Origin of the sequence: Corynebacterium lujinxingii (assembly GCF_014490555.1) — a bacterium.
GTDB classification, from domain to species: Bacteria; Actinomycetota; Actinomycetes; order Mycobacteriales; family Mycobacteriaceae; genus Corynebacterium; species Corynebacterium lujinxingii.
In genome coordinates this window covers 1869642-1983192 of sequence record NZ_CP061032.1, presented here as the reverse complement: position 1 = coordinate 1983192, position 113551 = coordinate 1869642, and the positions used below count along the sequence as shown (strand labels likewise).

Sequence of the window (113551 nt, the reverse complement as noted above, 5' to 3'; positions counted from 1 at the left end):
TTCACGGCATTGGTGTATCCGCTGGCACCGCATCCGGCCCTGTCGCGGTGGTGACACCGGCGGTGGGCATCGACCAGTACGAGCCCGCGTCAGCGGACCCGGAGGCCGACGGGCAGCGGGTGCGAGATGTGCTGGGCGAGGTGGCGTCGTCGCTAAGCAACCGCGCCGAGCACGCGAACTCGAAGGCGTCAAAGGATGTCCTGCTTGCGACTGCGAACCTGGCCACAGATAGAGGCCTGATCCGCGGGGTGGACAAGGAGCTGAAGAAGGGCGCCGGCGTGACCAAGGCAGTCCACGACGCCGTCGAGCTCTACGCGGGCAAACTCCGCAAACTCGGCGGCTACATGGCCGAGCGCGTCACCGACCTGTACGACATCCGCGATCGCGCCACCGCCCGCCTGCGCAACCTGCCGGAACCGGGTGTGCCCGCACTCGACGAGCCGTCCATCCTCGTTGCGCACGACCTCGCGCCGGCCGAGACGGCGACGCTGGATCCGGAGATGGTGCTCGGCATTGTCACCGAAGCCGGCGGCGCGACCTCGCACACGGCGATTCTCGCCGCCCAGCTCGGCATCCCCGCCGCAGTGCAGGTCAAAGGCGTTTCCAACGCAATTGTCGACGAACCACGCCTCGCCATCGACGGCTCCACCGGCCAAGTGATTGTGGCCCCGACCGACGAAGACGTGGCGGATCTCGACGAGCGCTCCCGACGTCGCGCAGCCGCGTTGGAAGGCTCCGCCGGCGCAGGTCAGACCCGCGACGGGTACGGCGTGAAACTGCTAGCCAACATCGGCACCGCAGACGATGCCGTGAAGGCCGCAGGCCACGACCTGGAAGGCTCCGGCCTGTTCCGCTCCGAGTTCCTCTTCCTCGACCGCGACTCCGCGCCGGGCTTGGAGGAGCAGACGGAGACCTACACCAAGGCGCTGCAGGCCTTCGGCGACCGCCGCGTCGTAGTGCGCACTCTGGACGCTGGCGCGGACAAGCCGCTGTCGTTCGCGGACCTCGGCGAGGAGGAAAACCCGGCGCTTGGTCGTCGTGGCCTGCGTCTTTCCCAGGCGCGCGAGGACCTGCTGGATACCCAGCTGCAGGCCCTGGCCAACGCCGCTGCCAACGTGCCGGAAGCCGAATTGTGGGTCATGGCGCCGATGGTCGCCACCGTGGAGGAGGCGCAGTGGTTCGCCGAGCGTGCCCGCGCGGCCGGCTTGAAGCAGGTCGGCATCATGGTGGAAACCCCGGCCGCCGCGATCCGCGCCACGCACCTACTTGAGCAGGTCGACTTCGCCTCCATCGGCACCAACGACCTGTCCCAGTACACGATGGCGGCCGACCGCATGGAAGGCGAGCTGGCGGCGCTGCTGTCGCCGTGGCAGCCGGCGGTGCTCGCCATGATTCGTGAGACCTGCCGCGGCGGTAAAACTACGAACAAACCCATCGGCGTGTGCGGCGAGGCCGGCGGCGACCCAGCAGCGGCGCTCGTGCTCGTGGGCCTTGGCGTGAAGTCGCTGTCCATGGCTCCGGGCAAGGTCAACGCGGTGCGCGCCGCCCTGGCACTGCATGATTTAGAAACCTGCCAAAAGATGGCGGAAGAGGCCCTGGACGCCCGCACCGCCGCCGAAGCGCGCGAGGCCGTGCTCGCGCTTGCGGATCCGGTGCTGAAGGACCTGCTGTGATCCACGGCGTCGACGTCGACCCGCAGGGCCGGTGCGCGCACTGGCATTCGGAGGTCGATGTCGTCGCCAACACGTGCGGGGCGTGTAACAAGTTGTGGGCCTGTTCGCTGTGCCACGACGAGTTGGCGGATCACCGGTTTGTGGGCGTCGATAAGCGTGCGCGCTCGATCATGTGCGGCGCGTGTGGGCACCGCATGACTTACGCCGAGTACGGCGCTTCGTGCCCCTCGTGCGGCCACCCGTTTAATCCGGGCTGCAAGCTGCATGAAAACGTGTACTTTCTGCCTGTTCGCTAAGGGTGAACATCCCCTCTGAGCAGTGCTTATCGACGACCCCACGCCCCCGCACCCCAAAACGCTGGAAGTGATGTCGCGCCCCGGCGTTATGGTTGTGGACAACGATTTTTAGCAAGAGAAGGGGTCAGCCACATGTTCGAGCGGTTTACCGACCGGGCCCGTCGCGTCATCGTCCTGGCGCAGGAGGAAGCGCGCGCGCTCAATCACAACTACATGGGCACCGAGCACATCCTGCTCGGCCTGATTAAGGAAGGCGAGGGTGTCGCTGCGAAGGCCCTCGAGTCCATGGGCATCAACCTCGAGGATGTGCGCCGCGAGGTCATCGACATCATCGGTCACGGCACCCAGCCGGTGACCGGCCACATCCCGTTTACCCCGCGTGCCAAGAAGGTCCTCGAGCTTTCCCTGCGTGAGGGTCTGCAGATGGGCCACAAGTACATCGGCACCGAGTTCCTGCTGCTCGGCCTCATCCGTGAGGGCGACGGCGTGGCAGCCCAGGTGCTGATCAAGCTGGGTGCGGATCTGCCGCGTGTGCGCCAGCAAGTGATCCAGCTGCTGTCCGGTTACGAGGGCGGCGAGGGCCAGAACCCGGAGTCCCCGCAGGGCGGCAACCCGGGCTTCGCCGGCGCTGGTGCCGGCGGTAACCGCTCAGGCGGCGGCCCGCAGGGCGGCGAGCGTTCCAACTCGCTGGTGCTCGACCAGTTCGGCCGCAACCTCACCGCGGCTGCGAAGGAAGGCAAGCTCGACCCGGTTGTCGGACGCGACAAGGAGATCGAGCGCGTCATGCAGGTGCTGTCACGCCGCACCAAGAACAACCCGGTACTCATTGGTGAGCCGGGCGTGGGTAAGACCGCGGTCGTGGAGGGCCTGGCGCTCGACATTGCCAACGGCAACGTGCCGGAGACCCTGAAGGACAAGCAGGTCTACTCGCTGGACTTGGGCTCGCTGGTGGCCGGTTCCCGTTACCGCGGCGACTTCGAGGAGCGCCTGAAGAAGGTGCTCAAGGAGATCAACCAGCGCGGCGACATCATCCTGTTCATCGACGAGATCCATACCCTCGTCGGCGCAGGTGCCGCCGAAGGCGCCATCGACGCTGCCTCGCTGCTGAAGCCGAAGCTGGCTCGCGGCGAGCTCCAGACCATCGGTGCGACCACGCTCGATGAGTACCGCAAGCACATTGAAAAGGACGCGGCACTCGAGCGTCGCTTCCAGCCGGTGCAGGTCGACGAGCCGTCGCTCGAGGACACTGTCAAGATCCTCAAGGGGCTTCGCGACCGCTACGAGGCACACCACCGCGTGTCCTACACCGACGACGCGCTCAAGGCCGCGGCGGCGCTGTCGGACCGCTACATCAACGACCGTTTCCTGCCGGATAAGGCCGTCGACCTGCTCGATGAGGCCGGCGCGCGCCTGCGCATCAAGCGCATGACCGCCCCGGATTCCCTGCGCGAGGTCGACGACCGCATCGCCGAGGTGCGCAAGGAAAAGGAAGCGGCGATCGATGCCCAGGACTTCGAGAAGGCCGCGAGCCTGCGCGAGACCGAGCGCAAGCTCACCGAGGAGCGGGCGGATAAAGAGAAGAAGTGGCGCTCGGACGACCTCGAGGACATTGCCGAGGTCGGCGAGGAGCAGATCGCGGATGTGCTCGCCCACTGGACGGGCATCCCGGTGTTCAAGCTCACCGAGAGCGAGTCGAACCGTCTGCTCAATATGGAAACCGAGCTGCACAAACGCATCATCGGCCAGGACGAGGCCGTCAAGGCGGTCTCCCGTTCCATCCGCCGCACGCGTGCAGGCCTGAAGGACCCGAACCGTCCGTCCGGTTCCTTCATCTTCGCCGGCCCGTCCGGTGTTGGTAAGACCGAGCTGTCGAAGGCGCTCGCGGAGTTCCTCTTCGGCGACGACGACTCCCTGATCCAGGTGGACATGGGCGAGTTCCACGACCGCTTCACCGCCTCCCGCCTGTTCGGTGCCCCTCCGGGATACGTCGGCTACGAGGAGGGCGGCCAGCTCACCGAGAAGGTGCGCCGTAAGCCGTTTAGCGTCGTGCTTTTCGACGAGATCGAGAAGGCCCACAAGGAGATTTACAACACCCTGCTCCAGGTGCTGGAGGAAGGCCACGTCACCGACGGCCAGGGCCGCAACGTGGACTTCAAGAATACGGTGCTGATTTTCACCTCCAACCTGGGTACTTCGGACATCTCCAAGCCGGTTGGCCTGGGCTTCACGGGCGATACCGCCACGGACGCCGAGGCGCAGTACGAGCGCATGAAGGGCAAGGTCAACGACGAGCTGAAGAAGCACTTCCGCCCTGAGTTCCTGAACCGTATCGACGAGATCGTGGTGTTCAAGCAGCTCAGCCAAGACGAGATCGTGCAGATGGTGGACCTGCTTATCTCCCGCGTGGACAAGAACCTGGCCGCGCAGGACATGGGCATCGAGTTGACCGAAAACGCGAAGAACCTGCTCGCGGTCCGCGGTTTCGACCCGGTGCTGGGTGCCCGTCCGCTGCGTCGCACGATTCAGCGCGAGATCGAGGACGTGCTCTCGGAGAAGATCCTCTTTGGCGAGATTGGCGCCGGCGAGATCATCACCGTGGACGTCGAGGGCTGGGACGGCGACGTCGAAACGGCGCGCAAGGACCGCGGCAAGGCCGCGCCGGACGCAACGTTCACGTTCACCCCGCGCCCGCGCCCGCTGCCGACTGAGGCTTTCGACGTCGAGCCGGAAGAAGAAGTCCGCGACATCGCGCCGAAGGCCGCCGAGCCGGAGACCGAAGCCTCCGAGTTCCCGGACGAGCGCGATACCGAGCCGGAAACCCCTGAGAGGGGTGAGGGGCCGGAACCGGTCTAAAGGTACGGCTGGATGTGGGGGTAAAGAGCCCCCACAGCAGCGAGAATGCCGAGGACAAGAACGGTAATCTCCACCGCGTTGAGCCCCTCCACCACCTCGTAGTCGGGGTAGTCGGAGGGGCACACCCGTTTCATGGGCTTCGCCGCGAAGCGGTCATCCATCCAATCGATGACCTTCCCTGTCTGCAGCAGCAACGGCGCTGCGTGACCGGAGCCGGGAGCTCGAACCGTCAGCACCGACGATCCGGACGACAGTGGTTGCGTAGGCGAACCGGGAATAACCGCGCGGCGGTACTCCACATCGGCGCCCAACGCGCAGTAATCGGCCGCGAGTTGGGTGGCCTGCGGCTCGGGAACGAGGTCGTCGTCAGGGTTCGTCATCACCATGATCGGCGCCGACGGAGCAACTTTGCCCACCTTGTTCAGCTCCAGGTACTTGCCCAGTCGCTCGTCGGAGTGCACCACCTCAGCAAACGATTCGCCGGAAACAAACAACGCACTAAAATCGCCCGGCGCGTTACGCGACGCATCCACAACGCACGATGTTTTCAGCCCCTCGAGCCATTCCTTTCCGTCGTCGGTGAGGTGCTCGTTCATCGCCTCGCGGTACTCGGGGTAGCTCTCCATGTAGCTCGCCGCGGCGAACCCGGCGACTGGGGTGAGCAGTGCAGTTGTGCCCTGCTCCAGCACCGCCAGCGGGTCGGCTGGGGGAGCGCCGGAGAAGGTGCCCATGACGTTGAGTTCGGGGGCGTAGTCGTCGACAAGTTCGGCTGCGGCGGCTGCGGCCCCGCCGCCTTGGGAGTAGCCCCAGAAGCCGACTTTTTCGCCGGGTTTTGCTACGGCGCGGGCGGCGTCGATAAGCGCGTGCCCCTGATCAACCCTGTTCAGGTACGTGTGCAGGCCCTCGGTGCCGAGTCCGATGTAGTCGGTGACCACGACGGAGTAGCCCTCGTCGAGAAGCATTTGCACGATCGGTGCCTCGTAGTTGACGTTGATCGTGTCGTCCTCGATCCGCAGCAGCATCGACGCGCCAGCTGACGGCGCACACTGGTCGCCGAGACCACGCGTGCCCGGGGCGAGTGCGATGACACCTTTCGCGAAACGCTTCTTGTAAAACGCGCCGGTGACCGGCACTTTCTCGCCGCGCTCGTTGGTGGAGGTGTAGCGGATGCGCCTGCCGTTGGAGCCGGGGACGCGCTGTATGTCGTCGAGCGCGCCGATCACCTCGCCTGCGACGCCGTCGAGCACCTGCGACGACAACTCCGGCATGGACGACAGAGAGGATGCGTCGCGCACAACTTCGCGTGTCGACGACCCCACCGACGACAACGATGACAACGCATCCGCACTCAAATCTTCCGCCTGCGCGTAGGGGGCAAGCAGCAGCGGGATAGCCAGGACAGACCAACGTTTACGCACGCTAAGCAGTGTATCCTTCTCCACATGGGTTTCCAGTACCGCAAGCGCAAGAAGCTGAGCAAAGACAGCTGGCTGAACTATTCTGGGTCCGGTGTCTCCACCTCGAAACGCTTCGGCCCTGTGACCGTCAACTCCCGCGGCGGCGTGTGGGTGAAACTACCCGGCGGCCTGACCTACCGCGGCAAGTGGAAGTAGCCGCGCTCATCTTGCTCGGCTAGACCGTCCTCAAGCAGGGAGAACAGTGCGCGAGAGCGCTGGGCCGCATCCGGCCACACGGCGTCGATAACCGCCTGCTCGACCGGGCTTTCCGCCTCACGCAACACCTTCATGATCTTGCCGCGCACCTGGCGGTCCGTGCCCGCGAAACGTTGCGACCGCTTCTGCTGCTCCGGCTCGGGTTTGCCCGCCTCAAGCCAGGCGCACCTCTCGGACAGCGGGCACACCTCACACTTCGGCGCCTTCGACGTGCACACCAGCGCGCCCAGTTCCATCAAACCGGCGGAAAACATGGGGCCGTCCTCCTCGGGCAGAAGCTTCGCAACCTCCTCGATCTCTTTCTTGCCGGGCACACCCAGCGCCTCGCCACGCTCCATTCGTGAAACCACGCGTCGGACGTTCGTGTCCACCACCGGCACATTCTTGCCGTACGCGAAACATGCCACGGCGCGCGCGGTGTAGTCGCCGATGCCGGGCAGCGCCAGCAGCTCGTCGACGTCGTCAGGCACCACGCCGCCATGCTTATCGACGACCACCTGCGCACACTGCCTCAACCGCAACGCGCGCCGTGGGTAGCCGAGGTTGGCCCAGGCACGCAAGATGTCGTCGATACGCGCCTGCGCAAACGCCTCGGGGGTGGGCCAGCGGTCCATCCACTCCACCCAGATGGGTGCGACGCGTTCCACCTGCGTTTGGTGGCTCATCACCTCGCTGACCAGCACACCCCACGGCGTCGTGTCAGCCGCGCGCCACGGCAGGTCGCGGGCGTGCGCGTGGAACCAATTAACCACGTTGTTCGGGCAAATATTGTGCACAATGCATGCAACAATAGCGGGTATGACAACTCCTACTGAACTCCAAGCAGCCCCCACGCCCCGCGAGGTGTGGGAGCTGCTTCGCGAAGGCAACGAGCGCTTCGCCACCGGCAACACCGCAGCTCCGAACCGCGACACGGCGAGGCTGCAGCAGCTCACCTCCGGACAGAACCCGGCCGTGTGCGTTGTCGGCTGCTCCGACTCGCGTGTGCCGGTCGAGCTGCTTTTCGACGCAGGCTTCGGCGACATCTTCGTCATCCGCACCGCCGGCGGCTGTGTTGACTCGGCCGTCGCCGCGTCCGTTGAGTTCGCCGTCGACGGGCTCGGTGTGGACCTCGTCCTGTTCCTTGCCCACGAGAAGTGCGGTGCTGTCGGCGCGGCAGTGCAGGCTCTTGAGTCCGGCGACATGCCGACCGGCCTCGAGCGCGTCTTCGTGGAAAAGATCGCCCCATCCGTCGCGCAATCAAAGATCCGCGGCGAGCACGTCGAATTTGCGCACGCCCGCAACGGCGCCGAACACATTGTGACTCGTGTGCCGGCTGTGGCGATTGCGCTGGAGGCCGGCAAGCTCGGCGTCGTCGGTGCCCGCTACCGCTTGTCCGACGGCCGTGTCGAGACCACCTACGAAAACTTCGGCGATTAAGTTATAGGCATGTCGAACCAGCGCCCACTGCCCCCGGAGATCTATATGCGCCGCCGCGTGGCGGCACTCGTCATCCTCCTGGTGGTTGTAGCGCTTTTGGTTTGGGCCCTGTCTGCCGTCGCGCGCAGCGGCGGTGGCGACAGTGCCGAAGAGACCGCCTCCGAGGCCCCGGCCTCTACCATCGAGACCGAGCCGACCGTGTCCGCGCCGGAGGAACCGTCTGAACCTTCTGAACCCGCGCCCGTCGCGTCCTCCAACGTCGAGGCTGCCCCCGCGCGCACCGGCGCGTGTGAGCTGAAGGACCTGCGTATCACCGCGATGCCCAACCAGCCCTCCTACGTCGCGGGCACCCAGCCGGTGTTCTACATGGAGGTGGAAAACCCCACCGACACCGACTGCGTAATCGACCTCGACGAGAACATCCTGCGCTTCGAGGTGTACAACATGCGCACCAACGAAAAGATGTGGGCGGACACCGATTGCTACGAGCCGGTGGTCGCCGGCACCCAGACCTACAAGGCGGGGCAGAAGCAGGGCTACCAGGCGCGCTGGTCCGGCACCGTGTCCCAGCCGGGGCAGTGCGAGGACCGCCCTGCGATCGAGCCGGGCTCCTACTTCCTGCACACCGTCATCGGCGACAACGCCTCCGACGCCGCACCGTTCAACATCACGTAGCCAGCAGCGCTATCGCCTCCCCGAGGGTGGACACTTGGTGCACCCGCATGCCGTCGATACGCTCCAGGTCCCCGCTGGGCACGATGGCGTTTTCGTAACCCAGCCGCGCAGCTTCTTGCAGCCTGCGCCCGAGGTTAGGTACGCGCCGCAGCTCGCCCGCCAGCCCGACCTCGCCGATGACCACCGTCTTTGCGGGCAGTGGCGTCTCGTGCAGACTCGACCACGTCGCCAGCGCCACCGCGAGATCCGTGGCGGTCTCTGTGATCTTCACGCCGCCGACGGTGGCCACGTACGCGTCCTTGTCGTTCGTGCGTTGTCCGCACCGCGCCTGCAGCACCGCGAGCACCATCGGAACCCGGTTGAAATCCAGGCCGGTGACCACGCGTCGCGGACTCTTGTTCACCGGATCCACGGTCAGCGCCTGTACCTCGGCGAGGATGGGGCGCACCCCGTCCATCGCCACGGTGACCGCCGAGCCGTCTGGAGTTTTACCGCGGTGCGACAGGAACAGCCCGGATGGGTCTCGCACCTCCCGGATGCCGCTCGCGGTCTGCTCGAAACAGCCCACCTCGTCCGTTGCGCCGAAGCGGTTCTTCATGCCACGCAGCATGCGCAGCGACGACTGCCTGTCGCCCTCGAAGTTCAACACCACGTCCACCAAGTGCTCCAGCACGCGGGGGCCCGCGACGTTGCCGTCTTTGGTCACGTGCCCGACCAAGATAATCGGCAGGTTCGACGTCTTCGCAAGGGTGGTCAGCGCGGCGGTGACCGCACGCGACTGAGCGACGCCGCCCGCTACACCTTCCACTCCTGCAGCGTGCATCGTCTGCACAGAGTCCACGATGAGCAGCGACGGCTTCACCTGCTCGACGTGGCCGAACACGACGTCCAGGTTCGACTCGGCCGCCAGGTACAACGTGTCCTTGAGCGCCCCGGTGCGCTCCGCGCGGGCCCGGACCTGACCCGCGGATTCCTCGGCGGTAACGTACAACGCCTTGCGCCCGTCCATCGCTGCCCAGCGAGACGCGACCTCAAGCAGCAGCGTGGACTTGCCCACGCCCGGCTCGCCGGCCATGAGCACCACGGACCCGGGCACAACACCTGAGCCGAGCACCCGGTCCAACTCGCCGATGCCCGACGGCATTGTGTGCGTCGCGGTCGCGTTGACCTTCGTGATCGGCGTCGCCGGCGCAGTCGGGGTCAGCGCCGACGTCTTCACCGAGCCGGGAGCTGCCGCTACCGAAGCCTCCTCTTGGAGTGTGCCCCACGACCCGCATTCCGGGCAGCGGCCGAGCCACTTCGGGGAGGAGTAGCCGCACTCTGAGCAGGTGTGGATCACACGGGGTTTCTTTGCCATGTGCGACACCGTATAACACGGTCAAGACATGGCCTTCGAACATAAAAAAACCGCTGGTCAGGCCAGCGGTTTGCGGGTTCGTCGAGAAGCTTAGTTCTCGCGATCGACCTGACCGGAAGCCAGCGTCGGAGCCGACACGGTTGCGGTCACCTCGACGGCGCCGGTGTCGAAGTTGAACTTCACCGGCGCGTTGCCGCCGTACGCGAAGTCCTTGTTCGGTAGCGAGGACGCGGTGTAGTCGATGCAGTTTTCCTTGTCCTGCGGCAGGCGGTCGAGGCCCTCGGCTGAGTCCGCGACGAGCACGCAGTTGTACTTAATAGTGTTGTTGTTCTCGAGTTGAACCTGGGTGCCATCGACGGTGACGGACTGCAGGGTGTGGTCCTTCATGGAGGTGTCCTGGTTCGTCGCAGAGAACTTCAGGGCAGCCTGGCCGTTTTCAGCAAGCACCACGGTGACGTCCTGCACCGCAATCTCGCCGTTTTCGGTGGCGCCGCTTGCGCCATCAACAGCCGCGACCTGGTTCGAGGTCTGGGTGATCTGGCCGGCGGAGCAGCCGGTAAGGGCCAGGCCAGCGGCAGCGATAACGGCTACCAGCTTCAGGGACTTCACGTGGGGTCCTCCATCGTCAAACGTATTCGAAGGTTATTCTCGGGTTCACTTTAGCGTCTAGGCAGTAACTTTTCCCATTTTCTCCCCTATTCGGTGCGGTGCGAGGGGTCGTCGACAAGCAAAAGCTCCTTTGACTGCGGTGGTAAGGTGGTGGGGTCAAAACCTTGCCGGGAGCCCCAAGGAGCGTTTATGGAATTCAAGGTCGGAGAAGTGGTCGTCTACCCGCACCACGGCGCAGCGCGGATTGCGGACATCGAGCAGCGTGAAATGCGCGGCGAGAAGCTGGACTTCCTAGTGCTGCAGATTCTCCACTCCGACCTCGAAGTTCGCGTTCCGGTGAAGAACTCCGAACTTGTGGGCGTGCGCGACGTGGTCAACGAGGAAGGCCTGCAGAAGGTGTTCTCGGTGCTGCGCGAAACCGACGTGGAAGAAGCTGGCAACTGGTCGCGCCGTTACAAGGCGAACCAGGAGCGCTTGGCGTCCGGCGACATCAATAAGGTGGCCGAGGTCGTACGTGACCTGTGGCGCCGCGACCAGGGCAAGGGGTTGTCCGCGGGCGAGAAACGCATGCTGGGTAAGGCCCGCCAGATTCTCGTTGGTGAGCTTGCGCTTGCAGAGCCGGTGGATGAAAAGAAGGTCGAGGAGATGGATGCGCAGATCAAGCGCATTATCGACGAGCAAGTCAAGGCCGGCATCTCCGTGGATCCGGGCCCGGTCAGCGACGACGACGATGTCGACCTGGACGAGCTCTCCTTCGACGACGAAGAGTAATTGGACCGCCGGGTCGTAGCGGTCGTTGCGGCCGCAGGGCAGGGCACGCGTCTTGGCGCGGAGGTGCCGAAGGCGTATGTGCCTCTGCGCGGGCGCACGCTGCTTGAGCGCTCCGTTACTGCGATGGAGACGTCCGAGATCGTGGACCGGGTCGTCGTCGTGGTCAGCCCCTCCATGGAGTCGCACGCGCGGCAGTGCTTGCGCGAACACCATGTGTCATTTGTTCATGGTGGCGCCGAGCGGGCCGACTCCATCTTTGCGGCACTCCGCGCAATTTCGCTTGACGACGCCTGCGTGCTCGTCCATGACGCCGCCCGCGCTCTCACCCCTCCCGGCATGATCGCGCGCGTTGCCCGCGCGGTTCTCGACGGCGCGCCCGCTGTCGTGCCGGTCGTGCCGGTGGCGGACACAGTGAAGCAGGTTTCCGGCAATGTGGTGGAGGCGACTCTGGATCGCAGCGCTCTGCGTGCTGCTCAGACGCCCCAGGGGTTTGATCTACGCACCCTGCGTGAGGCCAACGAATCCTATTTTTCCAGTGCGCCCGATTTCGTTGCGACCGACGATGCCTCGCTGATGGAGTGGTTCGGCGCACCCGTGACCACGGTCGCCGGCGATCCCATGGCGTTCAAGATCACCACTCCGATCGACCTCCGCCTTGCGCAGAGCATTACCGACGAGGTCGAACCGACCATTTTCGAAGTCCCCGGGTCCTAAGCTCTCAGGCCGTGTCGGGGCGGTCTGCTATGTGTATGTGTGGCGCATTGTGGGGATTTACTCGTTCGAACAAATATTTTATAAGAAGTTTGAAATGACCCTTGACGGTATTGAGGTTCGTCGGTATGTTCGAAAGTGAAACCGAAAGGGGGGACGATGGCCGAACGATACTTCGCTACGGAACGCGAGGGGGATCCGCTCAGTGCCGCAGGCCAGGCGATGCGCGATATCGAATACGAGATCTTCAGCCGTTATGCCGAGCCTGGAGTGGTAGTCGAGGATTTCGAACTCGAGTGCCAACGTATTGCGAGCGCCGTCGGGCGCAGCGTGACTTGGGCAGAAAACGGCATTCTGGGGTATTCGGTGCTGGCCGATTTACCTCGGTTGCGTGCGATGCAAGAGACCACGCGCCGGCTGGACCTGACCCGCATTTGCGCCATCGAATCCGCGCTCAACAGGCTGAACGAACTGGCTACACCTGAAACGCTCGCCGAGTTCGACAACTTTTTGGTGAAGGTCTTTACGCCCCGTGCCGCTGGGGTGGAGTTGCCGTCGCCGACGTCTCTGAAACGGCGGCTGCGCGACCGAATCAAGCAGATCGACTCCAAACTGGCGCCGGACTCGAAGAAGATCAAAGACCGGAAGAAGGCCAAGGACGAGCCATTCGGCACCTGCCAAACTATGTTCTACGGCCAGGATGACGGCGATGCTGGACTCAGCATCAGCGGTGATGCCGCCACTATCGGTTTGATGGACCGGTATGTTGCTGCCGTCGCCAAGGAGTACAAGCTCACTCAGGACGAAACGATCCAGCAACTCCTGACCGGCCAGCTCAACGCGGACGTTCAACTGGTGCTGTACGCCTTCGCGCCGAAGACACCTGGTTCGGGCTACTACGTGCCTGGATTCGGCTGGACCGGGGCAGAAGGCTCAGAAGCGTTCGATGCGCTCGTCGAAAATGGCGCCGTGAAGGTCGTCGACCTCGACGACGCCGAGCACGTCTCCACCGACGCCTACGTACCAACCGAGGCGATGAAAGCCTACGTCCAGGCCCGCGACGGGTCCTGTCGTTGGCCCGGATGCAACGTCGAGGCCGAGCGCTGCCAGCTCGACCACCGCATCCCACACGGTGACGGCGGCGAAACCACCGCGTCGAACCTGTTCTGCCTGTGCCAGCGCCACCACAACATCAAGACCGACCGTCGTGCAGTTTACCTCGTCGACCACATGTCCGGCGACGTCGTGTGGTTGTTCGCAGACGGCACCTACCAGGTTGCGGAACCGGACGGATTCCTCGTCGACTACCTCGAAGGCGAAGGGAACCCAAGGTGGAAATCCACACTCGAGCAACGTCGAGCGAGACGCAAAGACAACGCCGAGTTCTACGCCCGCTGTCACTCAGCGGTGGAGCAGTACGAAAAGGATTACGACTGGGACGAGTGCATGGCGACGATTAAAACGCTCGAGGACAAGTTCGGTCGGACCTTCGAATATCCACCGGAAAAGATGCTCGACATCACGCCGGAAATCCTGGCATCCTATCGGCGTCATTTGGAGGAACCGGACGTCTACGAAGAGTTCGATCCGGAAACTCAGGAGTGGGTAACCTGCAAAATATGACCAACTTGCGAGTAGGAACAGCAACCGACGCCCACCAAATTCAGGCCGGTAAAGAATGCTGGATCGCCGGCATCCTCCACGACGACCAGGACGGTTGCGAGGGCCATTCCGACGGCGACGTGGTCAGCCACGCCATTGTCGACGCCGTACTGGCAGCGGCGGGTCTCGGCGACCTCGGTTCCTTCGTCGGGGTGGGGCGCCCGGAGTATGACGGCGTGAAGGGCATCCAACTGCTCCAGGAGCTTCAACAACTCCTCTCTACCCACGGGGACACGGTGGTGAACGTCTCCGCGCAGCTCATCGCCCAGACCCCCAAAATGGGCCCGGTGCGGGAGGAAGCGGAAAGGGTCCTCTCTGAGGCCTTGGGGGCCCCGGTATCGGTGTCGGCGACCACCACGGACCACATGGGCTTTACCGGACGGGGCGAAGGGCGCGCAGCCATCGCGACGGCGCTGGTGGAACGAAAGTTCCCAACTTCGTAACTAAAGTCTCCCATTTGCGGTTTTAGCTTCCATCCGGGAAATCGTCGCGTTACTGTGATCGCATGCGAAAGATCATGACAGCGGTCAGTGCAGCCGTGGCAGCCGTGGCCCTGGCGCACGCCCCAATCGCGGGTGCGGTCCCGGCGATGCCGCAGGGCTACCCAATTGAGAATTTGGACACCGAATGCCGGGCCGGCGTGACGCCGGAATGGCGTTACGGGGAAACAGCGCGCCGGTACCTGGCGGACGGCACCCTGCAATTCACTAACCGCACCGATCAGACCGTGCCCTACACCGCAACGGTAGAAACCGGCACGAACCGCAAGATCGAGGCCAACTCTAAGGCGGCGCTGCCAAGCGGCTGGGACACCACCGCGAAGACGGACATCGGCCTGAAGGAATCCAACGGCTGGATTGAAGGCGAAACCTTTGGTCCCATCGAGCTCGGTCCGGGAGAGTCCTTCCGCGTGGACTACGGGGTGCTGGAGAAGGACTTCATCTCCATGTTCGTCACCTGCGACAACGGGGTGTTGCGTAACGCCCCGGGCGCGAACGTCATCCGCGGCACCGGTCCGGCGGAGCGCTATGCGTTCGCGTACATCATCAAGGCGGACGGCAGCGTTTCTGAGCTTGCCATGGAGATCCCTTCGCGAAGCCAGGGGGCGAACTCCAAGCCGAGCGATGATCAAACGTACAGCGCCACCTCTGGTCCTAGTTTGGAGAAGGTGGCGGGGGAACGGGACACCGTCGTTAAGCCTGATGCTTCCTTCCGTCGCGACGACGAGTGGCCGAAGCTCAACGAGCCGGCGCGTGAGGGCGATAAGTCCTGGTACCCGCACGACATTGAGGCGGTCGCGCCGACATTCCGCAAGCCGGGGTACTCGCAGGACTTCCTCAACTGGTCCAAGGGCGACTACACGTTTACGCCGGTGACCGACTACGTGGTCGGCGCGGAGAACAACCAGTACCTCAACTGGATGGGCGAAGATGGCCGCCTGCCTGGCGGCTGGCTCACCTCGGTAGGTGCGGTCAAGCGCGCGTACATGCCCGTGGGCACGAAGCTCAAGCCCATCGACCTCAAGCCTGGCGACAAGGTGCGCGTGGAATACGGCACCACCATGACGCGGATCAACTACAGTGAAATTTCCGCTGGCCGCGACGGCACCTACTCGCGCGTGGTCACCCACCCGCAGTCCTCCGCACCTTCCGGCTTCTGGGCGGAAGCCACCGTCACCAGCAAAGACGGCACAACGCGGACCATCGACGTCACGCCCGATGAGTACCGCGACCTGCCCGTTCCCACCCAAACCTACCTCTAAGGAATCATCATGAAACGCTCCCTTGCTCTGTTCACCGCCGCCGCTGTTGCCCTCGCGCCGACCGCTGGCGCCCTGCCGCAACGCGACTACGACGCAACCAACCCCACCACCATCGGCGACACGTGTGCGAACCCGGGCGACCGCGGCCAGACCGTGGAGATCGTGCGCAGCTACTTCGATGGCTCCGCCGGCACCTGGACTGTGTCCAACTACAACGACGAGCCGCTGCCCATTACCCGTTCCATCACTGAGACCAAGACGAAGACCTGGAACGTCACCGCGGGCCTGAGCTTCGACGTGGCTAAGCTGATCCAGTTCACCTTCTCCACCAGCTATACCGACCAGCAGTCGTACGAGGTCGGCGAGAAGATCGGTCCGTACAACATCGCGCCGGGCAAGACGGCGGTGCTGCAAGCCGGCTGGATTGTGTCGGACTTCCGCGGTCAGGAAACGGTGTGTGGCGCCGACCGCACGTGGCAGGCCGCGGGCAACACGTTCACTGCGACCATGCCGAAGGAGCGGCACGTCCGCGTGAGCACCCGCGACAACATTGACTGGGGCGCGTAAATGAAAAGGATCATCCCGGCCCTTGGGGTGTCGCTGCTGCTGGCGGCCCCGGCACAAGCCCAGCCCTACGATTTCGAGCTGCCTCAGCGGTGGAACGAGGACCTTTCGCCGGGCAGCCACTGCGCTACCCCAGGCCGCACCGACACCTACGTGGATGCCACCCGCCGCTGGTTCAAACAGACCGACGCCGCAAGCGTGGGCAACGACACCGAAGGCCCGGTCCCGGTGGAGCAGCGGGTGAAGGAAAAGCGCGTGCAGACCCTCGAGGTGTCCGGCACGTTCACCCCAAAGGGCGACCTGGTCAAAAACGTGAGCCGCGCGTACGGCTGGAACTACGTGCACGAGGTCAGCTGGTCGCTGAACCAGGTGGTCGGCCCGTACACCCTGGATGCGGGCAAGCACGGACGGCTCGTGTGGGGCTTCACCATGCTCGACGGCGACGCGCAGGACGTGAAGTGCAGTGAGGACCAGGTGTGGGAGGCAATCGGTGACGCTTCTTCGTTCAGTGTCCCCGAGGCTCGCTACTCGGAGCTGAGGGTGGAAGAGTCCCCGCTGTAGACTTCGGTGTTGTGAAGCAACGCATTTTTGACACCAAGACCCGCACTCTCCGCGACTTTGAGCCGATCCGCCCCGGCCACGTCTCGATTTACCTGTGCGGCGCCACCCCGCAGGCCAAGCCCCACATTGGGCACCTGCGCTCCGGTGTCGCGTTCGACATCGTGCGCCGCTGGTTCTTGGCCAACGACTACGACGTGGCGTTCGTGCGCAACGTCACCGACATCGACGACAAGATCCTGGCCAAGGCCAGCGAACACAACCGACCCTGGTGGGAGTGGGTGTCCACGTACGAGCGCGAGTTCACCCGGGCGTACGACACCCTCGGCGTGCTGCCGCCGTCCGTGGAGCCGCGGGCGACCGGGCATGTGACCCAGATGGTCGATTACATGCAGAGGCTTATCGACGATGGCTTCGCCTACACCCGCGATGGCTCCGTCTACTTCGACGTGAACGCGTGGGTTGAGGCCGGGGGAGACTACGGCTCCATTTCCGGCAACAAGCTGGAGGACATGACGGGCGACGACCCGGACTTCGCCCTGTGGAAGGCGGCCAAACCGGGCGAGCCGAGCTGGCCCACCCCGTGGGGCCCGGGCCGCCCCGGCTGGCACCTCGAGTGCTCCGCCATGTCCACCTGGTACCTGGGCGAATCCTTCGACATCCACGGTGGCGGCCTCGACCTGCAATTCCCGCACCACGAGAACGAGCAGGCGCAGTCGCACGCGGCGGGCGACGATTTCGCGCGCTACTGGATGCACAACCACTGGGTGACCATGGCCGGCGAGAAGATGTCGAAGTCGCTGGGCAATGTGCTGTCCATCGACAACATGCTCGAGGAAGTGCGCCCGGTCGAGCTGCGCTACTACCTCGGCTCGGCGCATTACCGCAGCGTGCTGGAGTACTCGCCGGAGTCGCTGAAGGAGGCGGCGGCGGGGTACCGGCGCATCGAGGAGTTTGTGAAGCGCGCCGGCACGCCCGAGCCGACGACCTGGACCGACGCGTTCGCGCAGGCGCTTAACGACGACTTCGGTGTCCCCAAAGCCCTCGCCGAGATCCACAACCTTGTCCGCGAGGGCAACAAAGCGGACGATCCGGCTCCGATCGCGGCGCAGGTGCGTGCGATGGCGGCGGTGTTGGGGATTGATCCGGGGGCGTGGCCGTCGTCGTCAAGCAATAGCAACGCGTTGAATGTGCTGGTGGAAGCGGAGCTCGAACGCCGGGCAACCGCCCGCGCGGAGAAGGACTGGGCGACCGCCGACGAGGTGCGCGATAGGCTCGCACGCGCCGGCATCGAGGTGACCGACACGGCCGACGGGCCGCAGTGGCAGGTAAAGGAGTAGACGATGGCGAAGCCGTACCAGCGCCGTGACGTGCAGAAAAAGAACAAAAAGGGCCCGACGAAGGGGTCGGGCGGGCAGCGTCGCCGGGGATTGAAAGGCAAGGGTGCTACGCCGAAGGCGGAAGACCGCGTCTACCACGCGGCGCATAAGCGCAAGATCGATCAGCAGCGCCGCAACCAGGGTCGACACGACCGTGAGGTGGCGGACCTGGTGGTCGGGCGCAACCCGGTGATCGAGTGCCTGAAGGCAAAGGTGCCGTCGGAGGCGCTGTTTGTCGCGCAGGGCACGGGCCACGACGACCGGCTCAGCGAGGCGGTGGCGCTCGCGAACAGCAAAAATATTCCGGTGCAGGAGGTGCCGCGCCAGCAGTTGGACGCGATGACCGGCAACGGCATGCACCAGGGGCTTGGCCTGAAGATTCAGCCGTACAAGTACGCGGATTTCGATGACCTGCTTGAATCCGTGGATGGCCCCGGGATGTTCGTCATCTTGGACAACATCACGGACCCGCGGAACCTGGGTGCGGTGATTCGTTCGGCGGCGGCGTTCGGAGGCAACGGCGTGATCATCCCGGAGCGTCGCTCCGCGCAGGTCACGGGTGTTGCGTGGCGTACGTCGGCGGGCACGGCGGCGCGGCTGCCGGTGGCGCGGGTGACCAACGTGACGCGCACGGTGAAGCAGTTCCAGGACAACGGCTACACGGTCGTCGGTCTGGATGCGGGCGGCGAGCACACGCTGGACACGTTCGACCAGGCCACCGACAACGTGGTCATCGTCGTCGGCTCGGAAGGCAAGGGAATTTCGCGTCTGGTGCGCGAGAACTGCGACGTGATCATGTCGGTGCCCATGCAGGACTGGGTGGAATCCCTCAACGCGTCGGTGGCGGCGGGTGTGGTACTCAGCGAGTTCGCCCGTCAAAGAAGAATCGCCGAATAACTTCCCCGCCGGTAATTTCGTCGGTGCCGGGGCCGAGGCGTGCGTCGAGTTGCTTCGCTACCGGCACCATGTGGCCGAAGCCATCGATGGTGATGAGGCGGACGGGGAAGCGGCCCGTGAAGTCGTCGATACGCAGGGCTCCGCTTGTCGACGACTCCCGCCCCGCACAAGAATTCAACCGCGCGAAAAACTCGGCGGAAGCGTAGGCCGAACGTGTCTCGCCGCGGTTGTCGCCGCCGATGCCAGCCATGCCGCCCTCGTAGGGCACGAGCGGGTCGGCGGTGCCTTGGACTGCGACGAGCGGGGTGGGGGCGTAGTTTTCAACGCTGACGCACGTGTTGGACTCCACAGGCATGGAGGCGCCGAAGGTGGCTGCGCCGTCGAGGAGGCCGGGGGCGTCGAAAAGCAAGCGCATGATCATCTGGCCGCCGTTGGAAAACCCGCAGCCGATGACGCGGTCCGGATTGTGGTGTTCGATGACGCGGCGGAGGAAGCCGACGTCGTCGATACGCAAGCGCCGGGCGGACTCGTTGAAGCCGGTGCGCAGGTCGTTGAAGTGGTGCTCGACGCCGTCCGGGTAGGCGACGGTGGGGCCGAGGCCTTCAAAGGTGCGGTCGGTGAAGTTGCGCATCACGTTGCCGGACTGGCGCGAGCCGTGCAGCACAAGTAGCAGTGTGCCCGGGTCGCCCTCGACGACGATCCAGGTGCGGGTACGGCCCTGGTGCTCTAGTGAGCGGCGTTCCATGCTTCCCTTTCGTCGGCGAGGTCGGTGAGGAAGGCTGCCATGGCGGGAACATCTGCCACGCGGCGCGACGCCAGAGAAGGTTTCGAGCCCACCTTGATACCTAGGTCGGTGGGGCCGAGGGCGGCCATGGCGGTTTCGTCGGTGTCGTCGTCGCCGGCGAAGACGGTGGCGGAAAAACGCCGCTTGTGCTCGGCGAGCCATGTGCCCTTCGTGATGTCCACGGCCGAGAACTCCACCACGTTGTGGCCGAGCGTGATCTTGCGCGCCGGCAGCGCTGCGGCCGCGTCCAGCATGTCCTGGGCAGCTTGCTTATCGACGACCGGCGCCACATGCAGCACCCGCTGATACGGTTTGACCTCCACGTAGGCGGGTGGCACAGCGATGTCGTTGAGCTGGCGTTCGATGTCGTCGAGGTAGGCGAGGTCGTCGTCGTTAAGCGTGGGCCCGGGCTCGGCTCCGTGGGAACCGACGAGAGTGACATCGAGGTCCGCGGGGATGACTCGGTTGAGCCCATCGAGGTGGCGGCCAGTGAGCAGCGCGACCTCTGTGCCGGGGATGGCGGTAAGGCGGCGGATGGCGCGCTCAGCCTCTGGGTGCATCGACACGGCGTAGGGGTCGGGGTTGAGCTCCGCGAGGGTGCCGTCGAAGTCGAGGCAGACGAGTAGCGTTTCAGCCTGTGCGATCACCATGTGCGCAGTTTAACGGCAGGCGCATCCAACGCGCCCGTGTCCAGGGTGAGCACGAGGTCGTTGTCGGAGGGTCGGGTGACGGTGAACGTGGTGTCGTCGTGAAGCAATTGCGCGAGCTGTTCGTGGGTGTGGCGCGCCCAGCCGGAGCAGTTGCCGGGGTCGCCGACCTGGACGTTGTGCAAGGTGACGGAGTCGTCGAACTCGCCGGACGCCTTCGCGCAGCCGGTCGTGCCCTCGAAGGAGTCTTCGGTGAAGGTGAACGACGCGCCGCCGGTGTTGCGCGGCACCGGAGCGTCCGGGTCGGTGTACACGCCGACGACGTGCCACTGCTGCGGAGACGCACACGCCGCGAGCAACAGCACCGGGGCCACAGCTAGCAGCCGCTTCACAGCGCCTCCAGGAAGTCGTGGGCCCAGCGGGTGACGTCGTGCTCCATGACCCAGTCGTACATCGCTCGCATGCGGGCGGGATCCGGCTCGGTCGCCGCGACGATCGCGGACTTGATCGAGCCCAGGTCGAACGGGTTGCACAGGTACGCCTGGTTGAGTTCGACTGCGGCACCGGCGAACTCAGACAGCACAAGCGCGCCGTCGCCGTCCGGGTGCGCCGCGACGTACTCTTTCGCCACCAGGTTCATGCCGTCTTTAAACGGTGTGACCAGCATGATGTCCGCGGCCGAGTAGTAGACGCCGAGCTTGTCCTTGGCAACGCCCCGGTGGACGTAGTGCACGATGGGCCGGCCGATTTCGCCGAAGCGCCCGTTGATGCGACCGATCGCTTCTTCCACCTCGCGGCGCGTTTTACGGTAGTGCCCGAGGCGCTCGCGTGACGGGGTGGCGAGCTGGACCACGGCGACGTCGTCAAGCAAGCCCTCTTCCAGCAGTTCCTCCACCGCGAGCAGGCGCTGCAGGATGCCCTTCGTGTAATCCATGCGGTCCACGCCGAGCAGCACGTGCTTCGGGTCGCCGAGTGATGTTCGCAGCTGGCTTATCGACGACTCCGTGGCCTGCTCAATTTCTTCCGCATCAATCGAGATGGGGAAGGTGCCGGTGCGGATATTGGTGGTCAGCAGCCGGAAGTTCTCCTCGTCCGTGGTGCGCTGGAAACCGATGAGGTCGCAGCCGGAAAGCCCGGCGAGAATCTCGTCGCGCCACGGCAGCTGCTGAAACAGCGCGGGAGCGGGGAAGGGGATGTGCAGGAAAAAGCCGATGGTCAGATCGGGGCGCAGCTCGCGGAGCATGCCCGGCACCAGCTGCAACTGGTAGTCCTGCACCCACACCGTGGCGTTCTCCGCCGCGGTCTCGGCGGTGGCGCGGGCGAACTTTTCGTTGACGGCGACGTAGCGCTCCCACCAATCCTGGTTGTAATCGGGCGTTACAATCAGGTCGTGGTACAGCGGCCACAGGGTCGAGTTGGAAAAGCCCTCGTAGAAGCCTTCGAAATCGTCCTGGTCCAAACAGACCGGGACGAGCGAGATGCCGTCGAAGGTAAACGGCGCAAGGTCCGACGACGTGTCGCCGGGCCACCCGACCCAGCAGCCGCCGCGGGAGCGCAGCACAGGCGCAAGCGCGGCGACGAGCCCGCCCGGGGAGACCTCGTAGTGGTCGCCCACCTTGTCCACGGGCAGGCGGTTAGCCACGACGACGAACTCATTGCCCCCCATTAGGACTTCTTGGCGGCTTTCTTCGTCGACTTCTTCTTGGTGGCCTTCTTCTTCGCGGCCTTCTTCGTCGTCTTCTTGGTCGACTTTTTCTTGGTGGCCTTCTTCTTTGCCGCCTTCTTCGTCGACTTCTTCTTGGTGGCCTTCGTCGGCGCTTCCTCTTCCTCTGCCTGCTCGAGGTCCTCGACGTAGCGCTTGTACACAAAGCCCTGCGGGGTCACGCCCAGCATGGACATGAGCGTTACGCCGTCGAGGAAGTCCTCGGCGTAAGTGGCCACGATCCGACGGGCGCCCGACGCCGTCTGCTCCTCAACGGCGTGCGTTGCTTCTGCGTTCGGACGCGAATCGGTGATCTTAGGTGGCACTCGGGTTCCTCCTTGCAGACGACAGCTAAAGCCCCATCATTCTACGCCACGAGGTCAACGCCGGCGGCGTACCCGGCGGATCTGCTGGAAGGTCAACCGGCCGGCGCGCTTGAATGCCTCGTACGGGACGTAGAGCTGCGGGGCGCGGATGCGGCGGGCCATCCACTCGCCGAACACCACGCCGCCGGCGAGCGCAAGGCACGTGCCGATGGCGGTGAGCAGGTTCATCATGCCGAGGAGCAACTGCTCGTTCATCAGCGCGTACATGCCGCGGTAGATCCAGGAACCGGGCAGGAACGGCGTCACGCCGGCGACGGCGGTGATCACCGGGTTGATCAGGAACCGGCGGGAGATGAGACCACCGGCCAGGCCCACAGCCAGCGAACACGCCGTAATCGCCAACAGGCGGCCGGCGCCCAGTGGGGTGAGCACGAGGTAGAAGATCAAGGAACCGGTCGCGGCGGTGATGAACGACAGGATCACTGCGGAGCGCTCCGCGAAACAACACACCGCGAACGCCGCCGCCGCCATCGCGCCGCCGAACGTGGTCAGCCAACCGTTGGAATAGGCGGCGTCGGCGGGCAGCAGCTCCACCGGCGGCAACGGCATGCCCACCAGGTTGGACACGGATACGCCCACGGCCACGCCGGCGACGATGCCGCCTGTGCCCAACATGGCTTGGAAGAATCGGGCGGAGGCGTTGACCATCGACCCGGTGACGCCGTCGAGAAGCGATTGCACGAGTGTGAGGCCTGCAAGCAGAACGATGAGGCCGGTCGCGATTAACTGGCTCGGGTTGATGGAGCGTCCGATGGAGGCGGAGAAATCGTAGGCGATGGCCGCGGGCATGGTGGCCAAAAACCCGCCGATGACGTTGTGGAAAAACGCCGGGAGACCGCCGCGCGAGAGCAGTTTGCTAAAGCCCATGATGAGAAACGCGGTGAGCCCGCCGAAGACCATCATGAGCAGGTCTCCGCCGAGGAGCATGGCGATAAAGAAGCCCATCACGGACCAGCCGGCGAGGTTGCGCACGTTGCGGTAGGGGATGGGGGAGTTGTCGATCTCGTCGAGGATCTTCTCCGCCATCTCCGGCGGGGTCGCACCGGAGCGGATCGAGCGGATCAGGCGGTCGACCTCCTGGAGCTTGTGGTAGTTCTCCGAGATCATCGTGACCACGCGCACCACATTGACCGGGATGCGCTTGTCCACGCCGATGATCGTGTTCAGGGTGATCGTGTTCACCGTGATGGACACGTGCACGTAGTGCAGGCCATAGGAGGAGCACACCGTGTGGATTTGCTTGATCGCGTCCGCCGATGTCGTGGCGTTGGCGATGAGGATCTCGCCGATGCGCGCCGCGATATTCATCACGGCGGCGACCTCGGTCGGGTCCGTCAGGTTAATCGGCGCGAGGACGGACGGGGGTGGGGAGGTGCGGGCGGCATCGATCGTCGCTAAGCGCTGGCGCGAGCCGGTGATTTTATCCCACACGTTCAATTTCCCGTTTGACACATGGCTCACACTATCGGCTCGCCCGTTTTCGCGCGAGCAGCAGGCGGTGTGTAATATCTGGCGCACTGCTGGAGTGGCGCAATTGGTAGCGCAACGCACTTGTAATGCGTAGGTTGCGAGTTCAAGTCTCGTCTCCAGCTCCAATTTTTTTGATCGACCTTGCGCAGCAAGCACACAGGAAGCATTCAGAGTTGTGCGGTTTAATCGTGGCTTAGTGAAAAAGTCTGAGATTACAGGAGAACACGACATGGCTGACGCGCAGAACCTCAAGGTACTTGTTGTTGACGACGAACCGAACATCGTCGAGCTGCTCACCGTCTCCCTGAAATTCCAGGGATTCGACGTGGAGACCGCCACGTCCGGTGCGGAGGCGCTCGAGATGGCGCGCACCTCACGGCCGGATGCGTACATCCTGGACGTGATGATGCCGGAGATGGATGGCTTCGAGCTGCTCAGTAAGTTACGGGCCGAAGGCCTCGACAGTCCGGTGCTGTTCCTCACCGCGAAGGACGCTGTGGAAGACCGTATCCACGGCCTGACCATCGGCGCGGACGACTACGTGACCAAGCCGTTCTCGCTCGAAGAGGTGATCACCCGCCTACGCGTGATTTTGCGCCGCGGCCACGTGGTGGAGGAAAACGAGGGTGACTCCACGCTGCGCTACGCGGACCTGACGCTTAACGACGACACGCACGAGGTCACCAAAGCCGGCGAGATCGTCGAACTCTCGCCCACCGAGTTCAACCTGCTGCGCTACCTCATGCTCAACGCCGAGGTGGTGGTGTCCAAGGCGAAGATCCTGGACAACGTGTGGCATTACGACTTCGGCGGCGACGGCAACGTGGTCGAGTCCTACATCTCGTACCTGCGCCGCAAGGTAGACACGGGTGACGTGCCGCTGATCCACACGGTGCGCGGTGTCGGCTACGTTCTGCGCACCCCGCGCCAGTAGTGATGCCGTACCCGGTATTTACAGCCCCGACGAAGAAGCCGCTCAAGCGCCAGCTGGTGACCACGGTGATGGTCATCTCCGTCATCGGCACGGCGCTGAGCTCGGTGCTGATCTTCTTCCTCATGCGTAACCTGCTGTTGGACCGTGCCGACGACCAGCTGCGCGACGGCTTGGACACGTGGGCGAACCAGGGGCCGGTGTGGCAGTTCAACCCGTGGAACTCGCCAAGCGAGTTCACCCAGGCCACGCTGTATCCGACAGAGGGCTACTTGGTGCGCCGCCCCGGCGAGACCAACCCTCCGAACTGGAACCAGATCACCCGCGCCGACTTCAACAAACCCGTCACGGTCACCGCGGACCCGAACGACCCGCAAACCACACGGCCGAAGCAGTGGCGCGCCATCGCCACCGAGCAGTCGGACGGGACGGTGCAGTACATCGCGAAGTCGCTTGATTCCGAAAACCGCATGTTGCGCTCGCTCGCGCAGATCGAGGCGGTGGTGGGCACGCTTGTGCTTGTGGGCATCGGCATCGCCAGTAACTATTCGGTGGCCCGTGCGCTCGCGCCGCTGAAGACGGTGGAAAACACCGCGCTGGCTATTGCGGGCGGAGACATCGGTAGGCGCGTGCCGGCCTGGTCGCGCGAGACCGAGGTGGGCAGTCTGTCGTACGCCATGAACACCATGGTCAGCCGTCTGCAGGAGTCGCTGGAGCAGTCGCAGCAACAGCAGGAGCAGATGCGGCGCTTCGTTGGCGACGCCTCGCACGAGCTGCGCACCCCGCTAACCAGTGTGCGCGGCTACTCGGAGATGTACTTAAAGGGCATGGCGGACGACCCGCAGATGGTGCTGAGCAAGATCGACGAGGAGTCCGCCCGCATGCAGTTGCTCGTCGAGGACCTGCTCGCGCTCACCCGCGCGGAGGGCTCGACGCTGGAGAAGAAGCCGGTGGACGTGCTCGAACTTGCGCTGTCGGTGAAGGATTCGATGCACGCGGCCTACCCGGAGCGGGTGGTCGACGTGGTGAAGGACACCCCGGACGTGCCGGTGGTGGAAGGCGACGCGGCGCGACTGCGCCAGGTGATCGTCAACCTGGTCACCAACGCGATCAAGCACGCCGGCCCGGAGGCGGAGGTGACCATCACCATCCGCCACAACCTGGACCGCGTGGTGGTGGACATTGCCGACGACGGCGTGGGCATGGAACAAAAAGATGCCGAGCACATCTTCGAGCGGTTCTACCGCGCGGACGCGTCCCGCAACCGGGCCTCCGGTGGTGGTTCGGGGCTGGGGCTTGCGATTACGAAATCGCTCATCGAGGCCCACGGTGGCACCGTGGCGGTTGCCACGAAGCCGGGGGAGGGCTCGACGTTTACTATTTCGCTGCCTGCCGCTTAAGACCCTCGCGGATGGTCTCGGCGGCGGAGTCCATCTTGGCGGGGTCGGTGTCGTCGGCACGCAATGCGTTGGCCAGCGAGTAGCCCGACATGTCGTCGGCCGGGAAGACGTGGATGTGGGCGTGGGGGACCTCGAAGCCGGCGATGAGGTAGCCGGCGCGCTCGGCGTCGAACTCGTCGACAATGACGCGCCCGATGTTCTGCGCGACTTCGTTCATGTGCGCCCACAGGTCGGCGGGGATGTCGGTCCACTTGTCGATTTCCTCGACCGGCACGACCAGCGTGTGGCCGTACGCGACCGGCTCGATGGTGAGAAACGCCGCGACCGTGTCGTCTTGGTAGACGATGCGGCCCGGGATGTCGCCTGCGATGATCTTGCTGAATACGGTGCTCATGCTTACCGACGCTACCGGTAAGTTGGAGCCCATGCGCATCCTTGTCATCGGTTCGGGCGGCCGCGAACACGCCCTCCTTCATGCACTGCACGGCAACGAGCTCACCGTCGCGCCGGGTAACGCGGGTATGTCGCGTTTGGCGCAGGTGCGCCCCATCGACGTGTCCTCCCCGGTGGACATCGTGGGGCTGGCCCGCGAGATCGACGCGGAACTGGTGGTTATCGGCCCCGAGGTCCCGCTGGTGGAAGGCGCAGCTGACGCGCTGATTGACGCCGGCATCCCCGTGTTCGGCCCGACCAAGGCCGCGGCCGCGCTCGAGGGGTCGAAGGCGTTTGCCAAAGAGGTCATGCAGGCTGCCGGCGTGAAGACGGCGTCGGCGACCCGCGTGGAGTCGGCAGATGGTATCGAGGCGGCGCTCGACGAGTACGGCCCGCGCTACGTGGTCAAAGACGACGGCCTGGCAGGCGGCAAGGGTGTTGTGGTCACCGAGGACCGCGCGGAAGCCAAGGCCCACGCGGAGGCTGTGATCGAGTCCGGCAACCCGGTCCTGTTCGAGTCCTTCCTCGAAGGCCCGGAGGTCTCCCTGTTCTGCCTGGTCGACGGCGAGACCGTGGTCCCGCTGCTGCCCGCGCAGGACCACAAGCGCGCTTACGACAACGACGAGGGCCCGAACACCGGCGGCATGGGTGCCTACGCACCGCTGCCGTGGCTGCCGGAGGATGGGGTGCAGGTGCTTGTCGACGACATCGCCCGCCCCGTGGCCGAAGAGATGGTCAACCGCGGCATCCCGTACCAGGGGCTGCTCTACATTGGTGCTGCGTGGGGGCCGGAGGGCCCGGCCGTAGTGGAGTTCAACGCCCGCTTCGGCGACCCGGAGACCCAGGCGGTGCTCTCGCTGCTTGAGACCCCGCTGGCGGACGTGCTGCTCGCCGTCGCCGAAGGCCGGCTTGATGAGATCGAGCCGCTGAAGTGGCACGACGGCTACGCCGCGATGGTGGTGCTCGCGGCCGAGGGCTACCCGCAGGCGGCGAAAACCGGCGGCGTGATCACCGGCGAGACACTGGACGATCCGTCGCAGGTGTTGCACGCCGGCACGAAGGAAGAAGACGGCGAGTACGTTGCCTCCGGTGGCCGCGTGCTCGGTGTCGTCGGCAAGGGCGCAACGCTCGAGGAGGCCGTGGACAACGCGTACCGCATCATCGAGGGCATTGAACTGCCTGGCGCGTTCTACCGCAAGGACATTGCCCGCCCCGCGATCGAAGGAGCGATCTCCCTATGATGACACCCGTGAAGCCGAATAACGCGAATGTTTTGAGTAACCGCTACGCCTCGCCGGAGATGGCCACGCTGTGGGCGCCGGAGCACAAGATCATCCTCGAGCGCGAGCTTTGGATCGCTGTGCTCAAGGCGCAGCAGGAGCTCGGGGTTGAGGTGGCCGACGGTGCCATCGAGGACTATGAGAGGGTCATCGACCAGGTGGATCTGGAGTCCATCGCGGAGCGTGAAAAAGTTACGCGCCACGACGTAAAGGCGCGCATCGAGGAGTTCAACGCGCTGGCGGGCCACGAGGAGATCCACAAGGGTATGACCTCGCGAGACCTGACCGAAAACGTCGAGCAGCTCCAGGTGCGCAAGGCGCTTGAGCTGACTCGCGACAAGGCGGTCGCGCTGCTCAAGGCGGTGGGCAACCGCGCCGGCGAGTACAAGTCGCTGGTCATGGCCGGCCGCTCCCACAACGTCGCAGCGCAGGCCACCACCTTGGGCAAGCGCTTCGCCTCAGCTGCCGACGAGATCCTCGTCGCCGTCGAGCGCATCGAGGAGTTGCTGTCCCGGTACGCTCTCCGCGGCATCAAGGGGCCGATGGGCACCGCGCAGGACATGCTGGACCTCATGGGCGGCGACGAGGAGAAACTGTCGCAACTCGAGCAGGGGATTGCTGCAGGTCTCGGCTTCGACCGCGTCTTTGACTCGGTGGGCCAGGTCTACCCGCGCTCGCTCGACTTCGACGTGGTGTCCTCGCTGGTGCAGCTGGGCGCGGGCCCGTCGTCGCTTGCGACCACCATCCGCCTCATGGCCGGCAACGAGACGGTCACCGAGGGCTTCAAGGAAGGCCAGGTCGGCTCGTCCGCGATGCCGCACAAGATGAACGCGCGTTCCTGCGAGCGCGTCGGCGGCTTCCAGGTGATCCTGCGCGGCTACCTCACCATGGTGGGCGACCTGGCCGGCCAGCAGTGGAACGAGGGCGACGTGTTCTGCTCCGTGGTTCGTCGAGTCGCGCTGCCGGACGCGTTCTTCGCCATCGACGGCCAGCTGGAGACCATGCTCACGGTGCTCGACGAGTTCGGCGCGTTCCCGGCGATGATCAACCGCGAACTGGACCGCTACCTGCCGTTTTTGGCCACCACCCGCATTCTCATGGCGAGCGTGCGCGCCGGCGTGGGCCGCGAGACCGCCCACGAGGTGATCAAGGAAAATGCGGTCGCCATGGCTCTCGACATGCGCGAGCGCGGCGCCGAGCAGAATCTGGTGGAGCGCTTGGCTGGCGACGATCGCCTCCCGCTGGACAAGGCGCAGCTGGATAAAGCGCTGGAGGACAAGGCCGCCTTCATCGGCGCCGCCGAGTCGCAGGTGGACCGGGTGCTCGCGCGTATCGACGACCTGGTCAAGGCCCACCCCGAGGCCGCCGACTACACCCCGGGCGACATCCTCTAACTACTGAAAGGTCACCGTCGCGTCACGGGTTTTCACCTCGACGCCGGTGGCCACAACCCCCGGCTCGGCAGTACCGGCCCAGGAGGCGACGAAGCCGTGCTGGGGCCCGGTGAGGTCCGGGGTGTAGCCGCTGAACGCCGATTCGCCGCAGTATTGGCTGGAGGCGGTGTTGGCGTTGAGGGTGTCGTCGACAAGCGAAAGCTCGGGCAGAGCAACGGTGACGTCGACGGGGTGCTCGCCGACCGCAACCGGGGTGAGCGTGACGGGGAAGCAGACGATGTCGGCAGCTTCGCTCGCGCTGCGCGGGGCGCGCTCGGTTTCCGGCTCGTCGACGGTGATCTCCCATTGCACCGGCACGTCGAACTGGACGTCTTTGGTGACAAGTTTCGCGGTTTGGCCGTAGCGCAACGTGGCGCCGTCGCGGGTTTCGGTGAAGGCCGGCATGTCGCCGTCGAACGCGGAAGGGGTGTCGCACGCAGCCAAAACGAGGGGGATGAGGACTGCGGTCGCGCGTTTATTCACGGGGCATATACTAGCGCGCATGCGTCCAGAGCTATCCGATTATTCCCACCTCGCCGGTGGCAAAGTCCGCGAGATTTACGAAGTCGACGACAAGACGCTGCTCTTGGTGGCGTCGGACCGGATTTCCGCGTTCGACTACTCGCTTGAGCCGGCGATCCCGGACAAGGGCCGCATTCTCACGGCGACCTCGATGTTCTTCTTCGACCTGCTTTCTGATGTGCCGAACCACCTCGCAGGCCCGATCGACGACGAGCGCATCCCCGAAGACGTCCTCGGTCGCGCCATGGTGGTCAAGCGCCTGGACATGGTGCCGTTCGAGTGCGTCGCCCGCGGCTACCTCACCGGCTCCGGCAAGAAGGAGTACGACGCCACCGGACGCGTGTGTGGCGTTAAGTTGCCCGACGGGCTCGAGGAGGCCTCGAAGCTGCCCGAGCCGATCTTCACCCCCGCGACCAAGGCGGAGCAGGGCGACCACGACGAGAACGTCACGTTCGACTTTGTGGCGAACAAGGTGGGCAGCGAGCTTGCCGGGCGCCTGCGGGACGCAACCCTCGAGGTCTACACGCGTGCCGCCGAGTACGCCGAGACCAAGGGCATCATCCTCGCGGACACGAAGTTCGAGTTCGGCCTGGACGAGGGCGGTGAGCTCGTGCTTGCCGACGAAGTCCTCACGCCGGATTCTTCCCGCTACTGGCCCGCGGACGGCTACGAGGAGGGCAAGAACCAGCCCAGCTTTGACAAGCAGTACGTGCGCAACTGGCTGAAGAGCCCGAAGTCCGGCTGGGATCCGTCCGACGGTTCGCTGCCGCCGGAGCTGCCGGGCTCGGTGGTTGAGGCGACCCGCGACCGCTACATCGAGGCCTACGAGCGCCTCAGTGGTCGACGCTTTGCCGACTGGCCGGGGCAGCACGCATGACCGCACCGAAGGCAGTAAAGCACCCGATCATAAGGACCTTCCACGGGCGCGACTTCCACGACGACTACGAGTGGCTGCGCGACAAGGACAACCCTGAGGTCATCGAGTACCTCGAGGCGGAAAACGCCTACACGGAGAAGAAGACTTCCGCGTGGAGCGGGCTTGCCGACGACATCTACGCCGAGATCAAGTCCCGCATCAAGGAAACGGACATGTCCATCCCGCAGCGCCAAGGCAACTGGTGGTACTACGGCCGCACCGTCGAGGGGAAGAACTACGGCATTTCCTGCCGCGTGCCCACCGCCGACGACCCGTGGACCCCGCCCGAGGTGTCGGAGGACATGCCGGATGAGCAGGTGCTGCTCGACGTCAACGAGTTGGCCGACGGCCACGAGTTCTTCTCACTCGGCGCCTCGTCGGTGTCCACTTCGGGGCGGTTGCTCGCATACTCCTTCGACACCGAAGGTAGCGAGCGCTTCACCATGCGCATCAAAAACCTGGAGACCGGCGAGCTTCTCGACGACCAGCTAGACGGCGTGTTCTACGGCGCCACCTGGGCCGGCGAGGACTACCTGTTCTACGTGCGTTGCGACGACGCGTGGCGGCCCCACCAGATCTGGCGCCACAAGGTCGGCACCGCAGCTGACGAGGACGTGCTGGTCTACGAGGAGACGGACGAGAAGTTCGGCGTCGGCGTTGGTGCGGACCGCGCGGAGCGCTTCCTCATGATCGTCGCGTCCTCCTCGCTCACCTCCGAGTACCGTGTGCTCGACCTAGACAATCCGACCGGCGAGTTCGAGGTGCTCTGGCCGCGCGATGCCGGCATCGAGTACCACCCGGACTACTGCGTCGTAGACGGCACCGAGTATTGGGTGATCACCCACAACGCTCATGGCGCGAACTTTTGCGTGGCGACGACACCCGTCGGCGAGCTGGCGCCGTTGAAGACATTGGACGTGCTGGTCGGGCACTCTGACACGGTGCGCATCGAGGGCATCGATACCTACCGCGACTTCATGTTCATGGCGTATCGCCGGGGTGGGATTCCGCGGCTGGCGGTGTCGTCGTTAAGCGGTGGCTTCGGCGAGTTTGACGAGCTGGAGTTCTCCGAGGAGCTCTATAACGTCGGGCTCGGCGGCAACCCGGAGTGGGACGCGCCGGTGGTGCGGCTCGGCTACTCCTCGTACACGCAGCCGTCGCAGGTGCTGGACTACGAAGTGGCCACAGGCAAGAAGACGCTGCTCAAGCAGCAGGAGGTCGAAGGCGGTTACAACGCCGACGACTACGAGGCGTTCCGCATCTGGGCAACGGCTGACGACGGCGCGCAGGTGCCGGTTTCGGTGGTGCGTCGCAAAGGGGTTGCAGGCCCGGCGCCGCTGTTGCTGTACGGCTACGGCTCCTACGAGGCGTCGATGGACCCGGGCTTTTCGGTTGCGCGGCTGTCTTTGCTCGATCGCGGCATGATCTGGGCGTGCGCCCACGTGCGCGGCGGCGGCGAGATGGGCCGGGCCTGGTACGACAACGGCAAGATGCTGCACAAGGTCAACACCTTCACCGACTTCATCGCCAGCGCCGACGCCGTGGTGGCCGAGGGGCTGACCACGCACGACAAGATGGTTGCGGAAGGCGGCTCCGCCGGCGGCCTGCTCATGGGCGCTGTGGCGAACATGGCCCCGGGGAAATTCGCGGGCATCCAGGCGATCGTGCCGTTCGTGGATCCGCTGACCTCCATTTTGAAGCCGGAGCTGCCGCTGACCGTCGGCGAATGGGAGGAGTGGGGCGACCCGTACCACGACTCTGAGGTGTACGACTACATGGCAACCTATGCCCCGTACGAGAACGTCGCAGCGCAGGATTACCCGGATATCCTGGCGGTCACGAGCCTGAACGACACCCGCGTGCTTTACGTCGAGCCCGCCAAGTGGGTGGCGAAGCTGCGTGAGGTGGCCACCGGCGGCGAGATCCTGCTGAAGACGGAAATGTCCGCCGGCCACGGCGGTGTGTCGGGCCGCTACGCCAAGTGGAAGCAGACCGCGTTCGAGTACGCGTGGACGCTGGTGAAGTCCGGCGCGGTCGAGGCTCCTGTGCGATAATTCCCCTTATGCCCGGCCGCCTGCTCGTCTCCATCTCGTCCATCTTCGACGCCACGTTGGACAACGTGACAAGCATGGTGCGCGACCTGGACCGGGAGGGGGTGGCGGTGTCGCTTCTGGTGGCGCCGCACATCGACAAGAAGTGGCACCTGGCCGAGGACAACACCACCCGGGAGTGGCTGCTTGGACAGCTTGATAAGCGCGCACTCATGCTCAACGGCTTCGACCAGCCGGTGCAGGGCCGCCGCAGCGAGTTTGCGAACCTTCGCGCCCACGAAGCGCGGCTGCGACTAAAGGGCGCGACGCGGCAGATGGCGGCGCTGGGCTTCGACCTGGACATGTTCGCCCCACCGCGCTGGCGCATGTCGGACGGCACCCTCGAGGTACTAAGCGAGTTCGGGTTTGCCGTGGCGGCGTCGACGAAGGGCATCTACCGGTTGCACCGCGACGAGTTCGCCCAAGCCCGCAACCTGTCCGTCGGCGAGGGCTACGGCGCCGCCAAGTGGTGGCGCCGCAACGTGATCAAGGCCGCTGAGCGCGGCGCCGAAAAGGGCAACACGATCCGTCTGTCGGCATCCGGCCGCGAACTGGACCAGAAGAAGGTGCGCCGCGACTTCCTCGCCGCGGCCGCCGCAGCCGTGGAGGCCGGCGCGGAACCGGCCGACTACCGCGACTTCAGGTAGGCGAACCCTCGGCACACGAGGTAGATGCCGAAGGAAATAAAGGCCACGAACACGCTCACCGGCACGCCGGGGGCGAGCGAGAGCACCATGCCGCCGATAGCGGAAAGTTCCGCGAACAGGATGGACAGCCACACCGCGCGCACCGGGTTCGCGGTGACTTGGGCGGCGGCCGCGCCGGGCGTGATCAGCAGCGACATCACCAGCAGTGCGCCGACGATCTGCACCGACTGCGCCGAGGCGATACCGACGAGCACGGCGAACGTCAGCGCCATCGCGCGCACCGGCACGTTTGATGCCGCAGCCATCACCGGATCAGCCGAGGCGAACAGCAGCGGGCGCCACAAGGCGATGACGGCACCCGCGACGACGGCGGTCGTGATCCCGAGCAGCACCACGTTTTGCGCGGACACGCCGACGATCTGGCCGGTGAGCAGCGCCAGCGCCCGGTTGGAGTTGCCGGGGTAGAGGTGGATAAACAGCACGGACAGCGCCATGCCGAAACTCATGGCCACGCCCACGGCGGAGTCTTGCTGGCCCTTCAGCCCCAGCGCAGCGAGGACGAGTGCAGCCACGACAGCACCGGCGACCGCGCCAAAGCCGACGTTGAGGCCGAACAGCAACGCCGCCGAAGCACCCATGAGCGCCAGCTCGGAGGTGGCGTGGACGGAAAAGGACATCTGGCGCAGCACCACCAGCGGCGCCATCACGCCGGAGAGGATGCCGAGCAGCGCGCACGCGATCAGCGTGGTTTGCACGAAATCCTGGCTGAGCAGAAACAAGGTGTCACTCACAGCACGACCATCCTTCCGTCCACTTCGACGACATCGACGCGCGTGCCGTAGAGCTCGCTTAGTACTTCGGAGCGCATGACCTCAGAAACATCCCCGATGACGTGGCCCTTCGGACCGAGGTAGAGCACCCTATCGACGACGCCGAGCACCGGGTTAATTGAGTGCGTCACACACACCACCGCAGCCGGGTGCTCGTGCAACCTAACGACCGTGTCGCGGGCGCGGGCGGGGTCGAGGGAGAGCAGGGGTTCGTCGGCAAGCAAGAGCTCGGGGTCTTGGGAAAACGCCTGCGCTTGTCGGATGAGCTGCTGCTGGCCGCCAGAGAGGAGGCCGACGCGCTGATCGGCGAACGCGTGGGCGCCGACGGAGGCGAGCTGTGCCTCGACGTCTGCCTTCGGGGTGCGTTTGCCCATCGCCCAGGAAACGAGGTCGCGCCCGCGCACCGGGAGATCCTTCGGGAACATGTGCTGCTGCGGGATGAACCCGACCCGGCCGTTTACATGTGCGCTGCCGTGCGTGAGTTTGCGGGTGCCCATCAGGGTGCCCAGCAGCGTCGATTTGCCGACGCCGTTCGGGCCGAGGACCGCGATGAACTCGCCTTTGTCCACGACGAGGTCGAGCCCGGACCACAGGGGAGCGACGGCGGCGTCGCGCAGCTCAGCGATCACAATTGTCCTACTTCGAAATTTCCGCGATCTGGTCCACGACCTGCTCAAAATAATCGAGGAAGTCCACGCCAGCCGGGGGTGTCTCCCGGATTTCAATAACGGGAACATTATGCGCCTTCGCCGCATCCGCCAAGCGCTCAGTCGCACTGTTCATGCTCTGCGGGTTGACGAACAACAGGTCGAGTTGGCCGGTTTCGATCTGCTCCAAGAACTTGGCGACCGCAGAGGCCGACGGCTCCTGGTGGTTCACACTCGCGTGCGCGTACTCCTCCGGGGTGACGTCGTTCAATTTGGCTCCCACCAGGCCCGCGGCGATCGGTTCCGTCATCGCGACGTTGAGCTGCGCGGCGTTGAGCTGGTCCTCGATTGCGCTGATTCGCTTATCGACGACCCCAGCATCGCCCCCAACACGCTCCGCCACCTCATCTGCGACCTGGCGGACCTTTTCTGGAGCGAACCAGGCGTGCTCGATGGTGTGGTCGTGGTGGTCGTGGTCGTCGTTGTCGAGAAGCGGAATGGCGTGGATGATGCGGTCCTGCTCGGCGGCGGTGTAAAGCGCCGCGTCGTACCCGCTGCCGTTGGCCACAACGGTCTCGGCCTGCTTGATGCGTGCGAGGTCCTTCGCCGAGGGCTCGAAGTGGTGGGGATCGACCGCGTCGCCCGTGATGATCGCCTCCACGTCCTCGCCGGTAACCGCCGAGGCGACATCGGCCCACACACCCGTGGTGGCGACGATGTCGGACGCCTCCTGCGACTCCTCCGAGCAGGCAGTGAGCGTCACGCCGACGAGTGCGGTGGTGGCTGCGATTGCGAGTGTTCTGAAGTGAAAACGATTTTCCATAAGCGAAAGTTAAACACTAATGGGAATCGTTTTCAATTTGAAAATGAGATGAAAATGCCCCGCCGGCAGGAGGCCGACGGGGCAGAATTCAGGTCACGCTACTTCGAGGAGCACAGCGTTGCCAGTGTCGCGATCGCCGCGACAGCCAGCGCCGTACCAGCCACGCCACCGGCGATCTGCTGCGACTGCGCGGAAACCGGGAGCCGCGCGCCAATCTTGCTGATCTGCTCCTTCACCGGAGCAAGCGCCGGGATGTCCGCAGTTGCGGCCAGACCGAGCGGGATCAGCGCCAGCAGTGGCACCGCAAGCAAGCCTGCGGCCGGCAGACAACGATCGCTCACGCTGGAGCCCTCGCGTGCCGGAGCGTCCTTGCCGTCCTTGCCGTCTTTGCCGTCTTTGCCTGCGACGCGGCCGAGGTTCTGGCTCGTGCCGTCGGTGTAGGTGGCAACGAGTTCGCCGTTTTCGTTGACCTTGACGTTTTCGATGCCACGCGGCTCCGTGGTCTCACCCTCCTGGTTAACAACCGTGTCAGCGACAACCTTGCCCAGATCCGCAACAGTGCCGTCGGAGTAGGTGACAATCAGGTGGCCGTTGTCGTCGATGACGAACGACTTCACGCCGCGACCGTCCTTGCCGGCCTTGCCGCGCTCGCCCTTGTCGCCCTTGGCGCCGGTTTCACCCTGGTCACCCTTGGCTCCGGTTTCACCCTTGTCGCCCTTGTCGCCCTGTTCGCCGCGCTCGCCCTTGTCGCCCTTGGCGCCGGTGTCGCCCTTGTCGCCCTTGTCGCCCTTGGCGCCGGTTTCACCCTTGTCGCCCTTGGGGCCCTGTTCGCCGCGCTCGCCCTTGGAGCCGGTTTCGCCCTTGTCACCCTTCGGGCCCTGCTCGCCGCGCTCGCCCTGGTCGCCCTTGGAGCCGGTGTCACCCTTGTCACCCTTCGGGCCCTGCTCGCCGCGCTCGCCCTTGTCGCCCTTGTCACCCTTCGGGCCCTGCTCGCCGCGCTCGCCCTTGTCGCCCTTGTCGCCCTTGGCGCCGGTGTCACCCTTGTCGCCTTTGTCACCCTTGGGGCCCTGTTCGCCGCGCTCGCCCTTGGAGCCGGTTTCGCCCTTGTCACCCTTCGGGCCCTGCTCGCCGCGCTCGCCCTTGTCGCCCTTGGCGCCGGTGTCACCCTTGTCGCCTTTGTCACCCTTGGGGCCCTGTTCGCCGCGCTCGCCCTTGGAGCCGGTTTCGCCCTTGTCACCCTTCGGGCCCTGCTCGCCGCGCTCGCCCTTGGCGCCGGTGTCGCCCTTGTCGCCCTTGTCGCCCTTGGCGCCGGTGTCACCCTTGTCGCCCTTGGGGCCCTGTTCGCCGCGCTCGCCCTTGTCGCCCTTGGCGCCCTTGGGGCCCTGCTCGCCGCGCTCGCCCTTGTCGCCCTTGGCGCCCTTGGGGCCCTGCTCGCCGCGCTCGCCAGTAGCACCGGTCACGTTGCCGAGGTTCTCGGTCTCGCCATTGTCGTAGGTGACCACGAGTTCGCCGTTGTCGTTGACCTCAGCCTTGACGATGTAGCGCGGCTTGTCGTCTTCAGCAGCCAGCGGCGTGACGTTGACGACAACCTCAACGACATCGGTGCTGTTGTCCGGGTAGGTGACAGTCACCTCGCCGCGCTGGTTGTCGCCGACGGTGTCGGTATCTACCGGGGTCGTCCACTCGAACGTGGTGCCCTCCGGGAGGGTGCCTGCGTCAGTGAACACGGAGGCGGCGTCGGGAAGCGCGGTGCCCTGCTCGACCGTGACAGCCTCGACGGCCTGCGGGTCGAACTTGTCGGCGTCCTGCTCGGCCTTCTTGGTCGTGTTGAAGCCGACCTTCACTGGGTCGTGGTCGGAGGAGCGGAACGGGTTGCCGTAGCCGTAGAGCGGGTCGTCGCCGTCGCCGAAGAAGTCCTGCGTGTTGTAGTTGCGGCGGGAGTACTCGAACGAGACAGACTCGTCGCCGTTGATGTTCCACACCGCGGAGTCCTGCACGAGCGCGTTGGCCGCCTCGTTGGCGAAGACGTGGTCCAGGGAGCCGAGCTGGCCGTCGAACTGGTAGGACTCCTGCGGGAAGTCCTTCTCGTGGTGGACGAGCGTGTAGCCGCCACCGCGCAGGGTGTTCAACGCGTTTTCCATGGTGTAGGAGTTGAAGTCACCGACGAGGAAGGTTGGCAGTTCCTGCCAATCGTCCTGCTTGTCCATGTGGTCGAGCAGCGCCTGCGCCTGCGCAACGCGGACATTGGCGTTGTTGCCCTGGCCGTCGCCGGAATCTGCATCGTTGTTAGCCACGGAGCCCTTGGACTTGAAGTGGTTGACCACAGCGACGAAGTTGTCGTCGTCGTCACGCTTGACCGTGTTGAACTCCTGGGCTAGCGGCTGGCGGGCAAGCCCGGTGAAGGCCTCATCGTCAAAGATGCGGGACTCGCCGACCGGCTCGACCTCGGCCGGCTGGTAGATGAAGCCGACGCGGATGAAGTCCTCGGCGGTGCCGAGTTCGCTCGGGGACTTCACGTAGTCCCACTTGTTCCCGCCCGCGGCCTTGTTCAGCTCGTCGACCAGGTTGGACAACGCATTGTCGCGCTGCTCGACATCACCGGTGACGCGGGCGCCGTTTTCAATCTCGGACAGGCCGAGCACGTGCGCGTCGAGCTTGTTGATCGCGGTGACGATCTTCGCCTGCTGATCGTTAAACGCGTCCTGGGAGTAGGCGCCGCGAACCTTGCACCGGTTTGTGGCAACGGGGTGACCGCCCATGTCTTTGTGCGGCTTGCAGTTCGGCTCGTCCTTGCCCAGGGAGGTGAAGTAGTTGAGCACGTTGAAGAAGCCGATGGTGTTGTCGCCTTCGACGGTGTCCGGCACGTCGTACGACGTTGCGCGGGAGTCTTCCCAGGTGATCGGCAGTTCCTCGGCGGTGTTCTTGCCGGTGATCGGCTGCAGCGGCTGGAAGCGCCACTGGTCGAAGGAGTAGTCGACCACAACATCGGTCTGGAAGGTCACCTGGTCGCCGGTGCGGATCGACTTCACACCGTTGTCGGAGGTGACAATGTATGGCAGAGGGGTGTTCGTGTCGGTGCGGAAGTAGTTGCGGGTGCGGCCGTCGTCGAGGTAGACCACCTCGGATGCCTGCTGCGCGTTCATCGCAGCAACTTTGGCCTTGTCCGGCGTGATCACGTCGGTCGGGTTGCGGAACGCCTTCTCGCCCGGTGCCAGGCCGAGGTCGCCGGTGTTGTTCAGCGTGTAGTTGTTGGTCACCGTGTACGCGCCAGTCGGGCGCACGAGCATGCCCTCGTACGGCTCGCGGGCGTCGTCACCGGCGGGAAGCGTGTCAATCTCCACAGCCTTCGGTGCTTCCAGCGCTTCGTCGAGCGTGCTTAACGACGACACCGTGATCTGCGTCTGGCTGTAGTACTCGCTGACGCTACCGGTGACCTGGACGGAATCGCCGGTCTTCGGGAAGTTCTGGTTGCCGCCCATATAGACGAAGATGCCGTCGGAGGCGTCGCCTGGGTTTTTGGCCTCGCCGGTGCCGGCGGTCTGGAGGAAGAAGCCGTTCTTGCCGCCCTCGTCGTACACAGCGGTGACCACGCCCTCGGTAGTGACGGTCTGGCCGTCCAGCGGGGAGGTATCGCCAGTGCCCTGGATCTCGGCGATCGGGGTGACCTCGCCCGGGGCGACGGGCTCCTCGCTCGGCTCTGGCTCGGTCGGTGCCGGGTCGACAGGAGCCTGGCCGGAGCCGCTCGGGGTCGGGGTGGCAACCGTGAAGTCCTTGGCGTTGTTGTCGGTGTCGACGCCGAGGGTGATGCGCTGGATGGAGGTCCCGTTCTTGGTGCCGCTGGCAGGCGCGCCTTCCGCACGGGATGCGCCGCCCCAGCCGACCAGGTCGACTTCGTTTCCGTTCGCGTCGAGCAGCACTGCGATTGCGCCCGTGCCGCTGAAGTTAAATGTGGCGCTCTCGTCGTCGGCACCGGTGATGGCATCACCGTTGGAGCTGGGTGTGCTCGTGATCAGGAACGTGCTCTTCGCGGGCACGACGCCGGTGAGCGTGTGCGTATTGCCGACGTTGTTCTTGGTGGAGCGCTGCTCGATCTTCCAGCCCGTGATGTCGATGGGCTGGTCGGTCGGGTTGTAGAGCTCGACGAAGTCTTTGTTGAAGGCGGCGCCCTGGTTGCCGCCTCCTCCGTAGACCTCGTTGATGACCACGTTGGAATTGTCCGGAGCTGCGGACGCATTCGGTGCGGCGACGGTGACGGTGCCGGCGGCGAGCGCGACGATGAAGGACGCGCTGAGCGCCTTGCGTGGGTGACGCATGAGAAACCTCTTGGAAAAGATAAAGGAATTACTGAAGCCCGGATAAGTTAACGCTAGTTACAGGCACGCGCTCGTCGAGAAGCAATGTTTTGCAAAGAATTCACCCGTCGTTCACTTGTGGCCGGTCAACAAGGGTTTCGGGCCGTGTCGGGGCGTTCGATATACTGACGCGCGTACCGCAAAGGTCGTTCCACCTCCCAATTTGTGAAGGATTCTCATGGCACGAGTCGTCGTTAATGTCATGCCCAAGGCCGAAATTCTTGACCCGCAGGGTCAAGCGGTGCTGCGCGCACTGGGCCGCATCGGTGTCGAGGGGGTGAGCGACGTCCGCCAAGGCAAGCGATTTGAGATCGAGGTGGACGACACCGTCACCGACGCCGAGCTGCACCGCATGGCGGAGACGCTGCTGACGAACACTGTGATCGAGGACTTCGAGGTTGTGCGATGAGCGCAACTATCGGAGTCATTACTTTTCCGGGCACGCTTGACGACGTCGACGCGCTGCGTGCCGTCCGTCTCGCCGGTGCCACGCCGAAGCAGCTGTGGCACGCCGACGACGATCTGACCGGCGTCGACGCCGTTGTCGTCCCGGGTGGTTTCTCGTACGGCGACTACCTGCGCTCCGGCGCGATCGCCGCACAGGCCCCGATGATGGGCGCTGTGATCGAGGCCGCGAAGAAGGGGATGCCGGTGCTCGGCATCTGCAACGGGTTCCAGATCCTCACCGAGTCCGGTCTGCTGCCGGGCGCGCTGACGCGTAACCAGAACCTGGACTTCCACTGCGTGGACACCTACCTCGAGGTGGCGAGCCACGACACCGCGTGGACCAGCCAGTTGGGTGAGCGCATCTACGTTCCGGCCAAGCACGGCGAGGGCCGCTTCCAGGCAGCGCCGGAGACCATCGAGGCGCTGGAGAAGGAAGGCCGCGTGGTCTTCCGCTACACCGACAACTTCAACGGCTCCATCAACGGTATCGCCGGTGTGACCAGTGAAAACGGTCGCATCGTCGGGTTGATGCCGCACCCGGAGCACGCGATTGAAACGCTCACCGGCCCCTCCACGGACGGGCTCGGTTTGTTCACTTCCGCCATCGACGCTATCTCGAAGATCGGAGCGTAACGCCAAGATGACTGTGCACAACGACACTGTTGAAAACGCCTTCGACTCTCCGAACCTCGACCAGCCGTACGCCGAGCTGGGCCTGAAGGACGACGAGTACGAAAAGATCAAGGCCATCCTCGGCCGCCGCCCGACCGACGCGGAGCTCACCTTGTACTCCGTGATGTGGTCGGAGCATTGCTCCTACAAGTCCTCCAAGACCCACCTGCGCTACTTCGGTCAGACCATGACCGAGGAGATGGAGAAGAAGATCCTCGCCGGCATCGGCGAGAACGCCGGCGTGGTGGACATCGGCGGTGGCGACGCTGTCACCTTCCGCGTGGAAAGCCACAACCACCCGTCGTTCGTCGAGCCCTACCAGGGCGCAGCGACCGGTGTGGGCGGTATCGTCCGCGACATCATGGCCATGGGTGCCCGCCCGATCGCCGTGATGGACCAGCTCCGCTTCGGCCCGCTCGACGCGGAGGACACCAAGCGCGTCCTGCCGGGCGTGGTCCACGGCATCGGCGGCTACGGCAACTGCCTGGGTCTTCCGAACATCGGCGGTGAGACCGTCTTCGACGCCGCCTATTCGGGCAACCCGCTGGTCAACGCGCTGTGCGTGGGCACCCTGAAGGTGGAAGACCTCCACCTGGCGTTCGCCTCCGGCACCGGCAACAAGGTCATCCTGTTCGGCTCCCGCACCGGCCTCGACGGCATCGGCGGCGTGTCCGTGCTCGGCTCCGCCACATTCGAGGAAGGCGAGGAGCGCAAACTTCCCGCTGTGCAGGTGGGCGACCCGTTCGCGGAAAAGGTGCTCATCGAGTGCTGCCTCGAGCTCTACGCCGCAGGCGTGGTCGAGGGCATCCAGGACTTGGGCGGCGGCGGCCTGTCGTGTGCCACCTCCGAGCTGGCCGCGTCCGGCGACGGCGGCATGACCGTCAACCTGGACAACGTCCTGCTGCGCGCGGAGAACATGACCGCGGCCGAGATCCTCGCTTCCGAGTCGCAGGAGCGCATGTGCGCCGTCGTCGCCCCGGAGGACGTGGACCGCTTCATGGAGATCTGCGCCAAGTGGGATGTGCTCGCATCCGTCATCGGCGAGGTCACCTCCGACAAGGACCGCCTGCAGGTCTTCCACAACGGCGAGCTCGTCGTCGATGCTCCGCCGTCAACCATCGACGAGGGCCCGGTCTACGAGCGCCCGTACGCGCGTCCGGATTGGCTGGATGAGGTGCAGGGCGGGGGTGTCGTCGAGAAGCAAGGCGACATCAAGGACGCTTGGCTGAAGATGGTTGCCTCCCCGGCGCTGTGTTCGCGCGACTTCATCACCGAGCAGTACGACCGCTACGTGCGCGGCAACACCGTGCAGGCCAAGTACGCCAACTCGGGCGTGCTGCGTATCAACGAGGAAACCAACCGCGGCGTGGCCGTCTCGGCGGACGCGTCCGGCCGCTACACCTACCTCGACCCGAACATGGGTGCGCGTCTTGCGCTGGCGGAGGCGTACCGCAACGTCGCCGTCACCGGCGCGACCCCGTTCGCGGTGACGAACTGCCTGAACTTCGGCTCCCCGGAAAACCCGGACGTGATGTGGCAGTTCCGCGAGGCAGTGCACGGGCTTGCCGACGGCGCCGCCGAACTGGAGATCCCCGTCTCCGGCGGCAACGTGTCCTTCTACAACCAGACCGGCGACACCCCGATCCTGCCGACGCCGGTTGTCGGTGTGCTGGGTGTGATGGAGGACGTGGAGCAGGCCATCCCGCACGCGCTGCCGTCCACGGACGAGCAGTACACCCTGATCCTGCTGGGCGAGACCAAGGACGAGTTCGGCGGCTCCGTGTGGCAGGACATCTCCGGCGCGGGCCTGTCCGGCCTGCCGCCGCAGGTGGACCTGGCTAACGAGGCGCGCCTGGCGGAGTTCTTCGCCGGCAACGCCGCCGGCATCGCGGCAGCGCATGACCTGTCCGAGGGCGGCCTGTCCCAGGCGGTCTTCGAGCTGCTGCTCGGCTCTGACAAGGGCGCGGACATCAACCTCGCTGGCGTGCACGACGACGCGTTCACCGCGCTGTTTTCCGAGTCCGCCTCCCGCGTGCTCGTCGCGGTAACTCGCGACCGCGCCGAGGCGGCTGTCGACCGGGCATCGTCCGCCGGCATCCCGGTGGCCGTGCTCGGTGACACCAACTCCGAAGGTGTGCTGCGCGTGGCTGGCGAAAAGATCCAGATCGCGGAACTCGCCGGTGCGTGGGCTGCGACCATGCCGTCGCACTTCGCCGCAGCGCACGCCCCGAACGCGGCGCTGTAGTTACTGCGTGCGCTGCACCGCGGGAGCCGGTTCCACCAGCGGAACCGGCTCGTACTCGGCGCGCAGGTCTTTGAGCGTCTGGGTGTGCTCCCAGAGGCGCTTGTCCTCGTCGGTGACCGGCGTGAACTTCCGCGCCGGCAGGGGGTTGCCGTCGATGTCGATGCCGATGTAGGTGAAGGTGGCGTGGATGGCGTCCTTCAGGTTGTCGCGCCCGCCACGCGGGTCGCCGGCCCGCAGGTGCACCGAGGTGTGGATGGAACGCGAGTCGGTGCGGGTGATGCGGGCGTCGACTTCGATGAGGTCGCCGATGTGCACCGGGTGGTAGAAGCGGATGCCGCCGGCGTAGACCGCCACGGTGCGTTCACCGGACCACTCCATGGTGCAGGCCAGGCCGGCCTCGTCGATCCACTCCATCGCGGTGCCGCCGTGGACGTTGCCGCCCCAGTTCACATCGGTCGGCTTGGCCATGAAGCGGTGCACGATGCGCTGCGCGGTGGTGTCCTCGGTGTAGGTTTGCGCCTCCATCTCCGTCTCAATGGCTTGGCGCAGGCCGATGCGCGACTTCGCGGCTTCGGCCACGCGGCGCTCCTCGTCGGCGGTGGGCACGAACGACGGCACGGCCATGGACTTGCCGGTGTCAGGATCCTTAGCGACGAACACCACCAGGCAGTCGCAGGCGCGGGTGAACACACCTTCGCGCGGGTCGGCGGAGAGCACCTCGTTGACGATGTGCATCGACGACCGGCCAGTCATCGCGATGCGGGAGCGCACCTCCACGATATGGCCGGAGGGAATCGGGCGGGTGAAGTGGATGTGGCCGACGTACGCGGTCACGCAGTAAGTGGCGGACCACTGGGCCGCGCACGCGTAGGCGGCTTTATCGATCCACTCGAGCACGCGCCCGCCGGAGACACCTTGGGCGCCGTGGTGGAGCACGTCGGTGGGCGAGGCCATGAAGCGCAGAGTCACGCGCGGGGAACGTTCAGCAGCGACAGGGGTAATTGACATGCCGACACCTTAATATGGGGGCCTATGGCGCAGAAGCAGGACCCGACACTGACACGCGAGGCCGTTGAGGCGGTCGCAGGCTGGCTGGTGGGGGAGGGGGAGTCGTCGAGAAGCGAAATCGCGAATGCTTGCCGACGAACCGCCCGCACCCTCGCCGAGGAGCTGCCCGGCCACTCCGTAGAGTTGCGCGTGCCCCCGTTCGTGGCCGTGCAGTGCGTGGAGGGCCCGCGGCACACGCGCGGCACCCCGCCAAACGTGGTGGAGATGGACGCGAAGACGTGGCTGCGTCTGGCTACTGGCCAGACCACCTTCGGCGAGGAGCTCGCGCAGGGCAACGTGGACGCCTCCGGTTTGCGCGCCGGGGAGATCGCCGCCGGGCTTCCGGTGATTGCTCTCGGGTGAGGTTCCTCGGATACAGTGTTTAGCGTGCATACGAAGAGCCCCACGGGGAAGATGAACTTCGAAAACAACCATGACGACCGTGCCGACGAGCCTCGCGACGAGTGTGGCGTATTCGGCGTCTGGGCGCCGGGCGAGGACGTCTCCAAGCTCACCTACTTCGGCCTATTCGCGCTGCAGCACCGCGGCCAGGAAGGCGCCGGCATCGCGGTGGGCGACGAGGACAACGTCGTGGTGTTTAAAGACACCGGGCTGGTCAGCCAGGTCTTCGACGAGTCCGTGCTGGAGGCCCTGCAGGGTGATGTAGCCATCGGGCACACGCGCTACTCCACGGCCGGCGGCAACTCCTGGGAGAACGTCCAGCCGATGTTCCGCACCGCGCCCAACGGCACCGACATCGCGCTCGCGCACAATGGCAACCTGGTCAATTACCTCGAGCTGCAGACTGAGGCGATCGAGCGCAAACTCATCCCGGCCGACGGGGTGAACGGGCAGGGCTCGTCGTCGGATACCGCGGTGGTCTCCGCGCTGCTGGCCGACGAGTTGACCGAGGGCAGGACGCTTTTCGACGCCGCACGTGAACTCCTCCCGCGCGTCAAGGGTGCGTTCTGCTTCATGGTCACCGACGGCCACACCCTCTACGCCGCGCGCGACCCGCACGGTGTGCGCCCGCTGTCGCTCGGCCGCCTCGACGGCGGTTGGGTGGTCGCCTCCGAGACGTGCGCGCTGGACATCGTCGGCGCCTCGTTTGTCCGCGACATCGAGCCCGGCGAACTAGTGGCTATCGACGAGTCCGGCGTCCACTCCGAGCGCTTCGCCGAGACGACAAAGGCCCACTGCGTGTTCGAGCACGTCTACGTCGCCCGCCCCGACTCGGTGATCGACGGCCAGACCGTGAACTCCTCGCGCATCGAAATCGGCCGCCGCCTCGCCCGCGTCAACCCCGTCGAGGGCGATCTGGTCATGCCGGTGCCGGAATCCGGTACCCCGGCCGCGATCGGCTACGCCGAGGAGTCCGGCATCCCCTACAAGCAGGGACTGATGAAAAACGCCTACGTGGGCCGCACGTTCATCCAGCCCTCCGACACCCTGCGCCAGCTGGGCCTGCGCCTGAAGTTGAACCCGGTGCGCGAGGTCATCGAGGGCAAGAAACTCGTGGTTGTGGACGATTCCATCGTGCGCGGCAACACCCAGCGCAAACTCATCCGCATGCTGCGCGAGGCGGGTGCTGCCGAGGTGCACGTGCGCATCGCGTCGCCGCCGGTGAAGTGGCCGTGCTTCTACGGGATCGACTTCGCCAGCCCCGGCGAACTCATCGCCAACCACGGGCGCACGGATTCCGACGAGGCGATCTCGGAGTCCATCCGCACCATGATCGGAGCGGACTCGCTGGCATTCGTGCCTATCGACGACATGATCGCCGCCACGAATCAGAACGAAGACAACCTTTGCGCCGCGTGCTTCACCGGCCGCTACCCGCTGGGTCTGCCAGACGGCAACCCCAATGCCGACCTCGTCCGCCGCATCCAGAAAGGTGCTGAAGCCTAATGTCCACTGAGCAGAACCCAGCGCAGAACCCGGTTTCTTACGAGGCCGCCGGCGTCTCCATCGAGGCCGGCGACAAGGCCGTCGAACTGTTCGCCCCGCACGCCAAGCGCGCCACCCGCCCGGAAGTTCAGGGCAGCCTCGGTGGGTTCGCCGGCCTGTTCGCGCTGGGCAAGTACAAAGAGCCGCTGCTGGCCGCCGGCTCCGACGGCGTGGGCACCAAACTTGCCGTCGCGCAGGCGATGGACAAGCACGACACCATCGGCATCGACCTGGTCGCCATGTGTGTCGACGACCTCGTCGTCTGCGGCGCCGAGCCGCTGTTTCTGCAGGACTACATCGCCATTGGCAAGGTCGTGCCGGAGAAGGTCGCCGAGATCGTCGGCGGCATTGCCGAAGGTTGCGTCCAGGCTGGCTGCGCGCTGCTCGGCGGCGAAACCGCGGAGCACCCCGGCGTGATGGACCCGGAGGACTACGACGTCTCCGCCACCGCCGTCGGCGTCGTCGAAGCCTCTGAGCTGCTCGGCCCGGACAAGGTGCGCGAAGGCGACGTCGTCATCGCCATGGCGTCGTCCGGCCTGCACTCCAACGGCTACTCGCTGGCTCGCCACGTGCTGCTTGAGCGTGCCGGGTTGCCGCTGGACGCCGAGATGGAAGAACTCGGCCGCACCCTTGGCGAGGAGCTGCTCGAGCCGACCCGCATCTACGCGCTGGACTGCTTGGCGCTTGCCAACGAGTGCGACGTGCACACCTTCTGCCACGTCACCGGCGGTGGCCTGGCCGGCAACATGGAGCGCATCATCCCCGAAGGCCTGGTGGCGGAAATGCACCGCACCACCTGGACCCCGGGCCCGATCTTCCGCACCATCAAGTCTGTCGGCCAGGTGCCGGACGCGGAGATGGAAAAGACCTTCAACATGGGCGTCGGCATGACCGCGATTGTGGCTGCCGAGGATCGCGACCGTGCGCTTGCGATCCTGGCCGCCCGCCACGTCGATGCGTGGGTGCTCGGCGAGGTCCGCGTCGCCGGCGAGGGCGATTCGGCCCGCGCTGTGCTGACCGGCTCGCACCCGCAGTACTGACCGTGTTTTCGCTGATCGTCTAGTGCGCCTGCCGGCGCGACTAGACGATCAGGAGTTGGCTTGGGCAAACTCCCAGGTGATGATGGCAACCAGTTTCAATAAGAACCCGATCGTCTAGCAGTGCAAATGCGGAGCTAGACGATCAGCGCAGTGAAGACCTGGACAGCAAAAAGCACCCCGAGCGAGCGGGGTGCTTTTTTATGTGCGGGGTGGACTAGCGGTCGTCGTCCTCGTCCCAGTCGGCGTAGTCCGCGTACTGGTCGTCCACCTCGGCGTCGTCCTCGTCCCAGCGGCGTGGGGCCTTGCCTGCAAGCTCTCGTTGCAGGGAATCGAGGTCCATTTCAGGAGTGTTGTACTTCAGCTGGCGAGCAACCTTGGTCTGCTTTGCTTTTGCGCGTCCGCGGCCCATGGCGTGACCCCCTTGAGGTGGTTTCTTGGGCGGCCTTCAAAAGAGGCGGCCTCATACTTATTTACGATATTTTCCTGTAGGACACTATAGCTTGCGCTCAGAGAAAATGCCCCTCGGGGTCTTGAGCTGCGCTTATAGCTGACTCTCAGGTCCACGCCTGAGCTTATCGACGGCACGCCGCCCCGCATGCTCGCCCTCATCGACCGGCAGCGAAGACGGGTCCACCGACGCCGCGGTGCCGCCGATCTCCAGCGGTGCCCCGAGCGCGGAACGCTTCACCAGTGCAAGGGCGACCGGGCCTTCGTCAGCGTCGTGCACCACAGTGCCGAGGCGGCCGACGTTGCGGCCGGCGGCCGTGATCTCCGAGCCGGTTGCTGGCTCCTCCGGGGCGGAACCGTCGAGTTGGAGCTTGACTAGCAACCTGGGGGAGCGGCCGAGGTTTTCTACGCGCGCGACCGTTTCCTGTCCGCGGTAGCAGCCCTTCTCCAGGTGGACGGCCCCGAGATAGTCGCCACGGTTGATCAGATACGGCGCCTCGTGGGGGATGGAGCGCTCATCCAGATCGGCGCGCTGCTCCGGCTCGCCGGCGGCGACGCGAAAGGCGGTAAAGGCCATGAGGCCGGCGAGGGGGAAGGCGGAGGCGGTGTCGTCGATACGCTCGCGCTCCACCGCGATGTCAGTGCGGTGCACGCCGCCGAAGTTGGGGATGCGGCGGGTAAATACAGCGCCCTCGACGTCTGCGGGTGCGGGGCCGAGGAGGGTGAGCAGCGCCAGGTCGGGGGTGTCGATCTGCACGTCGGACCAGAACACCATATTCTGCAGGAAATCGCGCAGGCTTTCGGTCTGATACGACGGCACGTCGAGGTAGTACACCCCGTCGGCGACAGCGACGCCCGCGTGGTGCAGGATGCGGCCCTGCGTGTTCAAATCGAGGGCGGCGGCGCCGAACCCGTCGGGAGCGTCGTCGAGCTTCTGCGAGAGCAGGTTGTTCAAAAACGCTGGCGCGTCCGGGCCGGAAACCGCGAGGATCCCGCGGTGTGAGCGGTCCACCGCGACCGTCTCCTCGGTAGCGCGGTGCTGCTCCTTGAGGGGGTCGCCGTAGTGCCAGGCGACGCCGGTGGCGTCGAGAAGCGACTCGCCCGGCAGCTCAGCTGCGCCGGGCCGTGCCAAAAGAACCGATGCGTAACCCATGGGCGCCTATCATAGGGGCATTATGGCTATTTCCCCTGCGCCCGTGATCTACCTCGTCGAACCGTTCGGTGGGTCGGTGAGACGACAAAACGTGAACATGCCGCACGTGTTCTGGGACGACGCCGTGGTAACCCGCGGCGACGGGGTTTTCGAATCCATCCTGATTCGCGACGGAAAACCGGTTAACCTGGATAAACACCTCGACCGCTTCGTTCGCTCGGCGGCGCTGATGGACCTGCCGGAGCCGGGCCGCGAGTACTGGGTGCGGGCTACAGAGGAGGCCGTGGCCGACTACTGCCGCGAGCGGGGCGGGGAAGAGGGCGTCGAAGCCAAGTGCGTGTGGACGCTCTCGCGCGGCCGGGAAACCACCGGCGTGCCCACCGCGTGGTTGTCGGTGCGGCCGATTCCCGAGGAGGTCTACCGGCAGCGTGAGCGCGGGGTGTCGGTGCTGACCACATCGCGCGGCTACACCGTCACCGGGAAGGCCTCGTGGATGCGCGAAAGTGCCAAAACACTTAACTACGCCGCGACGATGGCGGCGTTGCGCTGGGCGAAATCCGAAGGCGCGGACGATGTGATTTACGTCGATGAGACCGGGCGCGTGCTCGAAGGCGCGACCTCGTCGGTGATCATGGTGAAAAAGGGCGGACGGCTGCGCACCCCGGCGCCCGGCCCGGGCGTGATGGCAGGCACCACGCAGGCGGCCCTGTTCGAGCTGGCTTCGAGTGAGGGCTGGAAGTGCAAGGCGAAGGACATCTACCACGGGGAACTGCTCAAGGCGGAGTCCGTGTGGTTGGTCAGCTCGACGCGTATCGCCACACGCGTAAAGCGTCTCGACGGCACAAAGCTCCCCGCCCCGGACAACGAATCCGAGATCAGGGAGCTGATCTACCGGGCGGTGAACTAGCCGGCGATGCGCTTCAACTCGGCGGACATGTAAGGCACCATCTCGCCGTCGACGGCGCGCTCGTCCACCCAGCCGAGGTTGTTGTTCGGCATCAGGCCATAGAGGCGCTTGCCCGGGCCGTGGCTGGCCGGGCCCGTCTCGGTGGCGATGGTCGAGGCGCTAGTGAGCTGCCAGGCGCGCTCGTTCACCGGCTCGCCGTAGAGGATCTCCACCAGACCGCGGGAGTTGGTCAGTGTGACCTCGATTTCGTCCTTCAAGGAAATGCGCCAGAAGCCGACTTCGCGCTGGTCGGCGCCGGTGGAGTTGCCCTCCTCATCGAGGCGCCAGATGCGCGACTCGAAACGCAGGTAGTTCTCGCCGTCGTGGGAGACAACCAGGCGCTGGCCAAAGGCGTATTCCTCGCCGTTGTCGTTGGCCTGGCCGGAGCCGGACCACACACCGACCAGCGGCAACAGGGCCAGCAGGCCGTCGTGCAGGTTGGGGCCGTAGCGCAGGTTCGCGGTGTCGTCGGCAAGCGGGAAGTCCTCGAAATCCAGCGCCGGGATGTTGCGGTGCGCGGTCTCCTTGGACTGCTCCGTGGCCAGGTTCACCGCGTCGTTGCCGCTCAGGCGCGGGGTGCCTTGCGTGTTTTCATTGGTGTTCTCTTCAGTCATGTTTCACAAGCGTAGCCCTTCCCGCGAGCGGGTCGAGGTCCGAGGGCTCAAAGACCGTGTTAATACGGTCCCGGGAGAATTCGATCGACCCGCCGGACAGTTGCACACGGTCCGCCGGCCCGCCCAGCGGCAGGGTGCGGGTGTCGAAGTCGAGGGTGAAGGCGGCCGGGTCGGTGTCGTCGACAAGCATGCTCGGGCTCATGTGGAAGATGCCGTCCTCCAGTCGCAAGGTGACCACCACGGTAACCGCCTCGTCCGCGCCGGGCGGGGTGCCGGTCAGGCGGGCTTCACTTGCGCCGCCGCCGGCGGGGGAGATGTCGTAGGGGTTCGCCAGATCCAGATCGGTGATGCCGAGCAGTCGGCCAAATCCGACACCGTCCAGGCGCACCTTGCGACGCACGAGCCGGGCCGTGCCGGATTGGAATTCGCCGGTCAGCGCGTCGTGCGGATTATCGAGGGCGAGGTTGAACACGTCCACACCCACGGTGCCCACCCCGGGTCCGTCGATGGAGGCGTCGAGAAACTCCGTGCTCACCCGCGGGATCTTCCCGGAGGCGAGCGCCGTGGCGTAGGGGAAGCCGCCGATCGACGCGCGGATACCCGGCTCTGCAATCGCCCGTTCCGCGTGTGAGGCAACCGCCGCATCAGCTCCCGCGAGCAGAACAAGCGCCGCTACCACCGCAATCGCCGCTTTCCGCATCGTGTCTGCCCTCCGACGTACCCTCTACAGCATGACTTCCGACATCGTAAGTGCCACCTTGCCCGGAAACACCGTCCGCCCCATCCTTTCGGCGGCCGAGTCCGCCGACGGCGTCGCGGCCTTCTCCGAGGCATTCGAGCGCGGGCTTGACGACGACTCCCTCAACCACACCCACCTCATTGTGGAGAAGTCCGGCGCCCCGGTCGCCGTTGCCGGCATCGCCCCGGACGGTTCGGTGGAGATGGCGGTCCACCCCGAGCACCGCCGCGCCGGGCACGGCCGCGCGCTTGTCGAGGCGGCGCGCGAGCGCAACACCGACGCGGGTTTTTGGGCCCACGGCGATCTGCCCGCGGCGCAGGAGCTGGCCGCAGCGTTCGGCATGAAGAAGGTGCGCGAGCTGCTGGTTATGGGCACTGTGCTTGACGACGACACGCAGGCCCCACAGCTGCGCGACGGCTACGACCTCGTGGCGTATCCGGAGTTGGTGGACAGGTGGGGGCGTGGGGTCGTCGAGAAGCAATGGCTCGAAGTGAACAACGACGCGTTCTCCTGGCATCCGGAGCAGGGCGACTGGGACATCGAGCAGCTGCACCGCGCGATGGATACTGACTGGTTCGATCCGGAGGGCCTGTGGTTTTTGGTCAAGGGGGACGAGATTGCGGGCTTCCACTGGACGAAGCGCCACCCGGATGGGACGGGTGAGGTGTATGTTGTTGGACTGGCGTCAGCGCATCGGGGGGAGGGAATGGGGGGACCGCTCGTGCAGGCGGGGTTGAGCTACCTGAAGAATGTCGGATCGTCGCAGGTCATCCTCTATGTCGAGTCGGATAATGGGGCGGCAGTGAAGCGATATCGCCAGCTCGGCTTCGAAATTCGCGAGCAACACGTGGTGTACAAATAAAAACACTGTGAACAGCGGATATGATGAGCGAAGCGCGAGTTCACCCATTATTCACTTAACTGGCTACCGGGTATTAACCAGGTTTCCGTAGGTTTAGCAGTCGTGAGTAATCGGCCCACCATGCCGATGCTCGACATCGAACTGTTAAGCACCGGAAAGGTATCCCGTGATCCGTAACTTCAAGCGCACCGCCGCAATCATCGGCGTCGTTGCAGCATCCTCCGCTTCCCTCGTCGCTTGTGGCGACTCCGACGACAACGAGGCTACCGAGGTCGAGACCGCGACCGAGACCGCGGCTGACTCCGACTCCGACGCCGACGCTGCCGGCGAAAAGGGCGACTACGAGCTCTCCGGCCAGACCGGCACCCTTGTTGCTGAGGGCGCATCCTCCCAGCAGAACGCAATGGACTACTTCTCGTCCGTCTACGCGTCCGAGGTTCCGGGCGCGCAGCTCGCATACACCCCGTCCGGCTCCGGCGCCGGCCAGAAGCAGTTCATCGCGGACCAGGTCGCATTCGCTGGCTCCGACTCCCCGCTGAAGGACGACCAGGTCCAGGCTGCTGCTGACCGCTGCGGCGGCAACGAGGCATGGCACCTGCCGTTCGTCATCGGCCCGGTCGCCATCGCGTACAACCTCGAGGGTGTCGATGAGCTGAACCTGACCGTCGACAACATCGTCGAGATCTTCCAGGGTGTCATCACCGACTGGAACGACCCGAAGATCGCCGAGAACAACGAGGGCGTCGAGCTCCCGGATGCTCCGATCAACGTCTTCTACCGCTCCGACGAGTCCGGCACCTCCGACAACTTCCAGAAGTTCCTGGCTGCCGCTTCCGACGGCAAGTGGGAGTCCACCGGTAAGGCATTCCCGAACGCTGTGGGCACCGGCGCCAACGGCTCCTCCGGTGTCGCTCAGGAGGTCTCCGCGACCGAGGGTGCTATCACCTACGTCGAGGCCGGCTTCGCTGACAAGAAGGCCAACATCGACTTCGGCTCCGGCCCGGTCGAGCTCACCGACGAGTCCGTCGAGAAGACCCTGGACAACCTCGAGTTCAAGACCGAGGGTCACAACATGGTCGTCGACTCCGACAAGCTTTTCAAGACCGACGCTGAGGGCGCTTACCCGCTCGTGCTGACCACCTACGAGATCGTCTGCTCCGCTGGCTACGACGAGGAAACCTCCAAGATGGTCAAGGACTTCCTCAACGTTGCTCTGGACAACCAGAACGACGAGCTGGCTGACGAGGGCTTCATCCCGGTTAAGGGTGCACACGCTGAGCGTCTGCGCGAGGCCATCAACGCCATCCAGTAACACCTGCTGGTAACCGGTCTCTGCGGTCTAGCGCCGTATGAGGCAGTGAGACCCCCCTCTGATTCCGATCGCGGGGGGTCTCTCTATGCGGAGAACGGGTCGTCCCGGCTGGTTCGCCGCCGCACACACACGTTTATTTCTCAAAAGGATTCGAGCTTATGGCTGACAACGAACTGCCGGCTAACGAACGCGACGAACGCGGCTCCACCGCCGCGACGAAAACCGACCCGGTCGTCCAGTCCTCCACCGGCCGCCCCGTCGCAGAGGGCGACAACCCGGCGGCTGCAAAAACCGGCGGTGCCGGCGTGAAGCGCCCCGGTGACCGCGTCTTCGAGTTTCTCTCCACCGCATCCGCCACGCTGATCACCGTGCTCGTCGCGGCGATCGGTATCTTCCTACTCATCCAGGCGACGCCTCCGCTGATGCGTAACGACGGCGGCATCCTCGGCTTCTTCACCTACGGCGGCCGCTGGCAGACCGCCGACCTGGAAGCGATGCAGTTCGGTATCCCGAACCTGTTCTTCTCCACGATCACCATCTCGATCATCGCTCTGATCATCGCAATGCCGATCGCCCTCGGTGTAGCGCTGTTCCTGTCCAACTACTGCCCGCCGAAGCTCGTGCGCCCGCTGGGCACCCTGGTGGACATGCTCGCTGCCGTGCCGTCGATCGTGTACGGCCTGTGGGGCGCGCAGGTGCTCGGCCCGCTGCTGGGCAAGTTCTACCAGTGGGTCAACGGCTGGGGCGGCGACTTCTTCCTGTTCGCTACGTATCAGAACTCTCCGCCGTTCTCCACGGCCCGCAACATGATGACCGGTGGCATCGTGCTCGCGATCATGATCCTGCCGATCATCGCCGCGACCGCCCGTGAGATCTTCGTGCAGACCCCTCCGGGCCAGATCGAGTCCGCACTGGCACTCGGTGCGACCCGCTGGGAAGTCATCCGCATGACCGTCATCCCGTTCGGCATGTCCGGCTTCATCGCCGGCTCCATGCTCGGCCTCGGCCGCGCGCTCGGTGAGACCATGGCGCTCTACATGGCTGTGGCCCCGGCGAACGACTACCGCGGCTCGCTGTTCGACGGCGGCACCACCTTCGCCACCGCGATCGCCAACGCCGCTGCAGAGTTCAACAACCCGGTCTCCGCAGGCGCCTACATTGCCGCTGGCCTGGTGCTGTTCCTGCTGACCTTCATCGTCAACTCGATCGCCCGCGCGATCGTCAACAAGTAAGGAGCGGAGCAGACAATGTCTACTGCAGTACCGAATAACGGTTCCTCCCAGGTTGCGACCAAGCCGGCGCAGGCTCCGCGCCGCGACGCCGAGAACCCGTTTACCGACATCGCCTCCGGCCGCAAAACCACCAACTCGATCATGGGCGGCCTGATGTGGCTGTGCATGATCCTCGCACTCATCCCGCTGCTGTGGCTGCTGTTCACGGTGATCTCCCGCGGCTGGTCCGTCATCATGGACCCGGCGTGGTGGACCGAGGACATGGTCGGCGTCCGCTCCTCCAAGGCGGGCGGCGGCGCCCTGCACGCCATCGCCGGCACCCTGATGCAGACGCTCATCGCGTCGCTGTTTTCTATCCCGATCGGCATCTTCACCGCGATCTACCTGGTGGAGTACTCCAACGGCAACAAGCTGGGCAAGCTCACCACGTTCATGGTGGACATCCTTTCCGGCGTGCCGTCGATCGTTGCCGCGCTGTTCATCTACGCCCTGTGGATCACCATCCTGGGCCAGCAGCGCTCCGGCTTCGCCGTGGCGCTGTCACTGATCCTGCTCATGATCCCGGTCGTGGTGCGCAACACCGAAGAGATGCTGCGCGTCGTGCCGATGGACCTGCGCGAGGCCTCCTACGCCCTCGGTGTGCCGAAGTGGAAGACCATCGTGCGCATCGTGTTGCCGACCGCGCTGTCCGGCATCGTCACCGGCATCATGCTCGCCGTCGCCCGCGTGATGGGCGAGTCCGCTCCGGTGCTCATCCTCGTCGGCTCGACCCCGGCGACCAACTGGATCGACATGTTTGACAAGCCGCAGTCCTCGCTGCCGCTGTTCATGCTCGACATGTGGAAGTCCGGTGCTACCGGCCCGGCAAACGACCGACTCTGGGGCGCGGCGTTGACGCTCGTGGTCCTCGTCGTCACGTTGAACCTGCTCGCACGATTTGTGGCGAAGCGCTACTCGGTCAAGAAGTAACCCCACCCGCGTTCCCACCCATTCAGGAGAAACCCAGATGGCTACCAAGCTCGAACTCAACGACGTCAACATCTACTACGGCGACTTCCACGCCGTGCAGAACGTCAACATGCAGATCCCGTCGCAGGCCGTGACCGCCTTCATCGGCCCGTCCGGCTGCGGCAAGTCCACCGTGCTGCGCACCATTAACCGCATGCACGAGGTCATCCCCAACGCGTCCGTGAAGGGCGAGATCCTCCTCGACGGCCACGACATCTACGGCAAGAACGTCGACCCGGTTGCCGTGCGTAACACCATCGGCATGGTGTTCCAGAAGGCGAACCCGTTCCCGACCATGTCCATCGAGGACAACGTCGTCGCGGGCCTGCGCCTGTCCGGTGAGAAGGACAAGAAGAAGCTCAAGGAGGTCGCTGAGCAGTCCCTGCGCGGCGCGAACCTGTGGGACGAGGTCAAGGACCGCCTAGACAAGCCGGGCGGCGGCCTCTCCGGCGGTCAGCAGCAGCGTCTGTGCATCGCGCGTGCGATCGCGGTGCGCCCGGAGGTGCTGCTCATGGACGAACCGTGCTCCGCGCTCGACCCGATTTCCACCCTGGCCGTGGAGGACCTCATCCACGAACTGAAGAACGACTTCACCATCGTCATCGTGACCCACAACATGCAGCAGGCTGCGCGTGTGTCCGACAAGACCGCGTTCTTCTCCCTCGAGGCCACCGGTAAGCCGGGCCACCTGGTGGAGTTCAACGACACCACCACCATCTTCGAGAACCCGGAGCAGAAGGAGACCGAGGACTACATCTCGGGCCGCTTCGGCTAAAGCCTTTGCTTGACGACGACGCCCTCCCGACCATGCGTGCCGGGAGGGCGTCGTCGTGTTAGCGGCGGAACTTCCGCTCGATGGTGGCGAACTTCTCGTCCGGGTCGTAATCTGGCTCGTCGCGCTGGCGCAGGTATTCCTCGGGCTTGAGGCCGGTGACCAGGAAGACCATGCGCCCAGCGACGTTCACGCAGCGGTCGGCGTAGCGCTCGTAGTAACGGGCAACCATGGCGAGATCCACCGCCTCGCGGGTGGAGTACTCCCACTTGCGGTCGGAGACCAGGGTCTGCAGGAAGGCGCGCATGTCATCGACGCCTTCGTCGATGTTGTGCAGCTCCACTGCCACGTCCGGGTCGGGGTTATCCAGCAACGCCCGGGTGGTCGCACCCATCTCACGCACCAGGCGGGTTAACTCTTCGATGTAGCCCTGGAGCGGGGCGGGGTAGACCGGCGCGGGGTGGCGCAGGCGGGCCAGCAGGGCGATGTTGCGGGCCAGGGAGCCCATGCGCTCGAAGTTTTCCACCACGTAGAGGGCGGACAGAACTTGGCGCAGGTCGCCGGCGACCGGGCTTTGCAGGGCGAGCAGGCTCATGCTGCGTTCCTCGCAACGCTCGCTGATCTCTTGCAGGCTGTCGATTTCGGACAGGGCAGTTTCGGCGTCGTCAAGCGATTGCTCGAGCAGCGCGGAGGAGGCGTGGTCCATGATGGTGCACACCGTGTCGCACATGGCGATGAGGTCCCGGTTGAACGCCTCTAGATTTTCCCTGTACGCAGCACGAAGCATGGGTTTCATGCTACGCGATGATTGGTGTTTACCCACCGTTATTTTCAATCTCCGCGCCCTGCGGCACGGTCTCATCCTCGGGATCGTCCAGCCAGCCCTCCGGCAGGGCGATCTTGCCGGCGGAGCCTTGGCGGCCGCGGGCGTTGTCGGCGTGCTGCGCCATATCGTCGGACTCGGTGATGGGTGCGAGGCGCTCGCGCAGCTCCGCCAGCGAGGTGACCTGGGCGAGGGATTTGCGGAACTCGCCACCGACGGGGAAGCCGCGCAGATACCAGCCGGTGTGCTTGCGAATGTCCCGGCAGGCGTGGTCCTCACCGTCGTGCTCGGCGAGCAGTTCGGCGTGGCGGTAAATAATGCCGGCGACTTGGCCCAGTGTCGGCTCCGGCGGGATGTCCTCACCGCGCAGTTGTGCGCCAAGTTGGGCGAACAGCCAGGGCCGGCCGAGGCAGCCGCGGCCGACTTCCACGCCGTGGCAGCCGGTCTGCTCCATCATCTTGGCGGCGTCGTCGGCGGCGAAGATGTCGCCGTTGCCGATGATGGGCACGCCTGTGCCGTCCATGTGCTCGACGAGCCGGCCGATCTCGTCCCAGTGCGCCGCACCCGAGTAGCGCTCGGCGCCGGTGCGGGCGTGCAGGGCGACGGCGGCGGCACCCGCGTCTGCGGCGATGCGGCCGGCATCCAAGTGGGTGTGGTGCTCGTCGTCGATGCCGATGCGGAACTTCACCGTGATCGGGATGCTGGAGCCTTCGGCGGCGCGCACGGCGGCGTCGACGATGTTGCCGTACAGGCGGCGCTTATAGGGGATGGCGCAGCCGCCGCCCTTGCGGGTGACCTTGGGTACCGGGCAGCCGAAGTTCATGTCCACGTGATCGGCGATGTCTTCCTCCACGATCATGCGCACGGCCTCGTAGGTGAACTTCGGATCGACGGTGTAGAGCTGCATTGAGCGCGGGGTTTCCACGTCGGCGAAGGTCGTCATGTGCAGCGTCTTCTGATTGCGGGCCACCATCGCGCGGGCGGTGATCATCTCGCAGACGTACAGCCCCGACGAGGTGCCGGTGAGCTCCTCTTCGATCTCGCGGCACAGCACGCGAAACGGCATGTTGGTCACCCCGGCCATCGGCGCGAGGATGACGGGGGAGTCCAGGTCGATGCCGCCGATCGTTAAGGCGGGGGCTGCGGTAGTCATAGTGGCCCCATTGTTCACGCACGCTGCCCTGCACGTCCAATCGTGGGCGCTACGCCCGTTCGGGGGTGATTTGGTCGTCGATAAGCACATGCTTCACGACGACCCACCACACAACCGTGGCAATGAGCGATACGTCACAATATGGTGGTGTTGTTACCTGATCGGATCTACCAGGATTGAGGGATCACAATGAGCGAACGCATTGCCAGCGCGAAGCTGCGGGACAAGGTCATGACCGCCGAAGAGGCCGCACAGTTTGTCAACCATGGCGACAAGGTGGGCACCTCCGGATTTACGGGCGCGGGTTACCCGAAGGCCATGCCGGGCGCGATTGCGGAGAAGGCGAAGGCCGCCCATGAGAAGGGGCAGGACTTCTCCATCGACATGTACACCGGCGCTTCCACCGCGCCGGAGTGCGACGGCGTGCTCGCCGAGGCGGGTGCACTGCGCTACCGCATGCCGTATCAGTCCGACCCGACCATGCGAAACAAGATCAACGCCGGCGAGATGAAGTTCCAGGACATCCACCTGTCGCACTCCGGCATGATGGTGGAGCAGGGCTTCTTCGGCGAGGTCGACCTGGCCATCGTCGAGGCGGTGCGCATCACCGAGGACGGCAACATCGTCCCGTCGTCCTCCGTGGGCAACTCCGTGGAGTTCCTCAACGCCGCAAAGAAGATCATCATCGAGGTCAACTCCTGGCAGTCCGAGGAGCTCGAGGGCATGCACGACATCTGGACCGTGCCGCCGCTGCCGAACCGTGTCCCGATCCCGATCACTAAGTGCGGCGACCGCATCGGCGACACCTACATCACCATCGACCCGGAAAAGGTTGTCGCGGTCGTCGAGACCGACGCGCCGGACCGCAACGCCCCCTTCAAGGCGCCGGACGAGATCTCGGAGCAGATCGCCGGCAACTTCCTCGACTTCTTGGAAAACGAGGTCAAGGCCGGCCGCCTCACCTACGACGGCTACGTCATGCAGTCCGGCGTGGGCAACGTCCCCAACGCCGTGATGGCCGGCCTGATGGACTCCAAGTTTGAGAACATCCAGGCCTACACCGAGGTGATCCAGGACGGCATGGTGGACCTCATCGACGCCGGCAAGATGACCGTGGCGTCTGCAACGTCGTTCTCCCTGTCGCCCGAGTACGCGGAGAAGATGAACAACGAGGCATCGCGCTACCGTGAGTCCATCATCCTGCGCCCGCAGTCTATCTCTAACCACCCGGAGGTCATCCGCCGCACCGGCCTGATTGCATCGAACGGCATGATCGAGGCGGACATCTACGGCAACGCCAACTCCACCCACATCAACGGCTCGCGCCTGATGAACGCCCTCGGCGGCTCCGGCGACTTCACCCGCAACGCCTACATCTCCTCGTTCATCTCCCCGTCGGTTGCCAAGGACGGCGCCATCTCCGCCATCGTCCCGTTCGCCTCGCACATCGACCACAACGAGCACGACGCCATGGTCTTCATCACCGAGTACGGCGTGGCCGACCTGCGCGGCCTCGCCCCGCGTGACCGTCCGGCGAAGATGATCTCCATCGCGCACCCGTCGTACCGCCCGCTGCTGGAGGAGTACGTCGAGCGCGCATCCAAGTGCAAGTACCAGGCCACCCCGCACGATCTGCGCCACGCCTTCGACTTCCACCTGCGCATGGAAGAGACCGGCACGATGATGAAGGAGGATTAAAACCTCCCCCGATTACCGCGGGCGGGTGCCAGGAGGCTAAACTCTGCACCCGCGGGCCTTTAGCTCAGTTGGTAGAGCTACGGACTTTTAATCCGCAGGTCGTGGGTTCGATCCCCACAGGGCCCACCTTCAACCCCCGTCGCACACGCGGCGGGGGTTTGTTGTGGGCGTCACAATGAAGCGGGGGAGTCGCCAAGATTATGGTGCTATCAATACGGGGGTTGCATACCGTGGGTGGTCCAACGGTCCTACAGAAAGGCAACCATGACTACCACCGTCGGCCACTACCTGGCCACCCGACTTGAGCAAATCGGCCTGGAACACTACTTCCAGGTTCCGGGTGACTATAACCTGCAACTGCTGGATGAGCTGCTGAAGAACGACAACCTGAAGATGATGAGCTGCACCAACGAGCTCAACGCCGCCTACGCCGCCGAGGGCTACGCCCGCGCAAACGGCGCCTCCGCCTGTGTGATCACCTTCAACGTAGGCGCATTCTCCGCGCTCAACGGCGTCGCCGGCGCGTACGCGGAACGCCTGCCCATGATCTTCATCTCCGCCGGCTACAACACTAACGACGAGGCGTCCGGCCGCTTCCTGCACCACACCATCGGCACGACGGATTACTCCTACCAGGAGGAAATGTTCCGCCCCGTCACCTGCAAGACGGTGCGCATCCTCACCGCCGAGGAGGCACCTTCGCTTATCGACGACGCCATCGCCACCGCCCTGCGCGAATCCAAACCGTGCTACATCGAGATCGCTTCCAACTTGGCGGACGCCGAGTGCGCGGACCCGCAGCCGAGAACGTTCGAGCGTGCGTGGGAGGTCGACTACGACCAGGAGGCGGTCGAGCGGGCGGCGTCCGAGATTGCCGAGCAGATCAACGCGGCAGAAAAGCCGCTCCTGCTCGCCGGCCCGCACCTGCGCCCGTACGGCGCCATCGACGCTTTCCGGCGCGTGGCTGAGGCAATCGGATGCGCGGTGGCCGTGCAGCCGAACGCCAAGAGCTTCTTCCCGGAGGGTCACCCGCAATTCATCGGCCACTACTTGGGCAATTCCTCCGCTCCAGGTGCAGAGGCCATGGTGGACCTCGCCGATTGCGTGCTGGCTGCGGGCCCGATGTTCACGGATTACTCCACGGTGGGTTGGACGACCACGGTGCCGAACGAGTCCGGCTACATCGCCATCGCCGAGGACGGCGTGACCACGCCGGACACTAAGCACACCAACCTGCCCATCGCCGCCGTGCTGGAGACGCTCGAGGCGAAGGTGCAGCGCAACACCGCCACACTCGATCAGTTCAGCCGGGACGATGTCACCGGTGAGTCGGCCAACTACACCCCTGCAGAGGATTCGGCGCAGCTCACCCGCGCCGAGATGGTGCACCAGATCAACGAGCTGATCAGCGCCGATTCCACGCTGTTCGCCGAAACTGGAGACTCGTGGTTCAACGGGATGCACATGCAGCTTCCCGGCGGCGCAGGCTTCGAAATCGAGATGCAGTGGGGCGCCATCGGCTGGTCGGTGCCGTCCGCCCACGGGTACGCCGTAGCTAAGGGCAACGAGCACCACACGATCCTCATGGTCGGCGACGGCTCCTTCCAGCTCACCGCCCAAGAGGTGTGCAACATGATCCGCTACGAGGACAACATCACCGTCATCGTGGTGAACAACAAGGGCTACGTCATCGAATCCGCCCTGCACGAGGGCCCGTACAACTACTACAAGAACTGGGACTACGCGGGCTTGGTCAGCGCTTTCAACGCGGACGACGGCGAGGGCATCGGCATCACTGCCACCACCGCCGGCGAGCTTCGCCAGGCGTTTCGCATCGCCAGCGAAAACACCCGCCGCCCCGTGGTTATCGAGGCGCAGATCCCCCACGACGATATGACGCAGGATCTGGTCAAGTGGGGCAAGCCCGTCTCGGCGGCGATTGGGCGTCCGCCCGCTAGCGCCCAGTAGGGCAATGAGGGGCTAGAGTTGCCCGCATGAATGTAGCGGTTGCGCTCGGGATGTCGCTGTTCGCTGGCTTATCGACGGGCCTCGGCGGCCTGCTTGTGGCGCTCAAGCGCGACCCGAGCGACAGATTCCTCGCCGCCTCGTTGGGCTTTTCCGCCGGCGTGATGGTCTACATCTCGCTGGTGGAGCTGCTGCCGGAGGGCGTGGCTTCCCTTGAGAGCACCGGCCGCGGGCAGTTGTGGGGCACGGTCGCGTTCTTTGCGGGCATCGCGGTCATCGGCGTGATCGACCGGTTTGTGCCGGACGACATCAACCCGCACGAGGACCCCTCTGGCGGCGGGGCGATGCGCAACGTTGGCGTTGTCACCGGCCTGGCCATTGCCGTGCACAACTTCCCGGAGGGCTTCGCGTCGTTCATCTCCGCGCTGGAGGACCCGGCCTTAGGCGTGCCGATCGCGATCGCCATCGCCATCCACAACATCCCCGAAGGCGTCGCCGTGGCGGTGCCGCTGCGAGAGGCGTTCGGCTCGAAGTGGAAGGCGGCCGGCTGGGCCACTCTGTCGGGGCTTGCGGAGCCGCTCGGCGCCATCATCGGCTACCTTCTGCTGCGCCCGTTTTTGGGTCCGGAAACACTCGGTGTCGCCTACGCCGCGATCGCGGGCGTGATGGTGTTTGTCAGCCTGGACAAGCTGCTGCCCACCGCGATTCAGACCGGTCGCCACCATACCGCCGTGTACGGGCTTGTCGCCGGCATGGCCGTCATGGCGGTGAGCCTGCTGATTCTGCCCGGCTAAACAGGCAAAAGCCTATACTTCCGGCATGGGTTTACTGCGTTTCATCCTCAACATTATCTGGTTGCTGACGGCGGGCATTTGGCTGTTTCTCGGCTACGTGCTCGCCGGCGTCATCGCCTGCGTGCTCATTGTCACTATCCCGTTCGGGTTGGCGTCGTTCCGCATCGCGGGCTACGTCATCTGGCCGTTCGGCCGCGAGGTCGTGCAGGGGGATACGGGTGCGATCGGCATGCTGGGCAACGTCATCTGGTTCGTGGTTGCCGGTATGTGGCTCGCAGCCGGCCACATTGTGACCGCCATCGTGCAGGCGGTGACCATCATCGGCCTGCCGCTGGCGTGGGCGAACCTCAAGCTCATTCCGGTGACGTGCTTCCCGTTCGGCTCGCAGGTGATCCGCTCCAGCGATAAGCGCGCAGGCTTCACCCCGGTCGCCCGTTAAGCCCGGCTAGCAGCGCATTTGGTCTGCGCGCGGGCGCTGTCTTATGATCAACAGGCTGTCTTTCAGCGCCCCCATCGTCTAGAGGCCTAGGACTCCGCCCTTTCACGGCGGCAACACGGGTTCGAATCCCGTTGGGGGTACGGCCCTGTGGCGCAGTTGGTTAGCGCGCCGCCCTGTCACGGCGGAGGTCGCGGGTTCAAGTCCCGTCAGGGTCGCCATCACGCCCCGAGGTTTTCCTCGGGGCGTTTTGCTTTGCGACGACTACACTGCCGGTGCGAGAGGTTGTCGATACCTGTCCTACGCTGCTGATTTGTAAGTGTGCGACGGCGCTGTGTAATGTAACAACTCGTGCAAGCGACAGTGTGAACGCGCTGGCGAGAGCACGAAAACAATCAAATATTGGCCCTGTGGCGCAGTTGGTTAGCGCGCCGCCCTGTCACGGCGGAGGTCGCGGGTTCAAGTCCCGTCAGGGTCGCCGAACCATTCGGTTCCGGCCAGATAGCTCAGTTGGTAGAGCACACGCCTGAAAAGTGTGGGGTCGCCAGTTCGATCCTGGCTCTGGCCACACCCAAAACCCCTTTCACAGCAATGTGGAAGGGGTTTTTCACTGTATAGTCGGGCGCATGTCTGCAACACCCGATAATCAAGTGCGCAAGAACGAGGCGGAAGGCCAGTACGAAATCCTCGTTGGTGAGGAGGTCGCCGGTTACGCCACCTACATCGACCGCGACGGCGCACGCGAACTGCCGCACACCGTGGTGGATCCCAAGTTCCGGGGCCAAGGCCTGTCCAAGCCGCTGATCGAGGCGGCGCTTGACGACGCCCGCGCCGACGACATGCGCGTCATCCCGTCCTGCCCCGCGGTCGAGCGCTTCATCGAGCAGAACCCGGAGTACAGCGACCTGGTTTAGATGATGTAGCTGCCCGGATCGACGTACGCGTCCGGGTCGACGAGTTTCACGCACTCGTCCGGATTGCGCGGGCGGCTCTTCGCCGGAATCCCCACCGCAATCGAGTTCGCCGGCACATCCTTGGTCACCACGGCGTTCGCACCGATCGCGGAGCCCTCGCCGATGGTGACCGGGCCGAGCACCTTCGCGCCCGCGCCGATAACCACGTTGTCCTGCAGCGTCGGGTGGCGCTTCGTCTGCGTGAGCACCTGGCCGCCCAGCGTCACTCCGTGGTAGAGCATGACGTTTTCGCCGATCTCGGCCGTCTCGCCGATCACGATGCCCATGCCGTGGTCGATAAAGAACTTCCGCCCGATGGTCGCACCCGGGTGGATCTCCACCCCGGTGAAGAATCGGTTGAGTTGCGCCAGAATGCGCGCCGGTCCCTTCCAACCCTGCTGCCACATCGAGTGGCAAATGCGGTGCACCCATACGGCGTGCAGGCCCGAATAGACCAGAGCGTTTTCCACGTCGCCGCGGGCGGCGGGGTCGTGCTCGCGGGCGTTGTGCAGGTCCTCGCGGATCGTAGAGATTACCGATTTGGCCAGGGAAAGCATGGCGGAAGTGTACCAAGCGGTTCGTTTAGTGCACAGATAAAGATTCCCCCGCGCGCCGGATGTGGCCGGTGCGCGGGGGAGTCCTCGTCAAGCAAACGCTTAGTCGCGGATGTCCTCGTACAGGACGGTGGAGACGTAGCGCTCACCGAAGTCCGGGATGATGACAACGATGGTCTTGCCCTCGTTCTCCGGACGGTTAGCGACCTCAAGCGCAGCCTTCACGTTCGCGCCAGCGGAAATGCCGCCGAGGACAGCGTCCTTGACCGCGAGCTCGCGGGAGGTGGAGATGGCGTCCTCATTGGAGACGGCAATGATCTCGTCCACAACCGATCGGTCCAGCGTGCCCGGGATGAAGTTCGCGCCCAGGCCCTGGATCTTGTGCGGGCCAGCCTCGCCCTTGGACAGCAGCGGGGACGCAGCCGGCTCGACAGCGACGGTCTTGACGTCGGCCTTCTGCTCCTTAAGGTACTTGCCGGCGCCCGAGATGGTGCCGCCGGTGCCCACACCTGCGACGAGCACGTCCACCTCGCCGTCGGTGTCCTCCCAGATCTCCGGGCCGGTGGTGGCGTAGTGGATCTTCGGGTTCGCCTCGTTCTCGAACTGGCGGGCCAGGATGGCGCCGTCGTTCTGCTCGACGAGTTCGTTGGCCTTCTCAACCGCGCCCTTCATGCCGGCTGCGCCCGGGGTGAGCACGATCTCCGCGCCGTACGCGCGCAGCAGGACGCGACGCTCGTTGGACATGGTCTCCGGCATGGTCAGGATGACTTTGTATCCCTTCGCCGCACCTGCGAGTGCCAGTGCAATACCGGTGTTGCCGGAGGTTGCCTCGACGATGGTGCCGCCCGGCTTCAGGTCGCCGGATGCTTCAGCGGCCTCGATGATGGCCTTACCGATGCGGTCCTTCACCGAGTTTGCCGGGTTGTAGAACTCAAGCTTCGCCAGCACGCGGGCCTTGGAGCCCTCGGTGATCCCCTGCAGCTCAACGAGCGGGGTGCCGCCGATGAGGTCGAGAACGTTCTTTGCGATCTTCGCCATGATTTCCTCCAATACGTTGTTTGTTTGGGTGACTGCCAGACAGTGTACACGCCTCACTAGACCGCACGGTATGGTCACGCTGAACCGATGGGTACGGGGGAGGGGTCCGGTGTGGGTCTTGCCCGTTTGAGCTTTGGTTGCAGAGCCCTCGATACGGGCGGGGCTAAATTTTGCTACCCCCGTTCGCGCGTTATGATGATGGGGATTTAGAGCCAAGTTCAACCCCGGGTGAGCCCAAACGGGTGCAACCGGGCCTGTGGAAGGCGACAACCATGACGATGGACGCGCAACGGATCAAGGATGACGACGACGCGATCCGCGCGGCACTGACCGCGCTGAAAACGACGACCGGAATTCCCGTCGCGATGTACGGCACCCTCATCTCCGACAACCGCGTGCAGATTACCCAGTGGATCGGCCTGCGCACGCCGGCGCTGCAAAACCTCACCCTCGACACCGGCGCGGGTGTCGGTGGGCGAGTGGTGAGCACCCGCCGCGCGGCCGGTGTGTCCGACTACACCCGCGCGAACACCATCTCCCACGAGTACGACAAGCAAATCCAGGACGAGGGCCTGCACTCCATCGTCGCGGTGCCGGTGATTGTCAACCGCGAAATCAAAGGCGTGCTCTACGTCGGCGTGCACTCCCCGGTGCGCCTTGGCGACAAGGTGATCGAGGAGGTCACCATGACAGCCCGCTGCCTGGAGCAGGACTTGGCCGTGAACATCGCGCTGCGCTCCAACGACGGCGAAGGCGAGCGCTCCGGCGCGAAGTCCGGCCGCCAGATGAGCGGCGCGGAGTGGGAGCAAGTGCGCTCCACGCATTCGAAGCTGCGGATGCTGACCAACCGTGTGGAAGACGAGGAGCTACGCAAGGAACTCGAGCAGCTCTGCGAGCAGATGGTCTCTCCCGTGCACGTGAAGCAGACGACGAAGCTTTCCGCCCGCGAGCTCGACGTGCTGTCCTGTGTCGCGCTCGGCCACACGAATGTGGAAGCCGCCGCCGAGATGGGCATTGGTGCGGAAACGGTAAAGTCCTACCTGCGCAGCGTGATGCGCAAACTGGGTGCACACACGCGTTACGAGGCCGTCAACGCGGCACGTCGCATCGGCGCTCTGCCGTAGCTTTCGCTTCGGTACTGTTGTGGGCGTGAAAGAACGGTTTTTGGTCAACGGTGGTTCACGTCTCGAGGGGCTCGTGCGCGTCGGCGGCGCGAAGAACAGCGTGCTCAAACTTATGGCAGCTGCGCTGTTGGCCGAAGGCACGACAACGCTGCGCAACTGTCCGGAGATTCTCGACGTCCCCCTGATGCGCGACGTCCTCGTCGGCCTTGGCTGCGACGTGGACATCGACGGCGACGTCGTGCGGATCAGCACGCCCGCCGAAGTCTCCCCGCATGCCGACTTTGAAGCTGTGCGCCAATTCCGCGCGTCCGTCGCGGTGCTCGGCCCGCTGGTCGCGCGCTGCACCGAGGCGTACGTCGCGCTGCCGGGTGGCGACGCCATCGGATCGCGCCCGCTGGACATGCACCAGTCCGGCCTGGAAAAACTCGGCGCCACCACGCACATTGAACACGGCGCCGTCGTCGCCCGCGCTGACAAACTGCGCGGCGCCGACATCAAGCTCGACTTCCCCTCCGTCGGCGCCACGGAGAACATCATCACCGCAGCAGTGCTTGCCGACGGCCGCACCACCCTGGATAACGCAGCCCGGGAACCCGAAATCGTGGACCTGTGCAACATGCTTAACGCGATGGGCGCCCAGATCACCGGTGCCGGCACGTCCTGCATCACCGTCGACGGCGTGGAGCAGCTGCACCCGACGGAACACACCGTCATCGGAGACCGCATCGTCGCAGGCACCTGGGCATACGCTGCCGCGATGACTCAGGGCGACATCACCGTCACCGGTGCCGCCCCGGGACATCTCCACCTGGCGCTGGCGAAATTAAAGCTCTCCGGCGCGGAGATTGAGACCTACGACAACGGCTTCCGTGTGCAGATGCGTCAACGCCCGAAGGCCGTCGACTACCAGACTCTGCCGTTCCCGGGATTCCCTACGGACCTGCAGCCGATGGCGATCGCGCTGTCCGCCGTTGCTGACGGCGTTTCCGTGATCACCGAGAACGTCTTCGAAGCGCGTTTCCGCTTTGTCGACGAGATGCTGCGCCTCGGAGCCGAAGCCAATGTTGATGGCCACCACGTGATGATCAGGGGAGTGGGCACCTTGTCGTCCACCGACGTGTGGTCCTCCGACATCCGCGCCGGTGCCGGTCTTGTGCTCGCCGGGCTTGTAGCCGACGGCGTCACCACTGTTCACGAGGTGCACCACATCGATCGCGGCTACCCGGAGTTCGTGGAGAACCTGAACCGCTTAGGCGCCGATGTAAAGCGTGTTAATGAGTAACCATTTACACACTCTACGCTGCGGGTTTGTGTTTGTGTTTGGGTGTGTGTAACTTAGTTCCAGTCAGCGAGACCGACAACGCCCCGCTGGAGAGCAGATTGGTTCTCTGGTTTGTGTGGCGGGCAGGAAAACAATCGCGGACGAAAATACTTTAGTCACTTTGGACTTGCCTGCGTGTGTGGGTTGGTTTGGGTGTGCTGGTGTTGTTTGAGAACTCGATAGTGTGCCAATGCATTTGATTTTTTGTTGTTGTGTGCTTGGTGTTGTGTGCCGCGTGGGTGTGCATGCTGTTTTGGTGTGTGCCGGTGGTGGTTGGGTGAACCAATGATTGCCTGACTGCTTGTTGCGTGGTGTGCTTCACGTTTTGTGAGTGCATGATGTTTTTTGCCGGTCCTGTTGTTTTGCCCCGTCGGGTTGCAGGGCTGGTTGGGAGTTGTTTTTGGCTTCCGGTAATGTTTGGATTTTTGCCAGTCCAGCACTGTGTGGCGTTTTGTCGTGTGGTGTTGGTTGGTTTGTTTTGGTTGGGTTTTGGGCTTTTCACGGCCTGTTTCACGTTTGTTTTTGTTGAAACTTTTTGTGGAGAGTTTGATCCTGGCTCAGGATGAACGCTGGCGGCGTGCTTAACACATGCAAGTCGAACGGAAAGGCCCAAGCTTGCTTGGGTACTCGAGTGGCGAACGGGTGAGTAACACGTGGGTGATCTGCCCTGCACTTCGGGATAAGCCTGGGAAACTGGGTCTAATACCGGATAGGACCACTTCTTGGATGTTGTGGTGGAAAGTTTTTTCGGTGTGGGATGAGCTCGCGGCCTATCAGCTTGTTGGTGGGGTAATGGCCTACCAAGGCGTCGACGGGTAGCCGGCCTGAGAGGGTGTACGGCCACATTGGGACTGAGATACGGCCCAGACTCCTACGGGAGGCAGCAGTGGGGAATATTGCACAATGGGCGCAAGCCTGATGCAGCGACGCCGCGTGGGGGATGACGGCCTTCGGGTTGTAAACTCCTTTCGCTAGGGACGAAGCGCAAGTGACGGTACCTGGAGAAGAAGCACCGGCTAACTACGTGCCAGCAGCCGCGGTAATACGTAGGGTGCGAGCGTTGTCCGGAATTACTGGGCGTAAAGAGCTCGTAGGTGGTTTGTCGCGTCGTTTGTGTAAGCCCGCAGCTTAACTGCGGGACTGCAGGCGATACGGGCATAACTTGAGTGCTGTAGGGGAGACTGGAATTCCTGGTGTAGCGGTGGAATGCGCAGATATCAGGAGGAACACCGATGGCGAAGGCAGGTCTCTGGGCAGTAACTGACGCTGAGGAGCGAAAGCATGGGGAGCGAACAGGATTAGATACCCTGGTAGTCCATGCCGTAAACGGTGGGCGCTAGGTGTGAGTCCCTTCCACGGGGTTCGTGCCGTAGCTAACGCATTAAGCGCCCCGCCTGGGGAGTACGGCCGCAAGGCTAAAACTCAAAGGAATTGACGGGGGCCCGCACAAGCGGCGGAGCATGTGGATTAATTCGATGCAACGCGAAGAACCTTACCTGGGCTTGACATACACCAGATCGGGCCAGAGATGGTCTTTCCCTTTGTGGTTGGTGTACAGGTGGTGCATGGTTGTCGTCAGCTCGTGTCGTGAGATGTTGGGTTAAGTCCCGCAACGAGCGCAACCCTTGTCTTATGTTGCCAGCAATTCGGTTGGGGACTCATGAGAGACTGCCGGGGTTAACTCGGAGGAAGGTGGGGATGACGTCAAATCATCATGCCCCTTATGTCCAGGGCTTCACACATGCTACAATGGTCGGTACAACGCGTCTTGCGAGCCTGTGAGGGTGTGCTAATCGCTGAAAGCCGGCCTTAGTTCGGATTGGGGTCTGCAACTCGACCCCATGAAGTCGGAGTCGCTAGTAATCGCAGATCAGCAACGCTGCGGTGAATACGTTCCCGGGCCTTGTACACACCGCCCGTCACGTCATGAAAGTTGGTAACACCCGAAGCCAGTGGCCTGTAATGGGAGCTGTCGAAGGTGGGATCGGCGATTGGGACGAAGTCGTAACAAGGTAGCCGTACCGGAAGGTGCGGCTGGATCACCTCCTTTCTAAGGAGTTTATGTTTTGTGCCCGCAGTTGCGGGTGTTGTGTGGTTGATGTCGCCGAGTGTGCGACTGCCGCATTGTTGTTTTTCAAATTCCGGGTGGACATGCACCCCGGGTCGTGTTGGTGGATGCCATCAGGGTGTCTGCGTGTGGCCTGGTGTGGGTGTGTGTGCTCGTGTGGTGTGACACTGAGGTGTCGCGGCAACGAAAAAATCGTTTGTGTGTGTTGGCATGCTGTTGGGTGTCTGGGGCAACATTGTGTGTTCCTGTTGTTGTGGCATCCCGCTGACTTATGGCCGCGTGTTGGTGGTTGTTGGTGTGGGGTGTGTGTTGTGTGAGAACTGTATAGTGGACGCGAGCATCTTGTTTTTCTGTAATTTGTGTTGTTTGTTGAGTGTCTACAGTTTGTAGTCGTTCGTGTGTGTGAAGCAGCAGTAGTGTTGTTTTGTGTTACGGGCGTATGGTGGATGCCTTGGCATGCTGGGCCGATGAAGGACGTGTGAGGCTGCGTTAAGCCTCGGGGAGTTGCCAACTAAGCGTTGATCCGAGGATGTCCGAATGGGGAAACCCAACATCAGTTGTGTGGTGTTACCTGCAGGTGAATGCATAGCCTGTGTGGGGGTTGACGTGGGGAAGTGAAACATCTCAGTACCCGCAGGAGAAGAAAACAATTGTGATTCCGTGTGTAGTGGCGAGCGATAGCGGATGATGGCTAAACCGTGTGCGTGTGATACCTGGGTAGGGGTTGCGTGTGCGGTGTTGTGGGGTGTGGTTGTTGCGGGCTACCTGACCGCAGGTGTGTGTTTGTGCGTTAGCGGAAGCGTCTGGGATGGCGCGCCGGAGCGGGTGATAAGCCCCGTACGCGAAGGCGTTTACAGGCATGTGCTGATCATTGCCCCGAGTAGCAGCGGGCTCGTGGAATCTGCTGTGAATCTGCCGGGACCACCCGGTAAGCCTGAATACTCAGTGTGACCGATAGTGAATAGTACCGTGAGGGAATGGTGAAAAGTACCCCGGGAGGGGAGTGAAAGAGTTCCTGAAACCATGCGCTTACAATCCGTCAGAGCACCTGTTTGTGTGTGATGGCGTGCCTTTTGAAGAATGAGCCTGCGAGTCAGCGGCATGTCGCGAGGTTAACCCGTGTTTAGGGGTAGTCGTAGCGAAAGCGAATCCGAATAGGGTGGTTTTAGTGGCATGTCCTGGACCCGAAGCGGGGTGATCTACCCATGGCCAGTGTGAAGCAGCTGTAAGAGGTTGTGGAGGCGCGAACCCACTTAGGTTGAAAACTGAGGGGATGAGCTGTGGGTAGGGGTGAAAGGCCAATCAAACTCCGTGATAGCTGGTTCTCCCCGAAATGCATTTAGGTGCAGCGTGATGTGTGCTTACCGGAGGTAGAGCTACTGGATGGCCGAGCGGGACTATCATCTTAGTGACGTCAGCCAAACTCCGAATGCCGGTGAAGTCAAGCATTGCAGTGAGACTGTGGGGGATAAGCTTCATAGTCGAGAGGGAAACAGCCCAGATCGCCGGTTAAGGCCCCTAAGGGTGTGCTAAGTGGAAAAGGATGTGGGATCGCGAAGACAGCCAGGAGGTTGGCTTAGAAGCAGCCATCCTTGAAAGAGTGCGTAATAGCTCACTGGTCGAGTGGTTCTGCGCCGACAATTCAGTGGGGCTCAAGCACACCGCCGAAGCCGCGGCAAACATTTTGTTTGGGTAGGGGAGCGTCGTGTGTGGGGTGAAGCCGTACTGTAAGGAGCGGTGGACTGCATGCGAGTGAGAATGCAGGCATGAGTAACGAATGATACGTGAGAATCGTATCCGCCGAATGACTAAGGGTTCCTGGGTCAAGTTCGTCTTCCCAGGGTGAGTCGGGTCCTAAGGCGAGGCCGACAGGCGTAGTCGATGGTTAACGGGTTGATATTCCCGTACCCGTACACGCGCGCCCAGTATTGAAGCGGTGATACTAACCACCCTGATCCACCTGCTGTTGCCGACCCTTGTGGTTGGTTGGTTGGTGGTGATGCGTGGGGCCTGATCCGTGGTAGATCAGTGATGGGGTGACGCAGTGAGGTAGCCAAGCCACTTATTGGATTGTGGTGCAAGCGTGTGGCACGACAGCATGTGAAATGCGGCTGTCATGTGTGTGAGGCGTGATGCGTAGCCCAGTGTTGGGTGATGTTGGTGATCCTGTACTGCCGAGAAAAGCCTCTAGCGATGTGTGTGTACGGCCCGTACCCGAAACCGACACAGGTAGTCAAGTAGAGAATACTCAGGCGGTCGGGTGAACTGTGGTTAAGGAACTCGGCAAATTACCCCCGTAACTTCGGGAGAAGGGGGACCTGGACTGGTGCCTGGTCATACGACTGTGGTTGCTGGTTCAGGTCGCAGAGAATAGAGGGGAGCGACTGTTTATCAAAAACACAGGTCCGTGCGAAGACGGTTAAGTTGATGTATACGGACTGACGCCTGCCCGGTGCTGGAAGGTTAAGAGGACCTGTTAGACCCTTTTTGTGGGTCGAAGCGGAGAATTTAAGCCCCAGTAAACGGCGGTGGTAACTATAACCATCCTAAGGTAGCGAAATTCCTTGTCGGGTAAGTTCCGACCTGCACGAATGGCGTAACGACTCCCCTGCTGTCTCAACCACAGACCCGGTGAAATTGCAGTACGAGTAAAGATGCTCGTTTCGCGCGGCAGGACGAAAAGACCCCGGGACCTTCACTATAGCTTGGTATTGGCATTCGGTGCGGTTTGTGTAGGATAGGTGGGAGATGTTGAAGCCGTCACGCTAGTGGTGGTGGAGTCGTTGTTGAAATACCACTCTGACCGTAGTGGATATCTAACCTTGGCCCATGATCTGGGTTGGGGACAGTGCCTGGTGGGTAGTTTAACTGGGGCGGTTGCCTCCCAAAATGTAACGGAGGCGCCCAAAGGTTCCCTCAGCCTGGTTGGCAATCAGGTGTTTAGAGTGTAAGTGCACAAGGGAGCTTGACTGCGAGACCTACAAGTCGAGCAGGGACGAAAGTCGGGACTAGTGATCCGGCACCTACTTGTGGATGTGGTGTCGCTCAACGGATAAAAGGTACCCCGGGGATAACAGGCTGATCTTCCCCAAGAGTCCATATCGACGGGATGGTTTGGCACCTCGATGTCGGCTCGTCGCATCCTGGGGCTGGAGTAGGTCCCAAGGGTTGGGCTGTTCGCCCATTAAAGCGGCACGCGAGCTGGGTTCAGAACGTCGTGAGACAGTTCGGTCTCTATCCGCCGCGCGCGTTGAAACTTGAAGAAGGCTGTCCCTAGTACGAGAGGACCGGGACGGACGTACCTCTGGTGTGCCAGTTGTTCCGCCAGGAGCATTGCTGGTTGGCTACGTACGGGAGGGATAACCGCTGAAAGCATCTAAGCGGGAAGCCTGTTTTAAGATGAGGTTTCATTTGAGGTTCCCAGGAGACGACTGGGTTGATAGGCCGGACCTGGAAGCACAGCAATGTGTGGAGGCGACCGGTACTAATACACCGAACAAACCAACCACCTGTTTGCGCACACAAAAGGTGCAAACAACACAACAAAACAAAAACGAACTGTTCGCGTCCACTATGCAGTCCTGACACAACACACCACCATGTCACGGACAACACATAATTTGAATACTGGTCACCACACGCTGGACGACCCGACACACAAAAACCCCAAGGATGTGTCGGTGGTTGATAGCGGCGGGGAAACGCCCGGTCCCATTCCGAACCCGGAAGCTAAGCCCGCCCGCGCCGATGGTACTGCCCCCGGGAGGGAGTGGGAGAGTAGGTTACCGCCGACCCAACAACTTCAAACACCAAAACAGGCACCCGTCGACGAAACCCCCACCAAGGGTTTCATCGACGGGTGCTTTTGCTATGCCCGCACCCGCACGCCACACCCACTTGTCCGCAATGCGGTGGTGGTATAAAGCAGTTGAGGATGCGGTCGGTCAGGCGATGAGCCAGTGGGCGGTTTCGCAGCGAGCCGAACATTCCCCGTCTTCGTTGGTGTGCACCCGATTGTCCGCAACGGCGGAGTGCCGCCACGGCGGTAGTTAAGATCGTTGGTGTGCACCAAATTGTCCGCAACCGCGCAAAAGTTGGTGCTGGCCAAGTTGTCCGCAACGGCGGAATGCTTGGTGCTCACCCACTTGTCCGCAATGCGGAGATACTATCCGCACAATCGTGGGGACCGTGCGATCGTTGGTGCTGACCAAGTTGTCCACAATGGTGGAATCGTTGGTAGATACCCACTAGTCCGCAACGGCGGAGTGCCCGCTAGGGCAAACCGGGACGTTATCGTGAGGCCACAAGCCAGCACCGTCGAATTAGTTGGTGGATCCCCACTTGTCCGCAACGGCGGAGCCCTTAGCCGGCGGACAACTGACCCGCGCAAGAGGACCCCGCGCAAGGGAACCCCATGGACAACCCGGGCACACCCACGTGTCCGCAAGCGGCGAGCAGAAGGCCCGTATAGTCGCGTCAGGTACTGAAGCGAAAGAGATGGCGACGTGAGCGAACGAGCACAAAGCAACCTGCAAAGCACAGAGCGGCCGGTAGCGGCGAGGGCAGTGGACCTGCGGAAGTCCTACGGCCGAGCCGATACGGAGGTGGTTGCGCTCGACGGGGTCAATGTCGAGTTCCACCAGGGGGAGTTCACGGCCATTATGGGCCCGTCGGGCTCCGGCAAGTCGACGCTCATGCACGTGATGGCGGGGCTGGATACGGCGACGAGTGGGGAGGCGTTTGTTGGGGAAACGGGGTTGTCGTCGTTAAGCGATAAGGCGCTGACGTCGCTGAGGCGGGACAGGCTGGGGTTCATCTTTCAGTCGTTTAACCTGGTGCCCACCTTGACTGCGGCGGAAAATATTGAGCTGCCGACCAGGATTGCGGGTGGGAAGGTCGATCGGCAGTGGTTCGAGGAAGTGACCACGCGGTTGGGGCTGGCGCAGCGGCTGGACCACCGGCCGGCGGAGCTGTCGGGCGGGCAGCAGCAGCGCGTGGCGTGCGCGAGGGCGCTGGTGTCGCGGCCGGAGATTATTTTTGGCGATGAGCCGACAGGCAATCTGGATTCGAACTCGTCGCGTGAGGTGCTGGATATTCTGCGCACGGCGGTGGATCAGGACGACCAGACGGTGGTGATCGTCACGCATGACGCGCGGGCGGCTTCGTACGCGGACCGGGTGATTTTCTTGCGCGATGGTGCGATTGTCGACGAGCTGCGCGATCCCGATATGGACGCGATCCTCAACGTCATGTCCAGTATGGAGGGCTAAGTGAACTCCACGATGAATAAGGTGTCGCTGCGCAATATCGCGGCGCACAAACTGCGGCTCGCGCTGACGGTGCTGGCGGTGGTGCTGGGCACGGCTTTCCTGTCTGGTGCGCTGATGTTTACCAACATGCTCTCGTCCACGTTCGACTCGGCGGTGAACACGGTGCTTGACGACGTCGACGCGGTGGTCCGCCCCGGAGATGGGGAGGGGTCGCTGGAGAAGGACGCCGTCGACGAGATGAAGGCGCTTGACGGTGTGGACAACGTGAACCTGTTCGTCGACCTGCCGATCGTGGTCGCCACGGACGATGAGGTGGCGGTGCAGACGCGGCTGGGCTCGTCGCAAATGGGCGCCTACTACGGCCTGGACGAGGCGGTTGGGCGCGCACCGGAGATCGTCGAGGGTGCTGAGCCGCGCAACCTCGGCGACGTGGTGGTCAACGCGAACGGCGCCGAGGAGTACGGGCTGCGGGTGGGCCAGGAGCTGATCGTGGTGGACCGCGACGGCCGCAACACCGTGCACATTTCTGGGCTTTACGACGACCCCCTGGTCCAGCCGACCTCACTGCGCCTTGCCGTGAGCGAGGAGACGTACCTGGATTTCTATACCGACGGCGAGCGGGTGCCGGCGGTGACGGTGGCGGGGGATGACGGGGTCGTCGAGAAGCTGCGCGAGCACTTCCCGGACCTGAAGATCGAGTCAGGGGCGAAGGTCGCGGAGGAGACGACGCAGCAGATCCGTGACGCGCTGAGCTTTGTCACCTACTTCCTCGTCGCCTTCGGGCTGGTCGGCCTGCTCGTGGGCACGTTCCTCATCGCGAACACGTTTTCCATGATCGTCGCGCAGCGCACGAAGGAGTTCGCGCTGCTGCGTGCGCTGGGGGCGTCGCGCGGGCAGATTACGCGCTCGGTGACACTGGAGGCGGCGCTGGTCGGTCTGGTTGGCTCGGTGCTCGGTGTGGCCGGGGGTGCGGGGCTGGTGTTGTTGATTCGGGCCGGAATGGAATCGTTTGGCATGCCGCTGCCGGCAGCTGGCGTGGGTCTGTCGTGGGACGCGGTCGTTGTACCGGTCGTGGTGGGCACCGTGGTCACGGTGCTGTCCGCGCTGGCGCCGGCACGCAAGGCGGGCCAGGTGCGGCCGGTGGAGGCGATGCGGGCAAGTGAGGCGTCGACGCCACAGCCGCTGACGGGGCGCACCATTGCCGGCGCGGTGCTGGTGGCGGTGGCGGTCGCGGCGGCCGGCTACGCCATGGCGTGGGGAGACGGGGCGACGAGCCGTAGAGCTGCGCTGGTTGGTGTGGCGGCGTTGGGTGCGATCAGCGGTCTGTTCCTCGCGGGGCCGGCGCTGAGTATGCCGGTGGTGCCGCCGCTGGGCCGGGTCATCGGAGCGCCGTTTGGGGCGGTGGGGAAGTTGGCGTCGACGAACACGCGCCGCAACCCCCGCCGGACGGCGACGACCGCGTTCGCGCTCATGCTCGGCATTGCGCTGGTGACGGTGATCGGCATGTTGGGCGCGTCGATGAAGAAGTCCGTCGACGACGTCGCGCAAAGTGAGGTCAGCGCCGACTACGTGCTGGTCGGGCCGGAGATGGGGGCATTTCCGATCCCGGGCGACATCCCGGAGCGTCTGGAGCACGTTGAGGGCGCGCGCGACATCGTCGCGTACACCCAGGCCCCAATTACGGTGGACGGGGAGTTCGGCTACCAGTTCGGCTCGGTGGGCATGACAGACGTCCTCGCGGGCGACCCGGCGAAACTCATTGACTTGGACATGGTGGACGGTTCGTCGTCGCTGGACGGTGACGTGTTCATTGCGCCGGTGGAGATTGCGAACGAGCGCGGCTGGCACGTCGGCGACACCGTCGAGGTCGCAGCGCCCACAGCGCCGGGCACAACGGTCGAGGTAACCGTGGGCGGGCTGTTTGCAGGCTCGAACGTGCTGCGGACGTTTGTGGTGTCGGATGATGCGGCGGGGAAGGTGTCGTCGCTAAGCAATACGCGCCTACAGATGGTGGGTGTCAACGGGGCGTCGCGCGAGGCGCTCGAGGATGAGGTGCGCGGCGACATCGTGGTGCAGGTGCGCTCGGCCGAGGAGATGAGCGGCGAGGTGACCGCCTTGATCGACCAGATGCTGTTCATCCTGTACGCGCTGCTGTCGCTGGCGGTGGTGATCGCGGTACTGGGCATTGTGAATACGCTGACGTTGTCGGTGATTGAGCGTCGCCAGGAGATCGGCATGCTGCGCGCGGTGGGGTCGCAGCGCCGTCAGATCCGCACGATGATCGTCCTGGAATCCATTCAGATGACGGTCTACGGCGCGGTGCTCGGCGTGCTGCTCGGCCTGGGGCTGGGTTGGGCGTTTCTCACGGTGCTCGAGAGCCAAGGCTTGACGACGATCGCCGTGCCGACCGGGTTAATCGCCACCGTGCTGGCGTCCTCCGTGGTCGTGGGGCTGCTCGCAGCGGTGTGGCCCGGGCAGCGGGCCGCGAAAACGCCGCCGCTGGACGCGATTGCGGAGTAGCGCTAACGGGCGAGAAAGGATCCGAGTGCCGCAGCGAGCACGGAAAATGATGCTGTGACCGTCGCGTACTCGACGGCGTGGAGCAACTTGCCGGCCTTGATGAGCTCGCCAAGCTGGCGCGCCAACAGCGACAGGGTGGACAGCGCGCCGGCGAACCCGACACCGGCGGCTGTCTGCCAGAAACTGGGCAAAAAGATGGTGAAGCCGATGACGGCCGAGGCTGCAACGTTGGCCACGAGTGTGGACACCAGCGGCCGGCGTGCGAGCGCACTCATGATGAGCCAACGCACGAACCCGCCGAGCATCCCGCCGACAAAGACCCCGACGACGGCGCCGAACATCCACTCGATGTCAGACACGGCGCCTCACCCGCGTGGCGTCGCCGGCCAGCCACGCCAGGGTGGCGGTGGTCAGGCTCAGCGTGATGATGAACGCCGCCCACAGCACCGACGAGTGCGACGACGCGAGCGCGACCGCCGACAGAGTGGAGAATCCACCCAAGAACCCCACGCCCCAAAACGCGCCCGGGGCGAAATATCCCATGGCGAAGCAGGCGGCGAGATTCACCGCGAACGTGGTGGCCAGGGCGAGCGCCTCCGGGGTGGTGGGGCCTACCCAGATGAGCACGATGAAGCGGGCGAGAGCCCCCAAACCGGCACCGAGCGCGACGGTGAAACCGGTCTGGAGGGACTTGAAGTGCACGTTTGTAGAGTCTATCCCCCTACCCGCCGAAGGCGCGAAGGCCCCATCGCATGCCGAACCAGGCGGCCGCGATGCCGATCACGGCGGTGGAGACGGCGTAGCGCAGCGCCTCGCCGTGGCGCTTTGATTTGATCATCTCGCCGAGTTCTTTGGCAAAGGTGGACCAGGTGGATAGCGCCCCTGCGAAGCCCACGCCGAGGGCTAACTGCCACGCCACTGGGGCGGCGAGGGCGAAACCGGCGACGGTGGAGCCGACGACGTTAGCGGCCCAGGTGGCGGCGTGCGCGTTATGGATGGCGCAGGTTAGCGCGAACCGTGCCGCGCCGCCGAAGAAGGCGCCGACGAACACGGCGGCGAGGGTCAAGGTCAAGCTAAGCACGGCGGCTCCTCACCGCGTCGCCGGCGAGCCAGGCCGCGACCGCTGTGGCGTAGCTGAGCACCACGATGATCAAAGCGGTCAGGGCATGCGACTGCATCGCCGCGACCGAGATAGCGGAGTACGTGGTCAAGCCGCCGAGGAAGCCCGTGCCCCACAGCGGGCCGGGTTTGTAGAGCCCCATGGCGAAGCAGCCGGCGATGTTCACCGCGAACGTCAGCGTCAGCGCTGTGGTGGAGCCGGGGGCGGCGCCGAGGATGATCACGTGACGCACCACCGCTCCCAGCGCCGCGCCTAAGGCGATGGTCAGCGCGGTGGTGAAGGTGTCGTCGATACGCATGGGCGAAAGCCTAGCGCCAATCCATCTGGTGGCGCTCCACGAAGGCAGCGACCTCCTCCGGCGACTTCTTCAGGTACGGGTCCCAGGCGAGGTACTCGCGGGTCTCGCGCACCACCAGGCCGGACAGGGCGAGCAGACCGATGAGGTTCGGGATGGCCATGAGACCGTTGGACAGGTCGGAGAACGTCCACGCCAGCTCGATCGACGCCACCGCGCCGACGAAAGAGAGCGCGGTGAAGAACATGCGGTAGGGGATCGACGCCCAATCGCCGAACAGTGCGACGATGGCGCGCTCGCCGTAGTAGGACCAACCCAAGATGGTGGAGAACGCGAAGAAGATCAGCGCGACGGAGACGATCAGGCTGCCCCATTCGCCGGGCAGGGCGGTCTCGAAGGCGGTGGCGGTCATGATCGCGGCTTCCTCGCGGCCCATGTCCCAGGTGCCGGCAGTGACGATGACCAGGCCGGTGATGGTGACGACGATGATGGTGTCGATAAACGTCTGGGTCATGGACACCAGTGCCTGGCGCGCCGGGTGCTGCGTCTTCGCGGCTGCGGCGGCGATGGCGGCGGAGCCCATGCCGGACTCGTTGGAGAAGATGCCGCGGGCCACACCGAACTGGACGGCGAGCATGATGCCGGAACCGACGAAGCCGCCGGTGGCCGCGGTGCCGGTGAACGCGTCGGTGAAGATGGTGGCGATCGCGTCCGGCACCCGGTCCGCCATGAGCACCAGTGAGGCGATGCCGCCGCCGACGTAGATGACGATCATCAGCGGCACGAACGCGGCGGTAATCTTGCCGATGCCTTCAATGCCGCCCAGCACCGCAGCGCCCACGGCGAAGAAGATGATCACGCCGGCGATGTTTGCGTCGACGCCGAAGGCGTCGTTCATGCCCGCGGCGATCGAGTTGCCCTGCGCCAGGTTGCCGATGCCGAACGACGCGAAGATGGTGAACAAGGTAAACGCGGCGGCGAGGAACTTACCCACCCCGCCCGGGATGCCGCGCTTGAGATACTCGTGCGGCCCGCCCTGCTGCTTGCCTTTCTTGTCGGTGGTGCGGAAGCGCACGCCCAGGTAGGCCTCGGAGTACTTCGACGCCATACCGACGATACCGGTCACCCAGATCCAAAACAGCGCGCCGGGCCCGCCGATGGAGATCGCGGTGGCCACGCCGACGATGTTGCCGGTACCCACCGTGGCGGCAAGAGCGGTGGTCAGCGCCTGGTAGTTGGAGATGTCTCCCGCGCCTTCTTCAGCCTTGTCGACGAACGCGTGACGCGCCGCGCGCCCCAGCGTGCGGAACTGGATGCCGCGCAGCCGGATGGTGAGAAACAGACCCGTGCCGAGCAGCAGCGGGATGAGCACGAATGGCCCCCACACAAAAGAGGAGACGGCGCTCAAGATGTCGTTGAGGGTAGAAGCCATGCCCAAGTAAAACATAAGAGACGACCAACAATGGCCGGGTAGCGCCGGTTACATTCACGGGCGATGATGGTGTTGTACATCCGATGAAGATTAAGGAGCCGAGCCATGGCACACGAGCGCGCAGGGCTGCCCGCCCGCGACGAGGACCTCATCGATATCGCAGAGCTGGTCACCGCCTACTACACCCGCGACATCGACCCTGAAGATGCGGATCAACAGGTGGTGTTCGGCACATCCGGCCACCGTGGCTCGTCGCTGGACAACGCGTTCAACGAGGCGCATATCTTGGCGACGACACAGGCCATCGTCGATTACCGCCGCCGCGAAGGTATCGCGGGGCCGGTCTACATCGGTCGCGACACCCACGCGTTGTCGGAGCCAGCGATGGTTTCCGCGCTCGAGGTGCTCATCGGCAACGAAGTGCCGGTGCGTGTCGACGCCGCCGGCCGCTACACACCGACCCCGGCCGTCTCGCACGCCATCTTGACCCACCCGGGCGGCGGGGCGGACGGCATTGTGGTCACCCCCTCGCACAACCCGCCACGCGACGGCGGTTTCAAGTACAACCCGCCGACCGGCGGGCCGGCGCCGGCGGAGGCGACGGACTGGATCGCGGCCCGGGCAAACGAGTACATCGCGGGAGGGCTTGACGGGGTGGTCAGGTCGTCGGTAAGTGGCGTGCTCGACGAGCGGGCGGAGCGCTTCGACTACCTCGACCACTACGTCTCGGATCTGGACAGCGTGGTGGACATGGACGCGATCAAGGCGTCGGGCTTGCGCATCGGCGCGGACCCGATGGGCGGGGCCAGTGTGGACTACTGGGGCGCGATCGGCGAGCGCTACGGGCTGAACCTTGAGGTGGTCAACCCGCACGTCGATGCCACCTGGCGTTTTATGACCCTGGACACCGACGGCAAGATCCGCATGGACTGCTCCAGCCCGGACTCCATGGCCTCGCTGGTGCGCAACCGCGACAAGTACGACCTGGCCACGGGCAACGACGCGGACGCGGACCGCCACGGCATTGTCACCCCGGATGCGGGGTTGATGAACCCGAACCACTACCTGGCCGTGGCCATCGAGTACCTGTTTTCGCACCGCCCCGGTTGGGCGGACGGGACGGCGGTGGGCAAGACCTTGGTCTCGTCTTCCATGATCGACCGCGTTGTCGCCTCGCTGGGCCGTGAGCTGGTGGAGGTGCCGGTCGGGTTCAAGTGGTTCGTGCCGGGGCTGATCGACGGCACCATCGGCTTCGGCGGCGAGGAATCCGCCGGCGCGTCGTTTCTGCGCAAAGACGGCACCGTGTGGTCGACCGACAAGGACGGGCTGATCATGGACCTGCTCGCCGCCGAGATCACCGCGGTGACCGGCAAAACCCCGTCTGCGCGCTACGCCGAGCTTGAGGCCGAGTACGGCGCGCCCGCCTACGCGCGTATCGATGCCCCCGCGAACCGCGAAGAAAAAGCCGCCCTGAAAGCTCTGTCCGCGGATCAGGTGCGGGTGGGGGAGCTGGCGGGTGAGGGGATCGTCGCTAAGCAAACGCGCGCCCCTGGCAACGGCGCCGCCATAGGCGGGCTGAAGGTGACCACTGAAAACGCGTGGTTCGCCGCGCGGCCGTCCGGCACCGAAGACAAGTACAAGATCTACGCCGAGTCATTCAAGGGCGAAGAGCACCTGCGGCAGGTGCAAGAGGAAGCGAAGGCGCTCGTTGTTGAGGTTTTGGGCAACTAGTGGGGTAAAGTACGACCTGTGAGCACAACGACGGCCGCGAGCCCCTCGCGCGATATCAAGACGCTGGTGCTGGACGTATTGTCCGCACTCGCTCGGTTCTACATGGCATACGTCTGGATCTCCGCCGGATGGTCGAAGATCGGCGTGCACCTCGACACGGCGAAAACCATCGAGGCCTACGAAATCTTCACCCCAGCCTGGTCCGACCTGCTGGCTCACATCATCGGACCGCTCGAACTCGCCGGCGGCCTGCTGTTGCTTCTGGGCATCAACTTGCGCTGGTCGGGCAAAGTGTCCATCTACGTGCTGACGCTGTTCATCATCGGCATGCTGTCCGCGTGGCAGCGCGGCCTGGTGATCGACTGCGGCTGCTTCGACCCGTCCGCGGCCGGCGAAGGCGAGAGCAACCTGCTCGCCACCGTCTTCCGCGACGTGATCTACATCGCGATCACCGGGTTCATGATGTGGCGCCCGTTTAAGAAGTTCGCTATCTACCCCTAAACTCAACCGGGTATCTATCCCGATCTCAGGAGACAAGTGTGACCACCCGTAAAGTGCAGAACCCCAACGAGAAGGGCAGCAAGGCCTTCATCTGGGCCATCCTCGCCGTCGTCGCGATCGCCCTGCTGGTCATCGGCATCATCATCTACAACGGCAAGGAAAACCGTTCCGCTGCCATGCAGGAAGAGATGGTCGACGTCACCGGCCTCAACGTCGAGTGGAACCAGGACGAGGACATCATCCACCTCACCGGCGACAACAACGACGACGCCAACTCCGCTGAGCTGTTCGAGGACTTCTCCTGCTCCTACTGCGCTAAGCTGCACTTGGCTACCGGGGATCAGGCCCTTGAAAAGATCAAGGCCGGCGAGATCAACGTCGACCTGCGTCCGATGAACGCTTTGGACCAGGGCGAGGAGGGCCACTCCACTCGCGCGCTGGCTGCTGAGCTGGCGATGTTCGCTAACGGTGACATCTCCTCCGCGTTGACCATGCGCAACTACCTGTTCGAGAATCAGCAGTCCGCGTACAACAAGTACGACAATGACGGCTTCGCTGACCTGGCGGCTGACTACGGTGCCGGCGACCAGGCCGTGCAGGACATCCGCGACGGCAAGTTCATCGACACCGCCAAGCGCATGGGCGACAACAACCGCAAATTCCAGGAAGACGAGACCGGCGAGGCATGGACCCCGCGCGTGCTTGTCGACGGCAAGGACATCGAAGACATCGCCGGCGAGCGCGACAACTGGCCGCAGGAACTGGCTGACATGTAAACCCGCTGCCTGACATGTACGGCTGACGTAGTGTTTCCGGCCTGGGGTGAAAGACGATATCGTCTTTTACCTCAGGCCGGTTGCGTTTTCCCAGGTCGCTTCTCGGCGGCGGGTGCAAAAGGCGATATCGCCTTTTGCGGGGGCGGGGCAGGCGATTTGGCTGGGCGCGGCCCGGGCCGGTATATTGACCGAAGTTAACCACGGGGCTATGGCGCAGTTGGTAGCGCACCACACTGGCAGTGTGGGGGTCACGGGTTCGAATCCCGTTAGCTCCACTTTCACAACTACATACCGTTTCTTACGGGGCTATGGCGCAGTTGGTAGCGCACCACACTGGCAGTGTGGGGGTCACGGGTTCGAATCCCGTTAGCTCCACTGTGGAAGATGCCGCCCGCGCCGATCCGGCCGGGCGGTTTTCTCGTACCGTGGGGGTATGGATACTCCGATTGGGCGGCTTGGTGTCGTCGTCAAGCAAGGGCGCGTGTGCGAGGTGCGCTTCGGAGGGCATTCGCTTGACGACGACACCGCGTCCCGCCAGCTCCGCGAGTACTTCGCAGGCGAGCGTCGGCAGTTCGATCTGCCGCTGGATCTGAGCGGTGTGACGCCCTTTCGCGCCGAGGTGCTGCGCGCGTTGATGCAGGTGCCGTATGGCGAGACCACCACGTATGCGGGGTTGGCACGGGCGGTGGACAACCCGAAGGCGGTGCGCGCGGTGGGCAGCGCGTGCGCGACGAACCCGCTGCCGATCCTCATCCCGTGCCACCGCGTGCTGCGTGCCGACGGCCAACTTGGCGGTTACCGTGGCGGGGAAGCAGCAAAGCGTTTCCTACTGCGATTGGAGGGCATCGATGTCTGAGACCTTTGTCAAGCACGGCAGCGCGCCGGGAGCTGCGGCGGCTGAGGCGGCGTACCTGCGCTGGCTGCGCGAGGGGTCTGCCGCGGTGGTGGCGGTGCTCGACCTGGACGAGGACGCCAACACTTTGACCATCGAGCGCGTCGACAGTGCGCACCCCACCAAGGACGCCGCACGCCAGGCGGGCCGTGAGTTGGCCGCGATCCACGCGATGGGGGCGGAGGCGTTCGGTGCGCCGGCGGACGGCTGGGACGGGCCGAACTTCATCGGCACCCGTGAGCAGTCGTGCGTGCCGACGTCCCGCTGGGCGCCTTTTTACGCCGAGCAGCGCGTCTTGCCGTTTGCGGAAAACGCCGTGCGCGCGGGAAACCTCGACCGGGAGGGACTGGAGACGGTGCAGCGCGCGTGCGAGGCGCTCGTGCGCGAAGACGAGGACGCGCCGCTGGCCCGCATCCACGGCGACCTGTGGACTGGCAACCTGCTGTTCTCCCCGGAGGGCCCGCGGTTTATCGACCCAGCCGCGCACGGCGGCCACCCGCTGACCGACATCGCGATGCTGGACCTGTTCGGCGCGCCGCACTTGGATGCGATCATCGACGGCTACCTCGACGCCGGGGGAGACCTGGGCCGCGACTGGCAGCGGCGCATCGCCGTCCACCAGCTGCACCCGCTGGCGGTGCACGCGTGGACGCACGGCCCGTCCTACGGCTCGGCGCTGGTGCGGGCGGCGGAGGAGGCATTGCGGGTCGTCGATTAGCGCGCTATTCTCCCGATGTATTACATGTAGTACATCGGGAGGTGAGCGTGGGTGTCGAAGAACGGCTCCGTGAGGCGCTCGCGGGCGAGGCGGGCAGCGCGACTGTGTCGATGCGCGAGCTGAACCAGAAGACACGTGCGGTTATCGACCGTGTGGTGAAGGAGGGGGCCACGTTGACGGTGACAGACAGGGGAAACCCGATCGCCGAGATTCATCCGGTGAGCGAGAAAACTGGCTTGGACAGGCTCGAGGAGCTGGGGCTTCTCGCGCAGCGGGGTAAACCCGTCGAGGAGGGGTGGAGGCCAGCAGCTTCTGGGGTGTCGCTCGACGCGTGGCTGGAGGAGGAGCGCGGCGAGGATCGTCTGGAGCGCGTGATGGCGGATCTGCGGGAACTCGACGGGTCCGGTGTTGATGGTGGTAAAGCAGATGGCTGACGCGGGGCGATTGGCGTACGTCGACACGTCTGTGCTTATCGCCGCATCGGGCGGGGAAGCGCTCAGTGAGTGGGCTCTGTCTGCGCTGTGGGGCAACACTCTGGTGAGCTCAGCTCTTGCGCGGGTGGAACTCGCCCGTTTCGCACATCGGACGGACTACGGAGAGCGACACCTCCGGGAAATGGAGGCGGGCGTCTCGTTCGTGAACGTGGACGACCAGGTGATCGCGGCCGCGATCGCAGTCAGCGGGGAAGTGAAAGCGCTAGACGCGATCCACGTGGGGACGTGGGCGCGTCTGCAGGCGGTGGGAATGGACTGCCCGTTCATTACTGCGGACCGGAAGCAGGCCTCGGCCGCGGCGGGTGCAGGGGCGCAGGTGCTGCACCCCTTCGGGGAGTTGGCCTAGCGCCACCAGGTGTCGTTCGGCCCCGGCGGCAGGTGGCGCTTGTGCTGGCCGATGCGCCACAGGTGCTCGAGGCGCTTCTGCGCGTCGGCGGGGATGGTCTTGCCCTCGAGGTAGTCGTCGATGTGCGCGTAGGTGATGCCGAGCGCCTCTTCGTCGGGAAGCGCGGGGCGGTCCTCCTCCAGGTCGGCGGTGGGCACCTTCTCCCACAGGCGGGCATCGGCGCCGAGGTGCTCGAGCAGTGCGGCGCCCTGGCGTTTGGTCAGGCCAGCGAGCGGGATGAGGTCGGCGGCGCCGTCGCCGTGCTTGGTGAAAAACCCGGTGACGTTCTCCGCGGCGTGGTCCGAGCCAATGACCAACAGGCCGCGCTCGCCGGCGATGGCGTACTGGGCGATCATGCGCATGCGAGCCTTGACGTTGCCTTTGTTGAAGTCCCCCAGGTAGTCAATGCCCAGCGCGTCCGATACCGCGCCGGACACGGCGGTGGTGGCCGGCTCGATGTTCATGGTCACCGTCTCGTCGGGCTGGATGAACGTAAGCGCCAGTTGGGCGTCGTCCTCGTCGGACTGCACGCCGTGGGGCAGACGGACGGCGACGAATTCGGCCTCGGCGCCGTCGTCGCGACGCTTCTGCACCGCGAGCTGTGCAAGCCTGCCCGCGAGCGTGGAATCCTGCCCGCCGGAAATGCCCAGCACAAAGCCCTTCGCGCCGGTGCGCTCGAGGTAGTCGGTCAGGAATTGCACGCGCCGGGCGACCTCCGCGGCCGGATCGATGGTCGGGGACACGCCGAGTGCGGCGATGATCTCGGATTGCATGGCGCTCATCGTATACGGCAGGGTTTTGATTCAGTCGGCTCTGATGTGTAACATTTGTCCCCGTGTTGCGACCCGGCAGCCCGCCGAGCGTCGCTAATTGCAGGTAATCCGAGCAGAAAGGAGCGCCCGATGAAGGTCCGCAAGTCGCTTCGGTCGCTGAAGAACAAGCCGGGCGCCCAGGTTGTGCGCCGCAACGGCAAGGTTTACGTGATCAACAAGAAGGATCCGCGCTTCAAGGCCCGCCAGGGTTAGTCGCGTGAAGGCGCCCCGTCACCGTTTGGTGGCGGGGCGTTTTGCGTTGCGACGAAAAGAAATCGGGCCAGATCACACCCGTGCAACAACATCAACGTTGTGTGGGGACTACATGTAGGTAATTTCCTGACCCTATCCTGGGAATACCACCCGTGTAACTACTACATGTAGTAGCAGTTGCCAGACTTTGCCCCAAGGTATAGTGTCTCTTGGTGTTGCCCCGGGGAGCCGGGGACAGGAAGAAATCCCCCGCGAAACCCGAACAGAAAGAGCCAAGACAGCGATGATCACCGTTTACAGCAAGCCGGCCTGCATGCAGTGCAAGGCGACCGAGAAGGCCCTGACCAAGGCTGGCCTGGAGTACACCACCATCGACATTTCCGTCGACGACGAGGCCCGCGACTACGTCATGGCGCTCGGCTACGTCCAGGCCCCGGTTGTCGAGGCCAACGGTGAGCACTGGTCCGGCTTCCGTCCGGAGCGCATCAAGAGCCTCGCCGCCGCGGCCTAAGCCCCGCGGGAGAGCCGGGGTGTACGCGGCACCCCACAGAGAACTGCACAAGAAAGGTAATGGCCATGCTGGTCGTCTACTTCTCCTCCGCCACTGAGAACACGAAGCGGTTTGTGGAGAAGCTCGGACTTCCTGCGAAGCGGATTCCCCTGCGCAGAACCGAACCGGAACTCGTCGCGGACGAGCCATACGTCTTGATCTGCCCCACGTACGGTGGCGGGGCGACCATCAGCGGCGGCAACTCCCGGCCGGTGCCGGGGCAGGTCATCCGCTTCCTCAACAACGAGGGCAACCGGAGCCTGATCCGCGGCGTGATCGCCTCCGGCAACTCGAACTTCGGCGGGGATTACTGTCTCGCCGGGCCGGTAATCTCGGACAAGTGTAAGGTCCCGTACCTGTACCGGTTCGAGCTCATGGGCTCGGCGGAGGACGTCGCACACGTGCGTAGCCAACTGCTGGAAAATGCGCAGCGGTTGGGTCTGCGTGGGGGAGCGGGGGTCGTCGATAAGCACAATGCTCCGGATGAGACGGAGCGCTTGGCGTGGCTTCGCGCGAAATATGCCGGTAAATACAAAAGAACGACTGTGAAGGATTGAATGTGAGTACTCCGCCCCTGGGTAAGAATGTTCCGGAGCCGGTTAACGAGCATGATCAGCTGGATTACCACGCGCTCAACGCGCTGCTGAACCTCTACGACGAAAACGGCCAGATCCAGTTTGATAAGGACCGCGAGGCCGCGAACCAGTTCTTCCTGCAGCACGTCAACCAGAACACGGTCTACTTCCACGACTTGGAAGAGAAGATCGATTACCTGGTGACCAACAAGTACTACGAGCCGGACACGATTGAGAAGTACGAGTGGGAGTTCATCAAGGACACCTTCAAGCGCGCGTACTCGTATAAGTTCCGTTTCAAGTCCTTCCTCGGCGCGTACAAGTACTACACGTCGTACACGCTGAAGACCTTCGACGGCCGCCGCTACCTCGAGCGTTTCGAGGACCGTGTGGCCATGACGGCGCTCTTCCTCGCCGACGGCAATACGGATCTCGCATCCGCGCTTGTCGACGAAATCATGACCGGCCGTTTCCAGCCCGCCACCCCGACCTTCCTCAACGCGGGTAAGGCGCAGCGCGGCGAGCTGGTGTCCTGCTTCCTGCTGCGTGTCGAGGACAACATGGAGTCCATCGGCCGCGCGATCAACTCATCGCTGCAGCTGTCCAAGCGCGGCGGCGGCGTTGCGCTGCTGCTGTCCAACATCCGCGAGGCCGGCGCGCCGATTAAGCACATCGAAAACCAGTCGTCCGGTGTCATCCCGGTGATGAAGCTGCTGGAAGACTCGTTCTCCTACGCCAACCAGCTGGGTGCCCGCCAGGGTGCGGGTGCGGTCTACCTGAACGCGCATCACCCGGACATCATGCGCTTTTTGGACACCAAGCGCGAGAACGCGGACGAGAAGATCCGCATTAAGACGCTCTCGCTCGGTGTGGTCATCCCGGACATCACCTTCGAGTTGGCGAAGCGTAACGACGACATGTACCTGTTCTCCCCGTACGACGTCGAGCGCGTCTACGGCGTGCCGTTCGCCGACATTTCGGTGACGGAGAAGTACGAGGAGATGGTGGAGGATCCGCGCATCCGTAAGTCGAAGATCAACGCGCGCAGCTTCTTCCAGACGCTCGCGGAGATCCAGTTCGAGTCCGGCTACCCGTACATTATGTTCGAGGACACGGCGAACCGCGCGAACCCGGTGAAGACCGGCCGCATCAACATGTCCAACCTGTGCTCGGAGATCCTGCAGGTCAACTCCCCGTCGGTGCTGAACGACGACCTGACCTACCAGGAGATCGGCCACGACATTTCCTGCAACCTGGGCTCGCTGAACATTGCGATGGCGATGGATTCGGAGGACTTCGGCCGCACCGTGGAAACGGCGATCCGCGCGCTGACGTCGGTGGCGGACAAGACGTCCATCGAGTCGGTGCCGTCCGTGCGCGACGGCAACGAGGCGTCGCACGCGATCGGCCTGGGCCAGATGAACCTGCACGGTTACCTGGGCCGCGAGCACATCGAGTACGGCTCGGAGGAGGGCCTGGACTTCACCAACGCCTACTTCGCCGCGGTGATGTACCAGTGCATCCGCGCCTCCCACACAATCGCTGTGGAAAAGGGCCAGGCGTTCAAGGACTTTGCGGAGTCCGAGTACGCTTCCGGCGAGTTCTTCGACCGGTACGACCCGGCCGATTTCCAGCCGAAGACCGAGAAGGTCAAGGCGCTGTTCGAAGCCAACAACATCGCCGTCCCGACGGCGGAGGAGTGGGCGCAGCTGAAGGCCGATGTGGCCCGCGACGGTATTTACAACCGTTACCTGCAGGCGGTGCCGCCGACTGGTTCGATCTCGTACATCAACAATTCGACCTCGTCGATCCACCCGATCGCGTCCAAGATCGAGATCCGCAAGGAAGGTAAGATCGGCCGCGTCTACTACCCGGCGCCGCACATGGACAACGAGAACATCGACTACTTCAAGGACGCCTACGAGATCGGCTTTGAAAAGATCATCGACACCTACGCGGTGGCGACGAAGTACGTCGACCAGGGCCTGTCGCTCACCCTGTTCTTTAAGGACACGGTGACCACCCGCGACATCAACCGCGCGCAGATCTACGCGTGGCGTAAGGGGATCAAGACCTTGTACTACATCCGCCTGCGCCAGATGGCCCTGGAGGGCACGGAGATCGACGGATGCGTCTCCTGCATGCTGTAGTTAGATCTCCATAAATTCGTTCACGCCGCGAAGGAGGCGCCGGGAGGCGTCTTCGGCGTGGTCGGGCTCGCCGTTGGCTACTGCTTCGGCGAGCTCGACGTGTATCTGCATGATTTCGCGCTCCGGGTCGTCCGGCATGATGCCGTATTCGGAGCGGCCGATGAGCACACCGATGATCGGGTGCGTGAGCTGGATGAACATCTCGTTGCGCGACGCGAGCAGCAGGAGCGAGTGGAAGCGGGCGTCGGCTTCGAGGAACTCCTCCGAGTTGCCGGATGCCTGATCGGTCAGCTCGACCAGGCGCTGGGCCAGTGCGGTCAGTTCGCGTGCTTCGGCGGGGCTAGCGTGCATGGCGGCGAGGCGCGCGGCGGACGGCTCGATGGCGTCGCGAAGCTCGCGCAGCGACTCGATTTGGGCGGCGCGCTGTTCTTCGCTGCGCAGGCGCCAGGAGATGACGGCGTTGTCGAAGACGTTCCACTCGGACTGCGGCAGCACCTTCAGGCCCACCCTGCGTGACGACGACACCAGCCCCAGCTGCTCGAGCGCACGCATGGCCTCGCGCGCGACGGTGCGCGAGATGTCGAAGCGTTTGGACAGGTCATGGAGGGTGAACGTGTCGCCTTCGGCTTGCACGCCCGAGACGATTTCCTCCCCAATGGTGTCCAGCACGGAAGCCAGTAAGGGTTCGGGGGACCGCTTGGCGCTCGCAGGCACGGGTTTTCCTCCTTGATTGAGACTATGTATGGAGTAATTCGTGTGTATCTTAAAGCATCCCCGCGCCAGCACAGGCATATATCGGGCCACGACTTGCCACGCCAAGTAGGGTGGACGGCATGACTGACGAATACGCGGGTTACCTCGAGTCCCACAGCAAACCAGTGAAGGCCATCAACTGGAATAGCGTCCCGGACGACAAGGATCTCGAAGTATGGGACCGTCTGACGGGTAACTTCTGGCTGCCGGAGAAGATCCCGGTGTCCAACGACATCCCGAGCTGGAACACCCTGACCGAGGACGAGAAGCAGGCCACCATGCGGGTGTTCACCGGCTTGACGCTGCTGGACACCATCCAGGGCACCGTCGGCGCGGTCTCGCTTTTACCGGACGCAAAGTCGCTGCACGAGGAGGCTGTGCTGACCAACATCGCGTTCATGGAGTCGGTGCACGCGAAGTCCTACTCCAATATCTTTATGACGCTGTCGGACACCCCGTCGATCAATGACGCGTTCCGCTGGTCGGAAGAAAACGAGAACCTCCAGCGCAAGGCGAAGATCATCATGTCCTACTACGAGGGCGATGATCCGCTGAAGCGCAAGGTCGCTTCCGTGATGCTGGAGTCGTTCCTGTTCTACTCCGGCTTCTACCTGCCGCTGAACTGGTCGGTGCACTCGAAGCTGACCAACACTGCCGACATTATCCGCCTCATCATCCGTGACGAGGCGGTGCACGGCTACTACATCGGCTACAAGTACCAGGTGGGCCTGCGCGAGGAGAGCGATGAGCGCAAGGAGGAGCTGAAGGACTACGCCTTCGAGTTGCTCTACGACCTGTACGAGAACGAAAACCAGTACACCGAAGACATCTACGACCCGCTGGGGTGGGCCGAGGATGTGAAGCGCTTCCTGCGCTACAACGCGAACAAGGCGTTGAACAACCTGGGCTACGAGGGCCTGTTCCCGGCGGACGAGACGAAGGTCTCCCCGGCGATTTTGGCGTCGCTGTCGCCGAACGCGGATGAGAACCACGACTTCTTCTCCGGTTCCGGTTCCTCCTATGTCATCGGCCGTGCCGAGGATACCCAGGACGACGACTGGGATTTCTAAGCGCTTGTTGCTTAACGACGACCCGCCCGCGCCGCTTTTCAGCCGTGCCGGGCGGGTTGTTTTTGCCCGGACGCTCAGGGTTTCACCCCGCACGGGGGCGCTGTTCGGGGAAGCTGGAAATGACGTGTGTGGGAGGTTATGCTGTGCCGGTATCACTCGTGGCAGCTTTGCCCGATTTGGCGGGTGCCAAAGACGGTGAGGTTGCCGTAGTCAGGAGGATTCAATGACCGCTGTGGCACCCCGGCTGGACAATTATGTCCCGCCGACACGCCCTGAGCCCACGGGCAACGCCCGGAAGGGTTCGAAAATTTACAAGCAACTGACCACGACCGACCACAAAGAACTGGGCATCATGTACATCATCATGTCCTTCGTCTGGTTCTTCGTGGCCGGCCTGATGGCGTTGCTCATCCGCCTGGAGCTGTTTAGCCCGGGCCTGCAGTTCCTGTCCAACGAGCAGTTCAACCAGCTGTTCACCATGCACGGCACCGTGATGCTGCTTGCGTTCGGTACGCCGATTGTGTGGGGCTTTGCTAACTACGTCCTGCCGTTGCAGATCGGTGCTCCGGATGTGGCCTTCCCGCGCCTGAACGCGTTCGGCTTCTGGGTCACCACCGTCGGTGTCGTCGCGATGCTGCTCGGCTTCATCACCCCGGGTGGTGCGGCTGACTTCGGTTGGACCATGTACATGCCGCTGGCTGACGCAACGCACACCCCGTCCGTCTCCGCCAACCTCTGGGTTGTCGGTGTGGGCGCTACCGGTGTGGGCACCATCGCCTCCGCTGTGAACATGCTCACCACCGTGCTCACCATGCGTGCGCCGGGCATGACCATGTTCCGCATGCCGGCGTTCACCTGGACGGTCTTCGTTACCTCGATCATCGCCCTGATGATCTTCCCGCTGCTGACTGCTGCCGCGATGGGTGTGCTCTACGACCGTCTCCTCGGCGGCCACATCTACGACACGGCTAACGGTGGCACCATCCTGTGGCAGCACCTGTTCTGGTTCTTCGGCCACCCGGAGGTCTACGTTCTCGCGCTGCCGTTCTTCGGTGTGATCTCCGAGATCGTCCCGGTCTTCTCCCGTAAGCCGATGTTCGGCTACATCGGCCTGATCTTCGCAACGCTGGCAATTGCCGGCCTGTCGATGGCCGTGTGGGCGCACCACATGTTCGCCACCGGCGCGATCCTGCTGCCGTTCTTCTCGTTCATGACCTTCCTGATTGCTGTCCCGACCGGCGTGAAGTTCTTCAACTGGCTGGGCACCATGTGGAACGGCCACCTGACGTTTGAGACCCCGATGCTGTGGGCGACCGGCTTCCTGTTCACCTTCCTGTTCGGTGGTCTGACCGGCATCATGCTGGCTTCTCCGCCGCTGGACTTCCACCTGCACGACTCCTACTTCGTGGTCGCGCACTTCCACTACACCCTGTTCGGCACCGTGGTCTTCGCGTCCACCGCCGGCGTGTACTTCTGGTTCCCGAAGATGACCGGCCGCATGCTCGACGAGAAGCTGGGCAAGATCCACTTCTGGTTCACGGTCGTCGGCTTCAACATGACCTTCCTGGTCCAGCACTGGCTGGGCAACATGGGCATGCCGCGTCGTTACGCTGACTACCTGGACACCGACGGCTTCACCCTCCTGAACCAGGTGTCCACGGTCGGCGCCTTCATCCTGGGTATCGGCTTCCTGCCGTTCATCTGGAACGTGTTCAAGTCCTGGCGCTACGGCGAGATCGTCACCGTCGACGATCCGTGGGGCTACGGCAACTCGCTCGAGTGGGCCACCTCCTGCCCGCCGCCGCGCCACAACTTCACCTCCCTGCCGCGTATCCGCTCCGAGCGCCCGGCGTTCGAGCTGCACTACCCGCACATGGTGGAGACCCTGCGCCGCGAGGCGCACACTGGCCGTCACGATTCCGATGCCAAGGTCGCGTCGAAGTAACACCGGACTGCTGACCTCCTGAACGATGCCCCCGCTCCGGCGGGGGCTTCGTCGTATCTACTACTCTGGGCGCGATGGAACACAGCACTGAAATCGCCGCCGCCCACGCCCGCCTCAAAGCGCTGGTAGCTGGGGACTACCGGGAGCGTGCAGAAGACCCCGACGACCCGTCAACGGTGCAGGCGATGCAGATGGCGATCAACCTGCCCAAGCAGGAGACGCCGACGCGAAACGAGGTGCTTGTCAGCGCCGCGCGCGCCGTCGTCGCGGTCTGCCTTGACCCTCGCGCGGGTGAGGAGGGGTTCTGGCGCGACGGGCTCGAGCAGTGGTACTCCCACCGCATCCGCAAGGTGGCGCGTCGCGCCCGCAACAAGGCGTGGGACGACGTGCAGGCCCTGCCCGGGGTGACGGTGGGCAGCGTGCGGGCGTTTGTGCCGTCCGCGGTGGGGGAGGTGCCCCACGAGATCAGCAAGTTGCAGATCAAGGGCACCGAGTTGGACGAAACCGAGGACCTGCCGCTTCTCGACGATACCCCGCTCATCGCAGTCGATAACTCATTGGGAATGTCCGTGGGTAAGACGGCGGCGCAGGTGGGGCACGCCTCGATGCTGCTAGCGGCCGCGCAGGACACCGACTGGGTGCTCGCGTGGGCCGAGCAGGGGTTCCCGCTGAACGTGCGCGAGGTGGACTCCGAGCGCTTCCGAGAGATTTGCGCCCAGGACGATGCGGTGCCGGTGCGTGACGCTGGGTTTACGGAGGTGGCGCCCGGTTCGGTGACGGTTGTCGCTACGCCTTAGCCACCAGTCGGCCGAGGGCGCCGCGCACCACCTGGGGGTCGGTGGTGTCCCAGAAGGCGGGGAGGCTGCGGCGGATAAACGAGCCGTAGCGTTTCGTCGTTAAGCGGTTGTCTAAAACGGCGACCACTCCGCGGTCGTTGACGGAGCGCAGCAGCCGCCCCGCGCCTTGCGCCATGAGCAGCGAGGCGTGGGTGGCGGAGACCTCCATGAACCCGGAACGCCCCGCAGCGTCGGCGGCGTTGGAGCGCGCCTGCAACAGCGGGTCGTCGGGGCGGGGGAAGGGGATGCGGTCGATGATCACCAGCGAGCAAGCGCTGCCCGGCACGTCCACGCCCTGCCAGAGGGTGAGTGTGCCGAATAGGCAGGAGTTTTCGGACTTGGCGAATTTGTCCACCAGCACCCCGGTGGAGTCCTCGCCCTGTACGTAGATGTCGAAGGGGAGACGCCCGCGCATGGCTTCGGCGGCCTGCTCGGCGGCGCGTTTCGAAGAAAACAGCCCCAAAGTGCGCCCGCCCGCGGCGGTAATGAGTTCGGCGATCTCGTCGAGCGTTTCCTGCGACAGCCCGTCTCGCCCCGGGGTGGGCAGGTGTGTGGCGGTGTAGAGGATGCCGGCCTTGGCGGGGTCGAAGGGCGTGCCGGCGTCAAGAGAGTCCCACTGGCCCTTCGGCAGGCCCCAGGAAGCGGCCATGGCGTTGAAGTTGCCGCCGACGGTCAGTGTCGCCGAGGTGAGTACGACGGTGCGCTCGCCGAAGAGACGCTCATGGAGGAGGCCTGCCACCGACAGGGGTGCGACGGAGACGGAGTCACCGAAGCGGTCGGAGCGGGTCAGCCACACCACGTCGGTGTGCTTGGCGGGGTCGGGCTCGTCGAAGACCTCGAGGATGCGCACGACGGCGTCGTGGAGGTCCTCCAGGTGGTTCTTGAGGTTGCCGCGCTCGGCGAAGGTCTCCGGGTCGTTTTGGGCCTCGCCCTCGGGGGCGTCGCTGATGGCCTGGCGGGTCTTCCACAGGGCGTCGCGAAGTGCGGCGAAGCCGCCGCGGGCCGGGTCGGAGATGGTCTCCCAACGGCCGGGGGCTTCTAGGTCGATGGCGGCGGTGAAGTCGTCGATCACATCCTCGAGGGTTTCGCGTTTTGCGCCCAGTTTGCCGGCGCGGCGTGCCGCCATGGTCAGCGCGCGGGCGGAGATTTCGGAGGTGGCCACAGACGTGATACGGCCGTCGAGTTCGTGGGCCTCGTCGATGATTACGGCGTCGTGCTGGGGGAGCACGTCGACGTCGGCAAGCGCGTCGATGGCCAGCAGCGCGTGGTTGGTTACCACGATGTCGACGTCTTTGGTGTTCTCGCGGGCGATTTCGGCGAAGCATTCCTCGCCGTGCGGGCAACGCGCAGCACCCAGGCACTCTCGCGAGGTGACGGAGACTTGCCGCCACGCCTGGTCCGGCACGCCGGGGACGAGGTCGTCGCGGTCGCCGGTCGGGGTGTCTTGGGCCCACTCGGCGACGCGTTTGACGTGTTTGCCCAGCCAGGACAGTTCCTCTTCTTCGATCAGGGATTCGCCCGGCTCGTCGGCTGCGAGTTTGTGCAGGCAGACGTAGTTGTTGCGGCCTTTTTGGATGGCAAAGGTGGGCCGGGTGGGCAGGAGCGGCTCTAGGGCGTCGGCAAGCCGCGGCAGGTCGCGCTCGACCAGCTGGCGCTGCAGCGCGATGGTGGCGGTGGAGACCACAACGGTGGTCTCGTGCATCTGCGCGTAGCGGATTGCCGGCACGAGGTACGCCAACGACTTGCCGGTGCCTGTGCCGGCTTGGACGGCGAGGTGGCGCTCGCTATCAAGCGAGTGTGTCACGGCCTCGGCCATCTTCACCTGGCCGGGGCGGCGCGCGCCGCCGAGAGCTTCGACGGCCGCGTCTAACAACTCGGTGGTGGATTGCGAAAGCGGTTCGTCAGCCACGGCCTACTCAGTCGGCTCCGGGAAGCCGATGAAGTGCGTCGGGATAGCTACCTCGCCGCGTGAGAGAGCCAGGCCCTCCCACGGCAGGGTTTTGCGGGCAGCGGCGTGGAGCGCACGGGTGTCCTCGATGGAGGGTTGATTATCCACGATCTCCCCATCCCGAATGAGCGGCGTGGTCATCTCGCGGTACTCCAGGTTCGGCTTGCGCGGCACGTCGATCCCCAGCGGGTGGACGACCTCTGCCACGGCCACACCGGAGGAGCGGTACGCGCGAAGAGCGGACTTGCCGCCACCGTAGGTCACCTTGCCGGAAGAGCGTTTCGCCACCGGGTAGCCGTTGACCTCCACCAACTTGTACACCAGGCCCGCCGTGGGTGCGCCCGAGCCGGTGACCACGGAGGTGCCTACGCCGAAGCCGTCAACCGGGTCGCCGCGAAGCCCCGCGATGGCGAACTCGTCCAAGTCTGAGGAGACGATGATGCGGGTGTTAAACGCGCCGGCCTCGTCGAGTTGCTTGCGCACGCGCCGCGAGACGATGCCGAGATCGCCCGAGTCGATGCGCACTCCACCCAACTCCGTGCCGGCGACCTCGAGGGCGTTCTCCACGCCCTTGGTGATGTCGAAGGTGTCCACCAAAAGCGTCGTGTCGGTGCCCAGGGAGTCGATCTGACCACGGAAAGCGGCCTTCTCGTCGGGCTGGCCGTCCTCGTCGACATGCAGCAGCGTCCACGAGTGCGCGGAGGTGCCGGAGGCCGGGATGCCGTAGCGTAGCGATGCCTCCAAGTTCGAGGTGGCATCAAAGCCCGCGATATACGTCGCGCGGGCTGCAGCCACCGCGGACTGCTCGTGGGTGCGCCGCGAGCCCATCTCGATGATCGGGCGGCCGTCAGCGGCGGAAACAATGCGTGAGGCGGCGGAGGCGACCGCGGAGTCGGAGTTGAGGATGGACAAGATGACGGTCTCTAAAATCACGCACTCGGCGAACGTGCCGCGTACCGTCATAATCGGCGAGTACGGAAAGTACAGCTCACCTTCGCGGTAGCCGTCGACCTGGCCGGAGAAGCGGTAATTTCGCAGGTAGTCCTTGCATTCTTCGGAAAGAAAGTCCGCGGTGGCGATCTGCTCCTCGGTGAACCTGAAGTGCGTGATCGCGTCCAGCACGCGCGCGGTGCCGGCGACGACGCCGTAGCGGCGCTCGTTGGGTAAGCGGCGGCCGAAGACCTCGAAGATACAATCGCGCTCGGCCGTGCCGTCCTGGATGGCGGCGTCGAGCATGGTGAGTTCGTACATGTCGGTCAGAAACGCGGTGGAGCGGTGTGGTTGGTTCATAGTGAGCCAGCCTACCCTCCACGCGAAGCAGGTAAGGTGGTTCACATGTTTGCTTCAGCTCACAACACGGCGCGCATGGGTTCGCCGATGGCGACGCCGGACCTGGACGAGTCCCTCGACGTCGACGTAGCCACGAGCGAAAACCTGCCGTGGCTATGCATCGTGTGGGACGACCCGGTCAACCTGATGAGTTACGTCACCTACGTCTTCCAGACCGTGTTGGGCTACGACCGCAAGCGCGCCCAGGAGTTGATGATGCAGGTGCACACCGAGGGCAAGGCCGTGGTCTCCTCGGGTGAAAAGGACAAGGTGGAAACCGACGTGAAGAAGCTGCATACCGCGGGCCTGTGGGCCACGATGCAGCAGGCCGGGTAGGGAGGCGACTATGCAGGCTTGGCGCAAGAAGAAGGGGTTGATGCGCTCGACCCCGAAGTTCACCACCGTGTTCGACCCGATGGAGCGCGAGGTGATCGGGGACCTGACTGCCACCGTGTCCGAGGCGCTCATCGCTCGCGCACAGTCGGCGCCGAAGGACGAGTTCGCCGAGATGATGGGGGTGTCCACCGGCCACACCGAGGCGCCGGAGGACCCGAAACTGGCGCGCCTGTTGCCGGATTTCGAGCGCGAGGGCGATGAGGAGTTCGACGGCGACAACGGTCTGTTGCGCAGCCTGCACGAAAACGACATCATCAAGGCGAAGTTGATGAACCTCCAGGTGGTCAACGAGGCGCTCGGCCCCACCGGCGGGGTAGAGGTGACCATCGACGAGGACGACGCCCACCCGTTTATCGCCGCCCTCAACGACATGCGCTTGTACGTCTCCGCGGACACCTCCGGCGGCGAGGGCGCCCAGCAGGAGCGCGAGATGCTGGTCGAGTGGCTCGCGTTTTGCCAGGATTCCCTCCTTGAAGCCCTGATGAGCTGATGCTTGACGACGACCCCTTGACCCGCATCGGCCACACCTCGCTGGACGACACGGGAGTGACCGCCGTCGTCGCCCCGCACGAGGCAGGCATGGTCGCGGCCGTGGACGTGCGCGGGGGAGGCCCCGGCACCCGCGAGACGGACCTGCTCGAGCCACACAACACCGTCGAGCGGGTGCACGCGATCCTGCTGTGTGGCGGTTCCGCGTTCGGCTTGGCGGCGGCTGACGGCGCCATGCAGGAGCTGGAGCGGCGCGGCTGGGGCTTCCCCGTCTTCGGCGAGGGCGCACCCGGCCCGCGGGTGCCCATCGTGCCGGCGGCCGTGATCTTCGACCTTGTCGTCGGCGATCCGTCCCACCGACCGGGACCCGAGGATGGCGCCCGTGCCGTCGCCGCCGCCTTCGAAACCCCGTCCAGCGAGACCGGCAGCGTCGGCGCCGGCTGCGGCGCGACCGCAGGTGTGCTGCGCGGCGGGTTCGGCCGGGCGCGGGTAGAAACAGACGGCTACTCGGTGGAGGCCAACGTGGTGGCCAATCCGGTGGGGTCGGTCGTGGACGCGCGTACCGGGCTGCTGTTTGGCGACCCGGACCAGCCCGCCGTGGACCTGAAGCGCTTCACCCAGCTTCAGCGCCCCACGCCGAAACTCAACACCACCATCGGGGTGATCGCCACCGACGCCCCGCTAACCAAGGCGCAACTCAAACGCGTGGCTATGACCGGCCACGACGGCATCGCGCGTGCCGTGCGCCCGGCCCACTCGCCGCTGGACGGCGACACCTTGTGTGCCGTCTCCACCGCCGCTCCGGGCGAGCAGCCGGTCACCGACGTCGAGACGCTCGGGCGCTTCGGCGAGGCCGCGGCGCAAGCGGTGCAGGCCGCGATCGTGGACGCCGTGGTGCACGCCACCGGTGCCTTTGGTGTGAGCGCCTGGGAAGATATCGCGCGCTAAGCTGCACCCCGATGACGAACAACCAGAACACGCCCCCGGGGTGGGGCTACGGGCAGACCGGCCAGCCGGGCTACGGCAAGCCGTTCCAGCGCCCGTTTTCCCACCCGGAGACGCAGCAGCCCGCCTTCGGCCAGCCGTATGCTCAGCCGCACAACCCGTACGCGAACCCGCAGCCGGCGCAGCCGTACGGGCAGCAGCCCGTGCCGCGGCGGACGAAGCGCAAGCAGCAGCGCAACTCCGGCCTGCGCTTTGCCGGCGGCTTCCTCGCGGTGATCTGGGTGGTGTTCGTCCTGGAGATGATCTTCCCGTGGCTGCAAGGCTTTGGCATCCACCCGCTGGATATCTACAGCCTGCCGATGATCTTCACCTCGCCGCTTTTGCACGCGAACCTGGAGCACATCATCTCCAACTCGCTGACCGGCGCGCTGTTCGCCTACCTCATCGGCTACTCCGGCAAGCGCGTGTTCTGGGAAGTCACCGCGTTTACCGTCCTTATCGGAGGGTTGGGCACCTGGGTGTTCGGTGGCATCGGCACCAATCACATTGGCGCCTCCGGTTTGGTCTACGGCTGGCTGGCGTATTTGATCGTGCGCGGCTTTTTCAACCGCTCGGTTGGCCAGATCATCACAGGCATCGTCCTCGGCTTTTTCTACTCCGGCCTGATCTGGGGTGTGCTGCCAGGCACCGAGGGTGTGTCGTGGCAGGCGCACCTGTTTGGCGCGATCGGCGGTGTGGTCGCGGGCATGGTGATTACATCGGACGACCCGCCACAGCTCGTCGCTAAGCGAGAAGCGAAGGCGCTGGAGAAAGCGCGCAGGCAGGGATAAATGGCGGACAACAACGCACCCATCGGACTGTTCGATTCCGGCGTGGGTGGGCTCACGGTCGCGCGCGCGGTGATGGGGCAGTTGCCGGGCGAGTCGCTGATCTACATCGGCGATACCGCGAACAGCCCGTACGGCCCGCAGCCGATCGCGGATGTGCGCGCGCACTCGCAACGCATCGCAGACGATCTCGTGGAGCGCGGCTGCAAGATGCTGGTGATCGCCTGCAACACGGCCACCGCGGCGTTTCTTCACGACGCCCGCGAGCGCTACAACATCCCCGTCTTGGAGGTCATCCAGCCAGCCGTGCGCCGCGCGATGGCCACCACCAGAAACAACAACATCGGCGTGATCGGTACCGAGGGCACCGTGAACTCCGGGGTGTACCAGGACTTCTTCGCGGTCAACCCGAATGTTGAGGTCACCGCGGTTGCTTGCCCGGAGTTCGTGCCGCTGGTGGAGCAGGGGGTGACCTCCGGCAGGCGCGTCCTCGACGTCGCGCGCGGGTACGTCGCGCCGCTGCGCGAAGCCGGGGTGGACACGCTCGTGCTCGGGTGCACGCACTACCCGCTGCTGTCCGGCGTCATCCAGTTGGCGGTGGGCGACCAGGTCGCGCTTGTCTCGTCTGCCGAAGAGACATCCAAGGACGTGCTGCGCGTGCTCACCGAGAGCGATTTGCTTGCCGACGACACCACAACCCCCACCCACATCTTCGAGTCGACCGGCGACCCGGAGACCTTCGACACACTTTCGCGCCGTTTCCTGGGGCCGGAGGTGCACGCGGTGGGGCGTGGACTGTGAAATTGGGGTGAATTCATGGCACAGTGTTTCCATGAAGTTGACCATCCTCGGGTGTTCCGGAAGCCTGGCGGCGCCCGGTAACCCCGCCTCCTCCTACGTCATCTCCGTTCCCGGTGAAACTGACGTGGTGATGGATTTCGGTCCGGGGGCGCTCGCCGCGATGCAGGAGCAGTTTGACCCTGCCGCGGCCCACGTGATCTTCAGCCATTTGCACGCCGACCACTGCGCCGACATCCCGTCGCTTTTGGTGTGGCGCCGCTACCACCCGACGGCACCTGCAAGTGAGCGCCATCGCATGATCGGCCCGTCGTACGCCCCGTTGCATTTTGGCCGCATGAGCGCCGACCGCCCAGATGCGGTGGACGATTTCTCCGACACCTTCGACTTCACCGCCTGGCGCACCGGCCAGCCCGAGCACCTCTCGGGCCTTACGATCACACCGTTCGACGTCATCCACCCCGCCCAGGAGTCGCACGCGCTGCGCGTGGAGGACGAAAACGGCAAGGTGCTGACGTTTTCCGGCGACTCCTGCTTTACGCCGACGCTTATCGACGCCGCCCGAGGCGCCGACCTCTTCCTCTGCGAAGCCGCCTGGGGTGCGACGTCCGAGGGTAAGCCGGAGGGCATGCACATGTCCGGCGTGGATGCCGGCCGCATCGCCCGCGAGGCCGGCGTGAAGACGTTGGTGTTGGTCCACATCCAGCCGTGGACCGACCCGCAGCAGGTCGCCGAGGCCGCGAGCACCGAGTTTGACGGGGAGATCGTTCTGGGCACCGCCGGCGCCGTCTTCGAGGTGTAGCCGCCTGCGTTACGCTTGGGCGCATGACTGATTTCTCGCGTCTCGACGGCCGCGCCGTCGACGAACTCCGCCCCGTCCGCATCACCCGCGGTTTCACCTCCAACCCCGCCGGCAGCGTGCTGGTGGAGTTCGGCAACACCCGCGTGATGTGCACCGCCTCCGTGGAGGAGGGTGTGCCGCGCTTTAAGAAGGACTCCGGCGAAGGCTGGCTTACCGCCGAGTACGCCATGCTGCCGTCCGCAACCCATGAGCGGATGCCGCGCGAGTCCATGAAGGGCAAGGTCAAAGGCCGCACCCACGAGATCTCCCGCCTGGTGGGCCGATCGCTGCGCGCCGCGGTGGACCTTGCCGAACTTGGCGAGAACACCATCCAGCTCGATTGCGACGTCCTCCAGGCCGACGGCGGCACCCGCACCGCCTCCATCACGGGTGCGTACGTCGCGCTTGCAGACGCCATCTCTGTCCTCAAAGAACGCGGCGTCGTCCCCGGCGAGCCGCTGCTCAAACCGATTGCGGCCGTCTCCGCCGGCATCATCGATGGCCGTGTCTGCCTCGATCTGCCGTACGAGGAGGATTCCCGCGCCGAGGTGGACCTCAATGTGGTTATGCAGGAGGGCGGCAACTTCGTGGAGATCCAAGGCACCGGCGAGCACGGCCTGTTCGGCCGCGAGCAGTTGGGCGAGATGCTGGATGTGGCCACCAAGGGCTGCGAGGAACTCATCGCCGCGCAGAAGGTGGCGCTGGGATGGTAAAAGTTCTTGTCGCGTCCCGGAACCCGGGCAAAGTCCGCGAACTCGACCAGGTGCTGCGCGAGTTAAACATCGAGGGCGTGGAACTGGTCTCGCTTGACGACGCCCCCGCGTACCCCGACCCCGTTGAAGACGGCCTCACCTTCGAGGAAAACGCCGTACTCAAAGCCCGCGCTGGTGCGGAGGCGACCGGCCTGCCGTGCGTCGCCGACGATTCCGGCCTGGCCGTGACGGCCCTCAACGGCATGCCGGGCATCTTGTCCGCGCGCTGGTCCGGCACCCACGGCGACGACACCGCCAACAACCAGCTGCTGCTGAACCAGATGGCGGATATCAACGACCGCCGCGCAGCCTTCGTCTCCTGCTGCGCCCTGGCCACGCCAGCCGGTGGGATTTACACCGCCGAGGGCCGTTGGGAAGGCGAACTGCTGCGCGAGCCGCGGGGTGAGGGTGGCTTCGGCTACGATCCGCTGTTCGCGCCTAGCGACGCGCCGGACCGTTCGTCCGCGGAACTTTCGCCCGAGGAAAAGAATGCGCGCTCGCACCGCGGCAAGGCATTGCGGGAGTTGGCGCAGCACATCGCCGCGTTGCAGTGACGTTTTCGTTAGAGTGAACGCATGAAGAAAACGATCGCATTTGCAACCACTGTTCTCGCATCCTCCGCGCTGCTGACCGCCTGCGGGGAAGCCGGCGACTTCGACGGCACCTGGTCGGGCGACGTCACCGCAGTTCAGGAAGACCAGGCTGGTGGTCAGGCCACAATCACCATTGACGACGACGACTGCAAGTGGCAGATGACCGAAGCAAGCGGGGAGACCAACGAGGCGAACTGCCTGCGTGACGACAAGGAGTTCAAGCTCGAGGATCCCCTGACGCACCAGGACCTCGAGTACGACGCAGAACTGTCCGGCGACTCGCTGACGTTCACCCCGAAAAATGACGAGGCGGAAAAGGTCGGTCTGATGGTGCTGACCAAGACCGACACCGAGTAGTTCCTAGGCCAGCTGGAACTTTTCCTTAACCTCGTTACGGCGCTTGTTCTCCACGATGAAGGACATAAACGGCACAACACCCGACAGTGCCGTGGAGATCCAGGTGCCGGCTGACCAGCGGGCCTTAGACCCCAGGTTCAGCGAGGTCATGAGGAACGCGACGAACGCAAACCCGTGCACGCGTGCAACCCAGGACAGGTAGTCGACGTTCATATCGAAGCCGTACTGCATGATCATGCGGGTAATAAGCAAGAGGAACAGCACACCAGTGATCCACGCGGTGATAGTGAAAAACGTGAGCGCCTGCTTCACGCGTCGCTGGCGCTCCGGGTGGATCTTCGCCGGCTGACCAGGCTGGTTCGGCGTGGTCTGGGGGCTGGGCTGCGTCATGCTGATTCACCTTTACCTTCAGTGTTTGTGTTCCGGCGCGGGGCCACAAGGTCGTTGAATTCCTCAACGTCCATCTCAGGCCGAGAGGGGAGGAAGTCCTCGTCGATCTCGGTGACGGGTTTGTGCTCGCCGTACTTTTCCAGGTCGGCCTCGTAGAGGTCGTTCATGGTCAGACCTGCGTTTTCGGCCTCGATCTTGTCGTTTTCCATCCGCATGCCCACGCGGTAGGCGTAGATGAAAAACGCTGCGAAGCACGGCCACTGCAGTGCGTAGCCGAGGTTTTGCAGCGTGCCGGTGCCGGACTGGTAGCGATCCCACTGCCAGCGGGCGAGCAGGAGGCACGTCACCGCAGCGGCGATGAGCAGAAGCACGTGCCACCACCGCACTCGCACACGTTCACGCTGCGGAATCGGGTTCGCCTCATCCGCGTCCGTGTGTTCCAATTTGTCGCTCACAGGTGCAGATATTACCCGGTGAGCACCCAAGACCAAACAAAAGTTTGATGCCATAGTTGAATTGCACCTTATTTATATGTTGTTGAACCGTTGCCCGCGGCCCGTTTTCTGGTCAGGCCGCCAGTGCGTGTAATATTCCGTTCCACGGCGCCCGTGGCGGAATTGGCAGACGCGCTGGATTTAGGTTCCAGTGCCTTATGGCGTGAGAGTTCAAGTCTCTCCGGGCGCACCAATCTTTGCGGGGGTAGTGGGGGCGTTTCGGCAAACCTTAGAAATTCTCGAGTTTCCAACAGCGCTCTCTTGTCTAGAAATGTTTCGCCAGCGCGTTGTAGGGATAACTCACTTTCCATCCTGAGGGGACGTTAAGGAAGTGGGTCACTAACTTACAACTGTCTCTGACCTGCGCTTATGCCGTTGCCCTTCAGCTGCTAGTGGGTTATGTTTTTTCTGGAATTTCCCTGCCTTCGGCGTGTCGCCTGGGTGGGGTGTCGGAAACGAGTTGGCAACGTGCTACTCGGCGAGTGAAAGGTGGAGCCTGTGTTAGATAGTCCAGCAAGAACTAGATCGTGGTGGGGGGTGTTCGTATCCCTGCTTGCGTCGATCGCGCTGGTTTTGAGCGGCCTGACCTCTCCATCCGCTCAAGCGCAGAACGTTGGTGCTCAGCTTCAATACAATCCAGATCGCGGGGAGGGGGGTTCACATGTAGACTTGGACATTCCTGGGTTTACCGGAGACCTCGATCAAGCAACAACCTTGAACTGGTTCACGGGGACAGTGAACGGACAGAATGTCGGTTACTGGGTTTATTGTGTTGAAGGCAGAAGGGGAGCAACGCCTTCAAACGGTTCTTGGATCTGGCGCGGTACTGTGTCGGACTGGGATTCGTATGGCTCGAGGTCGGAACCCACCAACCTACTTGTCGGCAGCTCGGATGACGCTCAGTCGCGACGGGAAAAAATTAACTGGATCGTTCACAATTCCTACCCGCATAAGTCTCCTGCTGAGATGGGTTTTTCCGGTGTGAGCAGAGACGATTTGATTGCCGCTACTTCCGCGGCCATTTGGGCTCAATCTGACGATGCAGATATTTCAGGGTTAGATCGAGGCGCACAGGATGTGTTTGATTACCTAACCGAGAACGTTCAACGCCTTCCGCTGAAAAGTGGAGAAATCGGTGGCTTAATCGTTGAGTCTTCTGGACAAGACGTGGTGGTTGTTCCTGAACGTGATGCTCCAAAACCCAAACTGCGCACTGTCGCATCGTTCAGCGAAAACTCAGTAGTTAAGACGCTGCCGGGTAGGGCTTCGAACTACATGTATGACACTGTTTACATTGAAAATATCTACCCGGGATATGAGTATCGGCTCGATGCGACAATGCATCGAAAGGATGCGGCGGGCAATCTTGAAGAAGAAGGGCACGGCCATACCGAATTTTACCCGGAAAATTCTGAGATTTTTCTGGATCGGGTCGACAACCCTGACGGATCTGTGTCAGGCCGGGTAGTTGTCAAAATTGATGATGCCGATGACATCAAACCTGGCGAGGTGGGTGTCGTCTACGAGGTGTTAACTGCCCGGGGGATCCGGGCAGATGGCATGCCTCAAACAGGTAAGCACACAATTGCAAAGCATGAAGATCCGAATGATCAAGATCAGACGGTTAAACCGCATTCGACTGGTGAACCGGTCCCACCCACCTCGACTACAGCGAAAACCACGCCTACCGAGGGATCTTCGACCAGCACTGTTACTCAAACAACAACTCCGACCACAACTGTAACTGCCGATACAACTACGGTTCTGGTGACCCCGACAACCACTGTTACTGCGCCCGCCACGGTGACGACCGCGCCGGGTACGACTGTGGTTGAGGATGGTCCGTCGACTACGACGACCGCGCCGGGCACGACTGTGGTTGAGGATGGTCCGTCGACTACGACGACCGCGCCGGGCACGACTGTGGTTGAGGATGGTCCGTCGACTACGACGACCGCGCCGGGCACGACTGTGGTTGAGGATGGTCCGTCGACTACGACGACCGCGCCGGGCACGACTGTGGTTGAGGATGGTCCGTCGACTACGACGACCGCGCCGGGCACGACTGTGGTTGAGGATGGTCCGTCGACTACGACGACCGCGCCGGGCACGACTGTGGTTGAGGATGGTCCGTCGACTACGACGACCGCGCCGGGCACGACCCATGTTGAACCGGGCCCGTCGACCACGACGACCGCGCCGGGCACGACTGTGGTTGAGGATGGTCCGTCGACTACAACGACCGCGCCGGGCACGACTGTGGTTGAGGATGGTCCGTCGACTACGACGACCGCGCCGGGCACGACTGTGACCAGCACGGCTCCGACCGTCACGGTGACTGAGACTCCGACCACCACTGCAACCGTCCCGAACCAGACTGTGACCACCACGGTCACGCAGGGCTTTAACCCGAACCCGGACATTCGCACTGTTGCGGAGTTCGAGGACGGCGTAAACGTTGTCCAGAACGGCACCACCGTTGTGGACACCGTGTACTACTCCGGTCTTGTTGCCGGTAAGACCTACACGCTGGATGCGAAGCTCGTCGATAAGCAGGATGAGAACAACGTCCTGGGTACTGGTGCGGTGACCTTCGTGGTCCCGGGCACCGAGGGTGAGCTGGCAAACGGCAATGTCAAGGTCGAAATTGCTGTGACCAACGCCCCGAACCCGGTGCAGGCTGCGGTTGCGTTCGAGCGTCTGACCTCCAAGGAAGTCAACGCTGCCGGCGAAGAGACTGACGGCAAGAAGGCGAACCCGATCGCCGAGCACGAGGACATCGCTGATGAGGACCAGACGGTCCGCACCGTCTTCGAGCCGAGCATCGCGACCAACGCGAAGTTCGAGAATGGCTCGACTGCGGTTGTTGCTGGCAACACCGTGATCGACACTGTCGATTACAAGGGTCTGGTTCCGGGCAAGGAGTACACCCTGTCCGCGAAGCTGATGGAGCGCATCGGTGAGAAGGCTCCGTACCAGGAGGGCAAGGTTCTGGGTGAGGGCACTGTGACCTTCACGCCGGAGACCACCGATGGTTCCGTCGACGTTGAAATCAAGGTCAACGACGATGTCACTAAGCCGGTAAACGCTGCTGTTGCGTTCGAGGAGCTCACTTCCACCGAGGTGGAGAAGACTGGTCAGGACAACCCGCAGGGTGGCGACACCCCGGAGACGTCCGACGACAACAAGATCGCTGAGCACAAGGACATCGACGACGCCAACCAGACTGTTGGTGTTCCGCACATCACCACGAATGCGAACTTTGAGAAGGGTTCGTCTGAGGTGACCAACGGTGCCGTGGTTGTTGATACCGTCTCCTACTCCGGTCTTGTGCCGGGCAAGGAGTACACGCTGACCGCGCAGCTGATTGATAAGGCTGACGGCAAGACCGTCCTGGGTACCGGCACCAAGACCTTCACCCCGAAGGAAGCTAACGGTTCCGTCGACGTGGAGATCACCGTCGACAACGCTCCGAAGGACCGTGTTGTTACCGCTGCTGTTGCGTTCGAGGAGCTCACCTCGACGGTCGTTGACCGCGGTGGCAACGAGAACCCGAAGGGTGGCGACACCCCGGAGACGTCTGACGACAACCCGATCGCTGACCACAAGGAAATCGACGATGAGGACCAGACGGTCCGTAACCCGAAGATCTCCACGAACGCGAACTTCGCCAACGGCGCACAGGAAGTCAAGAACGGCGTTGCTGTGATTGACACCGTCACCTACGAGGGCCTGGTTCCGGGCAAGGTCTACACCCTGACCGCCGACCTTATTAATAAGGAAGACGGCAAGACTGTTCTCGGTTCCGGCAACAAGACGTTCATCCCGACTGAGCCGAACGGTTCTGAGGATGTGACCATCGTGGTCACGAACGCACCGGTGGATGAGACTGTCACCGCCGCTGTCGCCTTCGAGGAGCTCACCTCCACGCAGGTCGACCGCGCCGGTAAGGACAACCCGAAGGGTGGCGACACCCCGGAGACGTCTGACGACAACGAGATCGCCGAGCACAAGGACCTCAAGGACAAGGACCAGACGGTCGAAAGCAAGGAGACTCCGAAGACCTCCGAGCAGCCGACGCCTGAGACCTCGCCGGCAACGCCGACTTCTGAGGAGCCGGTGCCGACCACGACGATTCCGTTGCTGCCGCCGACCTCGCCGGAGACCCCGACCACGGACGTGTGCAAGCCGGTCACTTCGACCAGCACCGTTCCGGGCACCACTGAGCCGGGTACGACGGAGCCGGGTACCACGGTTCCGGGTACCACCAACCCGGACACAACTGAGCCGGGCACCACGGTTCCGGGTACCACTGTCCCGGGCACCACGGTTGAGGAGACGACCACTGAGGTAGTCACCACGCCGGAGGACTGCGGGACCACCGAGTCGACCCCGACCGACTCCGAGGAGACCACCACGGAGCCGACTGAGCCGACTGCTACCGAGCCGGCTACCTCTGAAAAGACCACCGAGCCGACCAAGCCGACCAAGCCGACGTCCACGACTCCGGTCGTGCCGCCGGTGGTGTGGTTCCCGAACCCGCAGATCGGTACGACTGCTGACTTCGCTAACGGTGCGAAGGAAGTTGTCTCCGGTGTTGTGGTCAACGACACGGTCAAGTACCAGGGCCTGGTCCCGGGTAAGACCTACACGTTGAATGCTGAGCTGGTCAGCAAGGACGCCTTCAACAACCTGGCGGACAAGAACGTCTACGGCGAGGCCGTCATCGGCACTGGCACCAAGACGTTCACCGCGTCGGAGACCGGCAACGGCTCTGAGGTTGTGGAGATCACTGTCAACGAGGGCATCGACACGCCGGTTCGCGCCGCTGTCGCCTTCGAGACGTTGACCTCCACCGAGGTTGATGAAAACGGTCAGGACAACCCGAAGGGTGGCGACACCCCGAACGATCTGACCGACGACAACCCGATCGCTGAACACAAGAACATCAACGATCAGAACCAGACTGTCCGCAGCCCGAAGACCCCGGACACCCCGCCGGTGTTCGAGGAGGAGCCGTACATCGGCACCAACGCCGACTTCGCAACCGGCTCCAAGCAGGTTGTCGCTGGCGCGACCATCGTCGACTCCGTCCGCTACGCGGGCCTGGTTCCGGGTAAGACCTACACGCTGACTGCTGATCTCGTCGCTAAGCACAACGGCGCAATCATCGGCCAGGGTGAGAAGCAGTTTACCGCTTCGGAGGACGGCTTCGGTGTCGAAAACGTCGACATCACCGTCGCTTCCTGGGTCAACGAGCCGATCTACGCGGCTGTCGCCTTCGAGCGCCTGACCTCCACTGAGGTCGACGCGAAGGGCGAGGATCTGCCGGAGGGCAACCGCGTTCCGGAGAAGATCGCACAGCACCGCGACATCCAGGATGCTGCGCAGACCGTGGTTTCCCCGAACGTCGACCGTGGCAACGTCCCGTCGATGGAGCCGGGCGTGTCCACCAACGCTGATTTCGCAAACGGTGGCGTCGTTGAAAACGGTGCGACTGTCCGCGACGTGGTCAACTACTGGGGCCTGGTCCCGGGCAAGACCTACACCGCGACCGCGAAGCTCGTCGAGCGCGTGGGCGAGAAGGCTCCGTACTCTGAGGGCCGTGTCCTGGGTACCAAGTCCGTGACCTTCACCGCGGAGGCATCCTCCGGCACGATCACCGTGGACATCCCGGTGACCAATGCCGAGACCCCGGTGGTTGCGGCCGTGGCCTACGAGACGATCACCTCCACCGAGGTTGACCGTTCCGGCAAGGACAACCCGAAGGGTGGCGACACCCCGAACGATTACTCGGACGACAACCCGATCGCTGAGCACGAGGACATCAACGACTCGTTCCAGACGGTCACGTCCGAGGGCGGCACGCCGACCACCCCGGCGGAGACCACCACTGAGGAAACCACCCCGGCGGAGACCACCACTGAGGAGACCACCCCGGCGGAGACCACCCCGGCGGAGACCTCCACTGAGGAGACCACCCCGGCTCCGGTGCCGTCCGAGACCACCTCGACGACCACCACTCCGGGCTCCGACGGTGGCGACTCCCCGGACGAGGGCAGCTCTGTCGACCGCGACAAGCTGTGGTGGCTGCTGCTCATCCCGGGCCTGGGCATGATCCCGGCGCTGCTGGGCGGCGGTGGCTCCTCGACGCCGGCTCCGAAGCCTGCGCCGAAGCCGGTCCCGTCCAAGCCTGCTCCGGCCCCGGCACCGTCGACCTCGACGGTCCACACGCCGAAGCCGGCCGGTAAGCCAGTCCCGGCTGACAGCCCGCGTGGCGAGATCAAGCAGATCCCGTCCGGCGGCACCGCACTGGATGCGGATATGCCGGCCTACATCTAAGGCGCTGTACGGCTGAAGGCCCCGCGCTCCCCAGAGAGGGGAGGGCGGGGCCTTTTGGCGTCGTGGTGTCGTCGTAAAGCTAGATGTTCCAGTCGCGCAGGATGCGGCCCACGTGCCCGGTGGCCTTCACGTTGTACTGCGCGGTCTCGATGGTGCCGTTGCCGTTATCGGCGACGTTGACCAAAAAGGTCGAGCGGATCACACCCTGGACGACCTTGCCGTAGTTTTTCTTCTCGCCGAACGCGCCGTAGGCGGTGAGTGTTTCCTTGGAGGGGTCGGAAAGCAGCTCGACGTTCAAGTCGTGGTCGGCGCGGAACTTCGCCAGCGCCTCCGGCTTGTCCGGGCTGATGCCGATGACCTTCACGCCCGCGCCGTCGAACTGGTCGAAGTTCTCCGTGAAGTCGCACGCCTCAGTCGTGCAGCCCGGGGTGTTTGCGCGCGGGTAGAAGTAGACGATGACGCGGGAGCCGGAGAAATCGGCAAGCGAGACGGTCTCGCCACGGTCGTTGGACAGAGAAAATGCGGGGGCGGTGTCGCCCGCCTCAAGGCGAATGGAGTCAGTCATGACACCCCGTTTTACACTAGGCTGGTCCCTCGACGGTGAAACGCCGAGTAATACAAACTTTCCAATAGAGGAGCAATAGACCAATGGCACGTGACATCCACGACATCGAACGCGACCTCGAGCGCACCCGCGGCCAGCTCGCGTCCACCCTCGACGAGCTCGCAGACCGCACCAACCCGTCCAACCTCGCCGGGAACGCGAAGGAACAGGCAGCGTCCTGGCTGCAGGACGAGACCGTGCAGAAGGTCATCGGCGGTGTCGTCGTCGGTATCGCCGCGCTGATCGGCATCAAGGCCTACAACGGTCGCAAGCGCAAGAGCGAGCTCAAGGAGCTGCAGAAGCTGCTGTCGCGCCGCTAATCGACGACCCCAGGAAGGCCCATGTCCAGCATCGTCCCCAACGGCACCCCCGAGCCCGATCCGGAGGCCACGACAGCCCAGTCCGAGCCTGCTGAGTACAAGCCGAAGCACGCTCGCGAGCCCGAGAACAAGCGCAGCCCGTGGTGGATTGCCATCGCGGTGCTCGCGATCGCGCTGGTGCTCGTGCAGTTGGCTATCTACACCTTCCGCAACGACCGCGACGGTCAGCAAGCGGAGGAACAGGCCGCAACGGCGTCTGAGGCCCCTGTGGCGGCGCCGTCGCAGGAGCAGCATGACGACGAGCCCGCCGCCCCAACCGACGGCGGCTACGTCGACCCGGAGGGCGAGCAGGAAGTCCCGTACGAGGCGGCCCCAGGCCAGTTCGTCGGCTTCGAGGGCATGGCCATGGACGTCGGCGGCGACATCGCGGCGGTGGACCCGGTGCAGCTGACTGACGCCGGCGCGCTGATCCCGCCGTCGGATGTTTCCCGCCTGGGCTGGTACTCCGCGTCGGCGGTGCCGGGCGC

General features: G+C 64.2%; 108 protein-coding genes, 9 tRNA genes, 3 rRNA genes and 1 pseudogene (2 of these 121 only partly in view). 82 read left to right on the top strand and 39 right to left on the bottom strand.

All coding sequences use genetic code 11. The features are described 5' to 3' along the window. The 3 genes from ptsP to IAU68_RS09855 all read left to right on the top strand — a co-directional run. Positions 1-1673, top strand: partial view of a phosphoenolpyruvate--protein phosphotransferase gene (ptsP, locus tag IAU68_RS09865; RefSeq protein WP_171193713.1) — the 3' portion only. The gene continues 19 nt to the left of window position 1, outside the view; the window shows 1673 of its 1692 coding nt (coding positions 20-1692); its start codon lies off the left edge, out of view; the stop codon is at positions 1671-1673. Beyond that, a complete protein-coding gene (locus tag IAU68_RS09860) occupies positions 1670-1969 on the top strand; it encodes a CHY zinc finger protein (protein WP_328700689.1) in 300 nt (99 codons plus the stop codon). The genes ptsP and IAU68_RS09860 overlap by 4 nt, the downstream gene beginning before the upstream one ends. Before the next feature lie 132 nt (positions 1970-2101). Beyond that, positions 2102-4822, top strand: a complete 2721-nt coding sequence (locus tag IAU68_RS09855) for an ATP-dependent Clp protease ATP-binding subunit (RefSeq protein WP_231699023.1) — start codon at positions 2102-2104, stop codon at positions 4820-4822. Here the strand turns inward: IAU68_RS09855 and IAU68_RS09850 are convergent. Beyond that, entirely contained in the window at positions 4819-6240 is a 1422-nt protein-coding gene (locus IAU68_RS09850) for a lipase family protein (protein ID WP_171193712.1), read from the bottom strand. The genes IAU68_RS09855 and IAU68_RS09850 overlap by 4 nt on opposite strands. Before the next feature lie 24 nt (positions 6241-6264). Between IAU68_RS09850 and IAU68_RS09845 the strand changes: the two genes are divergently transcribed. Further along, positions 6265-6435 (top strand): DUF4236 domain-containing protein, encoded by a 171-nt coding sequence (locus tag IAU68_RS09845; RefSeq protein ID WP_171193711.1) that lies wholly within the window; start codon positions 6265-6267, stop codon positions 6433-6435. Here the strand turns inward: IAU68_RS09845 and IAU68_RS09840 are convergent. Beyond that, positions 6414-7271, bottom strand: a complete 858-nt coding sequence (locus tag IAU68_RS09840; protein ID WP_186337527.1) for an HhH-GPD family protein — start codon at positions 7269-7271, stop codon at positions 6414-6416. The two genes, IAU68_RS09845 and IAU68_RS09840, sit on opposite strands and share 22 nt — an antisense overlap. Before the next feature lie 22 nt (positions 7272-7293). Between IAU68_RS09840 and IAU68_RS09835 the strand changes: the two genes are divergently transcribed. Together IAU68_RS09835 and IAU68_RS09830 are read left to right on the top strand one after the other, a co-directional pair. Continuing rightward, positions 7294-7914 carry a carbonic anhydrase gene (locus IAU68_RS09835; RefSeq protein ID WP_171193710.1) on the top strand — a complete coding sequence of 207 codons (621 nt, stop codon included), beginning with the start codon at positions 7294-7296 and terminating at the stop codon, positions 7912-7914. Positions 7915-7923: 9 nt separating this feature from the next. Further along, the gene (locus IAU68_RS09830; RefSeq protein ID WP_171193709.1) at positions 7924-8589 is read left to right on the top strand and encodes a hypothetical protein; all 666 of its coding nucleotides are present in this window, start codon (positions 7924-7926) and stop codon (positions 8587-8589) included. On the opposite strand, the gene radA is transcribed toward IAU68_RS09830, so the two are convergent. Both radA and IAU68_RS09820 read right to left on the bottom strand, forming a co-directional pair. Continuing rightward, on the bottom strand, positions 8582-9946 hold the full coding sequence (radA, locus tag IAU68_RS09825; RefSeq protein WP_171193708.1) for a DNA repair protein RadA: 1365 nt from the start codon (positions 9944-9946) through the stop codon (positions 8582-8584). The genes IAU68_RS09830 and radA overlap by 8 nt on opposite strands. A gap of 90 nt (positions 9947-10036) precedes the next feature. Then, the gene (locus IAU68_RS09820) at positions 10037-10555 is read right to left on the bottom strand and encodes a hypothetical protein (RefSeq protein ID WP_171193707.1); all 519 of its coding nucleotides are present in this window, start codon (positions 10553-10555) and stop codon (positions 10037-10039) included. Between the two features lie 189 nt (positions 10556-10744). Between IAU68_RS09820 and IAU68_RS09815 the strand changes: the two genes are divergently transcribed. The 9 genes from IAU68_RS09815 to rlmB all read left to right on the top strand — a co-directional run bounded on the left by IAU68_RS09815 (position 10745) and on the right by rlmB (position 18859). After that, entirely contained in the window at positions 10745-11326 is a 582-nt protein-coding gene (locus IAU68_RS09815; protein WP_171193706.1) for a CarD family transcriptional regulator, read from the top strand. Continuing rightward, positions 11327-12040, top strand: a complete 714-nt coding sequence (gene ispD, locus IAU68_RS09810) for a 2-C-methyl-D-erythritol 4-phosphate cytidylyltransferase (RefSeq protein ID WP_171193705.1) — start codon at positions 11327-11329, stop codon at positions 12038-12040. 156 nt (positions 12041-12196) lie between these two features. Next, positions 12197-13660 (top strand): HNH endonuclease signature motif containing protein, encoded by a 1464-nt coding sequence (locus IAU68_RS09805; protein ID WP_171193704.1) that lies wholly within the window; start codon positions 12197-12199, stop codon positions 13658-13660. Next, positions 13657-14142 carry a 2-C-methyl-D-erythritol 2,4-cyclodiphosphate synthase gene (gene ispF / locus IAU68_RS09800; protein WP_171193703.1) on the top strand — a complete coding sequence of 162 codons (486 nt, stop codon included), beginning with the start codon at positions 13657-13659 and terminating at the stop codon, positions 14140-14142. The genes IAU68_RS09805 and ispF overlap by 4 nt, the downstream gene beginning before the upstream one ends. Before the next feature lie 62 nt (positions 14143-14204). After that, positions 14205-15461 carry a hypothetical protein gene (locus tag IAU68_RS09795; protein ID WP_171193702.1) on the top strand — a complete coding sequence of 419 codons (1257 nt, stop codon included), beginning with the start codon at positions 14205-14207 and terminating at the stop codon, positions 15459-15461. A gap of 9 nt (positions 15462-15470) precedes the next feature. Then, positions 15471-16028 carry a hypothetical protein gene (locus IAU68_RS09790; RefSeq protein WP_171193701.1) on the top strand — a complete coding sequence of 186 codons (558 nt, stop codon included), beginning with the start codon at positions 15471-15473 and terminating at the stop codon, positions 16026-16028. Next, positions 16029-16586, top strand: a complete 558-nt coding sequence (locus tag IAU68_RS09785) for a hypothetical protein (protein ID WP_171193700.1) — start codon at positions 16029-16031, stop codon at positions 16584-16586. An 11-nt stretch (positions 16587-16597) separates the two neighbouring features. Beyond that, positions 16598-17923 (top strand): cysteine--tRNA ligase, encoded by a 1326-nt coding sequence (gene cysS, locus IAU68_RS09780; protein ID WP_171193699.1) that lies wholly within the window; start codon positions 16598-16600, stop codon positions 17921-17923. A gap of 3 nt (positions 17924-17926) precedes the next feature. Further along, the gene (gene rlmB, locus IAU68_RS09775) at positions 17927-18859 is read left to right on the top strand and encodes a 23S rRNA (guanosine(2251)-2'-O)-methyltransferase RlmB (RefSeq protein ID WP_171193698.1); all 933 of its coding nucleotides are present in this window, start codon (positions 17927-17929) and stop codon (positions 18857-18859) included. Here rlmB and IAU68_RS09770 read toward each other — a convergent pair. Genes IAU68_RS09770 through thrE form a run of 6 tightly spaced genes read right to left on the bottom strand, consistent with a single transcriptional unit; the run spans position 18822 to position 23830 of the window. Continuing rightward, complete coding sequence (locus tag IAU68_RS09770; RefSeq protein ID WP_171193697.1) at positions 18822-19604, bottom strand: alpha/beta hydrolase family esterase; 783 nt, start codon at positions 19602-19604, stop codon at positions 18822-18824. The genes rlmB and IAU68_RS09770 overlap by 38 nt on opposite strands. Next, entirely contained in the window at positions 19586-20293 is a 708-nt protein-coding gene (locus IAU68_RS09765; RefSeq protein ID WP_171193696.1) for a trehalose-phosphatase, read from the bottom strand. Before IAU68_RS09765 ends, IAU68_RS09770 begins: the two co-directional genes overlap by 19 nt. Then, positions 20287-20682: a hypothetical protein gene (locus tag IAU68_RS09760; protein WP_171193695.1), complete on the bottom strand. Its 396-nt coding sequence runs from the start codon at positions 20680-20682 to the stop codon at positions 20287-20289. The genes IAU68_RS09765 and IAU68_RS09760 overlap by 7 nt, the downstream gene beginning before the upstream one ends. Further along, positions 20679-21956 carry an alpha,alpha-trehalose-phosphate synthase (UDP-forming) gene (locus IAU68_RS09755; RefSeq protein WP_171193694.1) on the bottom strand — a complete coding sequence of 426 codons (1278 nt, stop codon included), beginning with the start codon at positions 21954-21956 and terminating at the stop codon, positions 20679-20681. Before IAU68_RS09755 ends, IAU68_RS09760 begins: the two co-directional genes overlap by 4 nt. After that, the gene (locus IAU68_RS09750) at positions 21956-22318 is read right to left on the bottom strand and encodes a hypothetical protein (RefSeq protein WP_171193693.1); all 363 of its coding nucleotides are present in this window, start codon (positions 22316-22318) and stop codon (positions 21956-21958) included. The genes IAU68_RS09755 and IAU68_RS09750 overlap by 1 nt, the downstream gene beginning before the upstream one ends. A 54-nt stretch (positions 22319-22372) precedes the next feature. Further along, positions 22373-23830 (bottom strand): threonine/serine exporter ThrE, encoded by a 1458-nt coding sequence (gene thrE, locus IAU68_RS09745; protein WP_231699022.1) that lies wholly within the window; start codon positions 23828-23830, stop codon positions 22373-22375. Positions 23831-23897: 67 nt separating this feature from the next. Between thrE and IAU68_RS09740 the strand changes: the two genes are divergently transcribed. From IAU68_RS09740 to IAU68_RS09730, 3 genes are all read left to right on the top strand, one after another. Beyond that, positions 23898-23973: transfer RNA gene (locus tag IAU68_RS09740), tRNA-Thr, on the top strand. Between the two features lie 104 nt (positions 23974-24077). After that, positions 24078-24782, top strand: coding sequence for a response regulator transcription factor (locus IAU68_RS09735; protein ID WP_171193692.1), 705 nt, complete (start codon positions 24078-24080; stop codon positions 24780-24782). Positions 24783-24784: 2 nt separating this feature from the next. Next, positions 24785-26179, top strand: coding sequence for a sensor histidine kinase (locus IAU68_RS09730; protein WP_171193691.1), 1395 nt, complete (start codon positions 24785-24787; stop codon positions 26177-26179). Here IAU68_RS09730 and IAU68_RS09725 read toward each other — a convergent pair. Then, positions 26157-26573, bottom strand: a complete 417-nt coding sequence (locus IAU68_RS09725; RefSeq protein WP_171193690.1) for an HIT family protein — start codon at positions 26571-26573, stop codon at positions 26157-26159. The two genes, IAU68_RS09730 and IAU68_RS09725, sit on opposite strands and share 23 nt — an antisense overlap. Before the next feature lie 31 nt (positions 26574-26604). Between IAU68_RS09725 and purD the strand changes: the two genes are divergently transcribed. Both purD and purB read left to right on the top strand, forming a co-directional pair. Next, a complete protein-coding gene (purD, locus tag IAU68_RS09720) occupies positions 26605-27852 on the top strand; it encodes a phosphoribosylamine--glycine ligase (RefSeq protein ID WP_171193901.1) in 1248 nt (415 codons plus the stop codon). Continuing rightward, positions 27852-29285 (top strand): adenylosuccinate lyase, encoded by a 1434-nt coding sequence (purB, locus tag IAU68_RS09715; protein ID WP_231699147.1) that lies wholly within the window; start codon positions 27852-27854, stop codon positions 29283-29285. Before purD ends, purB begins: the two co-directional genes overlap by 1 nt. On the opposite strand, the gene IAU68_RS09710 is transcribed toward purB, so the two are convergent. After that, a complete protein-coding gene (locus IAU68_RS09710) occupies positions 29286-29807 on the bottom strand; it encodes a hypothetical protein (protein ID WP_171193688.1) in 522 nt (173 codons plus the stop codon). It abuts the gene before it with no gap. A gap of 19 nt (positions 29808-29826) precedes the next feature. On the opposite strand from IAU68_RS09710, the gene IAU68_RS09705 reads away from it, so the two are divergent. Genes IAU68_RS09705 through IAU68_RS09695 form a run of 3 tightly spaced genes read left to right on the top strand, consistent with a single transcriptional unit; the run spans position 29827 to position 33499 of the window. Continuing rightward, the gene (locus IAU68_RS09705) at positions 29827-30723 is read left to right on the top strand and encodes a phosphoribosylaminoimidazolesuccinocarboxamide synthase (protein ID WP_171193687.1); all 897 of its coding nucleotides are present in this window, start codon (positions 29827-29829) and stop codon (positions 30721-30723) included. Further along, the gene (locus IAU68_RS09700) at positions 30720-32816 is read left to right on the top strand and encodes a S9 family peptidase (protein WP_171193686.1); all 2097 of its coding nucleotides are present in this window, start codon (positions 30720-30722) and stop codon (positions 32814-32816) included. The genes IAU68_RS09705 and IAU68_RS09700 overlap by 4 nt, the downstream gene beginning before the upstream one ends. Positions 32817-32824: 8 nt before the next feature. Then, a complete protein-coding gene (locus IAU68_RS09695; RefSeq protein ID WP_171193685.1) occupies positions 32825-33499 on the top strand; it encodes a DUF2334 domain-containing protein in 675 nt (224 codons plus the stop codon). Here the strand turns inward: IAU68_RS09695 and IAU68_RS09690 are convergent. The 4 genes from IAU68_RS09690 to IAU68_RS11425 form a co-directional block, all read right to left on the bottom strand. Beyond that, on the bottom strand, positions 33481-34290 hold the full coding sequence (locus IAU68_RS09690) for a metal ABC transporter permease (protein WP_171193684.1): 810 nt from the start codon (positions 34288-34290) through the stop codon (positions 33481-33483). The two genes, IAU68_RS09695 and IAU68_RS09690, sit on opposite strands and share 19 nt — an antisense overlap. Further along, complete coding sequence (locus IAU68_RS09685) at positions 34287-34958, bottom strand: metal ABC transporter ATP-binding protein (RefSeq protein WP_171193683.1); 672 nt, start codon at positions 34956-34958, stop codon at positions 34287-34289. The genes IAU68_RS09690 and IAU68_RS09685 overlap by 4 nt, the downstream gene beginning before the upstream one ends. Positions 34959-34965: 7 nt before the next feature. After that, complete coding sequence (locus IAU68_RS09680) at positions 34966-35799, bottom strand: metal ABC transporter solute-binding protein, Zn/Mn family (RefSeq protein WP_171193682.1); 834 nt, start codon at positions 35797-35799, stop codon at positions 34966-34968. Positions 35800-35897: 98 nt separating this feature from the next. Continuing rightward, positions 35898-40112 carry an ExeM/NucH family extracellular endonuclease gene (locus IAU68_RS11425; RefSeq protein ID WP_223111946.1) on the bottom strand — a complete coding sequence of 1405 codons (4215 nt, stop codon included), beginning with the start codon at positions 40110-40112 and terminating at the stop codon, positions 35898-35900. Positions 40113-40329: 217 nt separating this feature from the next. Between IAU68_RS11425 and purS the strand changes: the two genes are divergently transcribed. From purS to purL, 3 genes are read left to right on the top strand one after another with little or no spacing between them, the layout of a single operon-like run. Then, positions 40330-40560, top strand: a complete 231-nt coding sequence (gene purS, locus IAU68_RS09655; RefSeq protein WP_171193680.1) for a phosphoribosylformylglycinamidine synthase subunit PurS — start codon at positions 40330-40332, stop codon at positions 40558-40560. Then, positions 40557-41231, top strand: a complete 675-nt coding sequence (gene purQ / locus IAU68_RS09650; RefSeq protein WP_171193679.1) for a phosphoribosylformylglycinamidine synthase subunit PurQ — start codon at positions 40557-40559, stop codon at positions 41229-41231. The genes purS and purQ overlap by 4 nt, the downstream gene beginning before the upstream one ends. A 7-nt stretch (positions 41232-41238) precedes the next feature. Further along, positions 41239-43515: a phosphoribosylformylglycinamidine synthase subunit PurL gene (gene purL, locus IAU68_RS09645; RefSeq protein ID WP_171193678.1), complete on the top strand. Its 2277-nt coding sequence runs from the start codon at positions 41239-41241 to the stop codon at positions 43513-43515. On the opposite strand, the gene IAU68_RS09640 is transcribed toward purL, so the two are convergent. Then, positions 43516-44523 carry an acyl-CoA thioesterase gene (locus IAU68_RS09640; RefSeq protein WP_171193677.1) on the bottom strand — a complete coding sequence of 336 codons (1008 nt, stop codon included), beginning with the start codon at positions 44521-44523 and terminating at the stop codon, positions 43516-43518. 24 nt (positions 44524-44547) lie between these two features. On the opposite strand from IAU68_RS09640, the gene IAU68_RS09635 reads away from it, so the two are divergent. From IAU68_RS09635 to purM, 3 genes are read left to right on the top strand one after another with little or no spacing between them, the layout of a single operon-like run. After that, positions 44548-44925: a sterol carrier family protein gene (locus tag IAU68_RS09635; protein WP_171193676.1), complete on the top strand. Its 378-nt coding sequence runs from the start codon at positions 44548-44550 to the stop codon at positions 44923-44925. 51 nt (positions 44926-44976) lie between these two features. After that, on the top strand, positions 44977-46470 hold the full coding sequence (gene purF, locus IAU68_RS09630) for an amidophosphoribosyltransferase (RefSeq protein WP_171193900.1): 1494 nt from the start codon (positions 44977-44979) through the stop codon (positions 46468-46470). Further along, the gene (gene purM / locus IAU68_RS09625; RefSeq protein ID WP_171193675.1) at positions 46470-47549 is read left to right on the top strand and encodes a phosphoribosylformylglycinamidine cyclo-ligase; all 1080 of its coding nucleotides are present in this window, start codon (positions 46470-46472) and stop codon (positions 47547-47549) included. The genes purF and purM overlap by 1 nt, the downstream gene beginning before the upstream one ends. A gap of 214 nt (positions 47550-47763) precedes the next feature. Here the strand turns inward: purM and IAU68_RS09620 are convergent, their stop codons facing one another. Both IAU68_RS09620 and ygfZ read right to left on the bottom strand, forming a co-directional pair. Continuing rightward, on the bottom strand, positions 47764-47958 hold the full coding sequence (locus IAU68_RS09620) for a DUF3073 domain-containing protein (protein WP_171193674.1): 195 nt from the start codon (positions 47956-47958) through the stop codon (positions 47764-47766). Between the two features lie 132 nt (positions 47959-48090). Next, positions 48091-49149, bottom strand: coding sequence for a CAF17-like 4Fe-4S cluster assembly/insertion protein YgfZ (gene ygfZ, locus IAU68_RS09615; RefSeq protein WP_171193673.1), 1059 nt, complete (start codon positions 49147-49149; stop codon positions 48091-48093). Positions 49150-49171: 22 nt separating this feature from the next. Between ygfZ and IAU68_RS09610 the strand changes: the two genes are divergently transcribed. Next, on the top strand, positions 49172-50056 hold the full coding sequence (locus IAU68_RS09610) for an aminodeoxychorismate lyase (RefSeq protein ID WP_171193672.1): 885 nt from the start codon (positions 49172-49174) through the stop codon (positions 50054-50056). Here IAU68_RS09610 and IAU68_RS09605 read toward each other — a convergent pair. Then, the gene (locus IAU68_RS09605; RefSeq protein WP_171193671.1) at positions 50053-50709 is read right to left on the bottom strand and encodes an FABP family protein; all 657 of its coding nucleotides are present in this window, start codon (positions 50707-50709) and stop codon (positions 50053-50055) included. The genes IAU68_RS09610 and IAU68_RS09605 overlap by 4 nt on opposite strands. Next, positions 50702-51409, bottom strand: coding sequence for an LmeA family phospholipid-binding protein (locus tag IAU68_RS09600; RefSeq protein WP_171193670.1), 708 nt, complete (start codon positions 51407-51409; stop codon positions 50702-50704). Before IAU68_RS09600 ends, IAU68_RS09605 begins: the two co-directional genes overlap by 8 nt. 31 nt (positions 51410-51440) lie before the next feature. On the opposite strand from IAU68_RS09600, the gene mshD reads away from it, so the two are divergent. From mshD to pstB, 5 genes are all read left to right on the top strand, one after another. After that, on the top strand, positions 51441-52310 hold the full coding sequence (gene mshD / locus IAU68_RS09595; RefSeq protein WP_171193669.1) for a mycothiol synthase: 870 nt from the start codon (positions 51441-51443) through the stop codon (positions 52308-52310). A 166-nt stretch (positions 52311-52476) separates the two neighbouring features. Then, a complete protein-coding gene (gene pstS / locus IAU68_RS09590; RefSeq protein ID WP_171193668.1) occupies positions 52477-53622 on the top strand; it encodes a phosphate ABC transporter substrate-binding protein PstS in 1146 nt (381 codons plus the stop codon). A gap of 158 nt (positions 53623-53780) precedes the next feature. Next, positions 53781-54854, top strand: a complete 1074-nt coding sequence (gene pstC, locus IAU68_RS09585; RefSeq protein ID WP_171193667.1) for a phosphate ABC transporter permease subunit PstC — start codon at positions 53781-53783, stop codon at positions 54852-54854. Positions 54855-54869: 15 nt separating this feature from the next. Further along, positions 54870-55823, top strand: a complete 954-nt coding sequence (gene pstA / locus IAU68_RS09580; RefSeq protein WP_171193666.1) for a phosphate ABC transporter permease PstA — start codon at positions 54870-54872, stop codon at positions 55821-55823. 37 nt (positions 55824-55860) lie between these two features. After that, positions 55861-56637, top strand: coding sequence for a phosphate ABC transporter ATP-binding protein PstB (pstB, locus tag IAU68_RS09575; protein WP_171193665.1), 777 nt, complete (start codon positions 55861-55863; stop codon positions 56635-56637). Positions 56638-56695: 58 nt separating this feature from the next. Here the strand turns inward: pstB and IAU68_RS09570 are convergent, their stop codons facing one another. Both IAU68_RS09570 and dusB read right to left on the bottom strand, forming a co-directional pair. Next, entirely contained in the window at positions 56696-57421 is a 726-nt protein-coding gene (locus tag IAU68_RS09570) for a phosphate signaling complex PhoU family protein (RefSeq protein ID WP_231699021.1), read from the bottom strand. Positions 57422-57449: 28 nt separating this feature from the next. Further along, a complete protein-coding gene (gene dusB, locus IAU68_RS09565; protein ID WP_171193663.1) occupies positions 57450-58610 on the bottom strand; it encodes a tRNA dihydrouridine synthase DusB in 1161 nt (386 codons plus the stop codon). Between the two features lie 189 nt (positions 58611-58799). On the opposite strand from dusB, the gene IAU68_RS09560 reads away from it, so the two are divergent. From IAU68_RS09560 to IAU68_RS09515, 10 genes are all read left to right on the top strand, one after another. Next, positions 58800-60308, top strand: a complete 1509-nt coding sequence (locus IAU68_RS09560; protein ID WP_171193662.1) for an acetyl-CoA hydrolase/transferase family protein — start codon at positions 58800-58802, stop codon at positions 60306-60308. Between the two features lie 53 nt (positions 60309-60361). After that, positions 60362-60434, top strand: a tRNA-Lys gene (locus IAU68_RS09555). Positions 60435-60572: 138 nt separating this feature from the next. After that, on the top strand, positions 60573-62276 hold the full coding sequence (locus IAU68_RS09550) for an alpha-keto acid decarboxylase family protein (RefSeq protein ID WP_171194712.1): 1704 nt from the start codon (positions 60573-60575) through the stop codon (positions 62274-62276). Positions 62277-62302: 26 nt separating this feature from the next. Next, positions 62303-63067: a zinc transporter ZupT gene (zupT, locus tag IAU68_RS09545; protein WP_171194711.1), complete on the top strand. Its 765-nt coding sequence runs from the start codon at positions 62303-62305 to the stop codon at positions 63065-63067. Positions 63068-63101: 34 nt separating this feature from the next. Continuing rightward, entirely contained in the window at positions 63102-63506 is a 405-nt protein-coding gene (locus IAU68_RS09540; RefSeq protein WP_202880330.1) for a YccF domain-containing protein, read from the top strand. A gap of 67 nt (positions 63507-63573) precedes the next feature. Further along, a tRNA-Glu gene (locus tag IAU68_RS09535) sits at positions 63574-63646 on the top strand. Position 63647: 1 nt separating this feature from the next. Continuing rightward, positions 63648-63724 (top strand) — tRNA-Asp (locus tag IAU68_RS09530). Positions 63725-63907: 183 nt separating this feature from the next. Beyond that, positions 63908-63981 (top strand) — tRNA-Asp (locus tag IAU68_RS09525). Positions 63982-63998: 17 nt separating this feature from the next. Further along, positions 63999-64071: transfer RNA gene (locus IAU68_RS09520), tRNA-Phe, on the top strand. Positions 64072-64129: 58 nt separating this feature from the next. Beyond that, positions 64130-64417: a GNAT family N-acetyltransferase gene (locus tag IAU68_RS09515; protein ID WP_171194709.1), complete on the top strand. Its 288-nt coding sequence runs from the start codon at positions 64130-64132 to the stop codon at positions 64415-64417. Here IAU68_RS09515 and epsC read toward each other — a convergent pair. Further along, the gene (gene epsC / locus IAU68_RS09510; RefSeq protein WP_171194708.1) at positions 64414-65013 is read right to left on the bottom strand and encodes a serine O-acetyltransferase EpsC; all 600 of its coding nucleotides are present in this window, start codon (positions 65011-65013) and stop codon (positions 64414-64416) included. The genes IAU68_RS09515 and epsC overlap by 4 nt on opposite strands. A gap of 99 nt (positions 65014-65112) precedes the next feature. Next, entirely contained in the window at positions 65113-66048 is a 936-nt protein-coding gene (gene cysK, locus IAU68_RS09505; RefSeq protein WP_171194707.1) for a cysteine synthase A, read from the bottom strand. A 278-nt stretch (positions 66049-66326) separates the two neighbouring features. Here cysK and ramA point away from each other — a divergent pair, with 278 nt between their 5' ends. Both ramA and murA read left to right on the top strand, forming a co-directional pair. Next, the gene (gene ramA, locus IAU68_RS09500) at positions 66327-67172 is read left to right on the top strand and encodes an acetate metabolism transcriptional regulator RamA (RefSeq protein WP_171194713.1); all 846 of its coding nucleotides are present in this window, start codon (positions 66327-66329) and stop codon (positions 67170-67172) included. 25 nt (positions 67173-67197) lie between these two features. Then, positions 67198-68454: a UDP-N-acetylglucosamine 1-carboxyvinyltransferase gene (gene murA / locus IAU68_RS09495; RefSeq protein WP_171194706.1), complete on the top strand. Its 1257-nt coding sequence runs from the start codon at positions 67198-67200 to the stop codon at positions 68452-68454. Positions 68455-68605: 151 nt separating this feature from the next. Here murA and IAU68_RS09490 read toward each other — a convergent pair whose 3' ends face one another. Continuing rightward, positions 68606-69007: a hypothetical protein gene (locus IAU68_RS09490; protein WP_186337528.1), complete on the bottom strand. Its 402-nt coding sequence runs from the start codon at positions 69005-69007 to the stop codon at positions 68606-68608. Between the two features lie 20 nt (positions 69008-69027). Between IAU68_RS09490 and IAU68_RS09485 the strand changes: the two genes are divergently transcribed. The 5 genes from IAU68_RS09485 to IAU68_RS09465 all read left to right on the top strand — a co-directional run bounded on the left by IAU68_RS09485 (position 69028) and on the right by IAU68_RS09465 (position 78351). Next, a 16S ribosomal RNA gene (locus tag IAU68_RS09485) occupies positions 69028-70543 on the top strand. Positions 70544-70980: 437 nt separating this feature from the next. Continuing rightward, positions 70981-74068, top strand: a 23S ribosomal RNA gene (locus tag IAU68_RS09480). Positions 74069-74237: 169 nt separating this feature from the next. Then, a 5S ribosomal RNA gene (gene rrf / locus IAU68_RS09475) occupies positions 74238-74355 on the top strand. Together the 16S, 23S and 5S rRNA genes form the textbook arrangement of a ribosomal RNA operon. Positions 74356-75066: 711 nt before the next feature. After that, positions 75067-75831 carry an ABC transporter ATP-binding protein gene (locus IAU68_RS09470; RefSeq protein ID WP_171194625.1) on the top strand — a complete coding sequence of 255 codons (765 nt, stop codon included), beginning with the start codon at positions 75067-75069 and terminating at the stop codon, positions 75829-75831. After that, on the top strand, positions 75832-78351 hold the full coding sequence (locus tag IAU68_RS09465; RefSeq protein ID WP_328700700.1) for an ABC transporter permease: 2520 nt from the start codon (positions 75832-75834) through the stop codon (positions 78349-78351). A gap of 2 nt (positions 78352-78353) precedes the next feature. Here IAU68_RS09465 and IAU68_RS09460 read toward each other — a convergent pair whose 3' ends face one another. From IAU68_RS09460 to IAU68_RS09440, 5 genes are read right to left on the bottom strand one after another with little or no spacing between them, the layout of a single operon-like run. Beyond that, the gene (locus IAU68_RS09460; RefSeq protein ID WP_171194626.1) at positions 78354-78710 is read right to left on the bottom strand and encodes a FluC/FEX family fluoride channel; all 357 of its coding nucleotides are present in this window, start codon (positions 78708-78710) and stop codon (positions 78354-78356) included. Continuing rightward, on the bottom strand, positions 78703-79053 hold the full coding sequence (locus tag IAU68_RS09455) for a CrcB family protein (protein ID WP_171194627.1): 351 nt from the start codon (positions 79051-79053) through the stop codon (positions 78703-78705). The genes IAU68_RS09460 and IAU68_RS09455 overlap by 8 nt, the downstream gene beginning before the upstream one ends. A gap of 19 nt (positions 79054-79072) precedes the next feature. Continuing rightward, positions 79073-79432: a fluoride efflux transporter FluC gene (locus IAU68_RS09450; protein ID WP_231699020.1), complete on the bottom strand. Its 360-nt coding sequence runs from the start codon at positions 79430-79432 to the stop codon at positions 79073-79075. Continuing rightward, positions 79425-79769, bottom strand: a complete 345-nt coding sequence (locus tag IAU68_RS09445) for a CrcB family protein (RefSeq protein ID WP_171194628.1) — start codon at positions 79767-79769, stop codon at positions 79425-79427. The genes IAU68_RS09450 and IAU68_RS09445 overlap by 8 nt, the downstream gene beginning before the upstream one ends. Before the next feature lie 10 nt (positions 79770-79779). Next, positions 79780-81198: an alanine/glycine:cation symporter family protein gene (locus IAU68_RS09440; protein ID WP_171194629.1), complete on the bottom strand. Its 1419-nt coding sequence runs from the start codon at positions 81196-81198 to the stop codon at positions 79780-79782. Between the two features lie 105 nt (positions 81199-81303). Here IAU68_RS09440 and pgm point away from each other — a divergent pair, with 105 nt between their 5' ends. The 9 genes from pgm to IAU68_RS09395 all read left to right on the top strand — a co-directional run bounded on the left by pgm (position 81304) and on the right by IAU68_RS09395 (position 86656). Further along, positions 81304-82929 (top strand): phosphoglucomutase (alpha-D-glucose-1,6-bisphosphate-dependent), encoded by a 1626-nt coding sequence (gene pgm, locus IAU68_RS09435; RefSeq protein ID WP_171194630.1) that lies wholly within the window; start codon positions 81304-81306, stop codon positions 82927-82929. Positions 82930-82947: 18 nt separating this feature from the next. After that, positions 82948-83430 carry a MauE/DoxX family redox-associated membrane protein gene (locus IAU68_RS09430; protein ID WP_269434855.1) on the top strand — a complete coding sequence of 161 codons (483 nt, stop codon included), beginning with the start codon at positions 82948-82950 and terminating at the stop codon, positions 83428-83430. Between the two features lie 38 nt (positions 83431-83468). Beyond that, on the top strand, positions 83469-84206 hold the full coding sequence (locus IAU68_RS09425) for a DsbA family protein (RefSeq protein WP_171194631.1): 738 nt from the start codon (positions 83469-83471) through the stop codon (positions 84204-84206). Between the two features lie 202 nt (positions 84207-84408). Continuing rightward, positions 84409-84481: transfer RNA gene (locus IAU68_RS09420), tRNA-Ala, on the top strand. A gap of 27 nt (positions 84482-84508) precedes the next feature. Then, a tRNA-Ala gene (locus IAU68_RS09415) sits at positions 84509-84581 on the top strand. A gap of 58 nt (positions 84582-84639) precedes the next feature. After that, on the top strand, positions 84640-85062 hold the full coding sequence (locus IAU68_RS09410; protein WP_171194632.1) for a methylated-DNA--[protein]-cysteine S-methyltransferase: 423 nt from the start codon (positions 84640-84642) through the stop codon (positions 85060-85062). Then, positions 85055-85816, top strand: coding sequence for a fructosamine kinase family protein (locus IAU68_RS09405; protein WP_171194633.1), 762 nt, complete (start codon positions 85055-85057; stop codon positions 85814-85816). Before IAU68_RS09410 ends, IAU68_RS09405 begins: the two co-directional genes overlap by 8 nt. A 47-nt stretch (positions 85817-85863) precedes the next feature. Continuing rightward, positions 85864-86250, top strand: coding sequence for a type II toxin-antitoxin system Phd/YefM family antitoxin (locus tag IAU68_RS09400; protein ID WP_171194634.1), 387 nt, complete (start codon positions 85864-85866; stop codon positions 86248-86250). Next, entirely contained in the window at positions 86243-86656 is a 414-nt protein-coding gene (locus tag IAU68_RS09395) for a PIN domain-containing protein (RefSeq protein ID WP_171194635.1), read from the top strand. The genes IAU68_RS09400 and IAU68_RS09395 overlap by 8 nt, the downstream gene beginning before the upstream one ends. Here IAU68_RS09395 and nadE read toward each other — a convergent pair. After that, on the bottom strand, positions 86653-87468 hold the full coding sequence (nadE, locus tag IAU68_RS09390; RefSeq protein WP_171194636.1) for an ammonia-dependent NAD(+) synthetase: 816 nt from the start codon (positions 87466-87468) through the stop codon (positions 86653-86655). The genes IAU68_RS09395 and nadE overlap by 4 nt on opposite strands. 129 nt (positions 87469-87597) lie before the next feature. Here nadE and ykgO point away from each other — a divergent pair, with 129 nt between their 5' ends. The 4 genes from ykgO to nrdE all read left to right on the top strand — a co-directional run bounded on the left by ykgO (position 87598) and on the right by nrdE (position 90995). Beyond that, positions 87598-87720, top strand: a complete 123-nt coding sequence (gene ykgO, locus IAU68_RS09385; RefSeq protein WP_038612879.1) for a type B 50S ribosomal protein L36 — start codon at positions 87598-87600, stop codon at positions 87718-87720. 283 nt (positions 87721-88003) lie between these two features. Further along, a complete protein-coding gene (nrdH, locus tag IAU68_RS09380) occupies positions 88004-88231 on the top strand; it encodes a glutaredoxin-like protein NrdH (RefSeq protein ID WP_171194637.1) in 228 nt (75 codons plus the stop codon). A 65-nt stretch (positions 88232-88296) separates the two neighbouring features. Continuing rightward, positions 88297-88827: a class Ib ribonucleoside-diphosphate reductase assembly flavoprotein NrdI gene (gene nrdI / locus IAU68_RS09375; protein ID WP_171194638.1), complete on the top strand. Its 531-nt coding sequence runs from the start codon at positions 88297-88299 to the stop codon at positions 88825-88827. A gap of 2 nt (positions 88828-88829) precedes the next feature. Then, positions 88830-90995, top strand: a complete 2166-nt coding sequence (gene nrdE / locus IAU68_RS09370) for a class 1b ribonucleoside-diphosphate reductase subunit alpha (RefSeq protein WP_231699018.1) — start codon at positions 88830-88832, stop codon at positions 90993-90995. Here the strand turns inward: nrdE and IAU68_RS09365 are convergent, their stop codons facing one another. Next, positions 90996-91709, bottom strand: coding sequence for a FadR/GntR family transcriptional regulator (locus IAU68_RS09365; RefSeq protein WP_231699017.1), 714 nt, complete (start codon positions 91707-91709; stop codon positions 90996-90998). Between the two features lie 119 nt (positions 91710-91828). On the opposite strand from IAU68_RS09365, the gene nrdF reads away from it, so the two are divergent. The 3 genes from nrdF (at position 91829) to IAU68_RS09350 (ending at position 95560) form a co-directional block, all read left to right on the top strand. Beyond that, positions 91829-92818 carry a class 1b ribonucleoside-diphosphate reductase subunit beta gene (gene nrdF, locus IAU68_RS09360; protein ID WP_171194640.1) on the top strand — a complete coding sequence of 330 codons (990 nt, stop codon included), beginning with the start codon at positions 91829-91831 and terminating at the stop codon, positions 92816-92818. A gap of 223 nt (positions 92819-93041) precedes the next feature. Next, a complete protein-coding gene (ctaD, locus tag IAU68_RS09355) occupies positions 93042-94763 on the top strand; it encodes an aa3-type cytochrome oxidase subunit I (RefSeq protein WP_171194641.1) in 1722 nt (573 codons plus the stop codon). A 74-nt stretch (positions 94764-94837) separates the two neighbouring features. Then, positions 94838-95560: an aminoacyl-tRNA hydrolase gene (locus IAU68_RS09350; protein ID WP_171194642.1), complete on the top strand. Its 723-nt coding sequence runs from the start codon at positions 94838-94840 to the stop codon at positions 95558-95560. On the opposite strand, the gene IAU68_RS09345 is transcribed toward IAU68_RS09350, so the two are convergent. Together IAU68_RS09345 and IAU68_RS09340 are read right to left on the bottom strand one after the other, a co-directional pair. Next, positions 95550-97508 carry an ATP-dependent DNA helicase gene (locus IAU68_RS09345; protein WP_171194643.1) on the bottom strand — a complete coding sequence of 653 codons (1959 nt, stop codon included), beginning with the start codon at positions 97506-97508 and terminating at the stop codon, positions 95550-95552. The genes IAU68_RS09350 and IAU68_RS09345 overlap by 11 nt on opposite strands. Positions 97509-97511: 3 nt before the next feature. Beyond that, positions 97512-98837 (bottom strand): nicotinate phosphoribosyltransferase, encoded by a 1326-nt coding sequence (locus IAU68_RS09340; protein ID WP_171194644.1) that lies wholly within the window; start codon positions 98835-98837, stop codon positions 97512-97514. Between the two features lie 87 nt (positions 98838-98924). On the opposite strand from IAU68_RS09340, the gene clpS reads away from it, so the two are divergent. The 9 genes from clpS (at position 98925) to IAU68_RS09295 (ending at position 104874) form a co-directional block, all read left to right on the top strand. Next, positions 98925-99212: an ATP-dependent Clp protease adapter ClpS gene (gene clpS / locus IAU68_RS09335; RefSeq protein WP_171194668.1), complete on the top strand. Its 288-nt coding sequence runs from the start codon at positions 98925-98927 to the stop codon at positions 99210-99212. Between the two features lie 10 nt (positions 99213-99222). Further along, on the top strand, positions 99223-99762 hold the full coding sequence (locus IAU68_RS09330; protein ID WP_171194645.1) for a DUF2017 domain-containing protein: 540 nt from the start codon (positions 99223-99225) through the stop codon (positions 99760-99762). Next, a complete protein-coding gene (locus IAU68_RS09325; protein WP_171194646.1) occupies positions 99762-100709 on the top strand; it encodes a P1 family peptidase in 948 nt (315 codons plus the stop codon). Before IAU68_RS09330 ends, IAU68_RS09325 begins: the two co-directional genes overlap by 1 nt. 200 nt (positions 100710-100909) lie before the next feature. Then, on the top strand, positions 100910-101536 hold the full coding sequence (locus IAU68_RS09320; protein ID WP_328700702.1) for a rhomboid family intramembrane serine protease: 627 nt from the start codon (positions 100910-100912) through the stop codon (positions 101534-101536). Then, the gene (gene murI / locus IAU68_RS09315; protein WP_171194648.1) at positions 101537-102334 is read left to right on the top strand and encodes a glutamate racemase; all 798 of its coding nucleotides are present in this window, start codon (positions 101537-101539) and stop codon (positions 102332-102334) included. 31 nt (positions 102335-102365) lie between these two features. Continuing rightward, positions 102366-103133 (top strand): MBL fold metallo-hydrolase, encoded by a 768-nt coding sequence (locus IAU68_RS09310; protein ID WP_171194649.1) that lies wholly within the window; start codon positions 102366-102368, stop codon positions 103131-103133. Positions 103134-103156: 23 nt separating this feature from the next. Continuing rightward, positions 103157-103885, top strand: coding sequence for a ribonuclease PH (gene rph, locus IAU68_RS09305; RefSeq protein ID WP_171194650.1), 729 nt, complete (start codon positions 103157-103159; stop codon positions 103883-103885). Next, positions 103879-104478, top strand: a complete 600-nt coding sequence (gene rdgB / locus IAU68_RS09300) for an RdgB/HAM1 family non-canonical purine NTP pyrophosphatase (protein WP_171194651.1) — start codon at positions 103879-103881, stop codon at positions 104476-104478. Before rph ends, rdgB begins: the two co-directional genes overlap by 7 nt. A 21-nt stretch (positions 104479-104499) precedes the next feature. Beyond that, positions 104500-104874, top strand: coding sequence for a hypothetical protein (locus tag IAU68_RS09295; protein ID WP_171194652.1), 375 nt, complete (start codon positions 104500-104502; stop codon positions 104872-104874). A 3-nt stretch (positions 104875-104877) separates the two neighbouring features. Here the strand turns inward: IAU68_RS09295 and IAU68_RS09290 are convergent, their stop codons facing one another. Together IAU68_RS09290 and IAU68_RS09285 are read right to left on the bottom strand one after the other, a co-directional pair. Then, a complete protein-coding gene (locus IAU68_RS09290) occupies positions 104878-105264 on the bottom strand; it encodes a DUF3817 domain-containing protein (RefSeq protein WP_171194653.1) in 387 nt (128 codons plus the stop codon). Further along, a complete protein-coding gene (locus tag IAU68_RS09285) occupies positions 105261-105719 on the bottom strand; it encodes a hypothetical protein (RefSeq protein WP_231699016.1) in 459 nt (152 codons plus the stop codon). The genes IAU68_RS09290 and IAU68_RS09285 overlap by 4 nt, the downstream gene beginning before the upstream one ends. Positions 105720-105866: 147 nt before the next feature. Here IAU68_RS09285 and IAU68_RS09280 point away from each other — a divergent pair. Continuing rightward, positions 105867-105951 (top strand) — tRNA-Leu (locus tag IAU68_RS09280). Between the two features lie 296 nt (positions 105952-106247). Further along, positions 106248-107375: pseudogene (locus tag IAU68_RS11630) on the top strand (Cys-Gln thioester bond-forming surface protein); the annotation flags it as partial. Positions 107376-107473: 98 nt separating this feature from the next. Here IAU68_RS11630 and IAU68_RS11520 read toward each other — a convergent pair. After that, positions 107474-108091: a hypothetical protein gene (locus IAU68_RS11520; RefSeq protein WP_231699156.1), complete on the bottom strand. Its 618-nt coding sequence runs from the start codon at positions 108089-108091 to the stop codon at positions 107474-107476. Position 108092: 1 nt separating this feature from the next. On the opposite strand from IAU68_RS11520, the gene IAU68_RS11515 reads away from it, so the two are divergent. Then, positions 108093-112100 carry a VaFE repeat-containing surface-anchored protein gene (locus IAU68_RS11515; RefSeq protein ID WP_202880317.1) on the top strand — a complete coding sequence of 1336 codons (4008 nt, stop codon included), beginning with the start codon at positions 108093-108095 and terminating at the stop codon, positions 112098-112100. A 79-nt stretch (positions 112101-112179) separates the two neighbouring features. Here IAU68_RS11515 and bcp read toward each other — a convergent pair whose 3' ends face one another. After that, positions 112180-112665 carry a thioredoxin-dependent thiol peroxidase gene (gene bcp, locus IAU68_RS09270; RefSeq protein ID WP_171194655.1) on the bottom strand — a complete coding sequence of 162 codons (486 nt, stop codon included), beginning with the start codon at positions 112663-112665 and terminating at the stop codon, positions 112180-112182. Positions 112666-112748: 83 nt separating this feature from the next. On the opposite strand from bcp, the gene IAU68_RS09265 reads away from it, so the two are divergent. Continuing rightward, positions 112749-113024 carry a DUF3618 domain-containing protein gene (locus tag IAU68_RS09265; protein WP_171194656.1) on the top strand — a complete coding sequence of 92 codons (276 nt, stop codon included), beginning with the start codon at positions 112749-112751 and terminating at the stop codon, positions 113022-113024. Between the two features lie 21 nt (positions 113025-113045). After that, positions 113046-113551, top strand: the 5' portion of a protein-coding gene (locus IAU68_RS09260) for a class F sortase (RefSeq protein ID WP_171194657.1). 307 nt of this gene lie beyond the right edge of the window; 506 of the gene's 813 nt are visible here — the first part of the coding sequence; the start codon lies at positions 113046-113048; its stop codon lies off the right edge, out of view.

Bases quoted from the DNA above. Each gene is read 5' to 3' on its own strand.
- IAU68_RS09855 (WP_231699023.1), top strand. From the start codon at position 2,102: ATGTTCGAGCGGTTTACCGACCGGGCCCGTCGCGTCATCGTCCTGGCG.
- IAU68_RS09845 (WP_171193711.1), top strand. From the start codon at position 6,265: ATGGGTTTCCAGTACCGCAAGCGCAAGAAGCTGAGCAAAGACAGCTGG.
- IAU68_RS09835 (WP_171193710.1), top strand. From the start codon at position 7,294: ATGACAACTCCTACTGAACTCCAAGCAGCCCCCACGCCCCGCGAGGTG.
- IAU68_RS09830 (WP_171193709.1), top strand. From the start codon at position 7,924: ATGTCGAACCAGCGCCCACTGCCCCCGGAGATCTATATGCGCCGCCGC.
- radA (WP_171193708.1), bottom strand. From the start codon at position 9,946: ATGGCAAAGAAACCCCGTGTGATCCACACCTGCTCAGAGTGCGGCTAC.
- IAU68_RS09815 (WP_171193706.1), top strand. From the start codon at position 10,745: ATGGAATTCAAGGTCGGAGAAGTGGTCGTCTACCCGCACCACGGCGCA.
- IAU68_RS09805 (WP_171193704.1), top strand. From the start codon at position 12,197: ATGGCCGAACGATACTTCGCTACGGAACGCGAGGGGGATCCGCTCAGT.
- ispF (WP_171193703.1), top strand. From the start codon at position 13,657: ATGACCAACTTGCGAGTAGGAACAGCAACCGACGCCCACCAAATTCAG.
- IAU68_RS09795 (WP_171193702.1), top strand. From the start codon at position 14,205: ATGCGAAAGATCATGACAGCGGTCAGTGCAGCCGTGGCAGCCGTGGCC.
- IAU68_RS09790 (WP_171193701.1), top strand. From the start codon at position 15,471: ATGAAACGCTCCCTTGCTCTGTTCACCGCCGCCGCTGTTGCCCTCGCG.
- IAU68_RS09785 (WP_171193700.1), top strand. From the start codon at position 16,029: ATGAAAAGGATCATCCCGGCCCTTGGGGTGTCGCTGCTGCTGGCGGCC.
- rlmB (WP_171193698.1), top strand. From the start codon at position 17,927: ATGGCGAAGCCGTACCAGCGCCGTGACGTGCAGAAAAAGAACAAAAAG.
- IAU68_RS09770 (WP_171193697.1), bottom strand. From the start codon at position 19,604: ATGGAACGCCGCTCACTAGAGCACCAGGGCCGTACCCGCACCTGGATC.
- IAU68_RS09765 (WP_171193696.1), bottom strand. From the start codon at position 20,293: ATGGTGATCGCACAGGCTGAAACGCTACTCGTCTGCCTCGACTTCGAC.
- IAU68_RS09755 (WP_171193694.1), bottom strand. From the start codon at position 21,956: ATGGGGGGCAATGAGTTCGTCGTCGTGGCTAACCGCCTGCCCGTGGAC.
- IAU68_RS09735 (WP_171193692.1), top strand. From the start codon at position 24,078: ATGGCTGACGCGCAGAACCTCAAGGTACTTGTTGTTGACGACGAACCG.
- IAU68_RS09730 (WP_171193691.1), top strand. From the start codon at position 24,785: ATGCCGTACCCGGTATTTACAGCCCCGACGAAGAAGCCGCTCAAGCGC.
- IAU68_RS09725 (WP_171193690.1), bottom strand. From the start codon at position 26,573: ATGAGCACCGTATTCAGCAAGATCATCGCAGGCGACATCCCGGGCCGC.
- purD (WP_171193901.1), top strand. From the start codon at position 26,605: ATGCGCATCCTTGTCATCGGTTCGGGCGGCCGCGAACACGCCCTCCTT.
- purB (WP_231699147.1), top strand. From the start codon at position 27,852: ATGACACCCGTGAAGCCGAATAACGCGAATGTTTTGAGTAACCGCTAC.
- IAU68_RS09705 (WP_171193687.1), top strand. From the start codon at position 29,827: ATGCGTCCAGAGCTATCCGATTATTCCCACCTCGCCGGTGGCAAAGTC.
- IAU68_RS09700 (WP_171193686.1), top strand. From the start codon at position 30,720: ATGACCGCACCGAAGGCAGTAAAGCACCCGATCATAAGGACCTTCCAC.
- IAU68_RS09695 (WP_171193685.1), top strand. From the start codon at position 32,825: ATGCCCGGCCGCCTGCTCGTCTCCATCTCGTCCATCTTCGACGCCACG.
- IAU68_RS09680 (WP_171193682.1), bottom strand. From the start codon at position 35,799: ATGGAAAATCGTTTTCACTTCAGAACACTCGCAATCGCAGCCACCACC.
- IAU68_RS11425 (WP_223111946.1), bottom strand. From the start codon at position 40,112: ATGCGTCACCCACGCAAGGCGCTCAGCGCGTCCTTCATCGTCGCGCTC.
- purS (WP_171193680.1), top strand. From the start codon at position 40,330: ATGGCACGAGTCGTCGTTAATGTCATGCCCAAGGCCGAAATTCTTGAC.
- purQ (WP_171193679.1), top strand. From the start codon at position 40,557: ATGAGCGCAACTATCGGAGTCATTACTTTTCCGGGCACGCTTGACGAC.
- purL (WP_171193678.1), top strand. From the start codon at position 41,239: ATGACTGTGCACAACGACACTGTTGAAAACGCCTTCGACTCTCCGAAC.
- IAU68_RS09640 (WP_171193677.1), bottom strand. From the start codon at position 44,523: ATGTCAATTACCCCTGTCGCTGCTGAACGTTCCCCGCGCGTGACTCTG.
- IAU68_RS09635 (WP_171193676.1), top strand. From the start codon at position 44,548: ATGGCGCAGAAGCAGGACCCGACACTGACACGCGAGGCCGTTGAGGCG.
- purF (WP_171193900.1), top strand. From the start codon at position 44,977: ATGAACTTCGAAAACAACCATGACGACCGTGCCGACGAGCCTCGCGAC.
- purM (WP_171193675.1), top strand. From the start codon at position 46,470: ATGTCCACTGAGCAGAACCCAGCGCAGAACCCGGTTTCTTACGAGGCC.
- IAU68_RS09620 (WP_171193674.1), bottom strand. From the start codon at position 47,958: ATGGGCCGCGGACGCGCAAAAGCAAAGCAGACCAAGGTTGCTCGCCAG.
- ygfZ (WP_171193673.1), bottom strand. From the start codon at position 49,149: ATGGGTTACGCATCGGTTCTTTTGGCACGGCCCGGCGCAGCTGAGCTG.
- IAU68_RS09610 (WP_171193672.1), top strand. From the start codon at position 49,172: ATGGCTATTTCCCCTGCGCCCGTGATCTACCTCGTCGAACCGTTCGGT.
- IAU68_RS09605 (WP_171193671.1), bottom strand. From the start codon at position 50,709: ATGACTGAAGAGAACACCAATGAAAACACGCAAGGCACCCCGCGCCTG.
- IAU68_RS09600 (WP_171193670.1), bottom strand. From the start codon at position 51,409: ATGCGGAAAGCGGCGATTGCGGTGGTAGCGGCGCTTGTTCTGCTCGCG.
- mshD (WP_171193669.1), top strand. From the start codon at position 51,441: ATGACTTCCGACATCGTAAGTGCCACCTTGCCCGGAAACACCGTCCGC.
- pstC (WP_171193667.1), top strand. From the start codon at position 53,781: ATGGCTGACAACGAACTGCCGGCTAACGAACGCGACGAACGCGGCTCC.
- pstA (WP_171193666.1), top strand. From the start codon at position 54,870: ATGTCTACTGCAGTACCGAATAACGGTTCCTCCCAGGTTGCGACCAAG.
- pstB (WP_171193665.1), top strand. From the start codon at position 55,861: ATGGCTACCAAGCTCGAACTCAACGACGTCAACATCTACTACGGCGAC.
- IAU68_RS09570 (WP_231699021.1), bottom strand. From the start codon at position 57,421: ATGCTTCGTGCTGCGTACAGGGAAAATCTAGAGGCGTTCAACCGGGAC.
- dusB (WP_171193663.1), bottom strand. From the start codon at position 58,610: ATGACTACCGCAGCCCCCGCCTTAACGATCGGCGGCATCGACCTGGAC.
- IAU68_RS09560 (WP_171193662.1), top strand. From the start codon at position 58,800: ATGAGCGAACGCATTGCCAGCGCGAAGCTGCGGGACAAGGTCATGACC.
- IAU68_RS09550 (WP_171194712.1), top strand. From the start codon at position 60,573: ATGACTACCACCGTCGGCCACTACCTGGCCACCCGACTTGAGCAAATC.
- zupT (WP_171194711.1), top strand. From the start codon at position 62,303: ATGAATGTAGCGGTTGCGCTCGGGATGTCGCTGTTCGCTGGCTTATCG.
- IAU68_RS09515 (WP_171194709.1), top strand. From the start codon at position 64,130: ATGTCTGCAACACCCGATAATCAAGTGCGCAAGAACGAGGCGGAAGGC.
- epsC (WP_171194708.1), bottom strand. From the start codon at position 65,013: ATGCTTTCCCTGGCCAAATCGGTAATCTCTACGATCCGCGAGGACCTG.
- cysK (WP_171194707.1), bottom strand. From the start codon at position 66,048: ATGGCGAAGATCGCAAAGAACGTTCTCGACCTCATCGGCGGCACCCCG.
- ramA (WP_171194713.1), top strand. From the start codon at position 66,327: ATGGACGCGCAACGGATCAAGGATGACGACGACGCGATCCGCGCGGCA.
- IAU68_RS09445 (WP_171194628.1), bottom strand. From the start codon at position 79,769: ATGCGTATCGACGACACCTTCACCACCGCGCTGACCATCGCCTTAGGC.
- IAU68_RS09440 (WP_171194629.1), bottom strand. From the start codon at position 81,198: ATGGCTTCTACCCTCAACGACATCTTGAGCGCCGTCTCCTCTTTTGTG.
- pgm (WP_171194630.1), top strand. From the start codon at position 81,304: ATGGCACACGAGCGCGCAGGGCTGCCCGCCCGCGACGAGGACCTCATC.
- IAU68_RS09410 (WP_171194632.1), top strand. From the start codon at position 84,640: ATGGATACTCCGATTGGGCGGCTTGGTGTCGTCGTCAAGCAAGGGCGC.
- IAU68_RS09405 (WP_171194633.1), top strand. From the start codon at position 85,055: ATGTCTGAGACCTTTGTCAAGCACGGCAGCGCGCCGGGAGCTGCGGCG.
- IAU68_RS09395 (WP_171194635.1), top strand. From the start codon at position 86,243: ATGGCTGACGCGGGGCGATTGGCGTACGTCGACACGTCTGTGCTTATC.
- nadE (WP_171194636.1), bottom strand. From the start codon at position 87,468: ATGCAATCCGAGATCATCGCCGCACTCGGCGTGTCCCCGACCATCGAT.
- ykgO (WP_038612879.1), top strand. From the start codon at position 87,598: ATGAAGGTCCGCAAGTCGCTTCGGTCGCTGAAGAACAAGCCGGGCGCC.
- nrdH (WP_171194637.1), top strand. From the start codon at position 88,004: ATGATCACCGTTTACAGCAAGCCGGCCTGCATGCAGTGCAAGGCGACC.
- nrdI (WP_171194638.1), top strand. From the start codon at position 88,297: ATGCTGGTCGTCTACTTCTCCTCCGCCACTGAGAACACGAAGCGGTTT.
- nrdF (WP_171194640.1), top strand. From the start codon at position 91,829: ATGACTGACGAATACGCGGGTTACCTCGAGTCCCACAGCAAACCAGTG.
- ctaD (WP_171194641.1), top strand. From the start codon at position 93,042: ATGACCGCTGTGGCACCCCGGCTGGACAATTATGTCCCGCCGACACGC.
- IAU68_RS09350 (WP_171194642.1), top strand. From the start codon at position 94,838: ATGGAACACAGCACTGAAATCGCCGCCGCCCACGCCCGCCTCAAAGCG.
- IAU68_RS09340 (WP_171194644.1), bottom strand. From the start codon at position 98,837: ATGAACCAACCACACCGCTCCACCGCGTTTCTGACCGACATGTACGAA.
- clpS (WP_171194668.1), top strand. From the start codon at position 98,925: ATGGCGACGCCGGACCTGGACGAGTCCCTCGACGTCGACGTAGCCACG.
- IAU68_RS09330 (WP_171194645.1), top strand. From the start codon at position 99,223: ATGCAGGCTTGGCGCAAGAAGAAGGGGTTGATGCGCTCGACCCCGAAG.
- IAU68_RS09325 (WP_171194646.1), top strand. From the start codon at position 99,762: ATGCTTGACGACGACCCCTTGACCCGCATCGGCCACACCTCGCTGGAC.
- murI (WP_171194648.1), top strand. From the start codon at position 101,537: ATGGCGGACAACAACGCACCCATCGGACTGTTCGATTCCGGCGTGGGT.
- IAU68_RS09310 (WP_171194649.1), top strand. From the start codon at position 102,366: ATGAAGTTGACCATCCTCGGGTGTTCCGGAAGCCTGGCGGCGCCCGGT.
- rph (WP_171194650.1), top strand. From the start codon at position 103,157: ATGACTGATTTCTCGCGTCTCGACGGCCGCGCCGTCGACGAACTCCGC.
- rdgB (WP_171194651.1), top strand. From the start codon at position 103,879: ATGGTAAAAGTTCTTGTCGCGTCCCGGAACCCGGGCAAAGTCCGCGAA.
- IAU68_RS09295 (WP_171194652.1), top strand. From the start codon at position 104,500: ATGAAGAAAACGATCGCATTTGCAACCACTGTTCTCGCATCCTCCGCG.
- IAU68_RS09290 (WP_171194653.1), bottom strand. From the start codon at position 105,264: ATGACGCAGCCCAGCCCCCAGACCACGCCGAACCAGCCTGGTCAGCCG.
- bcp (WP_171194655.1), bottom strand. From the start codon at position 112,665: ATGACTGACTCCATTCGCCTTGAGGCGGGCGACACCGCCCCCGCATTT.
- IAU68_RS09265 (WP_171194656.1), top strand. From the start codon at position 112,749: ATGGCACGTGACATCCACGACATCGAACGCGACCTCGAGCGCACCCGC.